The organism is Microbacterium sp. 2216-1 (genome assembly GCF_046507855.1).
GTDB lineage: Bacteria > Actinomycetota > Actinomycetes > Actinomycetales > Microbacteriaceae > Microbacterium > Microbacterium esteraromaticum_C.
Map to the genome: position 1 here is coordinate 277,056 of NZ_JBKFTM010000002.1, position 114,317 is coordinate 391,372.

A 114,317-nucleotide genomic window follows, 5' to 3' on the forward strand; every position below is an offset into this window, starting at 1 on the left:
TGCGCCCGCGAAGACGCCCGCGGCGACGGCGTCGACGCCCACGGAGCGTCCGCGCGCCGAGGTGGTCATTCCGACCCCGACGCCCGAGCCCATCACGATGACATGCCCATCCGAGACGGCCCCGCCAACCGCATCCGACATCCCCGCCCACCGGGCGGTGAATTTCGGGATTGAGGACCTCGTCGACGAACGTCCCGGGCACCTCGACGCGCTCGCCGCACGACTCGAACAGGTCGGGGCCAACACCGTTTCGATCTCGGTCGGGCGACTCGACTGGATCGAGTTTCCGTGGGCCGGCAACGAACGCAACCAGTCGTCGGATGTCATCAAGACCGGTCGCGACTACGTCGGCGAAGCCGTGAACGTCTTCCGCTGCGCGCCGGACGGCACCAGCCGTACCGTCATCCTTGGCATCGACACGTTGTTCGGGCGCGACATCCAGCGCGGCACCGTACCGGCCGGGCAGACGGTGGGCGGATGGTCATCCGACCTGTTCGCGAGCCTGAGCGCCTGGAAGAGCGATGAACTGAGCGGCCGCCTGATCGCGCTCGCCGAAGAGCTGGCAGTGCGCTACCAGCCCGATGCCATCAACATCACCGAGCTCTTCTTCGACACCACCGTGTACGGGCCGGCCGATCTGGTCGACTTCCGCAGCGTCAGCGGGATGAACGACTGGCCGCGACGCGACGATGGCGGCGTCGACGCACATCACCCGGCGGTGACCGCATGGAAGACCGACGCCCTGACAGGGGTGCTCGCCCAGCTCGATCAGGTGCTCACCCCGCACGGTGTCGAACTGACCGCCGACGTGCGTGGCCCGCTCGACGTGCACACGCCCACGCGAGCCGACATCGGACAGGACTACCCCCGCATGCTCGAGCACGCCGATCGCCTGAACGTCTGGGACTTCCCCGGGGTCAACCAGTGGATCGGGGTGCTCGACGCCGATGACTACGCCTCCGTGCTGTTCGGTCCGGCTCCAGAGAGCTACTCGCTCGAGATCGGGTTGTGGCTCGGCGGTGGCGCGATCTCGCCGGACGTGCTTCGCACAGAACTGGCGGTGGCGAGCGACTTCGGCATCCGGTCGGTCTCTGTGACGCCTGCCTCGTTGATGACCGATGCGCATTGGAACGTGCTGCAGCAGGAGTGGCGCGATAAGGCCACCCCGTAGACTGAGAAGCGAAACCTCCCTCCGCGCCGGAAGGCCCCGACGACCCCGAGGAGCCGCTTATGCTGTTGCTCCTTGCCGTGTTCCTCGCGGGAGCTCTGCTGCTCCCGTTCCTGGTGCGCTGGTTGGGAGCGCAGGCGTTTGTGCTCGGGGCCCTGGTGCCCGGCGCCGCCTTCGTGCACGCGCTCACGCAGACACCCGCCGTGCTGTCGTCCGAAACGGTGCCCTTCGAGTCGTACAGCTGGATCCCGCAGCTCGGGCTGAACCTCTCGATGCGGATGGACGTGCTCGGGTGGGTGATGACGCTGATCGTCACCGGTGTCGGCGCGCTCGTGTTGCTCTACTGCCGGTGGTACTTTCACGATGACGCCGCCGACGTCGGGCAGTTCGCCGGCGTGCTCCTCGGATTCGCCGGCGCGATGTACGGGCTGGTGCTCACCGATGACCTGATCGTCATGGTCATGTTCTGGGAGCTCACCAGCATCCTCTCCTATCTGCTCATCGGCCACTACCGGCGGCGCGCTTCGAGCCGGCGTGCTGCGCTGCAGGCACTGCTGGTGACCACTCTCGGCGGACTCGTGCTGTTCGTCGGTGCGATCCTCCTGGTCGTCGACACCGGTACCTCCAGCATTCGTGAGCTGCTCGAGATCGAGCCCACCGGACCCCTCATCGACGCCGCCGTGGTGATGCTGCTGATCGGCGCGGTGAGCAAGTCCGCCCTCTTCCCGTTCCACTTCTGGCTGCCCGGTGCGATGGCCGCACCGACCCCGGTCAGCGCATATCTGCATGCCGCCGCGATGGTGAAGGCCGGTATCTACCTCATCGCACGGTTCGCGCCCGTCTTCGCCCTCGCCGACCCCTGGCGGCCGATCGTCATCGGCTTGGGCGTGTTCACCATGCTGCTCGGCGGTATCCAGGCGCTGCGCGAGACCGACCTGAAGCGCATCCTCGCGTTCGGCACCGTCAGCCAGCTGGGCTTCCTGTCGGTCGTGATCGGCTACGGCACGCCGGCCGCCGCGCTGGCGGGACTGGCACTGGTGCTCGGACACGCCCTGTTCAAGTCAGCACTGTTCCTCATCGTCGGCATCATCGACCGGCAGCTCTCCACACGCGACATCGACGAGCTGTCGGGCGTGGGCCGGCAAGCCCCGGTGCTGGCGACCGCGGCATTCATCTCGGCCGCATCCATGATGGGCCTCGCCCCCACGCTGGGCTTCGTCGCGAAGGAATCCGCGCTCACCGCACTGCTGGAAGACGCCGAGCACGGCTCGATCTGGGGCTGGGTCGCGCTCATCGGTGTCGTCATCGGGTCCATGCTGACCGCCGCATACAGCGCACGGTTCCTCTGGGGGGCGTTCTGGCGCAAGAAGGACGCCACGGGCACTTCTATGCCTGATACGGAATGGCCAGATCCGCCGGTGGGCTTCCTGTCTGCCCCGATCATCCTGGCCGGCGTCACGGTCGCGGCAGGACTGGGCGCGCCGACGGTCGACACCGCCCTGCAGGGGTACGCCGTCACGGCGCTGCCAGCGGGTTCGGCGGCCTCGCCCGAACCCGGTCACCTGGCGCTCTGGCACGGGCTCGAACCGGCGCTCTTCCTGTCTCTCGGAGCGATCGCTGTCGGTATCGGACTGTTCATCCTCAGCATCCGATCCGGTTGGGACCGGCGGCGCAAGCTGCTTCGGTTCACGGCGGCCGACGCGTACTACGCGGTCATGCGCGGCATCGACCGCATCTCGGTCTTCACGACCGGACTCACTCAGCGCGGCTCCCTGCCTCTCTACGTCGGCACCATCTTCATCGTGCTGCTCGCCGCCGAGGCGACCGCACTCGTGGCCGCCGCCCCCGAACGGCTCGAACTGTCGGCGTGGCACACGCCGGCGCAGATCGTCGTCGCCCCCGTCATGGCGATCGCCGGCGTGATCGCAGTGCGAGCGCGCAAGCGCTACACGGGCGTCGTGCTGGTCTCGGTCACCGGACTCGGCATGGTGGTGCTGTTCGCGACCAGCGGTGCGCCCGACCTCGCCCTCACGCAGATCCTCGTCGAGACGGTGACGATGGTCACCTTCGCGCTGGTGCTGCGGCGGCTGCCGGCACGGATGGGAGAGCACAACGCCTCGGTGGGCCGGCTACCCAGAGCGGTGCTGGCCATCGGCGTCGGTGTCACGATGGCGTTCGTCGCGATCGTCGCGACCCAGGCACGCATCTTCGAGCCGATCTCGACCGAGTTCAGCGACCTCGCGTACAACCTCGGGCACGGCAAGAACGTCGTCAACGTCGCACTGGTCGACCTGCGCGGGTGGGACACCATGGGCGAGCTCAGCGTGCTCGTGCTGGCGGCCACCGGGGTGGCATCCCTCGTCTTCGTCTCGCATCGCGCCGACCTGCTCTCGGCCACACGCGACCTCCCGGCGACCGGCCGCCGGCGCCGGGAACGACGCCCCCTGGTCGAGACCGATCAGGGACTGCGTTTCCAGACCTCCGAGAACCAGGGTGCGCCGCGCGCCTGGCTGGTCAGCGGGCAGCAGATCAAAGCCGAAGACCGTTCGATCCTGCTCGAAGTGATCGTGCGGGTGCTGTTCCACACCATCATCGTGGTGTCGATCTACCTGCTGTTCGCCGGGCACAACCTGCCGGGCGGCGGCTTCGCCGGTGGCCTCGTGGCCGGCATGGCCATGGTGATGCGCTACATCGCCGGAGGGCGCTGGGAACTCGGCGCGGCCGCGCCGACCGACGCCGGGCGCCTGCTCGGAGCCGGCCTCGCCCTCGCCGTCGGCGCAGCCCTGATGCCGCTCTTCTTCGGCATGGCACCCCTGCAGAGCGCGGTGTGGGAATGGGAGGTGCCCGTTCTCGGTCATCTCGAGCTCGTGTCGTCGACGATCTTCGACATCGGCGTCTACCTGGTGGTGATCGGTCTGGTGCTCGACGTGCTGCGCAGCCTCGGTGCCGAGGTCGACCGGCAGACCGCCCAGCTGCGGCATCCCGAGCGCGAGTTCGCGGCGGCACCACCGCGCACCGGGGGGAGAAGCAGCTGATGGATGTGTCGCTCACCCTCATCGTCATCATGGCCGTGCTGTTCGCCGCCGGTGTCTACGCGATGCTCGAACGCAGCCTCACCCGTGTGCTGATCGGCTTCCTGCTGCTCGGCAACGCGACCAATCTGCTGCTGCTGATCGTCATGGGGGTTCCGGGAAGTGCGCCGTTCTACGGTGCGGAAGGCCCGGTCAGCGACCCGCTGCCACAGGCGTTGACGCTGACCGCGATCGTCATCACCTTCGCCGTCTCGGCGTTCCTGCTCGCCCTGATCTACCGTTCGTGGCAACTCGGACAGGCCGACACGGTCGAGGACGACGAGGTCGACATCGCGCTTCGCGAGCGCACGGATGCCGAAGAGGAGCTGTTCGACGATGAATCGGAGACCGGCGACGACGACGCCACCACCGACTTCGTCGATGTCGTCACCTCGCCCATCACCGTGCTGAACATGCGCGATCACCCGTCGATTCGGGACGACGCCCCGATCGACACACCCTTGGCTCCGCGGGCATCCGACGCCCCACGCGGGGCATCCGACGAACGGGAGCCGAACGCATGAGCGCACTCGTCCCCCTCATCGTGATGCTGCCGCTGCTGGGCGCGGCTGTCGCGCTCATCTTCGGCCGCAACCCGCGCCTGCAGATCATCGTGACGACGGGCACACTCGCGGCGGTCTCGATCATCGCCGCTGTGCTGCTGGCCGCCGTGCATGCCGCCGACCAACCCTTCGCGGTGTCGGTCGGGGGATGGCCCGTGCCGTTCGGCATCATCCTGTACGTCGACCGCTTCGCCGCGCTACTTGTGATGGTCTCGAGCATCGTGCTGCTGGCGGTGCTGCTGTTCTCGATCGGTCAGGGATCTGCCGACGGCGACGGCGAGACACCGATCTCGATCTTCAATCCGACCTACCTGATCCTCGCCGCCGGCATCTTCGACGCATTCATCGCCGGCGACCTGTTCAACCTCTACGTCGGCTTCGAGATCCTGCTCGTGGCGTCGTACGTGCTGATCACCCTGGGCAGCACCGAGTCGCGCATCCGCACCGGAGCGGTGTACATCGTCGTGTCGCTCGTGTCATCGATCCTGTTCCTGGCCGCGATCGCGATGATCTACGGAGCCGTCGGTACGGTCAACATGGCGCAGATCGCCGAACGGGTCGCCCAACTGCCGCAGGAGACGCAGCTGGTGCTGCATCTGCTGCTGCTGGTGGCTTTCGGTATCAAGGCGGCCGTGTTCCCCGTGTCGTTCTGGCTCCCCGACTCGTATCCCACCGCGCCCGCACCGGTCACCGCGGTGTTCGCCGGGTTGCTGACCAAGGTCGGTGTCTATGCGCTGATCCGCACAGAGACGCAGCTGTTCGCATCGAACAGCGTCGACGATCTGCTGATGATCGTGGCATTGGCCACGATGATCGTCGGGGTGCTCGGCGCGGTCGCGCAGGCAGAGCTGAAACGCATCCTGTCGTTCACGCTCGTCAGCCACGTGGGCTACATGATCTTCGGCCTCGCGATCGCCACCGAGGCAGCCATCGGGGCGACCGTCTACTACATCGTTCACCACATCGTCGTGCAGACGACACTGTTCCTCGCGGTCGGCCTGATCGAACGTCAGGCGGGCAGCACCTCGATCCTGAGAGTCAGCGGCCTGATGAAGGCCGCACCATTGCTGGCCGTGCTGTACTTCGTACCCGCCATCAACCTCGGAGGCCTGCCCCCGTTCTCGGGATTCATCGGCAAGATCGGACTCTTCGAGGCCGCGGCCTCGGTGGGTACGCCGCTGATGATCGTGCTGATCTTCGGGGGCATCCTCACCTCGCTCCTCACCCTCTACGCGCTGATGCGGGCGTGGAACCTGGCGTTCTGGCGCGAGGACGAAGAGGGCGCCGAGATCGCCACCTCTACCGGGCGTCTGGCGCACCTCGGGAACGCGCCGGCGGCGGACGTCCAACAGGAGACGCGTGCCATCCCCGCGATCATGAAGATCGCGACCGGCGGGATGGTCGCGGTGACGCTCGCGCTGACCGTGTTCGCCGGACCGCTCTACGCACTCTGCGACAGCATCGGTACCGGTCTGCTGCAGCCCGTCACGCTCACGCAGATCGATGAGGAGGCCGGTCGATGAGCCCCGTATCGAAGCGCGGCGCCGTGCGCGACCTGCTGCTGCAGTTGCCGTTCCTGCTCTGGCTGGTCGTGCTGTGGATGCTGCTGTGGCACCAGTTCACGCCGCTCGCCCTGGTCAGCGGGCTGATCGTCGCGATCTTCGTCACCCGGGTCTTCCGCCTGCCCACCGTCGAGCTGGTCGGACGGGTGAACCTCTGGTACGTCCTGGTGTTCATCGTGCTGTTCCTGGGCGCCGTCGTCGCCGGTGCGATCAGCGTGGCGATTCAGGTGTTCGACTTCCGCCGTCAGCCCGGGGCTGCCATCATCGAGATCCCGCTCCGATACGCCGACGACATCGTCATGACCCACGTGGCCGTCACCGCCTCGCTCATCCCCGGATCACTCGTCGCAGAGAGCGACCGTGACCGTCGCATCCTGTACCTGCACGTCATCGGGGTCCGTAACCGCGCCGACGTCGACGCTTTTCGCGACGGCGTGCTTCGGTGGGAGAAGCGCATCGTTCGCGCCGTCGGATCGCCGGAGCAGTATCGTGCTCTCAAGGCCGATGAGTCCCGTGCCCGTGCCGGAGGTGCACGATGAGCCTTCTGATGGTGACAATCCTGGTGGTCTTCGCCGTGGCCGCGCTGCTGTGCGTGGTGCGGATCGTCAGCGGACCATCGATCCTCGACCGCGCGGTGGCGTCAGATGTGCTGCTGACGCTCGTGATGTGCGTGTTGGGCGCTGAGATGGCGATCAACGGTCATACCCGCAACGTGCCTGTGCTGCTCATCATCGCCGCCGTTGGAGTCTTCGGGTCGATTGCCGTCGCGCGTTATGTGGCGCGAAGGGACAACACGACATCATGAACGTGCTGGAACTCGAACTGCCAGAGGCCGTCGCCGACACGATCGTGCTCGTGCTCGTGCTGATCGGTGCGATCCTGTGCCTCTCGGCCGCGGTCGGTCTGCTGCACTTCCGCGACGTGCCGTCCCGGCTCCACGCAGCGACCAAGCCGCAGGTGCTGGGACTGCTTCTGATCTGCCTGGCGATCGCTGTTTCGCAGCGGACGGTCGGCGGCATCCTGCTCGGCCTGGTGATCAGCACACCGGTGATCCTGCTGCAGTTCGTGACCGCACCGCTGTCTGCGCACATGGTCGGGCGCCAGGCCTATCGCAACGGCACGATTCAATCGCGTGACCTGGTCGTCGACGAGTACGCCGAGTCGAAGCGCACCCCGCCGGCCGCGGGCTGAGTCACCGGCAGCGGGCTGACTCACCGGCAGCGGGCTGACTCACCGGCAGCGGGCTGACTCACAGGAGGCCCGGCCCGGGCATCCGACGCTCTCTCGTTCGCAACTCCGGAAGAACCTGCGGCAGACCGACCTATAGCGGTGTTCGGGGCCCATCCGCGGGTGTTTCTCCGGAGTTGTGTGCACTCCACTCGTCGTGCACAGACAACGTGAGCGGCGATTCCGTCCACAGATCGGGCAACTCAGGTCCGCGCCGCCGCCCAGCCGACCAGGATCGCGTGCATGCCTGTCTCGAAGCCGACCGTCGCTCAGCGTCTTGCAGACCTGCAGCGGATCCGTATCTACAGCCGAGCGGACCTCTTCGACCAGGGGCTCGGCGCGCGCGGCATCACCGCAGCGGTGCGCGCCGGCAGACTGTTCCGACTGAGACGCGGTCACTACGTCACCCATCAGGTCCCCGACGACATCGCCGACGCGGTGCACATCGGCGGTCGCATCGGGTGCGTGACACTGCTGCACCTGATCGGCGTCTTCGTTCTGGAGAAGCCCGCGGCGCATGTGCACGTGTCGCCGCAGCTCTCGCGCAGCCGTCACCGTCGATCTCGCTCTGCCACGATGCACTGGAGTCCGTGTCACGAGCCGGGGACTGCCCACGCGGTATCGGTATGGGATGCCGTGCGTGAGTCCATCCGGTGTCAGGCGCCCCGTGCGGCGATCGCGACCGTGGACAGCGTGCTGCACCACCGACTGCTGACACGGGAGCAGATCGTCGGGATCTTCCGCAGCCTGCCCGCGAGGTTCCAGGCGCTTCTGCCTCTGGTCGACGCCTCGGCCGAGTCCGGACCCGAGACATTCGTCAGGCTCATGCTGCGCGCGCTGGGCGTGCCCTTCGAGACTCAGGTCACGCTGGTCGGCGTCGGCCGCGTGGATTTCGTGGTCGATGGATGGCTGATCATCGAGTGCGACAGCCGCGAGTTCCACGAGGGATGGGAGCAGCAGGTGGAGGATCGGGCGCGTGATCTGATGGCCGCGCAACTCGGATACGTCACGATCCGGCCGATCGCGGCCGATATCTTCAATCGGCCTGACCGAGTGCGGGCAGCTATCACGGACGTGATCGCAGTGATCGGACCGCTGTTCGAGAGGCGGCGGCGTTCACAACTCCGGAGAAACGGGCGATCTGGCGGGGCTTGACCGCGGATAGCCCGGAAAACCCGAGAGTCTCCGGAGTTGCGAACAGGGGCGGGGTGGCAGGGACGGGATGGGGGGCGGATGTGCGGATGCCAGGGGCAGGGGCTAACCGGCCGGGGTCAGCGTCAGTGTGTCGACGGCCGCGGCCTTCACCGCCTTCGGGGTGAAGGCCCAGGGGGTCTGGATGCCCTTCGCCCAGTCCGCTGTCTGATCGGTGTAGTGCGGGTGGAAGGCATGCCCGCTGGCCCCGGTGAGGTGGTTCCATGTCGACGCGTCGAAGTCTGCCAGGTCGATCACCATGCGCATCGACGGGACGGTCGCGGTGGCGTACGACTCGCCGAGCACCCATCCGGTGGCGTTGACGACCGATGAGCCGCCGCCGACGGGGTACGGCCCGCGGTTGAACAGCATCTCGATCGGCGCGATACCTGACGTGCCCAGCGTGTCGTGGGTGAGTGGCAGCGCGTGCAGCGACCCCCAACTCCAGCGGGTGACGTCTTCGCCCTGCAGTTCGGCGAGTTCGGCATAGGCCTGCTCGGCCGAGAGCGCCAGCATTGAGTACATGTCGGTGGTGCCGAGGCGCTCGTTGGTCCACATCGGGTCGACCGCGTCGTCGAGCATCGTGCCGACGACGGTGAAGAGGCGGCCCTGGTCGCCGACCGGAAGCGGAACCTCGCGTTCGACGAAGACGTTCTGCGCCAGGTTCGACCACAGCACATTGGCGAAGGCCGCGGCTGCCGAGTCTGGATCGTTCTGGGCATCCCAGGTGCGCAACAGCTCGATGGCCGCCTGCGGCCCCTCGCCTTCGACAGCGACGCGGTCCATGACCACGGCGAGCTGCTTACCGATCCACATCTCTTCATCCATCTGGATGTCGCGCATGTCGGCGGCGGTGATCGGTCCGGCTGCCGCTTTGCGTTCGATCAGGTGCTCGATGCGCGCAGCGCGGTAGCCGTAGTCCCAGTCGCGGGATAGGAAGTGCTCGAAGTCGTCATCGACGATCGCGTTGTTCGCCGTGACGATGTACCCCTGCGGCGGGTTGTACGACACCGGGAGTTCTTCGAAGGGGATGAACCCCTCCCAGTCGTAGGCGCTGTCCCAGCCGGCCTGCGGCAGCCAGCCGTCGCCGGCGCCGCGGATCGGCAGCCGCCCGGGCGCCTGATAGCCGATGTTGCCCTCGACGTCGGCGTAGACGAGGTTCTGCGCCGGGACGTCGAAGAGGGATGCTGCCCGCCGGAACTCCTGGAAGTTCTGGGCGGTGTTGAGCGCGAACAGGGCGCTGGCGGTGGTGCCGGGCTCGAGAGCGGTCCAGCGCAGGCTTACCGCGCTCTCACCGTCGGGGACCTCGGGCGCACCCTCCAGCGGGAGCACCGCATCGCCCGCGCTGACGACGGGGGACTCCGCGATCGACGTGAAGTCGTCGGTGAGGCCCGAGATGATCGGACCGTGCACGGTGCGGCGGATGGTCAGCGGCACGTCGTCGCCGCCGGCGACCTTGATGACATCCTGCTCGATCTCGAGCGGCGTCAGCGCACCGTCGCGCCAGTACTGGTCGCCGTCGAGCTTCTCGATGTACAGATCGGTGACGTCGGTGGTGAGGTTGGTGAAGCCCCAGGCGACGGTCTGGTTGTGTCCGATGACGACGCCCGGCATTCCCGAGAACGAGAACCCGGCCACGTCGAAGGGGCACTGCTCGCCAACGGCTTCGCACTTGAGCTGGATCTGGTACCAGACCGAGGGCAACGAGGCGCCCAGGTGCGGGTCGTTGGACAGCAGTGGCATCCCGCTCTCGGTGAGGTCACCTGAGACGACCCAGGAGTTCGACCCGATGCCCTCGCCGACCCCGCCGATCATCATGCTCGCCGCGGCGAGCACACTCTCGGCCTCCTGCCACTCGACCGTGGCGAGGGCGTCGGTGACCCCGGCATCGCCCGCGCCACCGAAGGCCGCCGGCTCAGCATCGGCCTGCACGGGTTCGACCGCCGAGATCGTCGGCACGATCACCGGGTTCTGCGCGAACGGGTAGGGCGGGTAGGCCGTTTCGATGACGGCCGTGTTCTCAGCATCCGACGCTCCGGATGCCTGCAGCCGGGCCGCGAGCAGCGCACGGTCGGTCTCGTCCTCGACGTTGGTGCGCAGATCCCAGGCCATCGCCTTCAGCCAGGCGACCGAGTCCGCCGGCTCCCAGGGCTCGGGCTCGTAGTCCGGGTTCTGTATGCCCAGAACGGCATACTCCAGTGAGAGCTGGGCGCCGGAGCGGGACTCCAGATAGGCGTTCACCCCGTCGGCGTAGGCCTCGTAGTAGCCGAGCGTCGTCTCGTCGAGGTTCGCGACCTCCTCTTCGGCGATGGCGCGCCACCCGAGCGTCCGCAGGAACTTGTCGGTCGCGACCTGGGACTCACCGAACATCTCGGCGACGCGCCCCGAGGTCACGTGCCGCCGGAAGTCCATCTCGAAGAACCGGTCCTGCGCGTGCGTGAACCCCTGCGCGTAGAACAGATCGTGCGTGGTCGAGGCGGTGATCGTGGGGATGCCGCGGTCGTCTCGCTGCACCGTCACCGTGGCGTCCAGTTCGCTGAGCTGAATCTCGCCTGAGGTCTGGGGGAACGAGCGCTGGATGGTCCAGGTGAGGAAGAACGCGGCGGCGGTGGCGATCGTGATCAGTACGGCGACCACGACGAAGGCGATACGGCCGAGGCGTCCCGCGAGGGAGCGTCGGTTCGGGTCGCTGGTTGTGCTCATCATCGGTGAAGGCCCTTGGGTAGTACGTGGGACTCCGTGTCACGGAGGCCGCGCACGCGTCTCGGGTCGCGCGCGTCCTCGCATACTACCGATTCCCGCTCGCGCTGCCGAGGATCACCCGATCAGGCTGGGCTGCAGGTCGCGCAGGGTGCGCCGGTGGGTCATCCGGGTCACTCCGACGGCCGCCAGTGCGAGGGCGCCGATGAGCCATGCGGCGAGGATCGCCAGGTCGTAGAGGGCTCGGGTGAGGTCACCGCCGTACATCAACTGGCGCAGCGCGTCGACGACGTATCCCATCGGCAGCACGTGATGCAGTCCGGCGAGCGGCTCGGGTAGCGTCTGCCAGGGGAACGTGCCACCCGCGGTCACCAGTTGCAGCACCATCAGGACGAGGCCCATGAACTGACCGACGGAACCCAACCAGACGTTGAGCGCCAGAATGATCGCCGCATACGTCGCCGAGGCCATCACCATGACGCCCAGTGATCCCCACGGGTGTGAGAAGTCGAAGCCGAGCATGTAGCCGAGCACACCGATCAGGCCCACCATCTGCAGGGCGCCGAGCATCGCCGGTGTCAGCCATCCCGCCAGCGTGATCCGCAGCGGTGAGTGCAGCGCGGTCACCGCGCGCCGTGAGATCGGTTTGACGATCAGGAACAGGGCGTAGATGCCGATCCACCCGGCCAGCGCGGCGAAGAACGGCGCGAGGCCCTGACCGTAGTCGCGCGCGGCCGCGACCTTGTCGCTGGAGACGTGCACGGGGTCGGCGATGGTGTCGGCCTGCGCGGCGCGCAGCTCGGCGGTGGATGCCGGAATCGCCGCCACTCCGGAGGCCAGGCCGTCGCGCAGGGATCCGATTCCGTCGCCGAGAGCACCGAGGCCGTCGTCGAGACGTGCGGCGCCGTCGCGGGCGGATGCTGCACCATCGGCGGCGTCCCGAGTGCCGGTGGACAGTCGTGCGGCGCCCTCGGAGAGCCGCTGCGCGCCCGCGGCGAGTTCATCGACCTGGTCGACGGCGCGTTGTGCGGCGGTGTTGCCGTCCTGAAGGCGGGCGGCCAGCGGATCGAGGTCGGTGAGCACGGCGTCGATCTGCTCGGCGGTCAGTCCGTGTTCGGCCATGCCCGCGGCGAGATCCGCGCGCACGCCGGGCAGCGCATCGGCCGCCTGTTGGGCGTGGACGGCGGCGTCATCGGCTGCTTCGGCCAGCTTGCGGTTTCCGGCGCTGACCTGTGCGGCGCCGTCGGCGAGCGAGCGGGCCCCGAGGGCGAGCGCATCGGTCCCGTCGGCGAGGGTTCCCAGCCCGGTGGCGAGGGATGACGATCCGTCTTTCGCCGAGTGGGCGCCATCGAGCAGCTGTCCGGTGCCGTCGACGGCGTCGGCGAGGTTCGCGCGCACATCGCTGAGGCCGGTCAGGAGCTGACCGGCCGCTTCCGAGCCGACCATCTCGGCGACGGAACGCCGGATGCGTTCGACCGCCTGCGTGCCGATGGATGAGGCCAGATAGTTGTTCGCATCGTTCGTCTCGAGCTCGATGCGCGCCTGGCGGGGGTGGTCGCCGGAGGCCGAGGCGAGTGCATCTGAGAAGTCGCGGGGGATGGTCACGGTGAAATCGACCGTGCCGTCCGAGAGCGCTGCGCCGGCCTCGGATGCCGTCATCACCCGCCAGTCGAAGGAGCCGTCGCTCAGCAGCTGCTCGGCGACGTCCGATCCGTAGTTCTGCGGGTTCTCGGCGTCACCGGTGCCGGTGTCGTCGACCACCAGCGCGACGGGGACCTCGGTGAACTTGCCATAGGGGTCTTGGTTCGCCCACAGGTACAGCCCGCCGTAGAGCACGGGAACGGCCAGCAGCGCGATCAGCGCCACTACGGCCATGGGGCTGGCCACCAGTCGCCGCAGTTCGGCGGCGATCATCGAGGGGACCTTCATCGGGCGTCCTTCTCTGCGGCGGGGGTGATCTGTGCGGCAGCGCCGGCATCTGACAGATGCTCGGCGTGCACGGTCTCGGGCATGGTCGAGATGACGGCGGCGGCTGCGCCACCCACGATCACGAGCATCGCGTACCCACGGTCGGCGAACTCCGATGCGATGCGCCACCAGCCATCGGGCCGTCCACCGTGGCGGTCGGGGGCCACCAGCACCAGCGCCTCGACCTCGGCGCGGAGCACGGCCAATTCGCACAGGATGCGCACGCGCGCCGCCGGGTCGATGACGCCGATCGGTGTTCTGATCAGATCGTCGAACCCCAGCATCCGCAACCAGCGACGTGCGTGACGGGGTGTGGCGGGGCGTCCGGCGAACATGAGCTCTTCGCCCACCACTGCGCCGACGGCAACGTCGGGAGGCGGGTCGCTGACGGCCGGGGCATCGACCAGCGCCACCCGACGCCGCAGCGCACCCGCGTCGGCGTCGCCGTCGATCGTCACCGTGCCGGAGTCGGGGCGCATCCGCCCCGAGGCGATGAGGCCGAGCACGGTCGGGCGCTGCTCGGTCTCGGCACGGATGAAGCGGGCGTGCCCGGATTCGAACACGATGTCCATGGTCGGCAGCACTTGCCCGCGACGCCCCTTCGTGATGCTCTGCAGTGCGACCCTCATGCGGCGGATGCCCTTACTCGGCGCTCTGCGCGGGGACGAGGACGTCGGGGTGATCGCGAAGCAGGGCGTCCGCTTCGCGCCACGACAGCCCGGCGATGCTGAGCACGATCCGCACGACCGCATCGGCTGCTGCGGCGGGTTCTGCGCCTGTCTCGTCCGCGAGGTTGCGGGAGGCAACTGTGCGTGCCACCTCCTCGATCAGGCGGGCGAGCATGCCTGCGTCGATGTCGGTGCGCATGCGCTCGCCGCGTCGGCCCCGCCGCACGATGTCGGCGAGCACGCGACGTAGGGGGGCCAGTGCCGCGACGGTCCCGGCGAGGTGCGCATCGTCGAGCGCCAGCGCCGCCGTGATGCGCACGTGCGCCGCCTCGTGCCACATCAGTGCGGCGAGGCGCGCGAGCGCGACCTGAGGATCATCGTCGTCCACCGAGGTCGCCAGCGCGTTGAAGCGCCGGGCGCCGGACGCGATGAGCTCGCGGATCAGCGCGTCGCGGTCGGCGAAGTGCCCGTAGATGGTGCGGCGAGAGACGCCGGCGGTACGCGCGATCGCGTCGACCGAGGCGTGCGGGTCGGACGCGAGGGCGGTGCGGGCCGCGGCGATGATTCCGGCACGGTTCGCGAGAGCATCCGAGCGCGGAGTGCGGGTGGAGGACATGCATCGAGTGTAAGTATCTTGCACATCACTGTGCAAGATAACGCAGGGGATTCACAGCCCATGCGTCACTACCGCTCAGAACGCAGACGCCCCGTGTGGGTCACCCGAACGGGCGACCCACACGGGGCGTCGAGAATCGTACTGCGGTCAGTCGGTACCGAAGTCGAAGGCTGCGCCCTCGGATGCTGCATCGACAGCATCCGTCAGCTCGCCGTCGACCTGCGAGACCGAGCCCTCCACGAGTCCGGTGATGTCGCCGGCTTCGCCCGCGGTGACGCGACCGACGAGCTCGCCGGTCGCGCCGCCCACCAGGCCCAGCCCGGCGTACTGCTCCAGGCGCGAGCGCGAGTCGGCGATGTCGAGGTTGCGCATGGTCAGCTGACCGATGCGGTCGACGGGGCCGAAGGCGGCGTCGCCGACGCGCTCCATCGACAGCTTCTCGGGGCCGTACGACAGGTTCGGCGAGACGGTGTCGAGGATCGTCCAGTCGTCACCGCGGCGCAGGCGGATGGTGACGGTACCCGAGATCGTGAGGCCGACCCAGCGCTGGATCGACTCGCGCAGCATGAGCGACTGCGGCTCGAGCCAGCGGCCCTCGTACATCAGGCGGCCGAGGCGGCGACCCTGCTCGTGGTACGTGGCGAGGGTGTCTTCGTTGAGGATGCCGTTGACCAGGCGCTCGTACGCGATGAACAGCAGTGCCATGCCGGGGGCCTCGTAGATGCCGCGCGACTTCGCCTCGATGATGCGGTTCTCGATCTGGTCGCTCATACCCAGACCGTGACGGCCGCCGATGGTGTTGGCCTGCATGACCAGCGCGACCGGGTCGGTGTACTCGACACCGTTGATGGCGACCGGCCGGCCACCCTCGAAGGTCACCGTGACGTCCTCGGTCTCGATCGCGACCGACGGGTCCCAGAACTTCACGCCCATGATCGGGTCGACCGTCTCAAGCGACACGTCGAGGTGCTCGAGCGTCTTGGCCTCGTGGGTGGCACCCCAGATGTTGGCATCCGTCGAGTACGCCTTCTCGGCAGAGTCGCGGTAGGGGAACCCGCGCTCGACGAGCCACTCGCTCATCTCTTGGCGACCGCCGAGCTCGGTGACGAAGTCGGCGTCGAGCCACGGCTTGTAGATGCGCAGACGCGGGTTGGCGAGCAGCCCGTAGCGGTAGAAGCGCTCGATGTCGTTGCCCTTGTAGGTCGAGCCGTCACCCCAGATGTCGACGCCGTCCTCGCGCATCGCGCGCACCAGCATCGTGCCGGTGACGGCGCGGCCCAGCGGAGTCGTGTTGAAGTACGTCTTGCCGCCCGAGCGGATGTGGAAGGCACCGCACTGCAGCGCGACGAAGCCCTCTTCGACGAGCGCCGTCTTGGCATCCACCAGGCGCGACGCCTCAGCACCGTACTCCAGGGCGCGACCGGGGATCGACGCGATGTCGTCCTCGTCGTACTGGCCGAGGTCGCCGGTGTAGGTGAAGGGGATCGACCCCTTCTCTCGCATCCACGCGACGGCGACAGACGTGTCGAGACCACCGGAGAACGCGATGCCGACCTTTTCGCCGACGGGGAGGGACTGAAGCACCTTGGACATGCGCCCAAGTCTATCGGCGCGCGGCGTGTCGGCCTGCCCGGAGACGATCCGAGAGATTTGCACAGAAGGTTGCCAAAACGATACGGTCGCACGTGATGCCCGATCTCGGGCCGACTGGGAACCCGTCCCGGTCATCGAAGCGTGTCCGTCTGAGGGACTTTCGCGTGCGTGGGGGCGCACGGGGGCGGATGCGTAACTGCTAGGGGAGAGCACATGCTGTATTTTCGCGCGCCCAAACGGCGCGATCATTTGGCGCGCCCGAGCGCGCTCCGCCGCGTCATCTCTGCGTTCACCGTGGGGTTGCTGGCGATCATCGGCCTCGTTGCAGCGCCCGCTGCGGCGGTCGCCGCGACCAACGCCGCTATCGCCATCGGCGGCGTCACCATCGAACCGGCCGACGCGAAGCTGACCATCGGCGACTCCGTCACGGTGTCGGGCACCTGGGACGCCTCCACGGCTGATCCTCGGCCCGGTGACACCTTCACGATCGGGCTGCCCGACGTCTTCGAGTTCCCCGCAGCCGTGCCGTTCGCACTGAACGGTCCCGAGGGCGTGGTGTGGGGGAACTGCCTCACCGATCCGTCCACCGGAATCGCCGAGTGCACACTCACCGACGCCGTCACCGAGCGGCCAGAGCTCGTGGCGGGAACCTGGCAGTTCCAGGTCGAGGCCGTCGAGGTGACCACCGAGACCGAGGTCGTGTTCGACCTGAACGGCACGCCGGTGTCGGTGCCGCTGCCCGGAGGCGGCGGGATCGATGACGGCATCGAACTGCCCGGCGAGGTCTCGAAGGCCGGTCAGATGAACAGCAACAACTGGTCGATGACGTGGACCATCGACATCCCCGGGGCGAACCTCGTCGCCGCGGGCGGAGACGTCGCACACATCACCGACACCTTCGGTGCCGGCCACGTGCTGTGCGACCCGACCGGGTTCCGTGTGCAGACCGTCCGCGGTGACACCGTGGTCGACGTGACCGAACTCGTCGAGTCGGCACCCGTTGCCGGCGAGGCAGGATTCCGTATCGCGCTGAACGCTCCCCGCGGCGGTTTCAACGCCGATGTGACGTACCGCCTCACCTACGAGACGTGCACGCCGGACGGACAGATCGACCCTTCTGGCACCACCTACGAGAACTCGATGCAGATCGAGGGTTGGGGTGAGGCCGGTCAGGGCATCGGCACAGTCACCAACCGCCCCTGGCACCTGGGACTGACCAAGTCCGGCACCGTGCTCGGAAAGGGCGACCGCAACGGTCGGATCGCCTGGATGGTCGTCGTCCCCGGCGACCAGCTGTTCGGTAAGAACAGCTTCACCTTGACCGAGACGCTCGGCGAGGGGCACCAGCTCTGCACCGACACCGTTTCAGGATTGCGCGTCTTCGAGCGCTACGGCCCCAGCGGGCAGCGCGATCGTGACATCACGAATCTGCTCGCCGTGTCGAACCAGACCTCATCGGCCCAGGCCTTCAGCGGTGTCTACACGATCGACGATTCCGACTTCGCGTTCAAGCGCTCCGACTACCGCTATCTCGTGAGCTATGACACGTGCGTGACCTCGGCCGATCTGCCCGAGGCGGGCACGGTCTACGCGAACACCGTCTCGATCGACGGCGACGCCACGGGCGGCGAGGCGAAGGTTCCCGGACGCTCGCAGGGCAAGAAGGGCAAGATCAACGGAGCGACGGTCACGATCGACGGCGTCGAGCACATGCCGCAGACGACCCTCGACTGGAACGTCACGATTCCGGGTGAGAAGGTCGACGGCATCACCGGGCCGCTGACGCTGACCGACACGCTGTCCTCGACGCAGACGGTCTGCGCCGCGGGTGACTCGAGCGATGGCCTCGCCGCGCGTATGAACCTCGCGGTCACGGCCCACGATCAGATCAAGAATGGCGGCCTGAAGAGTGTTGACCTCACCGACGCCACGACGGTGACGGTCGACGGTCAGCAGGTCACCTTCGAGATCGCCGAACCGTCGCTGCCCATGCCGCAGGGGGGCACGAGCGACGCATTCACCCGTGAGTACCAGTACACGCTGAGCTACACCACGTGCACCACCAGCGGCGGTATGGATGCGCCGGGCACCGAGTACGGCAATGCGATCGCCGGTTCGGGCATCGAGTTCTCGTCGTCCGTCACCCAGAAGTACAGCGGTTCGGGCACCGGAACCGGCGTCACTCGCGGATCGGTGGCGCTCGACAAGAAGCTCGCCGACACCCCGGGCGCCGCGCTCGTTCCGGCGGACACCACCTTCACCGTGCACGTGAAGGAGATCGACCCGAAGGGTGCGACCCAGAACGCGTACGACCTCGAGGTTCCGCTCAACGGCGACCCGGTCGGCGGGCTCAACGCCCGCGGTACCGGCTGGACCGTCGAGCTGTCTGAGCCGAGGTTCCCGACCATCTCCGGTATCACCTGGGGCGCTCCGAAGTTCTTGGCCACCGAGGGGCTCATCCCGAGCGATGACGGCACCACCGCCGTCGCCACGCTCGCCCCGGGCACGAACATCTCGGTGACGCTGCAGAACACCGCACTGCTCGGTAGCGCCACGGTCACCAAGGCCCTCGCCGGACCGGACGCCGCCCGCGAGCTCGTCGACCCGAAGCAGAGCTACCGGGTCACCGCGACGATCGACACGAGCGCACTCGGTGACAACGTGCCCGCACAGCCGGACCGTGTTCTCGACATCACCGCCGGTGAGACCGTCACGATGGAGAACCTGCCGGTCGGCGCTGTGGTCACGTTCTCTGAGGCGAAGCCCGGCGACGACGATGTATTGACGTGGTCGACGCCGGTGATCTCGCCGAACCCGATCACCATCGAGGCCGACCACGTCGTCGAACCGGCGGCCGTGACCGTGACGAACACGGTCGACCGCACGGTCGGTACGTTCTCGATCGCCAAGACCGTCACGGGAGAACAGGCCGACAACCCGGCCGTTCCCGACGAGGTGACGGTCACCGCATCGTGGACCCAGGACGGCGTTGACGCAGAGAAGACGCTGACCCTCCCGACCGACGGCACCCCCGTCGAGCTGGGTGAGAACCTGCTGATCGGCACCGAGGTGACGCTCACCGAGACGCCGCTCGTCGACGGATCCAGCATCGCCTGGGGCGCGCCGGTGTGGAGCGGTACCGGAGTGACTGTTGACGGCGAATCGGCCGTCGTCTCGATCACCCGCGACGCTGAGGCACAGGTGCAGCTGCAGAATCACGCGGCCACCTCGGTCGCCGGCATCAGCCTGATCAAGGGCCTCGCCGGTGACGCGATCGGTGAGGTCGCCCCCGACACCGAGTTCCCCGTCACGGCGACGTGGACCGACGCCGAGGGCGCCGAGCAGTCGACGCAGCTCACCATCAACACCGTCGAGCCGACCCCGCTGGGGGTCGACCTGCCCGCCGGAACCGTTGTGACGATCACCGAGGGTGAGCGCCCCGCGTTCGACACCGTCGTCTGGGAATCGGTCACGATCAGCGGTGCCGATGTGACAGACAACGGCGACGGGTCGGCCGTGATCGTCGTCTCGGATCAGCAGGGCGACAGCACCCTGGTGACGGTGGTCAACGAGGCCACCTGGGCGCCGGGAACCTTCACCCTGTCGAAGCAGGTCGACGGCATTCTGCTCGATAATCCGGACGTTCCCGAGGTCGTCACCGTGACCGCCTCGTGGCTCGACGGCGACGAGCCGCGCCAGGCCGAGGTGGCACTGCCCACCGATGGCACCGTCGTTCCCTTCGGGCAGGACCTGCCCCACGGCACCCTCGTCACGCTCGCGGAGTTGCCCAACGACGAAGGCCTCGCCTTCGCCTGGAGCACCCCGCAGTGGGCCGGCGATGACATCGTCGGAAACGAGGACGGCACCGCCGCGCTCACGATCGGAGCGGCGAAGGACGCCCAGGTCGTCGTCACCAATGCCGTGACGCCGAAGCTCGGCAGCCTGATCGTCACGAAGGCGCTCACCGGCAGCGGCGCGAGCCTCGTCGAAGGCACCGCCTTCCCGGTGACGGCGACCTGGACCGACCTGCTCGGCGAGCCGCAGCAGCTCGACCTCGAGGTGCGTTCCGGCGAGACGACGGTGATCGCGGATCTGCCGCTGGGCACCGAGGTGACGCTCACCGAGCACTCCACCGAGCTGCCGGTCAACGCGCGCTGGCACGGCGCGACGTGGTCGAGTGACGACGTGAACGTCGCATTCGACGACGCCGAAGGTGACGAGGTCACGATCATCGTGGTCGGCGACGGCACGGCACCCGCGACGATCACGGTTTCGAACGACATCGAGAAGCTGCCCGACCTCGCCGTGACCGGCGGGCCGGCGATCACGGCGTCCGTCGTGGTGCTGGCCGTGCTGCTGATGGGCGTCGGAATCCTGATGCTCGTGCTGCACCGTCGTCGCAGCGCATAGGCGACGCGCTCACGCGCTGACCTCGGGGGTCGGCACGCCGAACGGCGTGTCGACCCCCGCAGCGTTTCGGAACGAGGTCGAGCGGGCTCCGTACCAGGCAGGTAGAGCGCGCACCAGGCGCGCAGAGCACGCACCCGGCCACGCTGTGATCAGCCGCGGGTGACGTCCGCGAAGCGCTCGCGCAGCGGGTGATCCTGCCCCAACCCGGCGAGGGCCACGCATCCGTCCAGCCCAGATCCCCGAGGCGGCACGAACCGGGCATCCGGTCGCTCGGCGCGCACCGCATCGATGAAGGCGTCGCGGATAGCATCCGATCCGAACACCCCGCCGACCGCGCCCACGGCGGCGTCGGCGGGAGCGTCGACGACACGCAGCGCGGCGGTGGCGGCCAGCGCCAGCTCAGCGGCCGCGTCGCGGCAGATGCGCTGCGCGACGGCATCGCCGGCCGCGGCGGCCTCGGCCACCTGCGCCGCGAACGATGCCACGGTGCGTACGCGATCGTGCGCCGCCTGCAGGTGCACGTAAGCGGTCTCGAGGTCGGGCCAGCGCTCCTGCATCGGTGCGGCCAGAGAGGTCGCGGGGCCGCGTCCGTCGTGGGCGCGCATGACGGCATCCAGCGCCTCGCGTCCGATCCAGAAGCCGCTGCCCGCGTCGCCCATGATGTGGCCCCAGCCGTCGACGCGCGCGGAGTGCTGCGGGCCGACGCCGAGCGTGACCACGCCGGTGCCGGCTGCGACGACGGTTCCGTACTGGTCGCCGAGCACGCCCAAGTACGAGGTGACCGAGTCGTGCGTGGCGACCACGCGGCGCACGTCGGTGAGATCCGGATGCTGCAGCAGCGCTTCTGCTTCGGCATCGGCATCCGTCAGCCCTGACACCCCCAGCGACACGGTGTGCGGTGCCGAACCGGTCACCCGGATCACCTCGGCGACCACCGCCGCGAGCTGCGGAAGCAGCGGCTGGTTGGTGAACACTCCGGGGAACAGCCACTCCTGCACGGCGCCATCGGCGCTCAGCAACCGGGTCTTGATACCGGTCTGGCCCGCGTCGACGGCGAGCAGCGGGTACTGCGGGTGGTGCTCAGACACGTCGTGCCCTCTCGCTTGGTGTGGCGGCGACGGGTTCGCGGCCAGATGCAAGCGTAAGACACGTCTCGCGCCCGCCCGCCGATCAGAAGTCCGGGTACTCGCGCAGGCGCTCTTCGAACTCGGCGCGGTCCTGTTCGGGCAGCAGGTTTCGGGCGATGATCATCAGCTGCACCCCCTCGACAGGTTCTCCGGTCTGCTGGGCGATCGCCTCTCGCTGCGTGCGGAACTCGCCCGTGGCGTCCTTCGAGAGGTCGTAGGTCGTCACATAGAACCGCAACGGGTCGGGATAGGTATCGGCGTAGTACTCCCACGTGTGCTGGCGCTCGACATCCGCCGACCCGTAGAGCTTCGCGACCATGTCGTCTGAGAGGCCGCTGGCGGGCACGTTCAGCGGGTAGAGCCCCCACATGTCGTGCTCCATCAGCACCTGATCGATGATGATCATGATCTCGCGCTTGCGCTGGTTGTCGTGCACGGGCTCTGCGGTCGTCCAGGTCGGCGAGACGTATCTCTTGAGCATCGACTCACCGCCGTAGCCGTTGCGTTCCGGACTGACGTCGACCGCACCGGCCTGCACCCAGGTGTAGCCGAGGCGTTCCGTGAGCCGTTCGCGCACCGCAGCCATCAGCTCGTCGCCCTGGCGCTGCACCTGTTCGAGCGAGGGGCCGTTGAGCACGTCGTAGTTCGAGTGCTCGCGGACGCCCGGATACGCCTCTTCGTGCCGCTGCTGCTCGGACTTCGTGCCGTCATAGGCCTGCGTCGCCGCCGAGCGCAGCGCACTCATCGCGCCCACCGTTGCCACGTTGAACACGAGCGCTCCGACGAGGGCGATGGCTCCCAGCATCCGCCCGCGCCGCGTGAGCAGCGCCGCGACGATCACTCCGATGACGAGCAGCTGCACGACCAGCAGAGATATGCCGTAGATGGCATCTGTTCCGCCGGTCATCAGAAGCACCAGCAGGGTGACCGCGAACAGCGCCGCCGCGACGACGGCGGCGACACCGAGTGCGCTGGTGCGTTTAGGTGCGTCGGGCGCGGTGTAGACGAGGTCGGCGGATGCCGGAGGCAGGTCGGCTGCGGCATCGAGCCCGGCCGAGGCGCGCCCCGGGCGCTGATAGCCGCCGGGCGGGGGAAGAGGCGGCGCACCCTCGGCGCCGCCGACGTATCTGCTGCGACGCTGGTCTACCACGGCCGCTCCGTTCCGCCGCTGCCGCCGTCTTCGCCCAGCTGGTCCTCGCGTTCCTGCGCACCCTGATCGAGCCGACTCTCGATGTCATCGAGATCACTCTGCGACGGCTGGTCCTGTTCGCCCTGCTCGGACGGCTGCCCGCCCTGCTCGGGGTTCTGCTGTTGCTTCTGTTGCTGACGCTGCTGGTTCTCGTCGAGGGTGTCGCTCATGTCGCGGCTCGGATCGGGCGACTGGTTCTGCGCCTCGTCGCTGCGGCACTCCTCGGGCGTCTCGACGGTCATCTGCAGCGCCTGCCCGTAGAACTCGGCGGCCGACACGGCATCGCCGTCGGCCTGGGCCGCGTCACCCTGCCGTTCGATCACCAGCGACAGGTTGATGCGCACGTAGCAGACGTCCAGACCGGTCGCCAGGGGAAGCGCCGTCTCGAGGTGGTCGCGTGCCGCGGCGAGCTGTTCGGCGCCGGCCTGAGCCGTGCCGATGTTGTACGGTGCCTTGAACTGCTCGAAGCCGTTAAGCCAGATCTGCCCGCGCGCTGCCGACTCGGATTCGGCGTACGACCCGGTGACGAACGAGCTGATCGACTGATGTGCGAACGCGTACATGCTCAACACCTTGCCCACCAGCAGCAGGCCGGCGAGCGTGAGGGGCAGGGTCGCGACGGCGACCCACCATCGGATGCGCCGACGGCGACGGTTGGCGGCGAGCAACAGCGCCGCCGCGTCGGCCTGCGTGGCGGGAGGCGTCGGATGCTGCGACGGCGTCGTCATCGTGCGCTCCTGTCCTCAGGCGCTGGGGCGGCACGGTCGGTCGGGTGGTCGGCCGGGGCGGGCCGGGCACGGGCATCCGCCTGATCGCGCGGCGTGCGCGGGGCGAGAGCGCCGCGCACGCGCGTGACCTGCAACGTCGCGCGCGCCAGCTCGACACCCAGCAGCAGCACGAGCACCAGGGCGAAGATCCAGTACAGCTCGATCACGTTGCCCACCTCGCCCGACGACGCGTAGTCGACGGTGCTCGTGGGGGCTGGGGGCAGCACCAGGGGCGCATCCGCCGCGCGGGGCTGGTACTCGATGCCGAGTTGCTCGGCGACCTGCTGCAGATTGTCGTCGTCGCGCTTCGACAACGCCGGCTCGCCCCGGTACTGGATGTACTCGCCCTGGGCGGCGGTGCCGGTGGTGATGCGCATCGGGCCACCCTCGGCGGTGCCGTAGCCGAGCACCGCCCCGCCGTCGACGTACTTCGCGGCCGAGGCGAACGACTCGGGCGGGCCCGACGCGGTCTGCTCGCCGTCGCCCAGGTAGAACACCATGCGGCTGCGATCGGGCGCAGCCTCGGCTGCCGATGAGAGGGTGTCTGCCAGCATCCGACTCGCGATGCCGATCGATGACCCCCGCGACTGGTCGGTGACCTCGGGACTCATCACTTCCAGCGATGACATCAGCGCCGTGGCATCCGTCGTCAGCGGCAGGCGCAGCTGCGCCGCCGCGTCGAAGCTGATCAGCGCGAACCGCGCGCCCGGGTACTCGTCGACGATCGTCTGCACGTCGTCGCGGACGCCCTCGAGGCGGGGTGCGCCGTCGGCCCAGTCCTCGGCGACGATGCTCGCCGTCGTATCGACGACGAGCACGATGTCGGTGTCGGTCGCGAGGGTCTGCGACGAACCACCCGGGATGCCGGGACGCAACAGCATCACGAACACGACGACGATCATGCCGAGCCTCAGCAGCCATATGCTGCGACCGGCATGATCGCCCTTCCGTCCCTTGGCGAGGGCGAACACGGCGAGGGCCGCCAACGGCGTGCACAGCAGAATCAGCAGCAACGGATGCAGCACGGGCGTGAAGATCACAGCCTCACCACCCACAGCAGAACGACGAAGCCGAGGATCGCGACCAGCATCAGCGCCATCCACAGGTTCGGTGTGTCGACCCAGACCACCTGCGCCTGCCCCTGCAAGGCGCGGGCCTCCTGCTTCTGGATCTGAGCGACGATGTCGGCGACCGTGGTGGTGTCTCTCAGCGCGTAGGACTGCCCGCCGGTGATGGCGGCGGCCTGCGACAGCTGCGCGCTCACCTCGGCGTCCTTGCCCTGCACGGGATTGAGCGCGAACACCCGCACCTGTTGCGCCCTGGCGTACTGCGCGGCCTCCTCGACGGTCAGGATCGACGCGCCGGCGAGCTCATTGTCGGTCGCGAGGATCACCGAACGGCTGCGCTCGTCGTCCAGGTGGTCGAACCGCATCGTGCAGGCCGCGAGGCCATCGCCGATCAGCGAAGCGCCGGGGCCGTTGAGGGTGCCGACCCAGTGCTCGGGCGTCTCGTCGAGGTAGTCGAAGCTCTCGCGCATGCGCTGCAACTGCTCGCGGACGAACGCGTAGTCGTCGGTGAGGGGGAAGATCTGCACCGGCGAGCTGTTGAAGATCGTCAGACCGATGCGCTCGCCCTCGAAGCTGTCGAGCAGCTCATCGAACACGGTGAGCACCTCGACGTCGACCTCGGTCATCGATCCCGAGACATCCAGGCACAGCATGATGTCGCGGCTGGTGTTGACCGGCTGCACGGTCTGCGCCGACATCGGCCGCGCGGCGACGACCCCGGCGAGCAGCGTCGCGATCACGCCGAGGGCGAGGATGCCCGATAGCGCCGTCATGCGGCGACCCACCGATGCGCGGAAGGCCGGAAGAGCGCGCAGTCGCTCGGCGCGTGAGACCAACGCCGCGGGCGCCGCATTGCGCGCGGCGCGAGAACGCAGACCGAGGGCGACGCCGACCACGATCGCGACCAGCACTACTGCCGCGGCGATCAGGACGACCCAGCTCGTGTTCAGTGCCATGTCGTCACCACCGTGCGGGCGGCCTCGGCGCCGGCGACCGGATCGATCGCGGGTCCGCGCTGAAAGATGCTGGGGTAGTAGTGGCGGCGCAGCGCGTCGAGCAGTGCCGGCTGCACGCCGCGCGCGACCAGGTCGTCCAGGGCGAGCACCGGCGCTTCGAGCCCCGAGTACTCGTTGACGAACGAGCGGACGCAGCGGCTGAGCTCGAGGTTCGCCCTGCGGGCATCCGTGTCTCCCGATCGGTACACGGTCTCGATGCGGTCCACCTCGGCGAGGTAGTCAGTGCGCAGGCGGGCGAGTACTGCAGAGGTCGGCGGCCGGTAAGGAGCAGTGCCCGGAACCGTGATGCTGCGTCGCGGCCGGGTCAGGAACAGCAGCAGCCAGGCGCCCAGCGCGAGCACGGCGAGGACGCCGAGGGCCAGCAGCAGCCAGCCCCAGCCGTACTGCACCGGAGGATAGAGCTCGTCAGAGGCGGGCATGCGACCTCCGATCCAGCATCGCCAACAGGGCGGGCACGGCCGTGTCGCGCGCCCCGAACTCGGCGTGCGTGATCTCCAGCCGACGCAGCATCTCGTGGCGGCGGGCGGTATCGGCGGCCTCCTGCGCGGCGAGCTCGCTCAGCACCGCGGCATCCCCGTGCACGAAGTCGGGCACCGCCCAACCGGTGTCGACGTCGCGGCGGTGCGCGCGGACCGCCGCCACCGGATCGGCATCACGCACGGTCAGCCACAGCACGTCGTGCTGCACCGAGAGCCGACGCAGCTGCCGCTCGGTCTCATCGGTCACGGGCGCCTCATCCGTCACGATCACGACGATCATCCGCTTGGATATGTTGCGGGCGGCATATGACAGCAGGGCGCGACGGTCGTTCGGTGCCGTGCTCTCGGTGGCGGCGCGATCGATCGTGCGCAGTGCCCGTTCGAGTGCGGCCTCACTGCCGCCCGGGGCGAGTCGGCGCACCCGATCGGCATCGCCGTACACGACCGAGAAGTCGTCGCCGTGACGCACGGTCAAGAACCCGAGCGCACCGGTCAGCAGCACCAGCAGCTCGCGCTTCGAACCCTCATCCTCGGCCAGCGCATTCATGCCCCGACCGGAATCCACCAGAAAGAGCACCGTGTGCTTGCGAGTGGCCTTGGTGCGCTTGATCAAGGGTTCCCCATGCCGGGCCGTGGCCCGCCAATCGATATCGCGCACGTGGTCGCCGTACTCGTAGGGTCGCAGATCCTCGAAGTCCAGGCTGCGCCCCCGCAGCAGCGACGCGTAGGCACCGTCGAGCGCGTGCATCGACTTCTGCGACGAGTGGATGAAGAGTCGGCTCTTCACCTGGGTGACGAGGCTGGGCATCGGGCGGGTCAGGGGGTGGGTACGGCCGCGAAGATCTGATCGATGATCTCTTCGCTGCGGATGCCCTCGGCGTGGGCTTCGAAGGTGAGCAGCACCCGGTGGCGCAGCGCGAGGTGACGCAGGGCACGCACGTCCTCGGGCAGCACGTGCGTGCGGCCGTTCAGCAGTGCCAGGGCGCGCGAGGCCTGCAGGAACGCGATGCTCGCGCGGGGGCTGGCGCCGTACTTGATGAAGCGTGCCCGCTCGTCGCCGATGTAGGGCGCGGGATTGCGGGTGACATAGGCCAGCTGCACGATGTAATTGCGGATCGCCGGGTCCACGTACACACGCGAGGCGATCTGCTGCAGCTCGTGCACATCGTCGAGGCTGACGGCGCCGGGAACATGCCGATCCGGGTCGAGCACGCCCGAGTCGATGCGGCCGAGGATCTCGAACTCCTCGGCGGGACTCGGGTACTCCACGATCTCCTTGAGCAAGAACCGGTCCATCTGCGCCTCGGGCAGTTCGTACGTCCCCTCCTGCTCGATGGGGTTCTGCGTGGCGATCACGAGAAATGGCTTGGGCAGGTGATGCACCTCGCCACCGATGGTGGTCTGGCGCTCCTGCATCGCCTCCAGCATCGCCGACTGGGTCTTGGCGCTCGAACGGTTGATCTCGTCGAGCAACACGAAGTTCGCGTGCACCGGTCCGAGCACCGTACGGAACGTTCCGGTGGCCGCGTCGTAGATCTGGCTGCCGGTGATGTCGCTGGGCAGCAGGTCGGGAGTGCACTGGATGCGCTTGAAGCGCGCCTTCACGGTGTCGGCGAGAGTGCTCGCCGCGGTGGTCTTGGCGAGCCCCGGCACCGACTCGAGCAGGATGTGCCCGCCCGCCACCAGCGCCACCAGCAGGCTGGTGCGCAGCCGCTCCTGCCCCACCATCTTCGTCGCGTACGAATCGCTGATGATCCGCAGCGTGCGCTGCGCCCGGCCGAGGTCATCGGCCGTCAGTGCCGCGGTGGTGCCGTCGGCCGGCGCGGATGCCGGGGGAGCGGCCCCCATCGCCGGAGGCGGCGGGGGCGGCGGCGTGAGCGGAGAGGACCCTGGCATGTCTGTCACCCGTACAGGGTAATCCGCCCGCAGCTGAGCGGGCCGAGTGATGGCATGACCCGCGAAGCGGGCTAGGCTCCGGCTATGAGCCGAACAGTGCCGTTCCTCGATCTCGCCGACCCCTCCTTCGACGTGACCTCCGAGGTCGTCCACGACGCCCGAGACACCGGGTGGTACACCGAGACCCCGTACGGCTGGGCGGTGCTGCGGTACGACGAGGGCACAGCGCTGCTCAAGGACAAGCGGTTCCAGCAGGGCAACGCCCGATGGCCCGCGCAGAACGGTATCCATGAGGGGCCGTGGCAGCAGTGGTGGGCCGAGACCCTGCTCAGCATCGAGGGTGCCGACCATCTGCGCATGCGCCGCCTGCTGGGACCGGCGTTCCGCAACAAGACGATCGAGGCGATGCGCCCACGATTCCAGGCGCTCGCGGGCGAACTCATCGACGCGTTCGCCTCGCGCGGGCGCGTGGAGTTCGTCTCGGAGTTCGCCGAACCGTACGCGTCCCGCATCCTCTGCTACCTACTCGGCCTGCCTGACGACCAGTGGCCGCAGGTGGCCCGCTGGGCCGACGACCTCGGAAAGTCCTTCGGCATCAACGTCCGCCACGACCTGCCGCGCATCGAGGCGGCACTCGAAGGCCTCACCGGATACATCGAGGAGGTGATCGAAGACCGCATGCGCACGCCCCGCGAAGATCTGGTGACCACACTGGTGCAGGCGCACGAGGACGGCGACGCACTCGATCGCCGCGAGCTCAGTGTCGCGCTGGTGTTCCTGGCGTTCGCAGGGATGGAGACCACCCGCAATCAGCTCGGCCTCGCCCTGCAGACCCTCCTGGCCCACCCCGAGCAGTGGAAGCTGCTCGCGGAGCGCCCCGAGCTGGGCGCCGCGGCCGTCGAAGAGGTCATGCGCGTCAACCCCACGGTCACCTGGGTCACCCGCGAAGCGATCGAGGACGTCGATCTGAATGGACTGCACGTGCCCAAGGGCGGCATCGTGCAGGTGCTCTCCCATGCGATCGGCACCGATCCCGCACGGATGGGCGACGCACCCGGCTTCGACATCAGCGTCACGGATCGCCCGCTGCATTCGGGCTTCGGCGGCGGCATCCACCACTGTCTCGGGCACTTCGTCGCCCGCACCGACATGTCGGTCGCCCTGCCGTTGCTCGCCCAACGCATGCCCGACGCCGTGCCCGACGGCCCCGGCGATTGGCTTCCGGTATCGGGCAACACCGGTCCCGTGCGGTTCCCGATCCGGTTCACCGCCTCGTGATGAGCGAACGAGAACTCACCACCGACGTCTCGCTCACGCTGCCGAACGGAAGACTGAATCCGGATGCCGTCGGCTGGGCGCGCTCGCCGCTGGTCGACACGACGGGGATCGGGCGTGGGCGCGGCCGCAACAAGCGCTGGGAGTATTGGGGCATCACCACCCCCACCCATGTTGTCGGCATGACCGTGTCGTCGATCGACTACGCCGCCGTGCTCGAATTGTGGGTGCTGGATCGCGCGACCGAACGCACCTGGCACGGCACACCGACACTCATCCCCGCCCGCGGGGTCGTGCTGCCCGCGCGGGCCGAGGCCGGTCCCAGCCGCGCCAGGGCGAAGGGCTTCGAGATCGACATCGACGAACTGCCCGAAGGCACCCGCCTGCGCGCGCGGATGCCCGGCGTCACCGTCGATGTCATCGCGGAGCTACCGGCCGGCCATGAGCGCCTGGCTGTCGTCGTGCCGTGGAGCAGTACGCGGTTCCAGTACACGGTCAAAGACGTCGCGCGGCCGGCATCCGGCATCCTCACGCTCGACGGCGTCGCCCACGCGCTCCCCGCGGGGGAGTCGTGGGCGGTTCTCGATCACGGTCGCGGACGCTGGCCGTACGACATCCGCTGGAACTGGGGTGCCGGGTCGGGCCGATCCGGCGGCCACACGATCGGCGTGCAGGTCGGCGGCAGATGGACGGCGGGCACCGGATCGACCGAGAACGCGTTCGTCGTCGATGGGCATCTGCACAAGATCAGCGCCGAACTGGACTGGCAGTACGACCTGGCGCAGTGGCGCACACCCTGGCGGGTCACCGGCGGGGGATTGGATGCCACCTTCACCCCGGTCTATGACAAGGTGACGCGCACGAACCTCGGCGTCGTCGCCGGGTCGACCGACCAGTGCTTCGGTGATTGGTCGGGCGTATTCACGACCGCGAATGGCGAGCAGATCGCCTTCGACGGCATCTTCGGCTGGGCCGAAGAGGTGCACAACCGCTGGTGAGAGGGAAGAAACGGATGCCCCGGGTGAGCCCACGCAGAGGGCTCGTCACCGACCCTGCTAACGTCGAAAGGGCAGCCGCATCCCTGGATGGTTGAGCCACACCGCTCCCGTCGGGAAGCCCTGTCCCTGTGACGGATGCGGGTGCGACCCATACATAACCGAATCAGAGGATGCATACGTGACCAGCAGAGAACGAGTAGCGATCATCGGCGCCGGGCCTTCGGGCATGGCGCAGTTGCGGGCCTTCGAGTCCGCAGCACGTGCGGGGGCTGAGGTCCCCGAAGTGGTGTGCTTCGAGAAGCAGGCCGACTGGGGTGGGCAGTGGAACTTCACCTGGCGCACCGGACTGGACGAGTTCGGCGAGCCCGTGCACTCCAGCATGTACCGAAACCTGTGGTCGAACGGCCCCAAGGAAGCACTGGAGTTCGCCGACTACTCCTTCGACGAGCACTTCGGTCGTCCCATCTCGTCGTACCCGCCGCGTCCCGTGCTGTGGGACTACATCGCCGGACGCCTCGAGAAGACCGACGTGCGCGATCAGATCCGCTTCCAGACCGTGGTGCGCTGGGTCGACTACGACGTCGAGCGCGAGATCTTCACGCTCACCAGTGAGGACCTGCCCAGCGGCACGTCCACGACCGAGGAGTTCGACCGGGTGATCGTGGCCAGCGGCCACTTCTCCTTCCCGAACGTGCCCGAGTTCCCGGGTATCGAGACGTTCCCCGGGTACATCAGCCACGCGCACGACTTCCGCGGCGCGGAGGGCTTCGCCGACCAGGACGTGCTGGTCATCGGCGGCAGCTACTCGGCTGAAGACATCGGAAGCCAGGCGTTCAAGATGGGCGCCCGGTCGGTGACCGCGAGCTTCCGCTCGGCACCGATGGGCTACGACTGGCCGGATGGCTTCGAGGAGCGCCCGGTCGTCGAGCGCTTCGAGGGCAACATCGTGCACTTCGCTGATGGATCGTCCAAGCGCATCGACGCGGTGATCCTGTGCACCGGATACCTGCACAAGTACCCGTTCCTGCCCGACGACCTCGCACTGGCGTCGCCGAACAACGTCTACCCCGACGGTCTGTACCGCGGCGTGATCTGGCAGGGCAACCCACGGCTCGCGTACCTCGGAGCGCAGGACCAGTGGTTCACGTTCAACATGTTCGACGCGCAGGCCTGGTACGTGCGCGACGTCATCCTGGGGCGCCAGGAGCTGCCCGCGGCCGACGAGCGCGCCGCATCGATCGCCGAATGGCGTGCCCGGTTCGAGGCGATCGGCTCGGCGGCCGATGAGATCCGCTTCCAGGCCGACTACATCCGCGATCTGCTGCAGCAGACCGACTATCCCGAGTTCGACATCGACCGGGTCGTCGAGATCTTCCTGGAGTGGAAGCGCGACAAGAAGAACGACATCATGGGCTACCGCGATCGGGTGTACCAGTCGGTGATGACCGGCACGATCGCCGTCGTGCACCACACGCCGTGGCTGCAGGAGCTCGACGACTCGCTCGAGCGCTACCTCGACGAGACGCCGGCGGAGTCGCTGGTCGCGTGAACCTCGGATCGGGCGGTGCCGCGGCGCCGCCCGATCCACACCACGACCGTCGCGATGAGGATGATCGCGACGGCGATGCCGATGACGTAGACCAGCACGCCGCCGTATCCGCCCTGCAGGTGCGGGTCGAGGAACGGGTACGGGTACCACCAGGGTGCGCCCGTCGCGGGAGCGATGACCAGGTTCGCGCGGATCAGCGTGTAGGCGACCCACACGACAGGGAACACGGCGACCACCAGGACGGTCGACCACGGCAGCGCCCGCCGGCGCGGCGCGACGAGCACGTCGAGCAGCAGGAACAACGGGAACACGACGTGCAGCACCTCGTTCGACCACGGCACCGTCACACCCTGCGGCAGTTCGATGCCGCGCAGCAGCAGGTTGTAGACCACGCCGGTCACGATCATGTAGGTGCTGACGCACACCAGCAGTACCGACAGCCAGCGCGGCTCCGGACGCGCCGGATCCCTCTGCCCCAGTGCCCACGCCGCCGCGATGATCAGGGCGATCGCAGCCGAGACATTCGAGAGAATCGTGAAGAAGCTGAAGAAGTTCACCGCGACCGTGGGCAGGTGACCGCCCCACGGTGTCGTGGCCTCCAGCGCGATCTGCAACGTCAGCGAGAGCTGCGCCACGATCGCCGCGATACCGAGCAGTGCTGCCGCTAGTCGGGCGAAGGGCCACCAGGTCGTCATGGGTGAACTCTAGCGATCCCGTGGGCTTCGCTAGGATGGTCTCGCCCGTTCGGGCCAGCTCATCTGCCGGTGCAAACCCGGCGAACAGCGTGCAGTACCAGGGGGTACACCCATGCCAGGAATCGTGATCGTCGGCGTCCAGTGGGGCGATGAGGGCAAGGGCAAGGCGACAGACCTGCTCGGAGAGCGCACCGACTGGGTCGTCAAGTTCAACGGCGGTAACAACGCCGGACACACCGTCGTCATCGGCGACGAGAAGTACGCCCTGCACCTTCTGCCCTCCGGCATCCTCAGCCCCGGGGTCAACCCGGTCATCGGCAACGGCGTCGTCGTCGACCTTGAGGTGCTCTTCGAAGAGCTCGACGCGCTCAACGCGCGCGGAGTCGACACCTCGCGACTGCGGGTCAGCGCCAACGCGCACATCATCACGGCGTACCACCGCACGCTCGACAAGGTCACCGAGCGCTTCCTCGGCCAGCGCCGCATCGGCACCACGGGCCGCGGTATCGGGCCAGCCTATGCCGACAAGATCAACCGCGTCGGCATCCGCGTGCAGGACCTGTTCGACGAGAACATCCTGCGTCAGAAGGTCGAGGGCGCCCTCGACCAGAAGAACCACCTGCTGGTGAAGGTCTTCAACCGTCGTTCGATCACGGTCGACGAGATCGTCGACGACCTGCTGTCGTACACCGAGCGGCTGCGCCCGATGGTCGCCGACACCGGCCACCTGCTCGACGAGGCGCTGGAGCGCGGCGAGGTCGTCGTGTTCGAGGCCGGCCAGGCCACCATGCTCGACGTCGACCACGGCACCTACCCGTTCGTCACGTCGTCGTCGGCCACGGCCGGTGGCGCGGCGACGGGCTCGGGCGTCGGCCCCGGCCGTCTCGACCGCATCGTCGGCATCGTCAAGGCGTACACGACGCGCGTCGGCTCGGGCCCGTTCCCGACCGAGCTCGACGATGAGATGGGCGAGTGGCTGCGCCAGACCGGCGGCGAGTTCGGCACGACCACTGGTCGTGAGCGCCGTACCGGCTGGTACGACGCGCCGATCACCCGCTACGCCACGCGCGTGAACGGCATCACCGACATCGTGCTCACCAAGCTCGACGTGCTCACCGGGCTGGATGAGATCCCGGTGTGCGTGGCCTACGACGTCGACGGCGTGCGCTTCGATGACGTGCCGGTGAACCAGACCGACTTCCACCACGCGAAGCCGGTCTACCAGAACTTCCCCGGGTGGAAGGAAGACATCTCGACGGCCCGCACGTTCGAGGACCTGCCGCAGAACGCGCAGGACTACGTGCTCGCGCTGGAGGCGATGAGCAACACGCGCATCTCGGTCATCGGCGTCGGCCCGGCCCGCGACCAGGTCATCGTCCGCCACGACCTCGTCGACTGACCGCATCCTCCCTCTCTTTGGCACAAGCCCGCGCTATCGCACCCGGATTCCGCGGGTTTGTGACAGATAGACGGGTGCAGGGCACAGGGGTAGGGCCGGGGAGACAGGGGAGAGCATGACGCGGTTCTGGACGGGGGGCTACGGGCCCGACATGGACGGCGACGGCGACGGGATCGGGATCCTGTCGGTCGACGAAGGACGCGGGCCATCGACGCTGCGGCACCGCGGCACGGCGGCCCCGGCCGCCTCACCCTCGTGGCTCGTCGCGCACCCGACTCTCGACGTCGTCTACGCCGCGCTGGAGGGCGCCGGTCAGGTACAGGCGTTCGCCCGCGACGGCGAGACGACCCTGCGTCCGCTCGCCCCGCCCGTCGCGGCAGGGGAGGGCGTGTGCCACCTCGCGGTGTCACCCGGAGGGCGGATGCTGATCGCCAGCTGCTACGGCGACGGGCGCGTCATCAGCTTCGGCCTCGCCGACGATGGACGACTCGTCGAACCGGTGACCGATAAGGCCGCTGCGCTGCGCGCCGCCCTCTTCGGCGGCGACGAGCCCACGGCGGAGCGCCGACATGCGGCATCCGACCCCCATCCCCTTCCGGCGGGGGAGGACCCCCGCAGATCGCACGCGCACGCGGCGGTCTTCTTGCCCGACGGGCGCATCGCCACCACCGACCTCGGGTTCGACCTGGTGCGGATCTGGCGGGCCACCTCGGGCGCGCTCGACCTCGACCACGAGGTCGTGCTGTCTCGCGGCACCGGCCCCCGGCACATGGTGATGCATCCCAGTGGGCACCTGCACGTGGTGACCGAGTACTCGTGTGAGGTGTTCACGCTGGCATCCGATCGGGCCGGGACGTGGGGGCTGGTCTCAGCCACCACGGCGTCGCCGATCGCGCGGCCGGGTTTCGACTTTCCCGCCGAACTCGCCGCCTCGCGCGACGGGCACACGCTCTACACGGCCCTGCGCGGCAGCAACACGCTCGCCGCGCTGCGCGTGCGCGGCGGCGGCGAGTCACTCGAACCGCTCGCGCTCGCCGAATCGGGGGTGGACTGGCCGCGCCACCACCTCGTGTACGACGGCACGCTGCTCGTATCGGGGCAGCGGTCGAACACGATCAGCGTCGTCGATCTCGACGAGCGCACCGGCGCACCGCGCGACGTGCGTCACGTCACGGCCGCACCCACTCCGTCGCACGTGCTGCCCGCGCGCTGAGCGCGAGGTCGATGCTCAGACGGTGAGCCAGTTCCGTGCCGCGGCGGTGAGTGCGCGCACGCCCACCGCGAGCGTCGGCATGATCACGGGCGCGTAGAGCGGCGAGTGGTTCGAGGGCAGTTCGATGACCCGTGCGGCCAGTTCGGCGACCGTGGTTCGGCCGGCGAACTCGGCCGGGTCGGCCCCGCCGAGCAACCAGTACACGCAGGGGGCCCCGGCTTCGGCGGCCAGGATGCCGACGTCCTCGCTGCCGGTGACCACGCCGGGGTCGACGACCATGACGCCGGCGAGATCCGAGGCCAGCGCGCCGCGCACCCGTTCGACGGCGGTGGGGTCGTTCACCACGGCGGGGAACGAGTGCATCGCCTCGATCAGTGGCTCACGGTCGGCGCCGGCAGTGATCGCCTCGCCGCGCACGATGCGCTCCACCGCGTCGAGCACGCGGCGACGCACGGCGGTGTCGAAAGTGCGGATGCTGACCTGCAGCTCTGCGGAGTCGGGGATGATGTTGGCGGCGTCGCCCGCGTGGATCGAGCCGATCGTCAGCACGGCGGTCTCGGTGCCGGGGATCTCGCGCGAGACGATGGTCTGCAGGCGCAGCACGACCGATGCGGCGAGGACGACCGGATCGATCGTGGCCTCGGGCCGGGAACCGTGGCCGCCCCGCCCGTAGAGGGTGATGCGCAGGGCGTCGGATGCCGCGAACGAGGCTCCGGGGCGCAGCCCGATCGCCCCGGCAGGCAGAGGTGCGACGTGCTGACCGAGCACCACGTCGGGGGTGCCGAACCGGTCGTACAGGCCGTCGTCGACCATCGCCCTGGCGCCGGCGCCCTGTTCTTCGGCGGGCTGGAAGACGGCGATGATCCGGCCCGACCAGTCGTCCTGCGTGGCCAGGGTTGTCAGGGCGCCCAGCAGCGCGGTGACGTGCATGTCGTGCCCGCAGGCGTGCATGACCGGCACGTCCTTGCCGTCGCGCAGGGCGGTGACGGTACTGGCGTAGGGCAGGCCGGTCTGCTCGGCCACGGGCAGGGCATCCATGTCGGCGCGCAGCAGCACCGTCGCTCCGGTGCCGCGCTGCAGCACTCCGACGACGCCCGTGCGCCCGACCTGCTCGGTCACCGCGAAGCCCAGCGCGCGCAGGCGCTCGGCGACGATGCCGGCCGTGCGGGTCTCGGCGAAGCTCAGCTCGGGATGCGCGTGCAGGTCGCGGTACACGGCGGCGAGGTCTTCGAGCAGGGCGTTCTCCACAGTGTCCTCCCGGGGGCGGCTAGGGTGATCCTCAAACCTATCGGAGCGTGCCCCACACCATGGATCGGACGACGACCACGACAGGCGCGCGTTTCTCGCTCGTGCCGCCGTTGCGCGTGTTGCCGCAGGCTGCGGTGCTGGTCGCGCTCGCCGCCGCGGCGCTGTGGGCGATCTCGGCGGTGTTCGATGCCCGGGTGGCCTCGGCGGCGTATCTGACGATGATGCTGCTGCTCTCGCCCGCACGGTCGGGCAGCCGTGGTGTGCGCGTTCTCGCTGCCGCGTGGGCGGTGCTGATCGCGGTTGTCGGGCATCTGATCGGATCGCTGGGGCTGTGGGCGACCCTTGTCGCGCTGGTCGTCGTGTGCCTCGCACAGGCGCTGTACCGCATCGGGGATGTCGCCGTGGTGACGCGCTCGCCGGTGAACCTGGTCGTCTTCGCGGGACTGGCGGGCACCGGGACGACCCTGGGCGAGGTGGCCATCGGCGCGTCGATCGGTGCCGCGCTCATGCTGCTGGCCGCGCTGCTGGTGCCGACGCGTCCTGCTTCGGCGCAACCCGTGCCAGCCGCGGAGCGCCTGGTCGACGGTGTCGTGCTCGCCGTGGGCGCGGTCACGACCGTGCTGGTCTCGACCTGGTTGGACTTCGCGTACGTCAACTGGGCGCTGCTGTCGTTCTGCATGATCGTCGCGGTCGGCGGCCCGCACCGCGGTGGTCGGGCACGGGACCGCGTGATCGGCACGCTGATCGGTACGGTCGCGGGCACGCTCGCGTCGCTGCTGCCGTCACCGCTGCCGCTGATCATCGCGGTCGTTGCGGTGCTGCTGTGCGTGACATACCAGCTCGTCGGCGATTACACGATGTTCGTCGTCTTTCTCACCCCAGCCGTGCTGCTGCTGAGCAGCTCGGACCAGTCGGCCCTCGCGCTCGGTCTGGGCCGGATCGAGGCTGTTCTCGGCTCGGCGATCGTGGCAGTGTGGTGCACCTGGCTGGCGCACCGGCTCTCGAAGGTGGTGGGCGGGGCGTCGGCACGCGACACCGAGAACCCCTAGAGCGGAGGCCACCATGACCGACGAATACGACCTGATCGTGCTGGGTGGGGGACCCGTCGGGGAGAACATCGCCGATCGCGCCGCGCAGGGCGGGCTCACCGCAGTCATCGTCGAGAACGAGTTGGTGGGCGGTGAATGCTCGTACTGGGCGTGTATGCCCTCGAAGGCGCTGCTCCGCCCGATCCACGCGGCGCACGCCGCCGAGCGGGTGAGCGGTGTCTCCGGCGTCTCGCTCGACCCCCGCGAGGTGCTGGCCCGCCGCGACGCGTTCGCGGCGCACTGGTCGGATGCCGGACAGGTCGACTGGTTGCGCGACGCCGGCATCGACCTCGTCCGCGGTCGTGGTCGGCTCAGTGCCGAGCGCGAGGTGACCGTCGTCACCGACGACGGAGTGCGGATGCTGCGCGCGCGCCACGCGGTGGCGATCGCCACCGGCTCGGAGGCTGTGATCCCCGGCATCCCGGGTCTCGCCGAGGCGGAGCCCTGGACGAGCCGTGAGGCCACGAGCGCGCAGGAGGTGCCCGAGTCGCTGGCGATCATCGGCGGTGGGGTGGTGGCCGTCGAGATGGCGACGGCATTCGCCGGACTCGGATCGCGGGTGACGCTGCTGGTACGCGGCGGGCTGCTCGGCGGCATGGAGCCGTTCGCCGGTGAACGGGTGGCCACGGGGCTGCGCGAGATGGGCGTCGATGTGCGTCTGAACACCGAGACCACCGAGGTGCGTCGCAAGGGAGCACAGGTGCGCGTCACGGCCGGCGGCGAGCAGATCACCGCCGCCGAAGTGCTCGTCGCCACCGGGCGACGGCCCCGCAGCACCGACATCGGCGTCGAGATCGTGGGGCTCGAAGCCGGTGCGGCGGTGCCCGTCGACGACACGATGCTGGTGACCGGAACCGACTGGCTGTACGCCGTCGGCGACATCAACGCCCGCGCGATGCTCACCCACCAGGGCAAGTACCAGGCCCGCGCCGCGGGCGACGTGATCGTCGCCCGCTCGCGCGGCGAGGTCGTGGCCGATCAGCCGTGGGGCCGGCACGTGGCATCCGCCGATCACTCCGCCGTGCCGCACGTGGTCTTCTCGCGCCCTGAGGTCGCATCGGTCGGGATGACCGCGGATGCCGCCCGCGCGGCCGGCTATCGCATCGACGTCGTCGATCAGGACCTCGGCGCCGTGGCCGGCGCCGCACTGCACGCCGACGGCTATGCGGGTCTGGCCCGCATGATCGTCGACACCGAGCGGGACGTCGTGCTGGGCGTCACGTTCGTGGGCGACGACGTGGCTGAGATGCTGCCGGCGGCGACGATCGCCGTGACCGGTGACGTGCCGATCAGCAGGCTGTGGCACGCCGTACCCGCGTACCCGACGATGGGCGAGATCTGGCTGCGCCTGCTGGAGGCCTACGGGCGATCATCGGCCTGAACACGGCGCAGGAATACGGCGAATCGCCTGAGATCCGCCCCTGACGTCGGCGGTGTCCCCTACGCTCGAGAGGCGATCGAGGAGGCACGACCCCATGAAGGCACGACCCGAAGGATCCCGCCGGTAGGCGGCACCGCACGATGATCGAGTTCCGCTCCGTCACCAAGACCTTTCCCGACGGCACCCGTGCCGTCGATGACTTCAGCCTGGTGCTGCCCTCGCGAAAGACGACCGTGTTCGTCGGTTCGTCGGGGTGCGGCAAGACCACCCTGCTGCGCATGATCAACCGCATGGTCGAGCCCACGACGGGCGATGTGCAGATCGACGGCGAAAGCGTGCTCGGCGCCGATCCGGTCGCGCTGCGCCGCAGCATCGGCTACGTCATGCAGAACTCCGGCCTGATGCCGCACTTCACCGTGCTCGACAACGTCGCCACGGTGCTGCGCCTGACCGGTGCCGGGCGTCGGCAGGCGCACGAGCGCGCCCGCGTCATGCTCGACACCGTCGGTCTCGATCAGGCTCTCGCCGATCGCTACCCCAGCCAGCTCTCGGGCGGGCAGCAGCAACGCGTCGGCGTTGCCCGCGGCCTCGCCGCCGACCCGAACATCCTGCTCATGGACGAACCCTTCGGGGCCGTCGACCCGATTGTGCGCGCAGATCTGCAGCAAGAGCTCATCCGTCTGCAGAGCGAGCTCGACAAGACCGTCGTGTTCGTCACGCACGACATCGACGAGGCGTTCCTGCTCGGTGACCAGGTCGTCATTCTCGACAAGGGCGCGCGCGTGGTGCAGGTCGGCAGCCCCAGCGAGATCATCGAGAACCCCGCCGACGACTTCGTCGCGGCGTTCATCGGGGCAGAGCGCGGCCGCCGCGCGCTGCGGGTGAAGCAGACCGCGCACGGTGCTGTCGTCGTCGACTCCGAGGGGCGCACCCAGGGGCGCCTGCTCGCGGATGCTGCGGATGCGAGCTCTGCGACGCCATGAGCTGGGTCGTCGACAACCTCGGGCTGATCTTCGAGCTGACGCTGGTGCATCTGCGCCAGAGCATGATCGCGATCGTGCTCGGCCTGGTGCTCTCGATTCCCCTCGGCTGGGTCGCCTGGCGATACCGGCTGGTGCGCGGCCCTGTCATCGTGCTCACCGGGCTGCTCTACACGATCCCTTCGCTGGCCCTGCTGATCCTGATGCCCGCCGCGCTCGGCTACTCGGTCATCAGTGAAGCCAACCTCGTCGCGGCGCTGACGATCTACGCCGTCGCGATCCTTGTGCGCGCCGTGGCCGACGGGCTTGACTCGGTCGACCCGGGCGTGCGTCAGTCGGCGACCGCGATGGGATACGCGGCGCCGCGCCGATTCTGGGGTGTGGAACTGCCGTTGGCGGGTCCCGTCATCCTCGCCGGGCTGCGGGTGACGGCCGTGTCGACTATCTCGTTGGCGACCGTGGGGATTCTGATCGGGGTGACCAACCTGGGCTACCTGTTCACCAACGGGCAGCAGCGCCGCCTGGTGGCCGAGGTGCTCGCGGGCGTGGTCGCCGTGGTGATCATCGCGCTGCTCGTCGACCTGCTGCTGCGTCTGCTCGGACGCGTGCTCATGCCGTGGTCCAGAACCGTTCAGGCCGTCGGAGGTGCGTCATGAACCTCTTCGCCGATGCATTCGCCTGGCTGTTCTCACCCGAGCGGCTGCAGGGCCCGTACGCGCTGCAGACCCTTCTCGGACAGCACCTGTTCTACACGGTCGTCTCGGTCGCTGTCGCCGCCGCGATCGCCCTGCCGATCGGATGGCTGATCGGCCACACCGGCAAGGGACGCGAGGTCGCCGTGGCCATCTCGGGCGCCGCCCGTGCCGTGCCCTCATTCGGTCTTCTGGTGTTGCTGGTGCTCGTGCTGGGCGTCGTGCGCACTCCGCTCGCCGCTGTCATCACCTTCGTGCTGCTGGCCATCCCGTCACTGCTGGCCGGCGCCTACACCGGCCTCGAGGCCATCGACCGACGTGAGATCGACGCGGCCCGCGCCATGGGCATGACCGAGTGGCAGATCTTCACGAAGGTCGAGCTGCCGCTCGGTCTGCCGCTCCTGGTCGGCGGTCTGCGCGCGGCCGTGCTGCAGGTCATCGCCACCGTCACCATCGCCGCGTACGTCAACCTCGGCGGTCTCGGCTGGCCCATCATCCAGGGCATCCCGCTGCGCCGTTTCGACCAGGTGCTGGGCGGCGCGATCCTCGTCGCCGCGCTCGCGCTGATCGCCGACCTGCTGCTCGCCGTCGCACAGCGCGCCGCCGTGCCCCACGGCGTCCGCGTGCAGCAGTCCGGAGCGCCTGCTTCCCGGCGCGCCGGACGCGTAGCATCCGCCCCGGCCTGACAACGCCGACCCCGCCGACCATTCCTCCGCCTGACCCCAACCGAAAGGCATCCGAAATGTTCACCTCTCGCAAGACCCGCACCGCACTCGCCGCGGGGGTCGTCCTGATCGCCGGAATCGCGCTGACCGGATGTGGAACGGGCGGCAACCCGCTCGACGAGCCCACCGACGACACCAGCGCCGACGGCGACACGATCGTCGTCGGATCGCAGGCCTACTACTCGAACGAGATCGTCGCCGAGATCTACGCGCAGGCGCTCGAGAATGCCGGCTTCACCGTCGACCGCCAGTTCAACATCGGTCAGCGCGACGCCTACATGCCCGAGATCGAGTCGGGCCGGATCATGCTGTTCCCCGAGTACACCGGCAACCTGCTGGAGTACCTCGACGACAGCGCGACGGCCACCAGCGCCGAAGACGTGTACGCCGCGCTGCAGCAGGCGCTGCCCGAGGGGCTGACGGCACTCGACTACGCCGAGGCCAGCGACCAGGACACGTACACGGTGCTGACCTCGTTCGCCGAGGAGAACGACCTCACCACGATCGCCGACCTGGCGAACCTCAGCGAGCCGGCCACGATCGGTGCGGCCCCCGAGTTCGAGCAGCGACCCTACGGCCCCACCGGGGCGAAGGACGTCTACGGTGTCGACGTGACGTTCTCGGCGACCGGCCCCGGCACGCTCGATGCGCTGCTGGCGGGCGAGATCCAGGTTGCCGATATCTACACCGCCGACCCTGCGTTCCAGACCGAGGACATCGTGGCGCTCGAGGACCCCGAGAGCATGATCCTGGCCTCCAACGTCGTGCCGATCGCCTCGGCCGACGTCGCCGACGCCATCAGAGAGGTCATCAACGCCGTCAGCGCCGAGCTCGGGGCCGATGACCTCGTCGCGCTGAACGTGCAGAGCACCGTCGACCAGATGTCGTCGCCCGAGATCGCGACGCAGTGGCTGCAAGAGGCCGGGCTGATCTGAGCCCGAAACGCAGAACGCCGGCTGAGGAATCGTTCCTCAGCCGGCGTTCTGCGTCTGCGAGAGATCAGACGCGCGAGTCCTGACGCGGGATCCAGACCTGCTTGATGATGATCAGGATCGACGCGGTCACGGGCACCGCGACCAGTGCACCCAGCAGGCCCAGCAGCGTGCCACCTGCTAGGGCGCCGATGACCACCAGCGATCCCGGCACCGACACGGCCTTGTTCATGATGCGAGGGGTGAGCACGTACGCCTCGATCTGCATGTAGATCAGGTACGCGATGGCGAAGATGAGCGCCTGCCACGGGTCTGAGAACAGGGCGATCGACGATCCGATCACCCAGAACAGCACCGAACCCACCAGCGGGATCAGGGTGATCAGGAAGGCGATGGTGGCCATCAACGGCGGGAACGGCAGCCCGAGCACCAGGTACATGATCAGCACGAAAGTGGCGTTCATGAAGGCCAGCACGACCATGCCCTGCACGTAACCGCCGACCGAGTCGGTGATCTGGTCGGTGAGGTCGCTGGCGCGAGCACGGTCGCGGGCCGGGGCCAGGCGCAGCAGCGACGTCTTGATCGAGGGCAGACCCGCGACGAAGTAGAGGGTCAGCACGAGTACGACGATGATGCCCGAGATGCCGGTGGCGATCGAGGTGCCGATCTGCAGCGCGCCGCCGCCGATCGCCTGCCACGTCTGGCCGCTGGTGAGGAACTTCTGGAGGTCTTGCACGAGCGTCGCGAACTGGTCGCCGAACTGCCCCTGCAGCCAGGCGTACACGTCACTGTGCATGAAGTCCGAGATCAGGCCCGGCACCGACCGCACGAACTGCGCGATCTGCTCGACCACGACCGGGATGATCATCAGCAGCACGAGGGCGAGCACGCCGAGCAGACCCAGCAGCACGATGAGCACGCTGATACCGCGCGAGAGCCCACGGCGTTCCAGGAACCGCACCGCCGGATCGAGGCCCAGTGCCGCGAACAGCGCGAAGGCGACGTAGATCAGCACCGTTGACAGGTTGGCCAGGGTGAGTGAGAGCAGGAACGCGGTCAGCCCGCCCAGCGTGACGAGAAAGCCGAAGACGAACGGCTTGTCGATGCGGGTCCAGAACGAACGGCTCGGTGCCGGAGCGTCGACCCCTGGGCGCGCAGCATCCGTCTTCCGGTCCGTCTGCGCGGTCGCGACATCGCTCGGCGGCGTCGCCGCCGGCTCGGACTCCGTGTTCTCTGCTGAGCTCATGACGAACACTCTAGGGCGCGACCCGGTATGCGCACCGTCGATAACCGCCCGCTGCGCGCAGAATTCTCGACATCGTGCGCGAATCGCGCTCGGCGGCTGGCTATCGTGGGAGAGCGAACACCGGGAGGATCATGTCTGACGCCGCTGACCAGGTCGCCGAACAGGCTGCTGCCGAGCTGCTGCGCCTGCGCGCCAGCATCGACAACATCGACGCCGCACTGGTGTTCATGCTCGCTGAGCGCTTTCGCTGCACGCAGCAGGTCGGCACGCTCAAGGCGACGCACAGCATGCCGCCGTCCGACCCCGCGCGCGAGGAGCAGCAGACCGCCCGTCTGCGTGCGCTGGCAGAAGAGGCGCACCTCGACCCCGAGTTCGCCGAGAAGTGGTTCAACTTCGTCGTCGCCGAGGTCATCCGCCATCACACCGAGGCGGCCGAGGGGCGCTGACCGTCTGCGGGCCCTGACCGTTCGGCGTGGTCAGGCCAGTTCGTAGGCCAGCACTTGCGCGGCGACGCCGTGCAGCACCGCATCGCGCACCGCGCTGGCGCGCACCTCGACGTGCGCGCCCGGCAGGCGCGCCGACATCAGCGCGGTCTCGGCCGCGTGACACAGTCGTTCGCCCAGCAATGCGGTGTCTCCGCTCAGCACCACCTGGGGCAGATCCAGGGCCGAGACGATCGCGGCCAGCGGGGCTCCGAGCCGGGCGCCGGCCTCGTCTCGCACCGCATCTCGGGCTGTCTCGTCAGGAGCGTTCTCACAACGCTCGGCGAGCACGGCGAGCCACACGTGCACGCACGTGCGGCTGCCGCAGACGCACTCCCGACCCGCGTCGCCCCCGACATCCAGGTGGGCGAGCTCGCGGGCGGTGGAGGCGTCGGCGGTGTACGCGGTGATGATCGCGGTGCTGGTGACCGCACCGAGACGCACGAGCAGGAACTCGTCGGTGCCGTGCCCCGCTTCGGCGCGAGCGACGACGTCGGCTTCGAGGCCGGTGTGCACGGTCAACGACGCGGTGGCCGGCTGAGCGGCCAGGGCTGCGTTGCATGCCGTGATCTCATGCCGCTGGTCGAGTCCGATGCCCAGTCCGATGCCGAGCACCGCGGCGTCGGACTGCTTGACGAGTCGCGCCGCGATCGCGGCGACGGACGCGGCGACGTCGGCATCGGGATCGCGGGCGACCTCGCTGCGCAGCAGGACGCTGCCGTCGGGCGCGCAGACCGCTCCGACGATCCAGTTCCGTCCGGTGAGGTCGATGGCGATCGACTGCACGGCCCGCCGGTCGATCTCGAGCATCACCGATGGTTTGCCGACGCGCACCTCTTGGCTCTGCCCGGTCTCGATCACGATCCCCGTGGCGAGCAGTTCGCGGATCACCTCGGTGATGGTCGGGCGCGCCAGGCCGGTCATGCGCGCCAGGTCGGCGCGGCTCGCGGTCTCTTCGCGGAGCAGGGTCTGCAGCACGACGGCGCGGTTGTGCCGCCGGGTGCCGTGCACCGGAAGCTGCTGCGCGGTGGCCCGCGCCGAGAGCGATACGGTCTCGGCCATCGTGCTCCTTCGGGTCGGGTGTCGCCGGGATTACTTAGTTCAATGACTAAACTTACTGTTCGAGCGTATGCTCGGCGCCGACGGATGTCAAAGATCGACTCGACGCCCTATCGCAGAAAGGACCGCGGATGCTCGACGTGGACCTCGACGGTCAGGCCCTTGTGCGGCGCCTCAATGTGCGCCGCGCGCTGCAGCTGGTCTTCGATGGCTCGGGTCGCGAGACCCGCGCGGGGATCGCCAGGGCGACCGGGCTCACGGCCGCGACGGCGTCTTCGCTGGTCGCCGAGCTGATCACGCGCCGGCTCGTCGTCGAAGTCGGCCCCGCGGCGAGCACCGGTGGAAAGCGGGCGACGACGCTGGCCGTCGACGGAGCGCATCACCTGCTTCTGGTGACGGTCGTCCGGTTCAGTGATGTGCAGGTCACTCTGGTCGCGCTCGACGGCGCAGTGGTGCACGACGAGCGTGAGTCGTTCACTCCGGTGGATCGCGATGAGCGGATTCGCGGGTTGATCTCACGCGTCGGGCGACGCTACTCCTCGCGTCTGCTCGCCGCCGCGGTGCAGCTGCCCGGCGCCACCGACGGTCAGCGCGTGCTGCAGAGTGTGCAGCTCGGGTGGGTGGATGTGCCCCTGGCAGCCCAGATCGCGGATGAGCTCGGCGTGCCGACCCTGCTGGTCAACGACGTCGACGCCGAGGCCGTCGCCGAGATGACGGTCGCCGCCGACACATCCGGACGCCGTCTGTTCGTGCATCTCGGTATCGGCATCGGGGCCGCGATCACGCTGGACGGTGAACTGGCGCCGGGGCCGTCCGCCCGGGTCGGTGAGATCGGGCATGTGCCGGTGGTGTTCGGTGACGACGCCCACGATTGCGAGTGCGGGCGCCGCGGATGCCTGGAATCGGCCGCCTCGATGACGGCGATGTTGGGTGACGGATTCGTCGAGGGGATGGATGCCGCCGCCTTCGACGCGCTGGTCGCGGGCGCTGATCCTGAGCGGCTCACCGCGGGCGCGGTCGCACTGGGACGGGTGATTACGATGCTCGCGGCGATGCTGGATCCGGCCGAGGTTGTGATCGGCGGCGCCATCGCGGGGCTCGGAGAGGGCTTCTTCGCGCAGGTCCGGGCGCAGGCCGGCGTCGCACCGACGGGTGCTGTCACGGTGCCGGTACGCGTGGCGACCTCGGGCGTCGGCGGGCACGTGGGGGCGGCGCAGTTGGCGCTCGGCTCGGCGTTGGGGGTGCGGTGGTGCGCGGGGCAATTGAGGGCATCCGAACCTCGGTGAACCCTCCCGCTCGTCGGTTCATTGAGGTATTGTGAGCGTTAAGCCGCTCAAACAATCAAAAACTTACACCCACGAGCGTCGGGTGGCCCGAGCCGAGGAGTCAGACATGACAGACACGACCGCCGGCGCGCACATGCGCGCAGAACTCGCATCGCAGCCCGAGACCTGGGCGCGTGCAGCAGGCATGCGCACCGAGCAGGCGCTGCTGCCGGCATCCGGTGCTCGCATCGCCGTCGTCGGCTGCGGCACCTCGTGGTTCATGGCGCAGTCGTACGCCGCCCTGCGCGAGAACGCCGGGCTCGGCGAATCCGACGCCTTCACGGCATCCGAGGTCCCCGCCGATCGCGGCTACGACGCGATCGTCGCGCTGACCCGCTCGGGCACCACCACCGAGGTGCTCGAACTGACCGAGCGCGTCAAGGGCAAGACCCCCGTCATCGCCGTCGTCGGTGACGACACCTCGCCCCTGGTCGACCTCGCCGACACCGTCATCGCGATGCCGTTCGCCGACGAGCAGTCGGTCGTGCAGACCCGCTTCGCGACCACCGCGCTGGCACTGTTCCGCGCATCGCTCGGTGAAGACCTCGACCCGGTGATCGCCGACGCGCAGGCCGTGCTCGACAGCGCCGACGACGCCGAGCTCGGCGCCGCAGAGCAGTACAGCTTCCTCGGCCTGGGGTGGACGATCGGCCTCGCCCACGAAGCCGCACTGAAGATGCGCGAGTCGTCGCAGTCGTGGACCGAGTCGTACTCGGCCATGGAGTACCGCCACGGCCCCATCGCCATCGCCGCCCCCGGCCGCATCACCTGGCAGTTCGGCACGGCCCCCGACGGCCTGCAGGCCCAGGTCGAAGCCACCGGCGCCCGCTTCGTGCAGCACGCCGTCGACCCGATGGCCGACCTGGTGCGCCTGCACCGCGTCGCACTCGACCGCGCCGTGGGCAAGGGCCTCGACCCCGACCAGCCCCGCAACCTGACCCGCTCGGTCATCCTCGACGACTGAGCCCCGACCACCCGACGAGAGAGCACGTGAGCACCTCAGCCACTGACCCCACCGGCATCCCAGACGTTCCCCTCGACGCCTCGGGAGAGAAGCTCGCGCGCGCCGCGTCCATCGGACACGGCGCCCCCGTCCTCGCATTCGACGTCGGCGGCACCGACATCAAGTCGGCACTGTTCGACGGCGACGGGACCGCTCTCGGCCTGCGCCGCACGCCCACCCCGGCGGGCGGCGCAGGCGCCCCTCAGCGCCTCATCGACCGGCTCGCCGAGCTGGCCGATGAACTGCGCGCACAGCACCCCGACGTCGTGCCCCAGGCCGTAGGCCTCGTCGTCCCCGGAATCGTCGACGAGCAGGCCGGCGTCGGGGTGTTCAGCAGCAACCTCGGATGGCGCGACGCGCCGATCCGCGACCTCGCCGCCGAGCGCTTCGGGCTACCCGTCGCGTTCGACCACGATGTGCGCGCGGCCAGCTGGGCCGAGCACGTGCTCGGTGGCGCCCGCTCGTACCGCAACTCGGTCGTGCTGATCATCGGCACCGGCATCGCCGGCGCCATCCTCATCGACGGCCGCCCGCACACCGCAGGCGGCTACGCCGGTGAGATCGGGCATTCGCCAATCGGCGAGTGGCCTTGCCCGTGCGGAGCGCGCGGATGTCTCGAAGCCATCGCCTCGGCCGGAGCCATCTCGCGCCGTTACGCCGAGGCCTCGGGCACCGACCTCGGCGGCGCCAAGGAAGTCATCGCGCTGGCCGCAGCCGGCGATGCGACCGCCGACCGGATCTGGAACGAGGCGCTCGACGCCCTGGCGTTCTCGATCGCGCAGCTCACCGCCGTGATCGCCCCCGAGGCCGTCGTCATCGGCGGCGGACTCTCGCGCGCCGGCGGCGCCCTGTTCGATCAGCTGAACCTGCGCCTGCGCGACCGGCTCAGCTTCCACCGCATCCCGAAGCTCGTGCCCGCCGAACTGTCGGGCAATGCCGGCATCCTCGGGTCGGCCCTGCACGCCCGCGAGCTCGTCGGGAGCACCGCATGATCATCACGGTTACCGCGAACCCCGCCCTCGACCTCACCTGGCACGTCGAGAAGATCGTCGCCGGCGGCACCCACCGTGCGGATGCCGGTGCCGCGCGCGCCGGCGGCAAGGGCCTCAACGTCGCCCGCGTCGCCCACGCGCAGGGCGCCGCGGCGCTCGCGATCACCACCACCGGAGGCGCAACAGGGGCCGAGTTCACGTCGGAGCTTGAGGCGGCCGGCGTGCCGCACGTGCTCGTACCGGTGACAGCCGCCACCCGGCGCAGCATCGCCCTCGTCGATGAGGCGCTCGGCGACACGACCATCGTGAACGAGCGCGGCATCGCGCCGACCGCCGCCGAATGGGACGCCCTGCGCGACAAGGTCGCGATGGCGCTCGCCGCCGGTCCCGCCGTACTCGTCATCTCGGGCAGCTTCCCGCCCGCGACGCCTGACGACGTGCTGCCCACGCTGATCGGCCTCGGCCGAGCAGCCGGCGCGACCGTGATCGTCGACACGTCCGGTCCGTCGCTGCTCGCCGCGGCGGATGCCGGTGCATCGGTGCTCAAGCCGAACGAGCACGAGCTGGCTGAGGCGACCGGCCTCGACGACCCGGTCGACGGCGCCCGCGAGCTGCTGCGCCGCGGCGCCGAGCTGGTGCTTCTGTCGCGCGGCGCCGACGGGATGCTCGCGGTCACCGCGGACGCATACGAACGGGGGGCCGACACACCACATGTCGGACGATCCCCGGCATCCGGTCCGACACCTGGCGTGTCGGCCCCCGTAACGTATCGTGCGCACCCGCCGGTCGACATTCTGCACGCCCGCCTCGGCACGGCTCTCGCCGGCAATCCGACGGGTGCCGGCGACGCGGCCGTCGCCGCGTGCGCCGTGCTGATGGATGCCGGCATCCACGACCCCGCGCAGATCCTGCGTCGCGCGACCGCGTGGTCGGCGGCCGCCGTGCTCATGCCCCTCGCCGGAGAGATCCACCCCACGTGGACCGAGCTGGAGAGCGCCCTGATCCTCACCCCGAAGGAGACCCGATGACCCTCGTCTCAGCCCGCGACCTCATGCGCGCATCCGCCGCCGTCGGCACCGGACTCGGCGCCTTCAACGTCATCCACCTCGAGACTGCCGAAGCCCTGGTGGCGGCCTCCGAGCGCGCGTCGCTGCCGGTGATCCTGCAGATCTCGCAGAACTGTGCCGACTACCACGGCGGTCTTGAGCCGATCGGGTGGGCCACGCTCGCCATCGCCCGCCGCGCCGAGACGCCCGTCGCCGTGCACCTCGACCACGCCGAGCGCCCCGAGCTCGTCGACGAAGCCATCGAACTCGGCTTCGGATCGGTCATGTTCGACGGCGGCAAGCTCGACTACGACGAGAACGTCGCCGTCACCGCCGACGTCGCCGCCCGTGCCCGTGCCGCCGGCGTCTACATCGAGGCCGAACTCGGTGAGGTCGGCGGCAAGGACGGCGCCCACGCCCCCGGTGTGCGCACCGACCCCGACGAGGCACGTGCCTTCGTCGAGGCGACCGGTGTCGACTCGCTGGCCGTCGCGGTCGGCTCGTCGCACGCCATGCTCGACCGCTCAGCCGCGCTCGACATCGACCTGATCGGGCGCCTGCGCGCCGCTCTGCGCGGCGCGGGCCGCGACGGTGCGGACGTGCCGCTGGTGCTGCACGGCTCATCGGGCGTCTCGGACGACGTGATCGTGCAGGCCGTGCACGCCGGTATGACCAAGATCAACGTGTCGACCCACCTCAACGGGTTCTTCACGCGCGCGGTGCGCGAGACGCTCGCCGCTGACGAGAACCTCGTAGACTCGCGCAAGTACCTGCGGCCCGCACGCGAGGCCGTTGCCGAAGAAGCGGCGCGGATGCTGCGGCTGTTCGCCCTGGTCTCCGACTGAGCCGCGCACACCACCCCAGGACCACCATGAACCGCGCCGCACGCCTGAACGCCATCCTCGACCTGCTCGCGGCGCAGGGTGAGGTGAGCGTCGATCAGCTGGTGGACCGGTTCGGGGCATCCGCGGCGACAACCCGACGCGACCTTGACAGTCTTGCCGACCGGCGGCTGCTCACGCGCACTCACGGCGGGGCCGTGGCGCAGTCCGTGGCGTACGAGCTGCCGATCCGGTATCGCGGGCACCAGGGTGGCGCGAAGGAGCAGATCGCGGCGACCGCAGCGGCGCTGGTGGTGCCCGGGCAGGTCGTCGGGCTCTCGGGTGGCACCACCACCAACGCCATCGCGACGGCGCTCGCCGCGCGCGACGATCTGGCAGAGCTGGGACTCACGGTCGTTACGAACGCGGTCAACATCGCCGCTCAGCTCGCGATGCGCCCCGAGTTCAAGGTCGTCGTCACCGGAGGAGCAATCCACCCGCGCAGCTTCGAGCTGGTCGGCCCGTTCGTCGAACAGCTGCTCTCGGGCATCCGCCTCGATGTCGCCTTCATCGGCGTCAACGGGCTCTCGGCGGCGTCGGGCGCCAGCACGCACGATGAGGCCGAGGCCGCCGTGAACCGCCTGATGGCGCAGCGGGCCGGTGCGGCCTATGCCGTGGCCGACGCGTCGAAGCTCGGAACCGAGGCCTTCGCGCACGTGGGCGGGCCGGAGCTGTTCCCGGTTGTGCTGACGGATGCCGCTGTCACCACCGAGCAGCGCGCAGCGCTGACGGATGCCGGGTATGAGGTGCGCGCCGGCTGACTTCGCGCGTACCGTTTCGGGTGGCTCAGGCCCCGATCAGAGCCCGCGAGAGCCCGCTGCCTGCGCGAAGATCAGGCTGGTGCTGGTCGAGGCGACCTCGGGGCGCAGGCTGAGGGTGTCCGACACCAGCTCGCGCAACGCGGCAGCATCCGACACGGCCACGTGTACGAGGAAGTCCCGGTCTCCGGCCAGGAAGTACACCCGCTGGGTCGCGGGCAGATCCTCGAGATAGCTCTGGAATCGGCGCAGGTCGCCGCGGGCATGAGCGTGCAGTCGGATGGTGATCAGCGCCTCGAGGTGCAGCCCAATCGCGGCCGGGGCGATCTCGGCGTGGAAGCCGACGATCACGCCACCTGCTTGCAGGGCGCGCACCCTCTTCAGGCACGTCGACTCGGCGATTCCGGCGATGCGGGCCAGCTCGGTGTTCGAGATGCGGCCGTTGCGGCTCAGTTCGGACAGCAGGGTGCGGTCGACGGCATCCAGACCGGGTTGAGCTGTGGTCGAAGATTCGGATGCCATGAGACTCACTTCTTCCCCGCTGGGGCAATAATCCGACTGTTCCTGCACCACTGTACGCAGAATCTTCGAACTTCCCCCCAGCGCATCGTCGAGATCTGCATAATCGCAGGTAGCGGGCATCTCGTCGCGCCCGCGCGAAGCACACCGCAGCAGTCTCAGGAGGACGCAATGACGCGCACGATCGTCGTCGGAGCCGGAATGGTCGGTCTCGCCACGGCATGGCACCTGCAGGAACGCGGCGTCGAGGTCACGGTCATCGACCGCGTCGGCGTCGCTGCCGGGTCGTCCTGGGGCAACGCCGGCTGGCTGACGCCCGGCAAGACCATTCCGCTCGCCGACACCGGCCTGTGGACGTACGGGCCCAAGGCCCTGCTCGACCCCGACGCGGCCCTGCACGTGCCGTTCCGGGTCGACCCGGGCCTGTGGGCGTTCCTCGCGCAGTTCGCAGCGCACGGCACCCACCGCGCCTGGGACCGCACCATGGCCGACCTCACACCGATCGACCGGATCGCTCTGGAGTGCTTCGACGAGCTGATCGACGGCGGCGTGCAGTCGTGGACCCGCGAGGGACCGTTCGTGATCGGCTTCAAGGAAGAGGCCCACTCCAAGGGCTTCCTGCATGAGATTGACGGCGTCATCCGCCACGGGCAGGACGTGCCGTTCGAGAAGCTCGAGAACCCGCGTGTGCTCGCGCCGGTGCTGTCGGATGCCGTCCGTCACGCGTACCGGCTCGACGGCCAGCGGTTCTTCGAGCCCGGACCCTTCATGGAGGCACTCGGCCAGGCGTTCATCGACCGCGGTGGCGAACTGCTCACCGGCTACGACGTCGTCGACGTCTCGTCGACGCGTCGCCCCGTGGTGACGATGTCGAACGGCGAGCGTCGCGAGGCCGATTCCGTCGTCATCGCGACGGGGGCGTGGATGCCCTCGCTGGCCCGCAAGCTCGGTGTGCGCACCCGCGTGCAGGCCGGTCGCGGATACTCGTTCAGCGTCGCGACCGAGGTTCCGCAGGAGCACCCGGTGTACCTGCCGTTCCAGCGCATCGCGTGCACGCCCTACGAGGGACGGTTCCGCATCGCCGGCACCATGGAGTTCCGCCGACCTGACGAGCCCTTCCAGCCGAGCCGAGTGCAGGCGATCATCGCGCAGGCTCGTGAGATGTTCACCGGCATCGACCTCGACGATCGCCAGGACGAGTGGGTCGGCTCGCGACCGGTCACCCCGGACGGCCTGCCGCTGGTCGGTGAGACCCAGGCGCCCAACGTGTACGTCGCGGGCGGTCACGGCATGTGGGGCATCGTGCTGGGCCCGGCGACCGGCAAGCTGCTCGCCGAGCAGATCGTCACGGGCCGCGTCGACCCCATCATCAAGCCCTTCGACCCGCTGCGCTGAGCGTCACGTTCTGGGCGCGCATCAGGCGCGCCCAGAACGTGACGAGAGCGTCAGGAGCGGGAGACCGGCTGCTGCAGTTCGGTGACCCAGTCCGTCTGGTCGTCAGACACGGCCCGGACGTAGAGTTCCCGGCATGGGCCCGCGGGTACGAGACCGCGGGCGAGGATCTCTTCGTGGATGGCCATCCAGCTGTCGGCGATCCGGTCCATGCCACCGAGGTGCACGCCGCAGATCGCGGTCGGCGCGGCGGGCAGCTCGACGATCTCCACCCCGTCGAGCGCAGGCCCCGAGTACTCGTACCCGACGGTGATGTGCATTCCGTCGTCGCCTGTGTCGTACTGCGCAATCGGGGTGGCGCGCGATGCGCCGACGGTGTCGAGTACCTCGGCGATCGCGTCAAACGCGGGGCCGACGACCGCGGCGACCTCGGCCTGCTCGGCGACCGACGCCGTGCGTGCCGCCAGACGGGCGGCGGGCAGGGGCTTGTCGATGATCTCGATACGGGACATGTGGTTCTCCTTGGCGATGTGCTGGAGGCGCCGCTCCACATCGACGAGTCTCGCGGCCGCCACTCGATGCTCGCGCTCGACCTCTTCGCGTCGCTGGTTCAGCAACAAGGTCAGGCGCTCACCGTCGATCCCGTCGTCGAGCATCGAGGCGATGTCGTCGAGCCCGAAGCCGAGCTGACGCAGCGCGACGATGCGATGCAGCCGGTGCAGCTGCGACGGATCGTACGAGCGGTAGCCGCTGAACGCATCGACGTGCGCGGGAACGAGCAGTCCGGAGGTGTCCCAGTGCCGCAGCATCCGATGGGTCACCTGGCCGATCTGCGCGAACGCTCCGATGGACAGCATCTATCCGTTCTCCTGCCTGCCACAGTGTCAGGGTCAAGTCCGATCCGTGGCCAGCGGCACTCAAACGACTATCCCAGCACGATGCGTCCCGCGTGGCCATGGCCGTCGAGCGCGAACTCGACGGTGAGCGGCGACGTCGATACGACCCGCACTCCGGCATCCGCCTCGACGACGGTCGTCCCGGTGCCCGTCGGCAGGGTAACGCGCGCCACGTCCTGGGTGCGGCTGGGGTCCGCCAGGGCGATCGTCGTGCGCCCATCGTGCTCGCGCACGGCGAGCGAGCAGGGTCCGGTGGTCTCGTATCCGCCCGCCGATCCCTCGGCGAAGAAGTTCGCGAGGGTGAGTCCATCGCGCGCCGCACGCACCATCTGCGCCACGGCGTTGTTCGCGACGACGGCGACGCTCGGCCGGCCCGACTCGGCGAAGGTCGCGCTGTGCGCGACGTTCGGCATCATCAGGTAGGCGTATCCGCCGCCCGACGGGTCGGTGCCGTGGTGGTGGGTGATGGTGACGTAGTCGCGGGTCTTGACCTCGTCGGAGCCGCCCGTGTCGGAGCCCGAGTTGATCGTGCGCCAGTCGCCCGTGCGCCGCACGACCTGCACGTCGATGTCGCCGCTGACGTTCTCGCCATCGAGCAGCACGTATCCGCCGTGCCCGGCGATGTGCACGTTGCGCGAGACGGTCACGGCCGCGTCACCGGCGGTCATCGCGCGGTTGCGGTTGTCGGTGCGGATGCGCGGCACGTCGCCTGCGGGGAATGATCGGTTCTCGATCGTGGTGAACACGTCGAAGCCGGATGCCGACGTGACCCCCGCACCCAGGCAGACCACCTTGTCATCGAGGAAGAACCACGACTTGCGGGCGCTGAGGCTCTTGTTGTGGTTCAGGTGGTCCATGCCCTGAATGCCCCAACGGTCATCGAGAGCAAGACCGCCCGCGAACGGCTGGTACGCCCGGGGGATGCCCGTGCCGTCGGTCGCGCCGTTCTGGCGCGGTTCGGCGGTGACCGTCGTGCCGGGCAGGCGGTACGGGTCGATGGTCGGCCAGAAGTCGTCGGCGAACTGCCCGGGGTCGGTGGGGGAGTAGATGAACGTCAGGCCGTCGCCCTGGTACCAGCCGACGTTGTTCTCGCGGTTGCCCCACTCGTAGCGGCCGATGCGGTTCGACGACACGTTGACGACGGCACTGAAGTCGGGCCGATGGTGCACGAGCCGGTCCTGATCGCCGAACGCCTTGGTGTACACCGGCGCCGGCGCCGGAACCACTGACTCGTCGCCGAGGACCGAGGTGACCAGCAGCGACTTCGCTACGGTCTGCGAGGGCAGGCCGTACTGCTGCTCGGTGCTGCGCTGCAGCCATCCCTTCACCAGCGACAGGTAGCGGCTGCGGTACGGCTCGCCGGCGCCGGGGGCGAGCAGCAGAATGGCGGTCATGGCGCCGGCGCCGTCCACGTAGTCGGGCGCCTTCTGGCGCGAGACGGCGCGCCCGCGCACGGTGTCCATCATGCGACCGTTCCAGATGAACGGTGCGTAGGCGGCTTCGACAGCATCCAGGATCACCGACTTGTTCGGATCGACGACGTCCCACGTGCTGCCGCCCAACAGCCCGAGGATCTCGGCGAGGCCGCTGAGCGTGACCACACCGTACGTGCCGATGTAGGGCAGGTAGCCGTGCTGCACGAACGAGCCGTCGGCGTAGAAGCCATCACCCTGCGTGACGTAGCCGAAGACGCTGTTGCGGCCGTCGCCCACGGTGTCGCTGAGGGCGTCGCGGGCCATCGTGATCTCATCGGGACGGTTGTCGAGGATGCCGCGAAGCGCGCATGAGAGTGCCTTGTCGGTGCGGTTGGCGCCGGTCTCGGCGTAGGTGGTGCCCCGGCCTCGCCAGTTGGGGTTGGGTGCGAAGTGGCGCACGGCGCCGAGTAGTGCGGTGCGCACGTCGGCGGGGACGACGTCGTACATCAGCACGAGCGTGTCGGCGGCCTTGCGGGGTACGCCGATCTCCCAGAACCACCAGTTGCCGACGCGCGGGTGGCCGGCGACATAGACGTCGGTGCTGAGGTACGTGAGGGCGTCCGCGATGTCGGATGCCAGTGTCGGGTCCTGGTACTGGGCGCAGCCTGCGGTCGAGTAGGCCAGGGCCAGACTGAACAGACGGTTGAAGGTGACGCCCATGTTGCCTGAGAGCGTCGAGCCGCTGACGCCGGCGAGGGGCAGGTCTGCCCACACGCCGGGCGCGCCGATCGGGCGCACCATCGCGCTCCACGAGTCGGCGGTGGCGTCGCTCATCTGTCGCAGCACGTCTGCCAGTTCGGGCACCGAGGCGGCGCTGCCGTCGCCGACGAGCATCACTCGCCGTCGTTCGATGAGTGCGGTGAGGGGATCGGCGGATGCTGAGGTTGCGGTGCGTGCGAATGCGGCATTCGCGGGCTGGGCGGTCATAGTGACCAGTGCGCCCGCGCCGAGCAGGGCGAGGAACGCGCGGCGGTTCACGGTGGGGATGGACATCTTCGGCCTCCTGGGGAATCGGCGGAGACACCTACGGTAAACGCTTTCTGTGCTGCTGTACAGGGGTTGTGAACGCTTGATCCGTTCGGGCGAACGTTCGCTCGCGTGCTTACTCGAACTGCCGGGCGTGCGCGGTCCAGCCGGATTCGGTCGGAAGCGACCGCAACGGCCGGTTGACCAGCGCCAGCAGCACGGCGATCGCGCAGAGCGCCGCGCAGAAGACGATCGTCGGGGTGCGGCCCGCCCACGCGAGCCCGAAGCCCGCGATCAGTGGGGCCAGCGGCATCGCGCCCATGCCCAGCACGCCGGCGGCGCTGTTCGCGCGCCCGAGCAGACGAGAGGGCGTGGCGACCATGAAGTAGCCCATCAGGGCCGCGTTCAGTGCCGGCAGCAGGAACACGGCACCGGCGAACACGATCGAGATGCCCACCGGGGTGTCGACGACGCTCGCGACGCTCGCGCCCGCCGTCGTGGTGATCAAGCCCAGCAGTACCAGGGTGCCGGTCTTCACGCGCGGCACGAGCAGTGGCGCGACGAGTGCGCCGGCGAGCATGACCGCCCCGATCACGGCCGACAGCATGCCGATCGTGACCTCGGAGTGGCCGTCCTGCTGCAGCGAGTAGATCACGGTGGTGACCGTCGAGGTCAGGCCCAGGTTGATGATCGTGATCAGGACGAGCACACTGCTCAGGTCGGGCCGCGAGAACAGCCAGCGGAAGCCCTCGCGGATCTCGCGCAGCATCCCCCGGGTGGGGCGCTCGCCTGCGGCATCCGCGTCTGTGCCGGCGTCCGTTGCGTTCTCGTCAGGGGTCGGATGCCCGGGGTCGCGCCGCTCGGCGCGACCCAGCACCCACGCGGTCGCGGCGGCGAAGGCGTACGCGGCCGTCATGACCGCGCCGACCACCCAGGCGCCGGCGGCGAGCAGCGCACCACCGAGCGGGCCGCCCGCGAGCTGCAGTGCGGCATCGCGCCCCTGGTTGGCGGCCTGTGCGCGGCCCATCGCCTCGTCGGGCACGACCTGCTTCAGGGCGCTTTCGCTCGCAGGCTCGAACAGGCCGGCGCGCACGCACAGGGCGACCTCGAGCAGGAGCAGGGTGAGAAAGGTCAGCGATTCGAAGAACGCCAGCGCCGTGAAGGCCGCGCCGACGAACGTCGCGATCAGTGCGCCGACGAGCATCATCGCGATGCGGTTGTGGCGGTCGGCGAGTGCGCCGCCGATGAGTGTCGTGACCAGTCGCGTCGCCATGCCGACGCCGCCGATGATGCCGGCCTGAGCCGGGTCATTGGTGACGAAGAGGGCGACGAGCGGGATCGCGAAGCTGAACAGTGTGGTGCCCAGGCCCTTGCCGGTGTCACTGGTGAGCCAGAGCAGGTAGCGGCGGTTGCTCCAGAGCCGAACAGGGGGCGCTTCGATCGTCATGTCGCCAGAGTAACCGCGCAAGAAAACTTGCGCAACTAGAATTGCGCAATGAGTGCTGACTAGACTGCGGGGATGGGAAGCGGCTCGGCGGAAGGCAGAAGCGGCGCGGCCGTGATGACCTCGGCGATGCTCAAGGCGCTCGCCAATCCGTTGCGCCGCCGCATCATCAACGAGCTCGTCCGGCGCGAGTACGCTCGTGCGGCCGACCTGTCGGCCGCGCTGGAGGTGCCCGCGAACTCGCTCAGCTTTCACCTGCGGGTGCTCGCCGAGGCGGGCCTCGTCGAAGAGGACCCTGACCGAGCCCGCGACCGGCGCGACCGCGTCTGGAAGCCCGTCGATCTGCACGCGCTCGAGCTGGGTACTCCCGAACAGCCCGTCGCCGATGCCGCCGCGGCCGCAGCCTTCGTGGCGCTCATCGCCGACGAACACCACGAACTGGTGCGCCGTGTGGTCACCTGGGCGCCCGAATACACCCAGGGGCGCGACCCGGTCATGCGCGGCACGTTCGAGCAGCGCAACGTCCGGCTCACACGCGCCGAGCTCATGCAGGTGTTCGAGAAGGTCAGCCAGGTCTTCCGCGAGGCCGAGCAGGCGCACGACCGCGACGACCCCGACTCCCTGTTCTGGAACATCGACATCGTCGCGGCCGACGAGACCATCTGAACAGACGTCGGGGCGGATGCTCGTGCATCCGCCCCGTTCTGTCTGCGTCGCGCCTAGGGCGTCGCTCGGCGCAGCGTCAGATACGAGATGATCATGAGCACGCCGACTCCGACCAGGCCCCAGAGGGCGACACCCAACGCGCCGAGCTGTCCGAGTGTGCTGCCGACCTGGCCCCACAGCTCGAGACGGGTGATGAGGAACAGTGCGGCCACGAGCAGCAGGCCGATACCCACGCCCACCAGTGTGATCATGAGTGCACCCCAACGCTTGTAGATCGTTGCGCCGGTGAAGCCGACGACGAAGAAGAACAGTGCGAGCGTGAAGTAGATCACGAAGGCTCCGCCGGCTCCCGCCGCCCACAGGTCGGGCAGGTAGAACACGTATCCGTTCACGCCCCAGCCGTTCGTCAACAGCTCAATGCCGCCACCGATCAGGAACAGCACTCCCATGAAGGCGCTGCCCAGAATCGCGGCGAGCATCGTGCCGATGAAGAACTCGCGCCGGGTGATGCTGATCGCCTGCGAGAACGGGAAGGTCATCGTCATGGCCGTCATGCCGACCGCGAAGAACACCCACAGCGGGGCCTGTCCGCCGCCGCCGTACTTCGGTGTGTCGACGGGAATCATCGCGTAGATCAGCACCGAGACCACGACGGCACCGGCGAGCACGATCAGCGGCACCCAGATGAAGGTGTTCTTGTTGATGAGTTGCAGGCGGACGACGTTGAGTGTGCGAGACATCAGAGCACCCCTTCGGTGACGGCGGCATCGCGCTGGGCCGCGTTCTGCGTGAGTCGGACGATGAGCTGCTGCAGCGAGACCGGCGCGAGATCGAGGTCGGCTGCGGCGATGGCGGCGCGGTCGCCGTCGGTGAGGTGGCCGAGGACGGTGACGGATGCCACCCGACCGAGCGATTCGCGGTGGATGACCTCACGGTCGGCGACCCATGCCTCGACCTTGGCGGCGTCGCCGACGACGGTCGAGGCGCGTCCGCGCACAGCATCCGTGTCTTCGTTCAGCAGGATGCGCCCTGCGTCGATCACGATCACCTTCTCGATGAGGCTCGAGACCTCGTCGATGAGGTGCGACGAAAGGATGATCGTGCGGGGGTGCTCGGCGTAGTCCTCAAGCAGGCGGTCGTAGAACATCTGCCGGGCGACGGCGTCGAGGCCGAGGTACGGTTCGTCGAAGAACGTGATCTCGGCACGGGACGCGAGTCCGATGATCACCCCGACCGCCGAGAGCTGGCCGCGCGACAACTTCTTGATGGCCGTCTTCATCGGCAGTTGGAAGTCGGCGATCAGGCGCTCGGCGAACTGCTGATCCCAGTGGCGGAAGAACAACCGGGCGGCTGTGAAGGCGTGCGTGGCTGTGGCGTCGTCGGGGTACTTCTGGCTTTCGCGCACGAAGCAGATGCGACTGAGAACATCGACGTTCTCGTAAGGGCGCTCGCCGAACACGCGCACGTCGCCCGAGGTGGCGAAGTTCTGCGCGGTGAGGATCGACATCAACGTGGTCTTGCCGGCGCCGTTGCGGCCGAGCAGACCATAGATGGTGTTCTTCTCAATCGAGAGCGAGATGGCGTCGAGCGCGAGCTTGTCCTTGTAGCGCTTGGTGAGGTTGTGTACCTCGACGACGGAGGTCATGCGGGGTTCCCTTCGGTGGATGTTGTGCGTGCGATGCGCTCGCGCAACAGGACGGTCAGGTCGTCGGCGTCGAGGCCCAGGGTGCGGGCCTCGGCGATGAGGGGGTCGATGAAGTGCTCGGCGAAGGCCGTGCGCCGCTCGGCGAGCAGGATGCTGCGGGCGCCGACGGCGACGAACATGCCGATGCCGCGGCGTTTGATCAGGATGCCCTTGTCGGTCAGCATGGCCACCCCCTTCGCGGCCGTGGCGGGGTTGATCCGGTAGAAGGCGGCGAGTTCGTTCGTGGATGGCGCCTTGCCGTCTTCGGCCAGGGTGCCGTCGAGGATCGACTCCTCGATCGCCTCGGCGATCTGGAGGAACAGGGGTCTGCCTTCGTCGATCACGACACCTCCGGTTGTGTGGTTAGTTACTCAACTAAGTAACCACACAACCGGGCGCGCGTCAAGACCCGTCGCTGACTCACGCACGGATGGCGGGAGATCGTACGGATGCCAGTGAATCCGCTGGTGTGTCTCCCGCCGAACGTACAGACTCCCGCCATTCGTGCGGGCGCAGGTCGGCCCCCCGCCTCAGTTCATCGAGAAGTCGTACCACTCCGGCACGGGTCGGTCGGGGAACGCCTCCCGCCACAGCGCCGACATGCTCAGCTCACCCTCACGGATGTCGGGCACCTCGAACCGCTCCTCGAGCAGAGCGCCCGCGGCCTCGCGGTCGCCCGTGGCGAGTGCGGCGCGCACATCCAGCATCCGCACCCGGCCCAGAGCTCGCACCTCAGCGGGGAGGGATGCCACCAACCCGCGCACCTCGTCGGCGCGACCCGCGCGAAGCAACTCCGCGCCGAGTTCCAGAGCCAGGGGCACGACATCCGCAGCGAGCGAGAGCGCGTCGGTCAGCAGGGTGATTCCGGCATCCGTGTCGCCCTGCGCGATCCGCGCATGTGCGAGTCCACGCAACGCCCAGGGCGAGCGGCGCTGCCGCAACGACGCCTCGTACAGCGACGCCGCACGCGGCAGCTCGCCGGCCGCATGCGCGATGACCGCTCGGTGGTAGTGGGTCAGCCAGGTCGCCGCGGCGCCGGCCAACAGCTGATCCCAGCGCTCGCCGTCGACGTACGACGCTGGGGCGTCCAGCGGTGCGGCGTCCGCATCGCCCTCGCCGTCGAGCAGCGCCGCCCAGTAGGCGCCCTCCTCACCGGCATCCCGGTCGAACCGCACACCCGGAAGGCTCGCGAACGACTCGCCGACGCGCGCGGCCAGCTCTGCTTCGAGCGCGCCCCACGGGGCGCCGATGTTCAGCATCCGCTCCGGGGCGACGTCGGCGACCGCCTCGAGACGCGACGCGTCCGTCGCCTCGGATGCCCGCAGCACCGCCGCCTCGACCGCCGGGACGGCGCTCTCCCAATCGCCATGCCGCGCCTCATCGTCGACCTGCAGTGGCACGAAGGTCTCGTGCCACTCCCACGTCGCGCCACCGGGCATCGGCAGGTGCTCGTACTGCGTGGTGGCCAGGCCCGCCTGGATCTCGAAGTACGCCCCCGTCTCGCCGCCGAGCCAGTCGCACCAGTGCCGACCCCCGGTGGTGTCTCCCCACGCGAACAGTTTGCGGGCACGCAGTCGCGGCGACGACACGTGCGCGAGCCCCGAACCGTCGGGCTCGAGAGCGGCGATCCACGGCGTGCGGTCGCGGTTCAGGTCGTAGAACCAGTCGGCGGCGGCCGGAGCGCTCGCCGGCCGACTCACGTCGGGGTCTGCGATGTCGACGTACCCGAGCGAACCGTCGTACTGTGTCTGGTACGCGTGCGTCGCCGGGGCGAACACCCGCGATCCCGGCGTCTGGGCGACCGCGATGTTCGTCCACCAGTACATGCCCGTCTCGCGGGGATGCGGATTGCGCACCCGCACACGCACGTGCAGCGCCGGGGCGTTGTCGTCGAGGGTGGCATCGAGCTGAACGATCAGTCCGCGCTTGCGTTCGTACTCCCACATGCGCAGCACAGGCGCGCCATCCGGTGCTGTGATCTCGGCCGCGTAGAGCGGTGAGGCGGTCAGCGGCCAGTGCCCCCGCATGCCGATGTTCCACTCGGCGCCGCCCGAGAACCAGGCGTTGCGCAGCCCCAGGTTCGCAGGCTGGAACATCGCGTTGCGGTAGACCAGATCGCGTCCGGTGGCCTTATCGAGCAGCCGCACGAGGCGGCCTCCGAGATCGAGCGCGAACTCCGCGCGCAGGTGCGCATTTTCCAGCACCGCCAGCCGCATCGGTGCGGGGGATCGCTCACGCGAATACGCGTCCTGAAGCAGATACGGATGGATGCTGGTGGCCCGACCGTACGCGATGTTTGACGCGATCTCGTCGGGCAGGTTCGCGGTCGAGGCCTCATAGGGTGCCTCGGGCATGGCGCCCACGGGTGGCAGCGGGTTGGTCGGTCCGACAGGTGCGGAGGGCAGGGCGACCGTGGTGAGATGCAGCGTTGCAGTCATGGTGATGCTCACGCTATCGCGAACGGTGGGTATCGTGAGCAGGTGTACGACTACAGCAGGCTGCGGCGGTTTCCCGATGTCGAGGCGCCGAACCTGCAGGCGTGGGATGCCAGCGACGAACTGCTCGTCGACTGGGCGGGTGCGGCCGGGATTGCGGGCGACTGCATCGCCGTGATCGGCGACGAGTACGGTGCGATCACGCTCGCTCTGACGGATGCCGGATTGCATGGCATCCGCGTGCATCAGGATCTCGTGACGGGCCGCCGGGCGCTGGCGAACAACGCCCGCGCGCTGGGGTCGGATCCGGATGCATTCACGACGCACGAGCTCGACGAGAAACTGCTGCGCGGTGCGCAGCTGGTACTGGTGCAGTTGCCGAAGTCGCTCGCGGCGCTGGATGAGATCGCGGATGCTGTCGCGCGCTGGGCTACCCCCGAGGTCGTGCTGGTCGCCGGTGGCCGCGTCAAGCACATGACGCTCACGCAGAACGATGTGCTTGCCCGTCACTTCACGTCCGTGCACCCCCAACGCGCCACCCGCAAGTCCCGCCTGCTGGTGGCATCCTCCCCTTCCTCCCCTCCGTCCCCTCCGTCCCCTCCATCCCCTCCCGCTGAGAAACCACTTCCCGTTCTAGAAACCACCATGCACGTGGTTTCTCATACGGCAGATGGTTTCTCACCGGTGGAGTTCACGCTCTGCGCGTATGGCGGGGCCTTCGCGGGGAGCAAGCTCGACATCGGGACGCGGGCGCTGCTCGACGCGATGCCGGCACTCAGCGCTGGCTATCGCGCGCAGGGCAGCGCGGTCGGCCGTTCGCAACTCCGGAAAAACGGGGCCGCAGCGGGGCAGAACGCCTCAAACGGGGGGCCTGGCGACCAGATCTCCGGAGTTACGAACGAGGGGATGCGGGTGATCGACCTCGGCTGTGGCACCGGGGCTCTGGCCGTGGCGTTCGCGCTGCAGCACCCGACCGCGGCAATCGTCGCGACGGACCGCTCCGCTGCTGCCGTGCGCTCGGCGCGGGCGACGGTCTCGGCGAACAGCCTGGATGACCGCATCACCGTCACACTCGACGATGCCGGGTCGGATCTGCCCGATGGTGGCGCCGACCTGGTCCTGCTCAATCCGCCGTTCCACCTCGGTGCGAGCGTGCACGAAGGAGCGGGTCGGCGGCTCATCGAGGCCGCTGCGCGGCTCGTCCGACCGGGCGGTGAAGTGTGGACGGTGTTCAACTCGCATCTTGACCACCGCCGCGCTCTGACGCGCGTGGTTGGCCCCACCGAACAGGTCTCTCGCACGCCGAAATTCACCGTGACGCGCTCGACGCGACACGCGTGAATCCCCCGGTGAGATCACGAAACGGTAAACGGGATTTGCCACCCGATCAGCCATTCGTTACCGTGGAAGGTGGCCACGATGGCCAAGACCAGTCCGCGGTCGCGTCTTCACGCTGTGCAAGAACCATGAGGGCGCGGGCGTATGGTCGGTGATCTCTGCGCGGAGTCCGAAGCTCCGCGTCCGCGCCGCGCACGGCAATGAACGAGCGGCCCTGTGATCATGACCCGGACGTAACCAGACGGACTCACCGCCGACCCTGGAGCCGGTGAGTCACGGGGGAAACGTGTCCGAAACCGCTCTTGAAGCGCGCAATCTGTACAAGGTGTTCGGCCGAAATCCACAGCAGGCAGTCAAGCGGCTGAAGGCGGGCGAGTCCCGTACCGACGTACTCGACGTCGGCACAGCCGCAGTGATCGACGCGAGTTTCACCGTCAACCGCGGTGAGATCTTCGTGATCATGGGGCTGTCGGGTTCCGGTAAGTCCACACTGATCCGCATGCTGAACGGCCTGCACGATGTGACCGACGGCACCATCACCATCGAAGGCAGCGAGATCACCGGCATTTCGGGATCCCGCCTGCGCGAGGTGCGCCGCGACCACGTGTCGATGGTGTTTCAGCACTTCGCGCTGCTTCCGCACCGCACGGTCGCCGCGAACGTCGCCTACCCGTTGGAGCTGAAGGGCGTCGACAAGGCCACCCGGCTGAAGAAGGCCGGCGAGATCCTGGCCATGGTGGGCCTGGACGGCTGGGGCGACAAGCTGCCCAGCGAGCTCTCCGGTGGTATGCAGCAGCGCGTGGGCATCGCCCGTGCGCTCGCCGCAGATGGCGACATCCTGCTCATGGATGAGGCGTTCAGCGCGCTCGACCCGCTGATCCGTCGCGAGATGCAGGAGCAGCTGGTCGAACTGCAGCAGAAGCTGCAGAAGACGATCATCTTCATCACCCACGATCTGAACGAGGCGATGTTCCTCGGTGACCGCATCGCCGTGATGCGCGATGGTCGCATCGTGCAGATCGGTACGCCCGAGGACATCCTCACCGACCCGGCCAACGACTACGTCGAGCAGTTCGTGCAGGACGTGGACCGCGCCCGCGTGCTCACTGCCGCCAATGTCATGGAGACGCCGCGTCCGGTGGTCACCGAGACGTCCGGCCCGCGCACGGCGCTGAAGCAGATGCGCGACGCCTACATGTCGGCGGCTTACGTCGTCGGCCGCGACCGCCACCTGGTCGGCATCGTCACCGACCGGGATGCCGTCAAGCTGGTGCGCAAGGGTGAGACCTCGTTGGCATCGGTGCTCAAGCCGGTGCCGCAGAGCGTCGACGAGAACGAGATTCTGATGAACCTGTTCATCCCGTCGGTCGAGTCGCCGCTGCCGCTCGCCGTGACGGATGCCGAGGGACGCCTGACCGGTGTGATCCCCCGCGTGACGCTGCTGGCGGCGCTGGGCCCGGGTACCGGTGCGACCGGTGAGCTGACCATTCCGCTGCAACCGATGCCGGCAACCATGATCGATGAGGTGCTCGAGGAGGCGACCGCGGCCGCCGCTGGCACTTCGGGCAGTACACACAGCAAGAACGAGCAGGCAGAGGAGGTGCGCTGATGGACGGTTTCACCATTCCGATCGGTGAGTGGGGAAAGAGCGTCGTGGACTGGGTCCGCGATGATCTGGACTGGTTGACCGACGCCATCGCCGCCTTTGTCGGCTTCCTCGCCGAGGGCCTCGCCGCCATGCTGATGGCACCGGCCGCCCCGGTGATGATCGTGCTGTTCGCGCTGATCGCCTGGCTGGTGCGCTCGTGGAAGCTCGCGATCGGCACCGTGGTGATGTTCGTCGTCATCCTCGGCGTCGACCAGTGGGACAACGCGATGCAGACGCTGGCGCTGGTGCTGATCGCCACGCTCGTCACCGTCGCGATCGCCGTGCCGCTGGGCATCTGGGCGGCCCGCAACGACACCGTCAGCGCCGTCATCAAGCCGGTGCTCGACCTGATGCAGACCATGCCATCGCTGGTGTACCTGATCCCCGTGATCATCTTCTTCAGCCTCGGTTTCGTGCCCGGCGTCATCGCCACGGTGATCTTCTCGCTGCCGCCCGGTGTGCGTCTGACCGAGCTGGGCATCCGCGGTGTCGACTCCGAGACGGTCGAAGCCGGTCACGCCTTCGGCGCGACGCCCGGGCAGATCCTGCGCGGCATTCAGCTGCCGCTCGCGATGCCGACCATCATGGCCGGCGTCAACCAGGTGATCATGCTCGCCCTGTCGATGGCCGTCATCGCCGGTATGGCCGGCGCACCCGGCCTGGGCAAGGAAGTGGTCGCCGCGCTCGCGACGATCAACGTCGCCCAGGGCATCGAGGCCGGCCTCGGCGTGGTGTTCATCGCCGTCTACCTCGACCGCGTCACGGCGGCCCTCGGCAACCCGGGAGGCAACCGCTCGTCGCTGATGGGCATGATGCAGCGGCGCCGCGACGAGATGCGCCGCGCGTCGGCAGCATCCGCGGCGCAGGAGGCCAACTCGGCAGCATCCGAGCTCATCGAGGGCGGCGCACGTCCCTCGCCGGGCGGCGCCTGACCCACAGAACGTCCCTTCCACACAGCACTACATACGGAACGCGTGAGATATACGTGAAGAAAGAAGGAAGCACCATGAACAAGAGGCACCTGACCAGCATCGTCGCGCTCGGCGCGGCGGCATCCCTCGTCCTCACCGGTTGCGCCGGTGGCGACTCCGGCGACTCGGGCGACGCAGGCGCACCCGCCAGCGACGAGATGGGCACCATCTCGATGGGGTTCCTGCCCGCATGGACCGACGGTCTGAGCACGGCGTACCTGCTCGCCGACCAGCTCGAGAAGCTCGGCTACGAGATCGAGATGGAAGACGTCGTCGACGCCGGCCCGCTGTACACCGCCCTGTCGCAGGGTGACATCGACATGTACCCGTCGGCCTGGTCCGAGGTGACGCACGCCTCGTACATGGAGGAGTACGGCGACAAGATCGAAGACCTCGGCACCTACTACGAGGGCGCGGCGCTCACGATGGCCGTTCCGGACTACCTGGACGACATCAATTCGATCGCCGACCTCAAGGGCAACGCCGACATGTTCGACGGCAAGATCATCGGCATCGAGCCCGGCGCCGGCCTCACCAAGGCCGTGCAGGAGAGCGCGATGCCCGAGTACGGTCTGGACGGCGAGTACGAGCTGCTGACCTCGTCGACCGGCGGCATGCTCGCCACGCTCGACACGGCTGTGGCCGCCGAAGACCCGATCGTCGTCACGCTGTGGCGTCCGTTCTGGGCCAACAGCGCCTACCCGATGAAGGACCTCGAAGACCCCAACGGCGCCATGGGTGCCACCGAGGGTCTGCACTTCCTGGGCAAGCTCGGCTTCGCCGAGGAGTTCCCCGAGGCTGCTGACTTCATCGGCGACGTCACCCTGACCGACGAGCAGTACGGTGCGCTCGAGAGCCTCGTCACCTCGGACGAGTACAAGGACAAGTCGGCTGAGGCCGTCGACGCGTGGATCGCCGAGTTCGGCGACCAGGTCGACTGGCTCATCACCGAGTAAGACCAACGCATTCCATCGAGGCCCTCTCCTGTCACACAGGAGGGGGCCGCGGTGCGTTGCGGGCGGCGTAGCCTGTGCACATGGACGGGTTCGCCGCCGTCGACTTCGGCTTCGCGCGTGAGGTGCTGCAGCGCGGCATCGCTGCGCTCTACCTGGTGGCGTTCGTCTCGTCGCTGAATCAGTTCCGGCCGCTGCTCGGAGAGCGCGGCCTGCTGCCGGCGCCGGACCTGCTCGCGTGGGTGGCCGAGTCGCCGAGAAGGCGGCGGATGCTACGGCCGACGCTCTTCTCGCGCCTGCGCTACACGGATCGGCGGCTTGCCGCGCTGTGCTGGGCCGGCATCGGCCTGGCGGCCCTGCTGGTGGTGGGCGTTCCGCAGTGGGGCCCGCCCTGGGTGCCGATGGTCTGCTTCTTGCTGCTGTGGGGCGGGTACATGTCGATCGTCAGCATCGGCCAGACGTTCTACGCGTTCGGGTGGGAGATGCTGCTGCTCGAGGCGGGGTTTCTCGCGGCTTTTCTCGGGTCGGCCGAACACCCGCCGCCGACGGTGACGATCGTGTTGCTGTGGTGGCTGCTGTTCCGCCTCGAGTTCGGCGCCGGCATGATCAAGATCCGCGGCGGTCGGGAGTGGCGTGATCTGACGGCGCTGATGTACCACCATGAGACCCAGCCGATGCCGGGCCCGCTCAGCCGTCAGGCGCATCTGCTGCCCCGCTGGTTCCACCGCGGTGAGGTGCTCGGCAACCACTTCGCCCAACTCGTCGTGCCGTTTCTGCTGTTCGCGCCGTTGCTGGGGCTGTGGATCGCCGGACCGGTGCCGACGCTCATCGGTGCTGCCGCCGCGACCGTCATCATCCTGACCCAGCTGTGGCTCGTGGTGACCGGCAACTTCGCGTGGCTCAACTGGGCGACGATCGTGCTCGCCTTCTCGGGGCTCGGTGTTGCTGCGGGCATGCTCGCGGGCATCCGCAACCCGGCGCCGCAGGCGACGATCCCGCTCTACTGGATCGTCGTGACCTCCGCCGTCGGTGCGCTCTACGTCGCGCTCAGCTGGCCGGCGCTGCGCAACCTGTTCGCCCATCGCCAGCTGATGAACGCGAGCTTCAACCGTTGGCAGCTTGCCAACGCCTACGGCGCGTTCGGCACGGTGACGAAGGAGCGCATCGAGTGGATTGTCGAGGGCACCGCGGATGCCGACCCCGAGACGGCCCGCTGGTCGGAGTACGAGTTCCGCGGAAAGCCGGGTGACGTGAACCGGGTGCCGCGTCTGTTCGCCCCGTACCATCTGCGTCTGGACTGGCTGATGTGGTTTTTGCCGCTCGGGCACGCCATCGACGACTGGTTCACGGCGCTGCTGGTGCGGCTGCTGCAGGCGGACGCCTCAACGCTGCGGCTGCTGCGTCATGACCCGTTCGGCGGCACGCCGCCGCGCTGGGTGCGGGTGGTCTCGTACCGCTACCGGTTCACGACCCGTGCCGAGCATCGCGAAACCAGGACCGTGTGGGTGCGCGATCGGCGGCGCGTGCTCGTGCAGCCACTGGGCCTCGGGAGGTGACGTCGGCAGCGGGTCAGTGCGGCAGCCGCACCGTGCGTCCGGTGCGCAGCGACTCGTAGGCGGCATCCACCAGGCGTACCGCGGCGATGCCGTCGGCGGGAGTGACGCGCGCCTCCCGCCCGGTGCGGATCGCGTCGACGAAATCGGCGAGCTGCTCCCGATAGGGATCGGATGCCGGTGCCGCGGCCTCTGCGGCGTCGATCTCTCCTGCGGAGAAGGCAGTGGCATCCGCGGTGTCGACGCGCAGGGTGCCGTCGGTGCCGATGACCTCGGCTACCGACCGGAAGGTGGACTCGGGGCCGAGCCAGTCGCCGCGCACGTGGCTGATCGCGCCGTTGGCGTGCGTGAGAGTGACGTGCGCCGACACCGGAGGCTGGATGCGTCCGTCGACGGCCGGGGGATCCTGCGTGGCCGTCACCTCGATGACGGGGCCGGCGAGCCACAGGGCCTGGTCGAGATCGTGGATCATCAGGTCGCGGATGAGCCCGCCGCCGGCGTCCTCCGAGAAGAACCAGGCGGCGTCCGGCGCCACCCCGGTGCGCCGCAGGGTCAGCTCGACCAGGGTGCCGATCGCCTCGATCCGCTGCTTCAGCGCGTGGTAGCCCGAGAAGTAGCGCACGACATGGGCCGGGAAGAGGCGCATGCCGGCATCCGATGCCGCCGCTGCCAACGCGACGGCATCCGCCTCGGTGACCGCCAACGGCTTCTCGCAGACAACGTGCCGCCCGGCGGCGAACGCGCGGCGCGCGATGTCGAGATGGGTACTGGTGGGGCTGATGATGTCGACGATCCCCACCGCGGCGATCAGGTCGTCGAGGTCGTCGATCACGCGGATGCCGTACCGCTCGCCGAGCTGGCGTGCGCCCGTGCGATGCAGGATGCTGACGTCGGCGCCCAACGCCTGCCACGCCTCGATGTGCGACGGGGCGATCGCCCCGGCGCCGACGATCCCGACCCGCACGGTGTCTCTGTCAGCCATTTTCCGAGCCTACGCGCCGGGGCGCGCGTTGCGCCCGGTGTTTCGCAGGACGATCGCAACTTCGCAGGATGCCGGGGGCTGGATCATCCTGAAAAAGTGGAATCGTCCTGAGTTCTTGGCGGCAGGGGAGCCTGCTTCGGAGCCGCCAGCTCGCCGGCGACCTTCTTCTTGAGCGCGTCGACGGCCTCGTCAGAGAGCAGGATCAGCCCGTCGAGCTCTTCGCGCACGCGCTTGTAGGCGACATTGCGCTCGGCCTGGGTCGCCGCGTCGTCGAGGGCGACGGCGAGCATGTGCTGGGCACGGTCCAGGCGCTTGCGCTCGTCTTCGCTGAAGCCCGAGTCGCGCACCCGGCGCGCGTCGCGTTCCGCGACGTCGAACGCCACGGCGTAGTTGCCGACGGCATCCAGGTACTCGGCGATCTCGGACTCGCTCACGGTGGCATCCGATGATTTCGGGCGCAGGGCGTCGGCGGCCTTCTTGGCGCGCAGGAAGGCGGCCGTCAGCGGCTGGCGGCCGTCGCTCATCGCGGGGAACGCGATGAGCTTGGCGACGTCGAGCTCGTAGTCGAGCCAGCGCGCAGTGATCTCGTCGTGCTCGGCGAACAGCTTCTCGAGCATCTGGCGGCTCGCGGCGCGTTCGTCGTCGTCGGCGCGACGCTTCTGCTCGCGGGTCGGGACGGTGCCGCGCGCGGCGAGCTGAGCGGCCTTGATCTCACCCTTCACCCGCAGCGTCTCGAGGCGGCGTTCGTGGCGCCGTTTGGCGGCGCGCTCCCACGCCTTGCCCGCTCCGCCGGCCATGCCCATGATCGGGAAGATCAGCCACCAGTAGTCGCGGGCGAAGTCCCAGAAGTCCTGGAAGAACACATCCATGATGCGCTCAGCCTACTGCGCGTCGCCGCCGCACTCAGCGGGGTCCGACCCGCCACGGTTCCTTGACCGTGCGGATGAACGAGTACGTCACCAGGTCGCGGTGGTGCACCTCGCGGGCGTGGTAGATGTGCTTTCCGCTCACGGTGACGCCGACCGTGGTCCACATCTTGGCCACTTCGCCCTCGGGCTGCTCCAGCTGCGTGGCCTCTTCGGCGGTGAGGGCCGTCACGCCGGCCGATACGACCTCCCACACGATGCGCTCCGACCACAGGTCCGCGGCGATGTCGAACACCGAACGGGTGGGGTCGATGAAGGGGCGCTCGGTGCCGGCGGGCAGAGGCAGGATGTACGTGCCGACCATGGCCGGCTGGTCATCGGCGAACCAGCGCAGCACGATGCGGGCCGAGACAGGTTCGACGTCGGGGTGCAGCAGCGGCGCGATGTCGGCGGGGGTGGGTTCGAACGAGGCCGACAGTACCTCGACCGAGGGGGTGTACCCCATGCGCGCCAGCACATCGCCGTACTCGACGCAGGCCTCGAACCGTGCGCTCAGTCGCAGGGCAAGCGGGTCGATCGTGGTCGCCGCGCCCTGACGCCGGGTGACGATCCCGAGGTTGCCGAGCTCGGCAAGGGCGTGGCGCACCTGCTGGCGAGTGCAGTCGAGAAGTTCGGCGAGCCGATGCTCGCCGGGGAGGCTTGTTCCGGCGGCGGCGGATTCGCGAACGTGGCGCAGGACTCCGCTGAGGATGCGCTCATCTTCGGTGAGCGGCGTGCGCGGCCTTCGCTCGCTCCACGCGCTCATCGTGCCATCGGTCATCTGCGTCCCCCCGCCTTGGACAGCATAGGCGTCGTCACAATCATCACAACAAGTCAACAAGTTGGGCGATGATGGAAATAACCTATCAACAAGTGCGGGTGAGTCTGTTAGCGTCAGTCGATCCCTACAAAGGAGTGAGCAGTGACGACGACGGAGAGCATCCGGGGAATCCACCTCTGGGACGGCAGTGCCTATCGCGGCACGAGCCGCATCGACTGGACCGGCGACCGCATCGATGCGGTGCAGTCCGACGAGGGGACGCTCGACGAGCTCTGCGTCATCCCCGGCCTCGTCGATACGCACGTGCACCTGGGCGCCTACTCGGGAACCGGGCATGCCGACTGGTCGTCATGGCCGCTGATCACCCCGTGGGAAGAGCAGGTCTTCCACATCGCCAACAACGCCCAGAAGGCCGCGCGCGCGGGTGTCACCACCCTGCGCGATCTGTCGGGCGACGAACGGCAGTTGGCCGTCAAGCGTGCGTTCGACGAGGGCATCCAGCCGGGGCCGCGCGTGCTCGTCCACGGCGCCGTCGGCATGACGGCCGGTCACGGCGACCTCTTCATCCCGCCGCACTACCCCCACCGTGGCCGCACGGCCGACAGCCCCGACGAGTGCCGCAAGCTCGTGCGCGAGTATGCCCGCATGGGCGCCGACGGCATCAAGATCTTCGTCAGCGGCGGCGTGCTGTCGATGGGCGACAAGGTCGGCTGGCGCAACCAGACACTCGATGAGATCCGCGCCACGATCGACGAGGCCCACGCCCTCAGCATGCCCGTCGCCGCTCACAGCCACTCCGCCGAGGGCAACGAGATCGCCCTCTCGGTCGGCGCCGACTCGCTCGAGCACGGCACGGGCCTCGAAGCCGACCAGTGGGAGCGCCTCGTCGCCGGCAACATCCCCGTCGCGCCGACCCTGCTTATCAACGACGCCATCGCCGATGGTCGCGTCGCCGTCACCGACGATGCCCGCGACAAGGCGAAGGACGTCGTGGCCTACCGCGACTCGCTCTTCGGTGACGCCGGTCGCGCGGGCATCCGCTTCGTGCTCGGCACCGACGCCAACGGCATCTTCGTGCAGTTCGGCGACCAGATGGAAGAAGTGCGCCTGATGGCCGACATGTTCGGCTGGGACGCGGAGCGCGCGCTGCGCGCCGCGACGTCGGATGCTGCTGACGTCGTCGGCCTGACCAAGCGCGTCGGCACCCTCGCGGAGGGCTACGGCGCCGACTTCGTCGTGCTGCGCGGCCGCCCCTGGGAGAACATCGCCGACCTGCGCGTCGAGAACATCGTCGCCGTCGTCTCACGAGGCCGCCTCGTGCACGGCGCCCTGCCCACCGCGGCCTGACCGCCTACCCGACCCGCTGGACCCTGAGAAAGGACGATCGTGAACACCCCCGTACGACACGCATCCACACGCTGGATCGCCGCCTTCGGCGCGGCTGCACTCGGAGCCGGTCTGCTCGCCGGCTGCACCCCCGCCACCACCGACGGTGGCGAGACGAGTGACGAGCTCTACATCGCCGTCCAGGACGACCCGGTGTGCCTCGACCCGCAGCAGGTCACGCTGACCACGGCGCTGAACATCAGCCGCCAGCTGGTGGACTCGCTCGTCGACCAGGATCCCGAGACCGGCGAGATCGTCCCGTGGCTCGCAGACGCATTCGTCGCGAGCGACACATTGAAGGAGTTCACGTTCACCCTGCGTGATGGTGTCACCTTCAGCGACGGCTCGGCGCTGACGCCCGAGACGGTCAAGGCCAACTTCGATGCGCTGGCCGCGCTCGGCAGCACCGCACCGCTGGCCTCGCAGTATCTCGCCGGCTACCAGGCGACCGAGGTCGTCGACGAGTCGACGGTGAAGGTCACCTTCGCCGAGCCCAACGCGCAGTTCCTGCAGGGCGCGAGCACCATCACCCTGGGCATGCTCTCCGATGAGACCGCCGCGCTGACCGCCGAGGAGCGCTGCCTGGCGCCCGTCGGCTCGGGCGCGTTCGTGCTCGACGAGTACACCGCGAACGACGCGGTCGTCCTCTCGGCCCGTGAGGGCTACGGGTGGGGCTCGTCGCTGCGTGCGAGCAGCGGCGACGCGGCGATCAAGAGCATCACGTTCGCGATCACGCCGGAGCCCGGCGTGCGCACGGGTGGTCTGCAGACCGGCGAGTTCGACATGATCTTCGATCTGCCCGCGATCGACGAGCAGCGGTTCAGCACGGGTGACTACGAGATCTACGCGCGGGCGAACCCGGGCATCCCGACCTCGCTCGTGCCCAACACCGAGCGACCGATCGTCTCGGACCCGGTCGTGCGCCAGGCGATGATCCTTGCCACCGACCGCACCGAGATCGCCGAGCTGACCGGCTCGAGCATGGTGCAGCCGGTCGCCGGCGTGCTCAGCTCGGCCACGCCGTCGTTCCTCGACCAGGCCGACGCGCTCGCCTTCGACCTCGACGCCGCCGAGCAGCTGCTCGACGACGCCGGATGGAAGGTCGGTGCAGAGGGCACCCGCGAGAAGGACGGCACGCCCCTGACGGTGTCGGTGACGGCGTTCTACGGGCAGGACGTGCTTGAGGCGACGCAGGTGCAGCTGGCCAAGGCGGGGATCGACCTGAAGATCAACATGGTCACCGCGGGCGACTTCTTCGGTGCTGTCGCGTCGAAGGACTTCGACTTCCTGTCGGCTGGCCTGACCCGCACCGACCCCGACGCACTGCGCGTCATGCTCTCGCCGGCATCCGAGGCGCACTGGGCTGTGATCGACGACGCCGAGCTCGAAGCGCAGCTGACCGCGCAGGCCGCGACGGCCGACCCGGTGGAGCGCACCGCGATCCTCGCAGAGGCGCAGCAGCGCATCGTCGAGCAGGCCTACCTGGTGCCGCTGCTCGAGGTCGCGCAGGTGCACGCCTCGCAGAAGGGCGTCTCGGGCGTCGCGTTCGACTCGTCGTCGCGGGTCAACCTGTACGACGTCACCGTCCAGCGCTGAGCCGGATTCGGTAGGAAGGTGATCAGGAGATGACGGGCACGACCTCATGAACGCGACACTGAATGCGCTGCGCTACATCGCACCGAAACTGGCGCAGTTCCTGTTCGTGGTGCTGGCGACGTACACCGTCGTATTCCTCCTGGTCACCTTCCTGCCCGGCGACCCGCTGCTCGCCGCGATCGCGAGCAAGAGCGGCGGCGACACCGTCGTCGATCCCGAGACGCTCGAGCGGATGCGCGAGCAGTACGGTCTGGCGGGCACCCCGTGGGAGCAGTACTGGCACCGCCTCGGGATGCTGGCTCAGGGTGACCTCGGGATCTCGATCGCCACCGGCCAGCCAGTCGCGACCATGATCGCCCGCGCGCTGCCGAACTCCGTCGAGATCGCCGCGATCGCCTTGGTGATCGCGATCATCATCGCGGTGGTCTTCTCGTTCCTCGCCTTCCTGGCGCCGACGCGCTGGCTGCGAAACCTGCTGCTGCAGATCCCTCCCTTCGGCGTGGCGATCCCGGCGTTCCTCACGGGTCTGCTGCTGATCAGCTTCTTCTCGTTCACACTGGGCTGGCTGCCGTCATCGGGCAGCCGTCAGCCGGGCAGCGCGATTCTGCCCGCGATCACCCTTGCCCTGCCGGTCGGGGCGATCCTGTTCCAGGTGTTCTCTGCGGCCGTGCTGGAGGCCCAGGCCAGCCAGCACGTGTTCACCGCGGTCGCCAAGGGCGTACCGCCCCGCCGAATCTTCACCGCGCACCTGCTGCGCAACGCGCTGCTGCCGACGATCACCGTGCTGGGATTGACGATCGGCTACCTCGCGGCGGGCACGGCCGTGGTCGAGACGGTCTTCTCCCGTGACGGCATCGGCCGGATGACCGTGAACGCCGTGCTGGCCAGGGACGTCAATGTCATTCAGGGCATCGTGCTCATGGTCGCCGCCGTCTATGCCACCGTCAACCTCATCGTCGACCTGGCGTACGGCGTGATCGACCCGCGCACGCGCCGCTCGGGCCGTTCGGCGGCACGCGGCACTCAACCGGAGACGTCGCAGAAGGAGGCGTCGGCATGAGACTGTTGCGTCAACCCGGATTCACGCTCAGCGTGCTGGTGCTGATCACCGTCGCCGTGGCGATCGTCGCCCCGTCGCTGCTTGCCACGCACGATCCCTACCTCTCGGTGCCGAAGGATCGGTTGCTGCCGCCCAGCCCCGACCACCTGTTCGGCACCGATAACCTCGGCCGCGACCTGTACTCCCGAGTCGTGCACGGCACAGCGCTGTCGATCGTGTCGGCGGCACTCGCCGTCGTCGTCGGTGTCGTGGTCGGCGGGCTGATCGGTCTCGCCTCGAGCTTTCTCGGGGGTCCGGTCGACTTCGCGATCATGCGCGTGGTCGACGTGCTCGTCGCGATTCCGGGCATCCTTCTGGCTCTCATCGTCGTGGCCACGCTGGGATTCGGGCCGATCTCGATCGGTCTGGGCGTCGGTCTGGGAGCCGCCGGTAGCTTCGCGCGCGTGATGCGCGCGCAGGTGCTGAGGGTGCGCAACGAGGAGTACGTCGAAGCAGCGCGCACGCTCGGCGCGCGCACGCCGGCGATCCTCTTCCGCCACGTGCTGCCCAACGCCGCCCGCCCGGTGATCGCGGTCGCCGCCCTCGAACTGGGCACCGCGATTCTTGGCGTCTCCGCACTCACGTTCCTCGGATTCGGCGCGCCACCGCCCGCGCCGGAGTGGGGCGCTCTGTCTTCGGCCGGCCGCGACTTCATCGCGACGCAGCCCTGGCTGAGCATCATCCCCGGCCTGGTGATCCTGGTGGTCGTGCTGTCCGTGAACCGGGTGGCGCGCGCAATCGGAGGTGAGCGATGACTGCGCCGCTGCTCAAGGTCGAAGATCTGCGGGTCGAGTACGCCACACGTGGCCGGAGCGCCAAGGTCGTGCACGGTGTGTCCTTCGAGGTGCACGCCGGCAAGGTCGTCGCGCTGGTCGGTGAATCGGGCTCGGGCAAGTCGACGGTCTCCCAGGCGCTGATCCGGCGTCTTCCCGAGAACGGCCGCGTCAGCGGGGGCGCGATCCACTTCGCCGGTGAGGACCTCGCGCGTCTTCCCGAGCGGATGCTGCGCAAGGTACGCGGTGCGCAGATCGGCTTCGTCCCGCAGGACCCCGGTTCGTCGCTCAACCCGCTGATGCGGGTTGGTGAGCAGATCGCCGAGACGCTGCGGATCCACCGGCGGATGCCGCGCGCCGCGGCCGCCGCGCGTGCGGTGCAGATCCTCGATGAGGTCGGCATTCCCGAGCCGGCGCTGCGGGCGACGCAGTATCCGCACGAGCTGTCTGGCGGTCTGCGTCAGCGGGCCCTGATCGGCATCGCCTGGGCGTGCGGGCCGCAGCTGGTCATCGCAGACGAGCCCACGAGCGCCCTCGATGTCACGGTTCAGCGGCACGTGCTCGACCAGCTCGACCAGCTCGTGGCCGACCATGGCACTGCGGTGCTGCTGATCACGCACGACCTCGCGGTCGCCGCTGACCGGGCCGACGAGATCATCGTGATGTACCGCGGTGAGATCGTCGAGCGCGGTGCCACGGCCGACGTGCTCAGCGCGCCGAGTCACGAGTACACCCGTCGCCTGGTGGCTGCCGCGCCGGGGCTGCGTCAGGGGCGCCTGACGCCCCAGGCGCCGGATGCTGTCGAGAGCGGCGTCTTCGCGGCATTCCGTGAGCGAGAGATGCGCCCGCAGAGCGGCAGCGACAGCATTCTCGAGGTGCGGTCACTGTGCAAGACGTACGGCGTGCGCGGCGGGTCGTTCCTCGCGGCTGACGACGTCTCGTTCGCGGTGCCCCGGGGGCAGACGCTGTCGATCGTCGGCGAGTCGGGGTCGGGCAAGACGACCAGTGCGCGGATCGCGGCCCGGCTCGTGTCGGCCGATTCCGGCACCGTGCTGCTCGACGGCACCGACATCACCCACGCCCGGGGTGAGGAGCTGCGTCAGCTGCGCCGGCGGATGCAGGTGGTGTATCAGAACCCGTTCGGATCGCTCGATCCGCGCATGACGGTGGAGCGCATCGTGTCGGAGCCGCTGCGGTCGTTCCGCATCGGTGATCGCGCGTCGCAGGCGAGCCTGGTGCGAGATCTGCTGGAGCGCGTACGGCTGGCGCCCGAACTGGCCGACCGTCGTCCGGTCGAGCTCTCGGGCGGACAACGCCAGCGCGTGGCCATCGCCCGGGCGCTGGCGATCGGGCCCGAGCTGATGATCCTCGACGAGCCGGTGTCGGCGCTCGACGTGTCGGTGCAGGAGCAGATCCTGCAGCTGCTCGTCGACCTGCAGGCCGAGTTCGGTCTGAGCTATCTGTTCATCTCGCACGATCTGGGCGTGGTGAGTCAGATCTCCGACCGCATCGTCGTGATGCAGAAGGGGCGCGTCGTCGAGAGCGGCGATGCCGAGCGCGTCTTCGCCGAGCCGGCGCACGATTACACGAGGGAGCTCATCGCCGCCATCCCCGGCACCCAGCGCGCATGATACCCTAGGGGGTATCTTTGAGCGCAAGGGGAGTCAGTAGATGCGCGTGATCATCATCGGGGGCGTCGCCGGCGGTATGTCCGCCGCCACACGTCTGCGGCGCCTCGACGAGTCGGCCGAGATCATCGTGATCGAGCAGGGCGACTACGTCAGCTTCGCCAACTGCGGCCTGCCGTACTTCGTCGGTGGGGTCATCCCCGAGCGGCAGGCACTGCTGCTGCAGACCCCCGAATCGCTGCGCGCGCGCTTCGAGCTCGACGTGCGCACCCGCCACGAGGCGGTCGCGATCAACCGTGAGGCCCAGACCGTCAGCATCCGCGATGCGCGCACCGGCGCCGTGATCGACGAGGCGTACGACCACCTGATCCTCGCCGTCGGCGCCACTCCACGCGACGCGTTCGAACAGATCGACGGCGGCCCGACGGTCTCGACCCTGCGCACCGTCGACGACGTCGACCGCATCACCCTCGCTCTCGAAGAACTGGCCCTCGATGAGGCACCGCGCGCGGGACGCGCGGTCGTCGCCGGCGGCGGCTTCATCGGTCTCGAAGCCGTCGAGAACCTCGTGCACCGCGGACTCGACGTCACGCTCGTGCAGAACGGCGCCCATCCGCTGAGCCCCCTCGACTCCGAGATGGCCGCTCTCGTGGTCGATGAGCTCGCCGCTCGCGGCGTCGACCTGCGCATGCGCACCTCGGTCGCCTCGGTGGATGCCGACGGCGTGCACCTCGATGACGGCACCACCGTCGCCGCCGACCTGCTGATCGACGCCCGTGGCGTGCGCCCGGCGGCATCCATCGTCACGACCGCGGGTCTCGCGACCGCACCCAGCGGCGGCATCGAAGTCGACGCCCTGCAGCGCACCAGCGACCCGCGCATCTTCGCCGTCGGCGACGCCGCGCTGAAGGTCGATGCGATCTCGGCCGAGCCGACCCTGGTCACGATGGCGGGCCTGGCGAATCGGCACGGCCGCACCGCGGCCGACGTCATCGCCTGGGAGCACGGACTGCTCGACGAGCGCCCCGCCGACGCCCTTCCGGCGGTCGGTACGGCGATCGTCGGGGTGTTCGGCCTCGCCGTCGCGATGGTCGGGTGGAGCGAGCGACGCCTGGCGGATGCCGGACGCGCGCACCGCGTCATCCACGCGCACCCCGCCGACCACGCCGGCTACTACCCCGGTGCCGAGCGGCTCACCATGAAGCTGCTGGTCGACCCCGGTACCGATCTGATCCTGGGCGCCCAGGTGATCGGCCGCAGCGGTGCCGACAAACGCATCGACATCATCGCCACCGCGATGCAGGCGGGGCTCACCGCCACGCAGCTCAGCCGCCTCGAACTCGCCTACGCACCGCAGTACGGTTCGGCGAAAGACCCGGTCAACATGCTCGGCTACATCGCCGACAACGCCGCGAGCGATCTGACCGGCAGCATCCAGTGGCACGAGCTCGACGCCGCCGTGGCGGCCGGCGCGACCCTGATCGATGTGCGCAGCGAGACCGAGCATGCGGGCGGCGCCATCCCGGGCAGCATCAACGTTCCGCTCGATGAGCTGCGCGCCCGACTCGGCGAGCTGCCCGACGGTGAGCTGATCGTGCACTGCCAGGTCGGCCAGCGCGGGCACACCGCCACGCGCCTGCTGCGCCAGCACGACCGTCGCGTGCGCAACCTCGACGGCGGCTACCTCACCTGGGTGGCCGGAACGCGGATGCACGCCGACACCCGCACGACTGTGAAGGAGTACGCATGAGCCCTCAGGCATCCGATGAAGAGATCCGCAAGGTCGTCAACCGTCTCAAGCGGGCCCGCGGCCAGCTGACCGCCGTCATCGACGCGATGGAAGACGAAGCCGACTGCCGCGACGTCGTCATCCAGCTCGCCGCCGTCGGCAAGGCCATCGACCGCGCCGGCTTCTCGGTGATCAGCACCGCGCTGCGCAGCTGCGTGACCGACGCCGAGCAGGGCACCGTCCGCGAAGACGACGCCCCCACCGTCGCTGAGCTCGAGAAGCTGTTCCTGACGCTCGCCTGACATCGGCGGATGCCCGAGACCGGCCGGTCTCGGGCATCCGACTCTGCGCGCGTGTCAGCGGCCGTCAGTCCATCTGCGTGGCGAGCTTCAGCCGCTCGTGTCCAGTGACGGGTCGCATGTTCGGGAAGTCGAACGTCACCTCGTGGATTCGGCCGGTGAACGGGAACAGTCCGCGGTCGTCGTAGTCGGCGCAGACCGGCGAGACGCAGTCCATGCCGACGTCCATCGTCTCGGTGCCGCACCGCATCGGGATCTGCTCGGGCAGGTGCAGATCACCCGCCGGTGCACCGTCGATCGTCATCGTGACGTCGGCGGGTCCGCCGGGGCGCGGTGTCTGCGGAGTGATCGTGACGGTGAGCGTGTGTCGTCCCGGTGAGAGGGCGGCATCCGACATCAGGTCGTAGCGGCGGATGCCGAAGAAGTTGTAGTGGAACCGGGCGCGGTCCTCCCAGCCGAACAACGACCACCCGGCGGCATCCCCACCGACGGCGAAGACGACTCCTTCCGCACCGGACTCCGGTACGTCGATCTCGGCGGTGAGCGTCAGAGGAACACTGACCATCCGGGGCCCGCTGCCCTCGGGCAGACGCACCATTCCCTCGTGGAAGGTGACCCGGTCGCGTCCGGCGAAGTAGCTCGGGCGCAGGGTGACATCGAGCCGTTCGGCGAAACTGTCGTCGAGGGGCAGCACGTTGTACCGCGCCGCCTCGGCCATGAACATGTCCTGCAGTTCGCGCAGGCGCTCGGGATGCTGGTCGGCGACGTCGTCGGCCTGGCTGAAGTCGTCGGTGATGTTGTACAGCTCCCACGTGTCGTCGTCCCAGCTGTACGTGCCCGAGGTCTCCCAGGGCAGCCGGCCGTGCCGGCACGAGGCGATCCACCCGTCGGAGTACATGGCGCGGTTGCCGAGCATCTCGAAGTACTGCTTGGTGTGCCGGCTGGGGGCATCGGCGTTGTCGTCGGCGAACGTGTAGGCGAAGCTCGTGCCCTCAATCGGCTTCTGGATGAAGCCGTTGACCTCGGTCGGATGCGCGACACCGACGATCTCGAGCAGCGTGGGCGTCACATCGATGACGTGATGGAACTGCGAACGCACCTTTCCGGTGTCGGTGATGCGCTCGGGCCACGACACGATCATGCTGTTGCGGGTGCCGCCGAAGTGCGATGCGACCTGCTTGGTCCACTGGAACGGGGTGTCGCCGGCGTGCGCCCAGCCGACCGCGTAGTGCGGTGAGGTGCCCGGCAGGCCCCACTGGTCGATGAACCCGATCGCCTCATCCATCGACGGCTGGCGTCCGTTCAGACTCATCAGCTCATTGGGCGTGCCCACCAGCGACCCTTCGGCGCTCGAACCGTTATCGCCGATGATGTAGATGACGATCGTGTTGTCGAGCTGGCCCATCTCTTCGATGGCGTCGACGACGCGGCCCACCTCGTAGTCGGTGTGCTCCAAGAAGTCGGCGAAGTTCTCGGCCTGGCGGGCGAAGAGCCTGCGGTGCTCTTCGGGCTGGCTGTCCCACGAGGGGATCTGCTCGGGCCGCTCGGTGAGCTTGGTGCCCGGCGGGATGATGCCCGCATCGAGCTGGTTCTGGTGTACCTGGCGGCGGTACTCATCCCACCCCATGTCGAACCGGCCCTCGTTGCGGCCGCGCCAGTCGAGCGGAGGCTGGTGCGGGGCGTGCGCAGCGCCGGGCGAGAAGTAGGCGAGAAAGGGACGGTCGGGTGCGATCGCCTGCTGCGTGCCGATCCACGAGATGGCCTTGTCGGCGAGGTCGCGGGTCAGATGATAGCCGTCCTCGGGGCGAGCGGGCGGCTCGACCGCGCGGGTGTTCTCGTACAGCGACGGATAGAACTGATCGGTCTCACCGGCGATGAACCCGTAGAAGTAGTCGAAGCCCTGATGGGTCGGCCAGTTGTCGAACGGGCCGGCGGGGCTGGTCTGGTTGTCGGGCACGTTGTGGTTCTTGCCGAACCAGGCCGACGTGTAGCCGGCGTGCTTGAGCATCTCGGCGAAGGTGGCCGTGCCCTTGGGGATGATGCCGCTGTAGCCCGGATACCCGGTCGCCATCTCTTGGATCACCCCGGTTGCGACGGTGTGGTGATTGCGCCCGGTGAGCATGGCCGCGCGGGTCGGCGAGCACAGCGCGGTGGTGTGGAACTGGTTGTAGAACAGGCCGCGCCCCGCCAGGCGCTCAGCGGTGGGCATCCGCACGAGCCCGCCGTTCACACTCGGCCAGCCGAAGCCGACGTCGTCGAGCAGCACGAGCAGGATGTTCGGCGACCCCGCCGGCGCTTCGCGCATCGGCGGGAAGTCGGGCTCGGAGTCGACCGCGTGGGTGCGGATGCGGGCCGACGGATACGTCCATTCCGGTTCGGGGAGGTGGTTCCGATCGAGGTGCACCGGAAAGTCGTCGTTGGGCGTGGTCGACATCGTTACCGCCTTCTGCTCGCGTCGGGGGAACTCACGGTGTTTCGTAGCGAGTGTGCCCCGGCAGGCGACGGTCGGCATCGGGGGCATCGCCCGGGCGGGGTGAGAGGGCGGCGTGCGTCCGGCGACGCGCTGCGTCAGCCGGCGTCGGCGACGCGCTGCGCGAGGTGCGGCAACACGCGATCGGATGCCGGTGGCGCCTGCAGCCCGAGTACGCGGGCGATCTCCAGGGCGAGCACGGCGTGGCCGGTTGCACCGGGATGGAACGGGTCGTTCAGCAGGTGGTGGGCCACGGCGCCCGCCCCGAGTTCGGTGAACCGGGCGAACTGGTCGATGAGGATGACGTCCTGCCTCGCGGCGACATCGCGGGTCGCCTGGGCGAACTCGGCGATGCGTGCGCGCTCGGGGGCGTGGGCGATGTCGATCGTCGGCGGCGTCTGCAGCACCGGGATCGCGCCGATCTTGCGCACGCGCTGCACGAACTCCGTCACCGATGCCGCGAACTCGTGCGGCGCGACGACGCCCGCCTTGGCGGTCGTCGAGCAGTCGTTGGTTCCGATCATGAGGGTGACGATGTTCGGATGCCAGTGCGCGACGCGCCGGTCGAAGTCCTTGAGCAGCTGCGTGACGCGCCAACCGCTGATGGCGGTGTTGATCAGGGCATCCTGCACGCGACCCATATCGCCGCGGATCAGCTCATGCAGGTGGTCGACGTAGTTGCGCTCGCCGCGGGTGTGCAGCAGGCCGTGCGTGATCGAGTCGCCGGTCAGTACCCAGGTGAGGGGCGTCTTGGATGCCAGGGCATCGCGCAACCGGTCGCGTTCGCCGCCCACGGATCAGCCGAGCAGCAGGGTCAGCACGGTAGCGCCGCCGCCGACGAGGATCAGCGAGACGATCGTGATCCACGCGACGATGCGGATGCGGCGCTGGCGTCCCTCGCTGTAGACGGAGAGGTCTTCGGCTTCTTCGTGGTGGGAGTTCATCAGGCTCTTCTCTGGTGCGATGCGGTTCGGGCGGGGGACGGCTCGGCGCCCGTCGAAACCCTGCACGAAGCGTATCGCGTGTGTTCCTTCCGGCGCCCGTCGCGCGGGCGCCGGAAGGAACGACCGTCACTTCTCGTCGGGTGACTCCGGGGTCGACGGCTCGTCGCCCGGGGCCTGCTCATCCGCGTGCTCCTGCTCGCGGCGCTGGCGGCGCAGCTCGCGACGGTTCTCACCGACGGTGAGCGACGCGTCGCCGGATGCCGTGTGCGTCGGATCGTCGGGACCCTTGTGCTGGATGCGTCCGGGAGTGAGCGTGCGGTTGATGTCTTCGGCGGTGACCATCGGGATCTGACCGGTAGCCGTCTCGTACCATTCGGTGAGCGCCGGGTCGTCCGAGTCGATGGATGCTCCCGCGCCCTCTTCGGCCGCGACCTCGGTCGCACCGAACACGAAGTCGTCGCCGTGCTCGGCGATACCGCGTCGCACGCCCTGCGCGATCGCGGCCTTCGCGTAGCGCTGACGCAGCATGTACGGGTCGGTGGCCAGTTCCTTCGCCCACGAGATCATGATGCCGATCACGATGAACGCGAAGGGCAGCGCCGTCACGACCATCATCGACTGCAGACCCGACAGGGCCGTCTCGCCACCGGCGAGCAGCAGCGCGAGAGCTGCGGCGCCGAGCAGGATGCCCCAGGCGAGTGTCACCCACGTGGCCGGCTCGGGCCGGCCGCGCTGGCTCATCGAGCCCATGACGATGGCGGCCGAGTCGGCCGAGGTGATGAAGAACAGCACGATCGAGACCATCGCGATCACCGACAGCACGACACCGAACGGCAGCTGGTCGAACAGCGCGAACAGCACGCCCTCCGACGAACCGACCTCGCTCAGCTCACCGTTCTGGCTGTCGAAGTACATCGCGGCGCCGCCGAGTACGCCGAACCAGACGATGCAGACCGACGAGGGCACCATGATCACCACGGTGACGAATTCACGCAGGGTACGGCCGCGCGAGATCTTGGCGATGAACATGCCCACGAAGGGCGTCCACGAGATCCACCAGGCCCAGTAGTAGTTGGTCCACGATGACATGAACGCGGCCTCGGCCTCGCCCTGACCGGCGTTGCGCGAGAGCATCACCCACAGCTCGCCGAGGAACGTCGAGACGCTGGCGGGGATCATGTTCAGCAGGAACAGGGTCGGGCCCGCGATGAACACGACGATGCCGATGGTGCCCGCGAGCACCATGTTGATGTTCGACAGGGCGCGGATGCCGCGCTTGATGCCCGACACGGCCGAGACGACGAACGCCGCGGTCAGCACGGTGACGACGATGATCAGCGCGCCGTTGCCGAGCGGTCCGATGCCCGCGACGAACTCGACGCCGCTGGTGATCTGCAGCGTGCCGATACCGAGGGTGACAGCCGTACCGAACAGGGTGACGATGATGGCGAACACATCGATGATGGCGCCGAGCCAGCCCTCGGTGCGCTGCCCGAAGATCGGGTAGAAGATGGCCGAGATCAGCGGAGCGCGGCCGCGGCGATAGGCGGCATAGGCGATCGCCCCACCGACGAGCGCGTAGAACGCCCACGCCATCGGACCCCAGTGCAGGATCGACTGGGCAAGAGCGTCGAGCATCGCGTGTGGGGTGCCCGCCTCGGAGTCGAACCCTGGCGGCACGGCGTTGAAGTAGCCGAGCGGTTCGGCCGGTCCGAAGAACAGCAGCCCGATGCCCATACCCGCCGAGAACAGCATCGCGATCCACGAAACCGTCGAGAACTCGGGCTCTTCGTCATCCGCTCCCAGGCGCACCGCGCCGGTGCGCCCGTAGCCGACGACGAGCATGAACGCGAAGACCAGGATGGCCAGGAGCGAGAACAACCAGCCGAAGTTCGCGGTGACCCACGTCAGCGAGGTCGACCCGGTGGCGCTGAGGTTATCGGGTGCGGCGAAACCCCAGACCACCACCGCGAGCACCAGAATGCCGGCGACGCCGAAGACGAACCAGTTGGTGTTGAAGATGCGAGGCGTGTCCTCGACACCGATTCCAGGAATCAGCGCGGGGTGCGTCACCTCTTTGAGGATCTTCTTGTCTTTGAGCAGCTTCTTCGGCGCGGGTTTCTGTTGTGTGTTCTCTGGAGGAGACATTCCCCCACGGTAGCGAACCCCCGTGCGGCGCACGGGGGAGGTTCCGCGGCGGGCCGCGGAACCCGCCTCAGGCGTCGGTGGCGACCGTCGGCCCGAACACGGCCGGCAGCGTGCCGCGCGAGGTCTCGCGCAGCTCGTCGACCGAGACGGTGAAGACGTCCTGCACCTCGAGTGCCGGCTCGGTGTCGGTGACACCGATGCGCAGCACCGGGTAACCGCGTCCCTCGCACAGGCCGCGGAACTTCACGTCGTCCTCGCGGGGAACGGTGACGATGACACGACCGGTCGACTCCGAGAAGAGCGCGGATGCCGCATCCACGCCGTCGCGCTCGATCAGCTCGGTCAGCCACACCCGGGCGCCGACGCCGAAGCGCATCACGCCCTCGGCGAGAGCCTGACCCAGGCCACCCTCCGACAGGTCGTGCGCCGACGAGATCAGCCACTCCTCGCGCGCAGCTCCGAGGAGCCCTGCCAGACGACGCTCGCCGGCCAGATCGACCTTGGGCGGCAGGCCACCCAGGTGGTCGTGCACGGTGTCGGCCCATGCCGAACCCGACAGCTCGGTCGAGGTGACACCGAGCAGGTAGATGTTCTCACCGGCGTCCTGCCAGCCCGACGGGATGCGACGCGAGACGTCGTCGATGATGCCCATCACACCGACCAGGGGAGTCGGATGGATCGGCACATCACCGGTCTGGTTGTAGAACGAGACGTTGCCGCCGGTCACCGGGGTGCCCAGTTCGTAGCATCCGTCCGCCAACCCGTCGACGGTCTGGCCGAACTGCCACATGACCTCGGGGTTCTCGGGGCTGCCGAAGTTGAGGCAGTCGGTGATGGCCGTCGGCGTCGCGCCGGTGACGGCGACGTTGCGGTACGCCTCGGCCAGGGCCAGCTGCGCACCCGCGTACGGGTCGAGCTGGCAGTAGCGGCCGTTGGCGTCGGTCGAGATCGCGAAGCCCAGGCCCGACTCCTCGTCGACGCGGATCATGCCGGCGTCGTCGGGGAAGGCGAGGGCCGTGTTGCCGCCCACGTAGTAGTCGTACTGGTTGGTGATCCAGCTGGTGTCGGCCAGGTTCGGCGAGCCGAGCATCGCCAGGAACTGCGCCCGCAGCACCTCGGGCTCGTTCGAACGGGGCAGGTCTTCGGCAGCATCCGCCTGCAACGCGTCGATCCACGTCGGGTACGCGACCGGACGGTCGTAGACCGGGCCGTCGACGGCGACCGTCGACGGGTCGACGTCGACGATGCGCTCACCCTGCCAGTCGATGACGAGGCGACCGTCTCCGGTGACCTCACCGAGAACGCTGGTCTCGACGTCCCACTTGTTGACGACGGCGAGGAACGCGTCGAGCTTCTCGGGGGCGACGATGGCCATCATGCGCTCCTGCGACTCCGACATGAGGATCTCCTCAGCGGTCAGGGTGGGGTCGCGCAGCAGCACGTTGTCGAGCGAGACGTGCATGCCCGAGTTGCCGTTGGCGGCGAGCTCGCTCGTCGCGCACGAGATGCCTGCGGCGCCGAGGTCTTGGATGGCCTCGACGAGCTCGTCGCGGTACAGCTCCAGGCAGCACTCGATGAGCACCTTCTCGGCGAACGGGTCGCCGACCTGCACAGCGGGACGCTTGGTGGGGCCGCCGTCGTCGAACGAGTCGGATGCCAGGATGCTGGCGCCGCCGATGCCGTCGCCACCCGTGCGAGCACCGAACAGCACGACCTTGTTGCCGACGCCGGTGGCGTTGGCGAGCTTGAGGTCCTCGTGGCGCAGCACACCCACGGCGAGGGCGTTGACGAGCGGGTTGGCCTGGTAGACACCGTCGAAGACGGTCTCGCCGCCGATGTTGGGCAGGCCCAGGCAGTTGCCGTAGAAGCTGATGCCGCTGGTGACGCCGTGCACCACGCGCGGGGTGTCGGGGTGGTCGATGGCGCCGAAGCGCAGGGCATCCATAACCGCGACGGGGCGAGCGCCCATCGAGATGATGTCGCGGACGATGCCGCCGACGCCGGTCGCCGCGCCCTGGAACGGCTCGATGAAGCTCGGGTGGTTGTGCGACTCGGCCTTGAACGTCACGGCCCAGCCCTCGCCCACGTCGACGACACCGGCGTTCTGGCCCATGCCGACCATCAGGCGCTCGCGCATCTCGTCGGACACCTTCTCGCCGAAGCGGCGCAGGTACTTCTTGGACGACTTGTACGAGCAGTGCTCCGACCACATCACCGAGTACATCGCCAGCTCGCCCGAGGTGGGGCGGCGGCCCAGGATCTCCCTGATGCGCGCGTACTCGTCGTCCTTGAGGCCGAGCGCGCCGTAGGGCTGCTCCTTCTCAGGCGTCGCGGCAGCGTTCTCGACCGAGTCGGGAACGTGAGTGGTGGTGGTGTTCGGGGTGGTCACGCGGGCTCCAAGCGAAGAGGGAGGCGGGGCAGGATCAGTCTACTGGGGGCGCGCCCCACCCGCCTTGCGGCCCTTGTTGTGTGCCCTTCCGCTGAGAAACCACTTCCAGTACGAAAAACCACCTGCCACGTGGTTTCTCACACGGGAAGTGGTTTCTCAACGGGTGAGACGGCGGGGCGGGCCGGACGGCGGGCGAGTAGGCGGGCGAGGGGAGGGCGGGGGCGGTAGCGTCGGAGCATGACGTCCAGCAACCCGTTGATTCCGGCCGGCTATGACATCGTGTGGACGGCGCTGGCGATAGCGGTCGTCGTGCTGGCGGTCGTGGCATTGGTCTCGCTCGCCCGTTCGGCGAAGAGGCTCAGCGCACCGCAGGCTTTGATCTGGGTGCTGATCGTGCTGCTCGTGCCGGTGCTCGGCCCGATCGCCTGGCTTGCCGTAGGTCGTCGTAGCACGCGGCCCGTGCGCCGCTGAGAAACCACTTCCCGCACGAAAAACCACCTCCCACGTGGTTTCTCACACGGGAGGTGGTTTCTCAGCGGATGGGTACGCGGCGGGCGAGCGCAGCGCGCCGCGTCAGGGCAGCAGGTGGGTGCGGAGCGTGGTGCGGATGCCCGAGATCGACGTGATGTCGGTCCACTCGGCGGCCAGTGCACGGGCGGCCACGAGCACCGAGCGGGCCGCGGGTGCGCGCAGCGCAGGCTCCAGCGTCTCGATGTCGGCGACCTTCGCGGCCCCGACGATGCGCCGTGCCATCTTGGCCGCGGCGAACAATGCCGATTCCCGCAGGATCTCGGCCACCCGGCGCCGCGCGAACGCGTCATCGAAGAGCTTCGTCTCGTGCCAGGTCGCCGCAGCGGCGAGATAGGCCTCTTCGAAGCCCTTCCAGGTCTGCTCGATCAGCGACAGCGCCCATGCGGCGCGTTCGTCATCGCCCTGGGCGCGGGCGCGGGCAGCGGCGAAGGCGTAGTTCGCGAACAGTGCACCGATGTCGAAGGCGACGGGGCCGTAGAACGCGAACTCCGAGTCGAACACCTTCACCGATTCGGTGGCCCCACCGCGCCGGCCGCTGCCGCGCACCATGACCGAGCCGGTGTGCAGGTCGCCGTGGATCAGGGCCTCGGCGCGGGTCATGAATCGCCACTTCGCTTCGCTCATCGCCGTCGCGAATGTGGCATCCGCCGCGAGAGCGGCAGCATCCGCCTCATTCTCGGGGAGCACCGCGTTGCGACCGATGTCGAAAACCGGTTCGGTGAAGACGAGGTCCTCGGTGATGACGCACAGTTCGGCGTTCTGCGAACGTGCCGCGGTGTCGGCGACCTCTCCGCGGCTCTGTCCGAGCACCGAGGTGCCGACCGCGACGCCGGCGACGTAGCGTCCGAGCTCGATGGCGACGCCGTCGTGGCATTCGCCGTCGTTCAGCGCGCCGCGCCACACGCGGTGGTCCGACAGGTCTTCGAGCGCGAGGATGTACCGGTCGTGGTCGTACTTGACGACCTCGACCACCAGGTCGGGGCTGATGGCGTGGTGCGCCACCAGAGACTCGGCCTCGCGCCGGGCCCGATCGGGCGTCATGGGCCAGCCCTCGCCCGTCATCCGCACGTACGGCAGTGCCTGCTTCAGGATCAGCGAGCGACCCGCCGCGTCACGCACATGAAAGACGAGGTTGAGGTTGCCGTCGCCGATCTCGCGGATCTCAGCCAGGGCGGAGCCGTCGATGCGCTGCTGAAGCTCGGGGTGAGCGGTGATGTACTCGCCGATGTTCGCCTCGGTGAGGAATTCGTACTCGTGGGACATTCGTCCGTTCCTTCGTTGGGGGACTGATGGTGGGGTCGGCCGCGGGCTATGTTGCCGGCGAGTACCGCGACTTGCGGCGCGACAGGGTGAACGAGAACAGCAGCGCCACGATCAGCACGAGACCCTTCGCCGTGTCCTGGAAGTAGTACTGGAATCCGGCCATCGTCATACCGGTCAGCACGATCGCGATGAGCACGGCGCCGAGCAGCGTTCCCCAGGCGTTCGGCTTGCCCATGCCGAGCACGGAGGTGCCGACCAGGGCGACCGCGACGGCTTCGAGCAGGCTCGACGAACCGGCGTTCACATCGCCCTGTCCGATGCGCGAGACCAGGATGATGCCGGCGACCGACGCGAACAGTGCCGAGATGACGTACGCGCTGCCGCGGTACATGCCCACGCGGATGCCCGAGAGGCGAGCAGCCTCGGGGTTCGCGCCGACCGCGTAGAGCACACGGCCCCAGGTGGTGCGGGTGAGCACGAACCAGGATGCGACGACCAGCACGAGCATGATGACGACGGGGATCGGCACCGGACCGATGGTGCCGCGGTCGATCAGCAGGAAGGTCGGGTCGAACTTGCCGGGAGCGGTCGAGCCGTTGGGCAGGATCATTCCGGATGACACCGACTGGCCGGCGACGGGGATGAGCTTCACACCCTGGATCACGAACATCACGCCCAGCGTCGCGAGCAGGTCGGGGATCTTGCACACCACGATCAGGAAGGCGTTGAGCACGCCGACCAGCAGACCGGCGATCAGCGCGACGCTCACGGCGGTGACGCCGGTGAGGTTGTAGAACACCATCGTGACGGCGACGAGCTGCACGGCCAGTCCGGCGACCGAGCCGATCGACAGGTCGAGGCCGCCGACGATCATGCTGAACATGACGCCGAGCCCGAGGATCGCGGTGACCGAGGCGAACTTCAGCATCGAGAACAGCGATTCCGACGTCGCGAATGCGGGCTGGGTGAAGGCGAAGAAGACGAACGCGATGACCGTCACGGCGATGAAGCCGTACTTCACCACGCTGTCGCGGACGACGTCGCCCAGATGGGTCTCGCGCTGCTGTGCGCGAAGGGTCGTGGTGTCGGCCATGTCAGGCCACCTCCGTCATGCTCTGGACGATCTCATCGTCGGAAACTGTGTCGATACGGGCGTCGAGGGTGATGCGTCCCTCGACGAGGACGAGGACGCGGTCGGCGATCTCACGCAGCTCGTCGACATCGCTGCACAGCATCACCACGCAGCTGCCGTCGGCCGCCTGCTCGCGTGCGCGCTTGGCGATCTCGCGCCTGGCGCCGATGTCGACGCCGCGGAACGGCTCATCGAGCAGCAGCACCTCGGGTGGGGTCTGCATCCAGCGCGCCACCATGACCTTCTGCTGGTTGCCGCCCGAGAGGGCGTCCACCGACTGCCCGGGGCCGGTCGAGACGACCCCGAAGTCGGTGATCGCCTGTGCCGCCCGGGTCGTCTCGGCACCCTGCTGCAGCAGCGGGCCGCGGGCGAAGCGTGAGAGGAACGGGAGCGAGAAGGTGCGCGCGATCGACCAGCCGGGCAGCATGCCCTGGGCGGCGCGATCCTCGGGGACGAGGAAGACACCGCGCGCGATCGCGTCTTTCGGATGCCGGGGTGCGTAGGCCTTGCCGTCGAGCTTCATCGTGCCGGTGCCCGCCGCCGTGGACTCGCCGAACACGTACTCGGCCAGCTCGGTCTTACCGGCGCCGATCAGTCCGATCACGCCGGTGACCTCTCCGCTGCGCAGTGCCACCGACATCTCGGGCGCTTCGGGGAACACGCGCAGGCCGTCGATCTCGAGGGCGACCTGCTCACCGGTCAGGTGCACCAGCTGCTCGATGTCGCGTTCAGCGCCTTCGCCCAGCATGGAGGTGACGGCGGCGGCGAAGTCGAACGGGCGCTCCTGCGTCGCCGTGATCCGGCCGTCGCGCAGCACCACGATGTCATCGGCGAGCTGGTCGATCTCGGCGAGCCGGTGCGAGACGTGCAGGATCGCGACGCCCCGGTCGCGCAGCGCGAGGATGGTTTCGAAGAGCCGCTCGGCCTCGGACTGCGACAGGGTCGAGGTCGGCTCGTCGAGGATGAGCACCTTGGGGTCGGTGACGAGAGCGCGCGCCAGCAGGAGCATCTGGCAGTCGGCGATGCCGAGTTCGAAGACGTCCTGGCGCAGGAACGCGTCGTCCCAGTCGAGTGAGAGCGCCGCGGCGACCTCGCGGGCACGCGGCAGCAGCGACTTCGGCGACGAGATCGAAGGCGTCTCGCCGAGGGCGATCTGCTCGAAGACGAGGTTCTCGGCGACGCTGAGGCCGGGGATGATCGCGTCGTCGATCCGCTGGTGAACGGTGCGCACACCCAGCCGGGATGCGGACATCGGGTTCTCCAGCTGCACCGGGGCACCGTCGAGAAGGATGTCGCCGCCGGTGGGCTGGTGCACGCCCGACAGGGCCTTGATGAGCGTGGACTTCCCGGCGCCGTTCGCGCCAAGGAGTGCGGTGATGCGGCCGGGGCGAAGGGTGAGATCCACGCCCTTCAGTACGGTGTTCGCACCGAAGGACTTGCGGATGTCGCGCAGCTCGAGAACGGGCGGGTGGGCGTCGCGCGGCGTGGTCATGATGTGGGTGCTCCTCGCTGAGCGGGTGTGTGCGATGGGGGCGGTGGGACGGCGTCGGGGCGCCGTCCCACCGTGGGATGCGTCAGAAGCTGACGACCGACATCCAGTCTGCGGTCGACACCTGCGACAGATTCAACTCAGAGACGGCGGCGCGCAGGTCTTCCATGTTCTTGATGTCGTCCTCGCGCAGCATCTCCTGCGTGACGAGCACCGGCGGGAACTCGACGAGCTCGGCATCGAGCTCACCGGCCATCGACAGGGCGAGCGTGCGCAGCACGGCGGCGCCGATCGCGTTGGGGTCGGTCGCGCCGGTGGCGACCCAGCGGCTGCCTTCCGCGCGCATGAGCTCGATGTCGGCGTTCGAGATGTCGGCGCCGTAGACGAGCACGTCGTCGCTGCCGCTGACCTGGTCGAGGCCGGTCAGCGTGCCCTTGGTGAACTCGTCGTAGGGGGCGTAGATCGCGGTGACCGACGGGTTGGCCTGCATTGCGGCGGCGACCATCGGGGCGCTGTCGCTGGCGGACGAGCTGGTGAACGAGCCGGTCTTGAACAGCTGGTCCCAGCCGTTGTCGGCGACGAACTGGCGCCAGACGGCGTCACGGCGGTCGAGCGGCGCGATGCCCTCGACGTTGACGTAGCCGACGGCCGCGCCTTCGCCGACGTCTTCGAGCATGCGGTCGAGCACGAGCTGGGCCATGATCTCGTCGGACTGCTGGGTCTGGATCACGCCGTCGGCGCACTCGGACACGTTGACGTCGTAGGCGATGACCGCGATGCCCTTGCTGATGGCGTCGTTGACGCCGGGGCACAGCGTGTCCGGGAAGCCGTGGCGCACGATGATCGCATCCACGCCCGACGAGATCGCCTGCTCGAGCTGAGTGGCCTGGGTGGCGTTGTCGCCCTGGGCGTCATAGGCCGACAGCTCGAAGCCGAGGGCTTCGGCCTGCTGACGCGTGCCGTTGAGGTACTGCTGGAAGTAGTCGCCCTGACCGGACTGCTGCACGATGGCGACCTTGGCGCCGACCAGCTCTGCGGGCATCTCGCTGCTCGCTTCGCTGACAGCACCGGAGTCGGCGGACTCCTGCGTGGCCGGCGCGCCCTGGCTGCAGGCGGTGAGTGCCAGTACGGCGGTCAGTCCGACCGTTCCGGTCGTGGCGAGCCTGCGCCGCAGGCTCCGGGATGACATGCGCTTCATTGCGATTCCTTTCTTGGATGCTTCGGCTGATCGCGTTCAGGCGAAAGCGGGTTGGGTGACCGTCGGTTCGACCACGCCGTGCTCGGTGACGATGCCGCTGATCAGGTCGTACGGGGTGACGTCGAAGGCCGGGTTGAATCCGCGCACGCCCGGGGCCGACATCGTGGTGCCGCCGAAGGCGAGCACCTCGTTCTCGTCACGCTCCTCGATCTCGATGAGGTCGCCCGAGGCCAGGGTGGCATCGACGGTCGACATCGGTGCCGCCACGAGGAAGGGGATGCCGGCGCGGTGCGCCGCCAACGCCACCGAGACCGAGCCGATCTTGTTGGCGGTGTCGCCGTTGGCGGCGATGCGGTCGGCGCCGATCACGGCGAAGTCGACCAGTCCGCGCAGGATGGTGCTGCTGGCGGCGCCGTCGACCTCGACGACGTGGGGGATGCCGTCCTTCGCGAGCTCCCAGCTCGTGAGCCGAGTGCCCTGCAGCAGCGGACGCGTCTCGTCGACGTAGACGAGCTCGAGCGCGCCGCGTTCGTGCAGTTCCTTGAGCACGCCGTATGCGGTGCCCCATGCCGTCGTCGCCAGGGCGCCGGTGTTGCAGTGGGTGAGCGCACGCAGCGGACGCTTGCCGATGCGCTCGAGCAGCCAGTCCGCGCCGAGCCGCGAGAGTTCGCGGTTCGCGGCCTCGTCCTCTTCGGCGATGCGGTGTGCCTCAGCGAGAGCCTGTCCCGAGCCGGTGCGGCGCACAGCGTCCACGCGGCGGGCGCCCCATTCGAGGTTCACGGCCGTCGGACGAGCCAGGGCCACCCGCTCGATCTCTGCGTCGAGTCGATCGGCGCTCCATCCTTCTGCGCCGCCCTGGCGCTCGGCGAGGGCGACACCGTAGCCGCCGGCCGCGCCGAGTGCGGGAGCTCCGCGAACAGCGAGACGCGCGATCGCGTCGACGAGCTGATCGACGGTGCGCAGGTCGAGGTAGGACTCAACGGTCGGGAGCACGGTCTGGTCGATGATCCGCACGGCCGGGCCGTCGGCATCCTCAATCCATTCGATCGCTTTAACCACCGTGTCTCTCCTTTCGCGTACTCCGTCGTCGGGGTACAGCCGGGACGCTAGCAGTTGTCAGACAACCATGTCAACAAGAGCAAACAACTGGGCGATCTGACATGATGTCTCTACGACCCGCGGCCGCACTGGAGCGGCCGGGTCGACAACGGCAGACCGAGCGATGGAGGGGTTCGCGATGGCACGGAGGGCATCCCGCGTCGATGCGGTGGTCGCGGGCATCCGCGCGGGCATCGGCGACGGCACCTACCCGGTGGGCGACCGCCTGCCGACCGAGTCGGAACTCGGCGAGTCGTTCGAGGTCTCGCGCCCGACGGTACGCGCCGCGCTGAGCGAGCTGAAGACCGCCGGGCTCGTGCACACGCGCCACGGCGTCGGCACCTTCGTCTCCGAGCCGCCGGCCGTCACCGCGGGACTGGAGCGCCTCGAATCCATCACCGAGTCGATCCGCCGCACCGGGCGCGAGCCGGGCATGCGCTACCGCAGCCGCACGATCAGGCCGCTGCTTCCGGAAGAGGCGGCGAAGCTGGAGCTGACGGCGAACGACCTCGCGCTCGAGACGCGCCGTGTGATCCTCGCGGACGACGAGGTCGTCGCGTACTCGTACGACCTGCTGCCGATCGGGGTCTTCCCCGAGGGGGAGTCCCCTGAGGTGCTCGACGGATCGGTGTTCGGGTATCTGCGCGAGGCTCGCGGCATCATCCCGGTGCGCGCGGTCGCCGAGATCCACCCCGTCGTCGCCGACCATGTGATCTGGGATGCCCCGCAGGGGCGCAACGGCCTGGCGCTGCTGCTCGATCAGGTGCACTACGACCAGACCGAGCGTGCGGTCGCCTACTCGCGCACCTACTTCATCGACGGGCGCTACACGTTCTCGATCATTCGACACGCGTGACTTCTCGTCGTCACTTTCGTCCAGTAGTGTTGTCAGACAACAGCTTCTGAGCGATTGGGACAGACTCGATGACGAACCACTCCACATCCGTTGCTGATGCCGTGCAGCAGCTCATCCGCGCCGGCTCTGAGATCGTGCAGTCCGGCTTGGCTCTGGCCAGCGCCGGCAATCTGTCGATCCGGCTTGACGCCGACCGTTTCGTGGTGACGGCGTCGGGTACCTGGCTGAATCGCCTGGATGAGACCTCGTTCACCGTCATGGACCTGGGTGGCAACGTCGTCGACGGCGCGACCAAGCCTTCGAGCGAGTGGAAGCTGCACCAGCGCGCCTATCGTGCGCGCCCCGACGTCGGGTCGGTCGTGCACGTGCATCCCGCTCACGCGATCCTGCTCGACGCGCTGCGCCGGCCCATCCGTCTGGTGACTCTCGACCACGCGTACTACGTGGGATCGGTCGGGCGCACGCCGTACTACCCGAACGGGTCGGATGAGCTCGCCGACACCGCCGCTGAGCAGCTCGCCGAACACAACTGCGTGATCATGGGCAACCACGGATCGACGACCGTCGGCGACGACTGCGACATGGCGCTGCGGCGCGCGCTGAACCTTGAGAACGCCGCCGAGCTGACCTATCGCGCGATCCTCGCCGGCAATGGCGACCTCGACTTCCCCTGGGAGTCGGAGCCCCACCTGCACCACGCCTGACCCGCCCGCTCGCGCCCGCGCTCGCGCGCCCGCGCTCGCGCCGCGCCCGCTCGCGCCCATCCGCTGAGAAACCATCTCCCGTTTGAGAAACCACCAGCCGCGTGGTTTCTCAAACGGGAAGTGGTTTCTCAGCGGGGGTGGCCGCCAGGCAGGCCAGGCAGGCCAGGCAGGCCAGGCGGGCGGGCAGCAGCGCGCGCGGCGGGCGCAGCGCGCCTACGCCAGCGGAGCGTCGCGGGCGGGTTCGGGGCCGAGTGCGGCCCCGGCGACCAGCAGGGCGGATGCCACAGCGAGCACGGCGCACACGGCGAGCACCGGCCCGAGGCCGGCCTGTAGGCCCGGCAGCCAGAACGGGTACAGGGCCGGCACGACGATCGAGAGCGAGTAGCCGACGCCGTACCCGCTGGAGCGCACCCCGGTCGAGAAGCGTTCGGCGAGGTAGGCGCCGACGGGGCCGTAGGCCGAGACGGTGACGACCTGCACGAGGGTCACGGCGGTGATCAGGCCGGCCCCGTGCGAGCCCAGCGCCCAGGCGAACGCCAGCGGAGCGGCGATGAGTGCGACTGCGCCGAAGATGACGAAGAACCGGCGGCGCCCGAGGCGTTGCGAGACCACTCCGGCGGTGCACATGCTCACGGCCGAGACGAGCGTGGCGATCAGCATGATGAAGGCGACCGCTGACGGCCCGACCTGCGGGGCGTCGCGCAGCATGCCGGTGAGCACCGGAATGGCCATCTGCGTGAACAGCCACAGTCCGGTCATCAGCACGAAGACCTGCCAGAGCTGACGGCGGTAGGGCCCGGCGAGGATGTCGCGCACCGGGTGCGCGCGACGGGGAGCGGATGCTGTCGCCGGCGCGTCGACGACATGCGCGGAGTAGTACCAGAGCAGTCCGAAGGCCATGATGCCGCCGACGATGAATGGCAGGCGCCATCCCCAGGCGGCGTAGGCCTGCACGCCGAGGGTCTGCACGAGCAGCAGGGTGAGGGCGGCGATGGTGGCGTTGGCCAGGGGCGACATGGCCATGATGCCGCCGCTGAGCATGCCGCGTCGGCGTGGCGTGGTCCATTCCATGGCGAGGGGGATCGCGGCGGTGTATTCGCCGCCGAGAAAGATGCCGCCGACGAACCGCAGGGCCACGAAGGCCCACAGTGTCCAGATGCCGCCGATGTCGTGGCCGGGGATGAACGCGATCATCAGCGTGGTGATGGCGATGCCGGCGATCGCGACCTTCGTGGTTCTGGTGCGGCCGTGGCGGTCGGCGATGCTGCCGAAGATCGCGGCGCCGAGGGGGCGTCCGAAGAGCGTGGCGACGAAGATGAGTCCGGTCTGGGCGGCCGCGCTCTCGGGCCCGAGCGCGAGGGCGGCGACGGGGGCGAGCGCGATGATCGGCAGAAAGATGTCGAACTGGTCGACGAAGTTGCCGAGTAGGCCGGCGCGCACGGCGGGACGGGACCGCGAGCGACGGGTGGTGGGCGTGCGGGTGGGCTCGGCGACGGTGCGCCACATATCGACTCCCTACGGCGGCATGATCCGCATCAGGTAAGACGGTCGGCGCGGTGGCAACGCCCTCTCAGCCCGTACCCGGGCTCCCGTGTGAACGACAACAGCCTAGCTACGGGATGAGCCGGTCGAGTGTCTGCGCCACGCCTTCTTCGGCGCACGTGGGCACGATGCGGTGTGCGATGGCCTGCACCGAGGGGTGTGCGTCGGCGACGGCGTAGGCCGTGCCGGCCCATTGCAGCATCGGGATGTCGTTGGGCATGTCGCCGAACGCGAGCACCTGTGCCGACGGCACGCCGAGGTCATCGCAGAGCCGTGCGAGTGCGCTGGCCTTGGTCACGCCGGGGGCGCTGATCTCGGCGAGGCCCTGTACCGACCAGGTGACTGTCGCGCGGTCACCGACGACGTCGGCCAGCCGCGAGGTGAACTCGTCGCCGGCGAGGTCGGGGTGGCGCACCAGCAGCTTGGCGGCGGGGGCGTCCCAGATGTCGGTCAACGCCGCCCGGCGCGGTGCGGCGCCGCCGCGCGCGCTCGCCGGGTAGGTGGGATCGAGGCGGATGCCGTCGACGCACTCGATGGCGAACTGGGCGCCCGTCATCTCGTCGGCGATGTGGCGGCACAGTTCGAGACCGTCGGTGGGGGTGATGCCCGCCAGGTGGGTGACTTCACGACCGGGCACGTTGAAGGTGATTGCGCCGTTGGAGGCGATCGCGACGCCGTGCGCGCCGACGTGCGGCCAGAGCCCTTCGAGCCAGCGCAGCGGGCGCCCGGTGACGAACACGACGGGCACGCCCTGCCGGTCGAGGCGTTCGAGCACGCCGGCGGTGAACGCCCGCACCGTGGTGCCGGCGTTGGGGATGAGGGTGCCGTCGAGGTCGGTCGCGATGAGCATGGTCTCAGTCGCTGTCTGGATGGGCCGCGGGTGCGTGGTGGATGCCGGGTGGCGGGGCAGCCGCGAGGAGTCGTCGGGAGACGACGAGGTCTGCGGCGGTTCTCTCGATGAGTCCGGCGACATCCTCGAATGATCGCATGTCGCGGATCAGGCTGACCAGCACGACGGTGGCGTGGGTGCCGTACAGGTCTCCGCTGAAATCGTGGATGTGGCATTCGACGCGGGTGTCGGTGACGTCGCCGAACGTCGGGTTGTCGCCGATGCTGACGGTCGCTTCGCGCCAGAGCGGCTCATCGGCGACGCGCGCCCAGGCGGCGTAGACGCCGTCGGGGCAGCCGACGTGAGGCACGTGCAGATTCGCGGTCGGGAACCCGAGTCCGTGCCCACGGCCGTCGCCGTGCACGACGGTGCCGGCCAGTGTCGTGGGCTGCACGTTCAGGCCACGATCGAGCGATAGCGGCTCTGGTGGAACACGAGCGGCTCGACCTCGTCGAAGTGTTGCAGGCCGTCGATGCCCAGCAGGGCGATGGTGTGATCGCCGGCTTCGACCAGGCGGTGGAAGTGGCAGGTGAGCCAGAGTGCCGCGCCTTCGAGGTGCACTGCTCCGCTCTCGTCGGCGACCCAGTCGACGTTCTCGAACCGGTCGCCCTCGCGGGCCGAGAGGCTGCGGCTTGCGTGCTCTTGCCCGTGACCCAGCACGCTGACGCCGACCGAGGTGGCTTCGGCGAGCCGGGGCCAGGTGCGTGAGGTGTTGGCGACGCTGATGGCCACCAGCGCCGGGTCGAGCGAGATCGACGTGAACGAGTTCATCGCCATCCCGACGGGGGAGTCTTCGCCGTCGGGCAGGGCGCAGACGGCGACGACACCGGTGGGGAACGACGAGAACGCGCGGCGCAGGCGCAGGGCGAGGGGCATCTCGGACGGGGTGGTTTCGATCAACACTGATCCTCCAATGAACTAGTCAAAGTTGTTCAGTCACGCTAGCACTCGATTCCTCGACGTGCGCAAGTCGCGACCTGTCGGGCGCTCGGCCCCGGGGTGGCCGCGGAATCCACTCTTGCATGAATCACTCAAACTTGACTAGAGTCACTCGAACCAGCCCTCAATGACGAAAGGCAGCGTTTGATGAACCTCACTACCCGAGAAAGACGAGCGGTCATCCTGAGCGGGGTCCTCCTCGCAGCGCTCACGCTCGCGGCGTGCAGCAGCTCACCGGCAGACAGCGGCGATACCCCGAATGACGCGCTGATCAGCCAGGAAGACTGCCAACGCAACGCCGATGCCGGCACCATCACCTACATCTCCGGCTATGGATACTCGGCCAGCGCCGGACAGCTCGATGTGTTCATGGCCGACGACCTCGGATACTTCGACGACCTGTGCCTCGACGTCGAGATCAATGCCGCCGGCGGCAACGGCCAGCAGCTCGTGTCGTCCGGCAAGGCGCAGTTCACCGCCCTCGGCTCGGCCGAGGACGTGCTGATGGCCGCCGCGAACAGCAAGAACCTCACCGCCGTCGCCACGTACGGCACGACCTCTCCGTTCTGCATCTTCGCGAACGAGAAGGTGAAGTCGCTCAAGGACCTCGAGGGCGGCACGCTCGGCTACTTCATCAACCTCACGCCGGTGGCGGGGGCGATGCTGGATGCCGCGGGTGTCGACGAGTCGAAGGTCGACTTCATCAAGATGACCAACTACGACCCCACCGTCGTGCTGCGCGGTCAGGTCGACGCGGTCGTCGGCTACGCCTCCAACCAGTGCGCCACTCTCGACGCGATGGATGCCGCCTACTCGAAGTTCCTGCCCGAGGATCTCGGCGTCGACGGCACCTACAACGTCATGGAGGTCAACTCCGAGTTCCTGGCGAAGCACCCCGAGGCCGTCTCGGACTTCATGCGCGCGAGCCTGAAGGCTCTGCAGCACTGCCTGGATGACGAGGCCGACTGCATGCAGCGCATCACGGCACTCGCCGAAGAGGGCGGGCAGGCCAAGGCGTTCCCGCTCGAGCAGCAGGAGCGCACCTGGGCCGTCGAGTCGCAGTGGGTGCGCGACAGCACCGCTGGCGCGCCGGGCGTGCAGGCGATCGAGGAGTGGCAGCACGCCGCCGAGATCGTGCAGCAGTACGGCACGGTCAAGGACATCCCGGCGGTCGACTCGGTCATCGACGTCGACCTCGTCGCCGACCTGTACGACGCCGATGGCGCCCTGATCTGGCCCGGTGATGCGCAGTGACGACCAACGCTGCCGGTGAGGGTGTGCAGATCTCACACCTGGTGAAGAAGTTCGGCCAGCCCGGACGCGAGATGCTCGCGCTCGACGATGTCAGTCTGACGGTGGCGCCCGGTGAGTTCGTGTCGGTGATCGGTCCGAGCGGATGCGGCAAGTCGACGCTGCTCAAGGTGGTCGCCGGGTTGCTGGATGCCGATGGCGGATCGGTCATGATCGGATCCGACAGCGTGCGCATGGCCACCAAGCGCAAGACGATCGGTCTGGTGCCGCAGGCCCCGGCGTTGCTGCCGTGGCGCACGGTACGCGAGAACGTCAAGCTGCCGGTGCGCATCAACCCGCGGGCGAACGCGGGCCGTTCGCTGCGCGACCCTGATGAGCTGTTGACGTCGTTCGGGCTCGGGCATGCGCTCGACAAGTACCCGAAGCAGCTCTCGGGCGGCATGCAGCAGCGCGTGGCGATCGCCCGGGCGTTCGCGTTCGATCCGAACATCCTGCTGATGGACGAGCCGTTCTCGGCGTTGGATGAGATCAATCGCGATCAGCAGCGGATGGGGTTGCTGGAGTTCTGGCAGTCCAACCGCAAGTCGGTGATGTTCGTGACGCACTCGGTGCCCGAGGCCATCGTGCTCTCAGACCGGATCGTGCTGATGGCCGCCCGGCCCGGGCGGATCGCCGAGATCATCGACGTGAACCTGCCCCGGCCCCGGCATGAGGATGCCTACGCCAGCGACGAGTTCCGCGACCTCGAGGCGTATGTGCGCGATCGGCTGGCCGCGGTGATGGAGGAGGGCGCTCATGTCTGACACGCTGAACATCTCCAACACGCAGGTGATCGCGGCGCAGGGCGCCCGCGCCGCGGAGGGCGGCGTGGCGCAGCTGCGTAGGTGGCTGCGCCCGGCGGTGTGGATGCCGACGGCTGTCGTGTTCGTCATCGTCGCGGCTCTCTGGGAGCTCGTCGCGCTGACGAACCCGTACATTCTGCCCTCGCTCGGGGCGGTTGCCGCGGCACTGCTCGACGACCCGGGCATGTACTGGCAGAACTTCTTCATCACTCTGCAGGAGGTGGCGGTCGGCGCCGGCGCGGCGATCATCCTGGGCTACGCGATCGCCGTGGTGATGAGCGAGTTCGAGATCGTCGAGCGCGCGCTGATGCCGCTGATCGTGCTGGTGATGGTCACCCCGGTGATCGCCATCGCCCCGGCACTGGTGGTCGCGTTCGGCTTCGGGATGCTGCCGAAGTACATCATCACCGGCATCGTGGTCTTCTTCCCGGTGCTGGTGAACTCGCTGGCCGGTCTGCGCAGTGTCGACCCTCGGGCGCGCGACGTGTTCCGCACCCTGCACGCGACGCGGTGGGAGATCTTCCGCGACCTGCGGTTCCCCGGTTCGATGCCGTACTTCTTCGCCGGGCTGCGCATCAGCCTGCCGTTGGCAGTGGTTGGCGCGGCGGTCGCCGAGTTCGTGGCGGCGGGCACCGCCGCCGGGCTCGGGTCGCTCGTGACCACCTCGGCGGCGCAGGCGAACCTCGAGGTCACCTGGGCCAGCATCTTCATGCTGTGCCTGATGGGGGTGCTGCTGATCAGCATCCTCGCCATCGTGCGCAAGCGCGTGCTGTGGTGGAGCGACGGCGAACCGACCGCGCAGTGACTGACACAACTCTTTGATCTGAAAGGAAGCACCGTGAGGAAACTCCACTTCGGTCTGTTCGAGAACGCACAGGCCAACGACACCGGCCGCGCCACCTGGCGCCACCCCGACAACGAGCGCGACCAGTACGACACGCTCGACTACTGGCTCAAGGTCGCCAAGGTGGCTGAGGAGGGCGGGCTCGACTTCCTGTTCCTCGCCGATGCCTGGGGCTGGGCCGAGGTCGACGGGGTGCGTCCCGATGTGGCGTCGGTCGAGGGGCTGGACCTGCCTCGACTGGATCCGTTCATCGTGGCATCCGCGATTCTCGCCCACACCGACAAGCTGGGCGTCGTGATGACGGGGTCGACTCTGCTCGAGCAGCCGTACGCGTTCGCGCGGCGGATGGCGACCCTCGACCAGCTCTCGAAGGGCCGGGTGGGCTGGAACATCGTCACCACGGGCACCGCCGACACCGCCGTGAAGGCGTTCGGCGTGCCGATGGTGGCGCACGACGAGCGCTACCGCATGGCCGATGACTTCGTCGAGGTCGTCTACAAGCTGTGGGAGGGCGCGTGGGAGCCGGATGCCCTCACCAAAGACAAGCAGGGCAACTTCGCCGACCCGGCCAAGGTGCACCAGATTCATCACGAGGGCCCGTACTTCCGCAGTGAGGGCTACGGCAACTCGGCGTACTCGCCGCAGGGCACGCCCGTGCTGTTCCAGGCGGGGGCCTCGCCGGCCGGTCGCGCATTCGGCGGCAAGCACGGTGAGTGCATGTTCGTCGGCGGCGGCAGTGTCGAGCAGCTGGCCGAGCACAGCCGTGCGATCCGTGCCGCGGCGGTCGAGTCGGGGCGTGACGCCGATTCGGTGCGTGTGATGGCCGAGTTCCGCTGCGTGATCGGTGAGACGCGTGAAGACGCGCAGCGCCGCTACCAGGAGGTGCTCGACTCGCAGACCCCCGAGGTCACGGTGGCGTCGTACGCGTGGTTCACGGGGCTCGACCTGTCGTCGTACGACCCGGCGACCCCGATGACCGATCTGCACACCGAGCTGTCGCAGTCGCAGGTATCGCGTTTTGCCGGCAAGACCGTGGGCGATGTGCTCAAGGACTGGCACGAGCACGGTGCCGGGTCGAAGGCGTTCGTCGGCACCGCCGAAGACGTCGCCGACCGCATCATCGAGCTCGCCGAGGGCGCCGACCTGGACGGCTTCCTGTTGGCGCCGGTGATCCAGCCCGGTTCGACGATCGACTTCGTCGAGCAGGTGCTTCCGATCCTGCGTGAGCGCGGGGCCCTGGGTGAGAGCGTAGGGGCCACCCTGCGCGAGCGGCTGGTCGGTGCCGATGAGGCGACGATCCCCGAGAACCACCCGGCTGCTGCGCACCGTGCGCGGGTCGCGAGCGCGGTCTGATGGATTCGGGCCCCGTCTGCGTCGTCGGAAGCATCAACGCAGACCGCTATGTCGGTCTCGCCCGGCTGCCTCAGCCGGGCGAGACCGTGCTCGGCGCCGGGCTCGGCTCGTATCCGGGCGGTAAAGGACTGAACCAGGCGGTATCGGCCGCGCGGTGCGGTGCTGCCGTGCGCATGTGCGGTGCGGTCGGGGCGGATGCCGATGGCGCGATGCTGCGGGACGCGATGGCGGCCAGCGGTGTGGACGGCGACTGCGTCGTCGATACCGATGCCGTCACCGGCGTTGCGTATGTGTTCTCGTTGCCGGGCGCTGAGAACAGCATCGTGGTGGCGCAGGGCGCGAACGGGCGGGTACGCGGTGAGGATGCGGCGGCCGCGGTGCGCGGCGCCCGCGTGCTGCTGACCCAGCTGGAGATCGAGACCGAGGTGGCCGCTGAGGCACTGCGCGCGGCGCGGGCGTATGGGGTCACGACGGTGCTCAACGCCGCGCCGGCGCACGTCGCGACGTGGCAGATGCTGCCGTTCGTCGACGTGCTGATCGTCAACGAGTCCGAGGCTGCCGCGCTCGGCGGACTGGATGCCCTGCGTGAGCGGACGACCGTCGTGCAGACCCGTGGGGCAGAGGGCGTATCGGTGTTCGGCCGGGGGGAGGAGCCCTTTCACGTGCCGGCGTTCCCGATCTCGCCGGTCGACACCACGGGGGCCGGGGATGCATTCTGCGGGGGCTTCGCCGCGGCGTTGGCGCGGGGTGACAGCATCCGCTCTGCCACGTTCGACGGTGCCGCCGCCGGGGCGATCGTGGCGCAGCATCGCGGAGCGCAGCCCGACGCGCTGAGCGCGGAGGCGGTGCGCGGTCTGGTGGCGGGCGTCTACTCGCCCGCGAACTGATACTCGCCCGCCTGCACGCGCTCGAGCAGGGTCTGCGCCCAGGTCTGCTCGGCGCGCAGGCGGGCCGAGGCGAGGTCGAAGATCTCACGCACGTAGGTGGGCGTCGTCTCAGACTTGAGGGTGTCCTCGACATGGAAGGTGTTGGTGGTGATCAGCGCGTCGATCTTGGTGATGCGGTGCTCGATGCCGGCGACCACTTCGGCACGGGTGAGCACGAACATGAACGACACCAGCGCCAGGGCGCTGCGGGTGTCGAAGGTCTGTACGTCCCACAGCACGTCGCGCACCATGCGCAGCAGCTCGACCTCACCGGTCGATGACATGCGGTAGGTCGTGCGGGCGGGGTAGTTGCCCTCGGAAGAGGTGCCGTCCTCTTCGATGTATCCGTCTTTGACGAGCGACTTCAGCGCGTTGTAGATCGAACCGGGCCGTGTGTTGGCCCATTCATCGGCGTGCCACGTCGACAGTTCGCGGCGCAGAAAGTAGCCGTGAACAGGCTGAAACTGGTGAACAGCGCCGAGCACCATCAGAGACGTATATGTGCGCATCGCCCCATGCTAGGGGGCGTGCGTTGTATTGACTAGTCAAACTGGCCGTGTGAATCGCGTGGGGGCCGCGGCACCGGTGCCGCGGCCCCCACGCCGCGGGCTGCTCACTGCGGTCGCATCATCCCCGCCGCACCAACGCGCGCACGCTGACAACAAGCGCGACGATGCACCAGATGGACAGCGTGGCCAGGTCTCGCGGTTCTGCTGTGTAGGTGTCTGAGAGAAGGCCGGCCCGGATGAGATCCGCGGCCGGGCGGAACGGCAGAACATCATGCACCATCTGAAACCACGCCGGCAGCTGGCTCTTCGGGAAGGTGATGGGCGAGAACAGCATGACGAAGAAGACGAGGACCTGCGTCACGAGTTGCGTCACCATCGGTGGTAGCGACACCGCGATTGCGTACCCCATCGCGGATGCGGTGATGGCGGTCAGGATGGAGGCGGCGATCAGCAGGGGCCAATCAAATGAGTAGTCGAACCCGTAGCGCCAGTGGGCCACGAGCACGGCGACAGCCACGCCCGGCAAAGCCACAAGAAGCCACACGGTGAGATCGGCAACGAGCAGCAGCGCGCGCGGAATGGGCAACGCGCGAAGGTAGGTGAAGGTGCCCGTGGTGCGGGATTGGGCGACGCCCGCCGAGACTATGGCGAGCCCGACGATCATCAGCAGCACTGTCGGTGCCCCGGTAGAGATGAACTGGGCTGAGGCGGTGTCGATGCCAGGGATCAGCAGGCCGAAGCCGACGATGATCCCTGCGGCCAGCGCTACCTGCACGACGACGACGAAGGGCAGCATCGGGCCGGACTGGGTGAGTGTCCAGCGCAGGAGAGTGCGAAACGTCACGCCCAGCCCCGGGTGAGGAAGAGGGGCGGCGGTTCGGGCCATTGGTGAGGTGGTCGTGGCCATCAGACGCCTTCTTTCGTGGCTTCAGCGAGTTCGTCGCCTGCGGAGGTGATGGAGAGATACGTGTCTTCGAGAGTCGTCGGGGTGATCGCGTAGCTCTCGACCTCTCCCCGGTCGCGGAGTGACGCAGCCCAGGCAACGGCGGTAGCTGCGTGACTGGCGGCGATGGTGAGAATTGTGCGTCTTCCTGCGGTCACCTGGCGTACGACCGGAAGCGGCGGCGAGATCGGTTCTGTCGCAAAGGCGTCGGTGCGGAAGAGCTCGACATGGAGGTCATTGTCACGGGTGCCGCGCAGCTCGCGGGGCGTGCCCGTGGCGACGACGCGCCCCCGGTCGAGGAGGACGAGCGAGTCGACGACTCGTTCGGCTTCGAGGACGTTGTGCGTGACCAGAAGCACGCCGGCGCCTTGGTCGCCGAGTCGGCGTACGGTCTGCCAGAGGAGCCTGCGACGTGAGGCATCGACGTCGTTCGTCGGTTCGTCCAGGACGACGAGGGGAACGGGGGCGACTGCTGCCATGGCGAATGCCGTGAGGCGACGCGCCCCGCCGGACAACCCACCCTCTGGTACTGCGCGCCGGGTGAACCACTCGCCGATGTCGAGGTCGTCGGCAAGCCGGAGCGCGGCAGCGCGGGCGTCGGAGGTCGATAGCCCGCGCAGGCGCGCGGCGATCTCGATCGCCTCTTTCGGGGTGAGTCCATCGAGTGGCGCTTGTGCCTGCGGTTGGAGCGCCACGGCGCGTCGCGCTGCCGCAGGATCCTTGATCGCGTCGATGCCTGCTACGCGGATGGCTCCATGGTCGGGGCGCAGGAGCCCGACAAGCTGCGAGACGAGTGTCGTCTTTCCTGCCCCGTTGTGTCCGAGCAATCCGACCACTTCGCCGGGTTGCACGCGCAGATGAATGTCCTTGTTCGCGACCACTTTCCCGAACGTGCGGGTGAGGTCGCTCACCTCCAGAACGGCGCTCACAGCAACCGCCCCCTTTCGCATACCGCTGGTATCTGAGATACCGACAGTATCTAGATTTGCGGAGGGGGTCAAGAAGTAGGATCGGGGGATGGCAGATTCCGGCTCCCGGCGCGCTCATGCGCAACGTCAGCAGGAGACCCGCAACGCACTGGTCTTTGCGGCGCTCGCAGCCTTTGCGCGGGACGGATATCACGCAGCAAGCCTCGAAGGCATCGCCAACGACGCTGGGTTCTCGAAGGGTGCGATCTACTCGAACTTTGACGGCAAAGCCGACCTGTTTCTCGCGGTCATGGATAACAACCTGGCAATGGTGCGAGGTGATGGGTGGGATCCGCTCAGTAACCACAGCCAGGGGAAGGATGCTGCTGACGAGCCGTCAGAGATGGATCTGCCCGCACTGGTTCGCGGCTTCGCTCTTGCCACGCTGGAGTTCATCGCGTCCGCCGCGCGTGACGAGAAGCTCGTCGCCGCACTGCGCGCGCGCAATCAGCTCATGATCGACGCCTATCAGCGCATCGCAGAAGAGCAACGCGCCGAAGGCGAGATGCTCTCGACAGGTGATGTCGCGCGCCTGATGGTCGCTCTCAACCAGGGCATCTCGGTGGTGGCGTTGAGCGGCATCAGCGATATGGACGACTCGCTCATGCGCGTCGGAATGCGCCGCCTGCTTGACCCGGCGGGGTCAGCAGGCGACGCTTCCCTGCGGACGCCGGGAGGGTTCCCGGGAGTCGAAGACGTTCAGAGAATGTTGCGAGACGCGGCTGAAAGCGAGAGATGATCGCTCGCCGCGGGCGCTGCCGTTGCGGGCTTACTGCACCGACCACCCGCCGTCCGAGGTCAGCACGGCGCCGTTGATGTTGACGGCGTCGTCGCTGAGCAGGAAGGTGATCGACGCGGCGAGCTGTTCGGCGGTCGCGACCGACGGGATCGCCTGCTGGAACGGCGCGAGGCGCGCGGACCCGTACTCGGACATGTGGGGCGGCATCGGGATGCCCGTGGCGACGCCGCCTGGTGCGACCGAGTTCACACGGATGCCCTTCGGTCCGTACATCACGGCGGCCGAGCGGGTGACGCCGATGATGCCGTGCTTGCTGGCGGTGTAGGCGTTGCCCGAGGCGTTGCCGCGCAGTCCCGCTTCGCTGGAGACGTTGAGGATCGCCCCGCGGCCGGCCTGTTCCATGAGCGGCAGAACGGCGCGCATGAGCTTGAACGGAGCGGTGAGGTTGATCGCGATGACGCGGTCCCAGGTGGCATCCGATGTCTCGCCTGCCGGAGAGAAGTCGTCGTTGATGCCGGCGACGTTCGCGAGGCCGTCGATGCGGTCGCCCGCCGCGGCGACGACGGCGTCGATCGCGGGCTGGGTGGTGAGGTCTCCGGCGATGACGGTGATGTCAGCATCCGACAGTTCGTCCTTGAGGGCGTCGAGCTTGTCGGCGGCGATGTCTGAGGCGATCACGCGTCCGCCTTCGCGCGCGATGCGCGCGGCGGTGGCCCGGCCGATTCCGGATGCTGCGCCGGTGACGATCACGGTCTTGCCGGCGAAGCGGGCGGGGGTGATGCGTTCGGTCCAGCCGGTGTCTTCGGTGTCGGTGGGCATCTCGCCGCCGTTGGCGGCGCGCACGAGGTCGTCGACGACCGACTGGGGCATGGCGCCCTGGCTCATGGCGACGAGTTGCTGCAGGGGCAGGCCGAGCACGGGGGTGAGCTGTTCGGGGTCGGCGCCCGATTGGGCGAGCAGGCCGCGGATGAGGTCGCCGCCGATGTCGTCGTTCAGCCACTCGCCGATGGTGGAGTGTGCGGTCAGTGCCATGGGTTCTCCTTCACTCGTGCGATAACGCAACGTTGCGTCTCGTAACTCGACTATACGCCCGATACGCTGAATGAATGCCCCGTCCTCGCAGTGAGAAAGCCCGCCGGGCCGTGCTGGAGGCGATGCGCACCGCGCTCGCCGAAGACAGCTACGCCGCCGTCACAATCGAGGGGCTTGCCGCCGAGGCGGGGGTGTCGAAGCAGACGATCTACCGCTGGTGGCCGTCGAAGGCCGCCGTGCTCGGTGAGGCGCTGCTCGAGGGGGAGCTTCCGGGAGCGGATGCTGTCGTGCCGATGACCGACGACCTCGACACGGATCTGCGGGCGTGGCTCACCGCGATGTCGGCGCGTCAGAGCGATGGTGCGACGCTCGAGATCGCGCGGGCGCTGATCGCTGTGACCGCCACCGATGCCGAGTTGGGCGCGCAGCTGAACGAGCGCCTGGCGGCGCCCGTGCGCGACTGGGTGACCGTGCGGTTGGCTGCTGCGGTCGCCGCCGGCGAGGTGCGTGCCGATGCGGATGCTGACGCCATCGCCGACCAGTTCATCGCCTTGGCCAGCTACGCCGCGCTGCTGGGGCAGCCGCTGGGAGAACAGCGGGTGGATGCCATCGTGCGGATGGTCATGCGGGGGATTGGGGTGTAAGCTCCGACGCTACGCGCGCGGGGCTGTGTCGTCCAGCCAGCGCAGCACATGCTGCATTCGTTCTTCGACGACGGCGAAGTAGTCGCGCATGCGCTGCAGGTTGCGGGCTGCCGTCGAGTCCGGTGGGAATTCCTCCAGGGCACCTCTGGCGAGTGCAGAATAGTCCTGAACGCCGCGCATGCCGTCCTCCTCGAGGCTGCGCCACGCGTCGGGATGTAGCTCCATTGCGGTATGCCTACTTCCGGGGACGCCTACGCGTCTTGCCAGGCGCTTGGCGATCAACTCGCGGCTGGCAGATGAGATCGCACCGACGCTGGCGAGTAGCTCTTCACGGATCTCCGCTTGTGTGACCGGATGCTCGGCGACGAGGAGGAGCCCGAGCATCCGGCCAGACATGCGTGGCATCCATCCGGCCGACTCGACCTGCAGGCCGACTTTCTCTATGAACGCTGCTCGTGTCGCCTTGTGGACGTCGTCGCTCGGGGTGCTCATCCAGTCATTCTCCTTGATTCTCGACGTGAGTAGCTATTTGTAACGGTAACGTCACGAAGTTTCAGTAACCACTGAAACAACTGATACAAAGGAGCTCATCTCGACAAAGAAGTGAGTGTGCATGTCAGCTGTGACCCTCTTGACGCCCCCTGAAATTGCTGTGCGCGAAGACGCAGTGCGCCGTTACCTTTGGCTCCAGAACGATGACGCGGCCGTGGCCGACTGGGTGGCAATGCAGAATGCCCGCACTGCCGAGCACTTGACTCCTCTTCCGCAGCTTGACGGATTCCGCGACGTGCTGACAGAAGTGCTGGGAGCCGAGGTCCGCCAGCTCCCGGTCGTTCGCGGCAACCGGCGCTTCCAACTGCGTCGCGGTGCGAACGACCAGCAGTTCTCGCTGTGGGTGAGTGACGAGACCGGCGACCGCATCCTCATCGATGCAGCGACGATTGGCAGCCCCCAGGACTCGATCACTGAGTTCTGCCCCTCCCCGGACGGCCTTACCGTTGCCTGGGCGATGTCGTCAGGTGGCGCGGACTGGATGGTCGGTCGGTTCCGCAACGTCCTCACCGGCCATGACAGCGACGATTCGCTGCACGGGATCAAATGGCCGGCGTTCGCGTGGCTCGACGATGAGCGTGTCGCCTACATGTCGTGGGGGCAGCCCGTCGAGGGACAGGAGCTTCTGGCCCGCAACGACGATGCCTCGGTTCGACTGCACGTGTTGGGGCAGCCGCAGCGCGAAGACGTCGAGATCTATCGCCCCGACTCCGCGGCCTGGTCTATCCCCGCCGTCTCCGAGGATCGTAAATGGATCACGGTTCAGGTGAACGACGGTACGACTCCCGCGCACGTCTATCGCCAGCCGACCACACTGCCAGGCGAGTGGGAGACCGTGGTTACGGGCGACGGTCCTGACGGAGTCATCACCGTCTACGGCGACGAGACTCTCGTGCTGTCCTTCTCCGCGAATCCGGCGGGGAGCATTCTCGCCTACGCGACAGGCGGACACCGACGCGTCGTGTACGAAGCGCCGCAGGACTCGTCGATCGCAGATGCGCAGGTGATCGGCGATCACCTGGTTGTGCTGAGCCACCCGCTTGAGGGGAGTCTCCTTCGTATCCAGCCACTCACAGCCGTCGGCTCGGCGTCGTCACCGGTCGAGATCCCCATCGCACTGGGGAGCACCGTGCGTGATTTCGGCGGCGGTCGCGATGGCGCGACCGTGCTGATCGACATCGAGCACACTGGCGGTGCGCGTCGTGTGGTCGAGTTGCCTATCGCCACCGACCGCGAGACCCTGGCCCAGGCGCTCGCTACGGATGCCGCGGAGTACGTCACGACGCTCGTAGAAGTGCCGAGCAAGGATGGGACTCTGGTCCCGATGCGGATCGTGCACGTGGCCGGCTTCGTGCCGGATGGCAGTGCGAAGGTTTTTCTCTCTGTTTACGGAGGGTATGGCGTGCCCTATCTCGCCGTCGGATATGACGACTGGCATCTTGCCTGGCTCAGAGCCGGTGGTGTGCTGGCGTACGCCGGTGTGCGGGGCGGCAGTGAGCGTGGCGAGGACTGGCACACCGCCGCGACCCGTCATCAGAAGCAGAACGGGGTCGATGACCTTGTGTCGTGCATCGTATGGTTCGAGAACAACGGGTGGTCCACCCCGCGATCGGTCGCGGTTAACGGGATGTCGAACGGCGGGATGATGGTATCCATCGCCCTCACCCAGTCACCTGAGCTGATCGGTGCGGCAATCCCAGAGGTTCCCGTCGCAGACATGTTGAACTTCCACCGCTACACGGTGGGACATGGTTGGATACGCGAGTTCGGTGATCCCGACATCGCGGAAGATCGTGCTGTGCTTGCTGCGTACTCACCTCTTCACAACGTGCGCCCGGACGTCAGCTATCCGCCGACGCTCGTCATCACTGCAGACAAGGATGATCGCGTTCCGCCCGGCCCGCATGCCTACAAGCTCGCAGCCGCGCTTATGGATGTTCCTGCCGCGCGGGACGAGGTCTTCCTCCGCGTCGAAGCCGACGCGGGCCACGCCATCGGGCGATCGCTGCAAGCAAAGGTCGACGAGCGCGGGGCGGTACTGGCATTCGCGGCCGCAGCGCTTGGGCTCTGAGCTTGCCTTCAGCTTCGGCACCCGCTGGAGCTTCCTAATGTACTTTCCCTTGAACTGGATGGAGCATCCGTGAACATCGGTTTCCCTTCGCGCCGCAGAATGTCTCTCGCTGCCGGAGCTCTCGTCGTTGCGACGAGTCTTCTCGTCTCTTGTTCCGCATCCCCCGACGGTGGAACAGGTTCCGCCGCGACGACCTTCACTGTCGCCGGATCCGATCCGGCAAACCTCACCCCGGGCAATACCTGGGCGTGGAACGAGCAGATGTTGATCTTCACGCCGCCGATGGCGGTCGGTGAGAACGGTGTGCCCGTCCCCGCCGCCGCGGAGTCGGTCACCTCGGAGGATCAGAAGGTATGGACCTTCAAACTCCGTGAGGGATGGACCTTCCACAACGGCGAGCCGGTGACGGCGCAGAGCTATGTCGATTCGTGGAACGCGACCGCGCTCGGGTCGAACGGATGGCTCCAGAACTTCAACTTCGTGAACATCGAAGGCTACGCAGATCTCAACCCCGCAGAGGGCGACCCGACAGCGACGGAGCTGTCCGGCCTCGAGATCGTGAGCGACACGGAGTTCACTGTCACCCTCACTGAGCCGTCAGGACTCTTTCCGTACTCGGTCACATCGTTCGCCTTCGCCCCGATGCCGAAGGCCGCGTTCGAAGACCCCGAAGGCTACGACAAGGCGCCGATCGGAAACGGGCCATACGCGATCGTGGGTAGCTACTCTCCGAACGAGCCGATCGTGCTGGAGCGGTTCGAGGAGTACCTGGGTGAGGCCGGGCAGAGCGATGAGATCGTCTTCTCGCCGTACCAGTCGATGGATACCGCGTTCAACGACCTCCTCGCCGGCAACGTCGATGTCGTCTACCCCGTGCCCACGGACCGGTTGGCCGATGTCGACCAGCGTGTCGATGGACGCACTGCCGTCGCGAAGATCCCGAGTCTGAGCTACTTCGGGTTCCCGACCTGGGACGAGCGCTTTACGGACCGGCGTGTGCGTGAGGCGTTCTCGATGGCCATCGACCGCGAGGCGCTCACCTCCACCATCCTCAAGGGGTCGGGTGTGCCGGCGAAGTCGCTGGCCGAGAGCTCTACCTTCGGCGGCGTCGAAAACACCTGCGCCGCGTGCCAGTTCGATCCGGACGGTGCCAAGGCGCTGCTCGAGAGCGCCGGCGGCTGGAGCGGACCGCTCACGCTGTGGGCATACCAGTACGGGAACAACGACCAGATCCTTCAGGCGGTTGCCAATCAGTTGCGCAACAACCTCGGTATCGAGGACATCACCTTCCAGATCGACCCGTTCGCAAAGTTCACAGAGACCATCGGCGCGCAGGCCGCCGATGGCCCCTTCTTCGCCGGATGGGGCGCCTACTACCCGCACATCGAGGCGATGCTCGATCCGTTCGGAAGTCCTACCGGTGCTGCCAACGAGAGCGGATTCTCGAATGATGAGTTCAACGCCCTCATGAATACTGGCCGCGCACTGCCGCTCGAAGAGGGACTGCCATACTTCCAAGAGGCGGAGTCGCTGTTCTGGGAAGAGTTGACGGTGATGCCGTTGTACTTCGGGAAGTACACCGTCGCATGGTCGGAGAAGATCGAGTCGGTTCCGGTCGGCTTCGCAGGGCTGGGTAGCCTTGCCGCCGTGGAAGTCGTCGAGTAGCCCAACCAGGATCCCGGGTGAGG

100 protein-coding genes and 1 riboswitch (1 of these 101 only partly in view) are annotated in these 114,317 nt (G+C 68.5%); of the genes, 53 read left to right on the top strand and 47 right to left on the bottom strand.

Annotated features, from left to right (window positions below; all coding sequences use genetic code 11):
• From ACLD0U_RS09200 to ACLD0U_RS09235, 8 genes are all read left to right on the top strand, one after another.
• Positions 1 to 1,171: the 3' portion of a hypothetical protein gene (locus tag ACLD0U_RS09200; protein WP_410340431.1), read on the top strand. The gene continues 110 nt to the left of window position 1, outside the view; 1,171 of the gene's 1,281 nt are visible here — the last part of the coding sequence; its start codon lies beyond the left edge, outside the window; it ends in the stop codon at positions 1,169 to 1,171.
• Positions 1,172 to 1,230: 59 nt separating this feature from the next.
• Complete coding sequence (locus ACLD0U_RS09205; RefSeq protein ID WP_410340432.1) at positions 1,231 to 4,203, top strand: Na+/H+ antiporter subunit A; 2,973 nt, start codon at positions 1,231 to 1,233, stop codon at positions 4,201 to 4,203.
• A complete protein-coding gene (locus ACLD0U_RS09210) occupies positions 4,203 to 4,763 on the top strand; it encodes a Na(+)/H(+) antiporter subunit C (RefSeq protein WP_410340433.1) in 561 nt (186 codons plus the stop codon). Before ACLD0U_RS09205 ends, ACLD0U_RS09210 begins: the two co-directional genes overlap by 1 nt.
• Positions 4,760 to 6,325 (top strand): Na+/H+ antiporter subunit D, encoded by a 1,566-nt coding sequence (locus ACLD0U_RS09215; protein WP_410340434.1) that lies wholly within the window; start codon positions 4,760 to 4,762, stop codon positions 6,323 to 6,325. Before ACLD0U_RS09210 ends, ACLD0U_RS09215 begins: the two co-directional genes overlap by 4 nt.
• Positions 6,322 to 6,903 carry a Na+/H+ antiporter subunit E gene (locus ACLD0U_RS09220; protein WP_224818473.1) on the top strand — a complete coding sequence of 194 codons (582 nt, stop codon included), beginning with the start codon at positions 6,322 to 6,324 and terminating at the stop codon, positions 6,901 to 6,903. The genes ACLD0U_RS09215 and ACLD0U_RS09220 overlap by 4 nt, the downstream gene beginning before the upstream one ends.
• A complete protein-coding gene (locus ACLD0U_RS09225; RefSeq protein ID WP_206550839.1) occupies positions 6,900 to 7,169 on the top strand; it encodes a monovalent cation/H+ antiporter complex subunit F in 270 nt (89 codons plus the stop codon). Before ACLD0U_RS09220 ends, ACLD0U_RS09225 begins: the two co-directional genes overlap by 4 nt.
• On the top strand, positions 7,166 to 7,555 hold the full coding sequence (gene mnhG, locus ACLD0U_RS09230; RefSeq protein ID WP_206822589.1) for a monovalent cation/H(+) antiporter subunit G: 390 nt from the start codon (positions 7,166 to 7,168) through the stop codon (positions 7,553 to 7,555). Before ACLD0U_RS09225 ends, mnhG begins: the two co-directional genes overlap by 4 nt.
• A 279-nt stretch (positions 7,556 to 7,834) precedes the next feature.
• Positions 7,835 to 8,746: a hypothetical protein gene (locus ACLD0U_RS09235; RefSeq protein WP_410340435.1), complete on the top strand. Its 912-nt coding sequence runs from the start codon at positions 7,835 to 7,837 to the stop codon at positions 8,744 to 8,746.
• A gap of 102 nt (positions 8,747 to 8,848) precedes the next feature.
• Here the strand turns inward: ACLD0U_RS09235 and ACLD0U_RS09240 are convergent, their stop codons facing one another.
• From ACLD0U_RS09240 to argG, 5 genes are all read right to left on the bottom strand, one after another.
• A complete protein-coding gene (locus ACLD0U_RS09240; RefSeq protein WP_410340436.1) occupies positions 8,849 to 11,488 on the bottom strand; it encodes a penicillin acylase family protein in 2,640 nt (879 codons plus the stop codon).
• Between the two features lie 111 nt (positions 11,489 to 11,599).
• Complete coding sequence (locus ACLD0U_RS09245) at positions 11,600 to 13,411, bottom strand: YhgE/Pip family protein (RefSeq protein WP_410340437.1); 1,812 nt, start codon at positions 13,409 to 13,411, stop codon at positions 11,600 to 11,602.
• Entirely contained in the window at positions 13,408 to 14,079 is a 672-nt protein-coding gene (locus ACLD0U_RS09250; RefSeq protein ID WP_410340438.1) for a hypothetical protein, read from the bottom strand. The genes ACLD0U_RS09245 and ACLD0U_RS09250 overlap by 4 nt, the downstream gene beginning before the upstream one ends.
• 13 nt (positions 14,080 to 14,092) lie before the next feature.
• The gene (locus ACLD0U_RS09255) at positions 14,093 to 14,734 is read right to left on the bottom strand and encodes a TetR/AcrR family transcriptional regulator (protein ID WP_410340439.1); all 642 of its coding nucleotides are present in this window, start codon (positions 14,732 to 14,734) and stop codon (positions 14,093 to 14,095) included.
• Between the two features lie 147 nt (positions 14,735 to 14,881).
• Complete coding sequence (gene argG, locus ACLD0U_RS09260; protein ID WP_206821363.1) at positions 14,882 to 16,327, bottom strand: argininosuccinate synthase; 1,446 nt, start codon at positions 16,325 to 16,327, stop codon at positions 14,882 to 14,884.
• Between the two features lie 213 nt (positions 16,328 to 16,540).
• Here argG and ACLD0U_RS09265 point away from each other — a divergent pair, with 213 nt between their 5' ends.
• Positions 16,541 to 20,737, top strand: a complete 4,197-nt coding sequence (locus ACLD0U_RS09265; RefSeq protein ID WP_410340440.1) for a DUF5979 domain-containing protein — start codon at positions 16,541 to 16,543, stop codon at positions 20,735 to 20,737.
• A gap of 149 nt (positions 20,738 to 20,886) precedes the next feature.
• Here the strand turns inward: ACLD0U_RS09265 and ACLD0U_RS09270 are convergent, their stop codons facing one another.
• From ACLD0U_RS09270 to ACLD0U_RS09305, 8 genes are all read right to left on the bottom strand, one after another.
• Complete coding sequence (locus ACLD0U_RS09270) at positions 20,887 to 21,825, bottom strand: N-acetylglucosamine kinase (protein WP_410340441.1); 939 nt, start codon at positions 21,823 to 21,825, stop codon at positions 20,887 to 20,889.
• 82 nt (positions 21,826 to 21,907) lie between these two features.
• Positions 21,908 to 23,014, bottom strand: coding sequence for a hypothetical protein (locus ACLD0U_RS09275; protein ID WP_410340442.1), 1,107 nt, complete (start codon positions 23,012 to 23,014; stop codon positions 21,908 to 21,910).
• Positions 23,008 to 23,781: a hypothetical protein gene (locus ACLD0U_RS09280; RefSeq protein WP_410340443.1), complete on the bottom strand. Its 774-nt coding sequence runs from the start codon at positions 23,779 to 23,781 to the stop codon at positions 23,008 to 23,010. Before ACLD0U_RS09280 ends, ACLD0U_RS09275 begins: the two co-directional genes overlap by 7 nt.
• On the bottom strand, positions 23,778 to 24,860 hold the full coding sequence (locus ACLD0U_RS09285) for a VWA domain-containing protein (RefSeq protein ID WP_410340444.1): 1,083 nt from the start codon (positions 24,858 to 24,860) through the stop codon (positions 23,778 to 23,780). The genes ACLD0U_RS09280 and ACLD0U_RS09285 overlap by 4 nt, the downstream gene beginning before the upstream one ends.
• Complete coding sequence (locus ACLD0U_RS09290) at positions 24,857 to 25,843, bottom strand: VWA domain-containing protein (RefSeq protein WP_410340445.1); 987 nt, start codon at positions 25,841 to 25,843, stop codon at positions 24,857 to 24,859. Before ACLD0U_RS09290 ends, ACLD0U_RS09285 begins: the two co-directional genes overlap by 4 nt.
• Entirely contained in the window at positions 25,834 to 26,322 is a 489-nt protein-coding gene (locus ACLD0U_RS09295; protein ID WP_410340446.1) for a hypothetical protein, read from the bottom strand. Before ACLD0U_RS09295 ends, ACLD0U_RS09290 begins: the two co-directional genes overlap by 10 nt.
• Entirely contained in the window at positions 26,309 to 27,169 is an 861-nt protein-coding gene (locus ACLD0U_RS09300) for a DUF58 domain-containing protein (protein ID WP_410340447.1), read from the bottom strand. The genes ACLD0U_RS09295 and ACLD0U_RS09300 overlap by 14 nt, the downstream gene beginning before the upstream one ends.
• Before the next feature lie 29 nt (positions 27,170 to 27,198).
• Entirely contained in the window at positions 27,199 to 28,230 is a 1,032-nt protein-coding gene (locus tag ACLD0U_RS09305; protein ID WP_410340545.1) for an AAA family ATPase, read from the bottom strand.
• A gap of 132 nt (positions 28,231 to 28,362) precedes the next feature.
• Here ACLD0U_RS09305 and ACLD0U_RS09310 point away from each other — a divergent pair, with 132 nt between their 5' ends.
• From ACLD0U_RS09310 to ACLD0U_RS09320, 3 genes are all read left to right on the top strand, one after another.
• Entirely contained in the window at positions 28,363 to 29,556 is a 1,194-nt protein-coding gene (locus tag ACLD0U_RS09310) for a cytochrome P450 (protein WP_206821354.1), read from the top strand.
• The gene (locus ACLD0U_RS09315; protein WP_410340448.1) at positions 29,556 to 30,551 is read left to right on the top strand and encodes a DUF2804 domain-containing protein; all 996 of its coding nucleotides are present in this window, start codon (positions 29,556 to 29,558) and stop codon (positions 30,549 to 30,551) included. Before ACLD0U_RS09310 ends, ACLD0U_RS09315 begins: the two co-directional genes overlap by 1 nt.
• A 178-nt stretch (positions 30,552 to 30,729) precedes the next feature.
• A complete protein-coding gene (locus ACLD0U_RS09320; protein WP_410340449.1) occupies positions 30,730 to 32,100 on the top strand; it encodes an NAD(P)-binding domain-containing protein in 1,371 nt (456 codons plus the stop codon).
• Here ACLD0U_RS09320 and ACLD0U_RS09325 read toward each other — a convergent pair.
• Positions 32,061 to 32,795 carry a Pr6Pr family membrane protein gene (locus ACLD0U_RS09325; RefSeq protein ID WP_410340450.1) on the bottom strand — a complete coding sequence of 245 codons (735 nt, stop codon included), beginning with the start codon at positions 32,793 to 32,795 and terminating at the stop codon, positions 32,061 to 32,063. The two genes, ACLD0U_RS09320 and ACLD0U_RS09325, sit on opposite strands and share 40 nt — an antisense overlap.
• A gap of 112 nt (positions 32,796 to 32,907) precedes the next feature.
• On the opposite strand from ACLD0U_RS09325, the gene ACLD0U_RS09330 reads away from it, so the two are divergent.
• The gene (locus ACLD0U_RS09330; protein ID WP_179409495.1) at positions 32,908 to 34,194 is read left to right on the top strand and encodes an adenylosuccinate synthase; all 1,287 of its coding nucleotides are present in this window, start codon (positions 32,908 to 32,910) and stop codon (positions 34,192 to 34,194) included.
• Between the two features lie 115 nt (positions 34,195 to 34,309).
• Positions 34,310 to 35,407: a lactonase family protein gene (locus ACLD0U_RS09335; protein ID WP_410340451.1), complete on the top strand. Its 1,098-nt coding sequence runs from the start codon at positions 34,310 to 34,312 to the stop codon at positions 35,405 to 35,407.
• 15 nt (positions 35,408 to 35,422) lie between these two features.
• On the opposite strand, the gene ACLD0U_RS09340 is transcribed toward ACLD0U_RS09335, so the two are convergent.
• A complete protein-coding gene (locus tag ACLD0U_RS09340; RefSeq protein WP_410340452.1) occupies positions 35,423 to 36,655 on the bottom strand; it encodes an amidohydrolase in 1,233 nt (410 codons plus the stop codon).
• A gap of 59 nt (positions 36,656 to 36,714) precedes the next feature.
• Here ACLD0U_RS09340 and ACLD0U_RS09345 point away from each other — a divergent pair, with 59 nt between their 5' ends.
• From ACLD0U_RS09345 to ACLD0U_RS09370, 6 genes are all read left to right on the top strand, one after another.
• Positions 36,715 to 37,704: an FUSC family protein gene (locus tag ACLD0U_RS09345; protein ID WP_410340453.1), complete on the top strand. Its 990-nt coding sequence runs from the start codon at positions 36,715 to 36,717 to the stop codon at positions 37,702 to 37,704.
• A gap of 13 nt (positions 37,705 to 37,717) precedes the next feature.
• A complete protein-coding gene (locus tag ACLD0U_RS09350) occupies positions 37,718 to 39,124 on the top strand; it encodes a dihydrolipoyl dehydrogenase family protein (RefSeq protein WP_410340454.1) in 1,407 nt (468 codons plus the stop codon).
• A gap of 140 nt (positions 39,125 to 39,264) precedes the next feature.
• Entirely contained in the window at positions 39,265 to 40,107 is an 843-nt protein-coding gene (locus tag ACLD0U_RS09355; protein ID WP_222446636.1) for an ABC transporter ATP-binding protein, read from the top strand.
• Positions 40,104 to 40,760, top strand: a complete 657-nt coding sequence (locus ACLD0U_RS09360; protein ID WP_222446637.1) for an ABC transporter permease — start codon at positions 40,104 to 40,106, stop codon at positions 40,758 to 40,760. The genes ACLD0U_RS09355 and ACLD0U_RS09360 overlap by 4 nt, the downstream gene beginning before the upstream one ends.
• Positions 40,757 to 41,482 carry an ABC transporter permease gene (locus ACLD0U_RS09365; RefSeq protein ID WP_179409488.1) on the top strand — a complete coding sequence of 242 codons (726 nt, stop codon included), beginning with the start codon at positions 40,757 to 40,759 and terminating at the stop codon, positions 41,480 to 41,482. Before ACLD0U_RS09360 ends, ACLD0U_RS09365 begins: the two co-directional genes overlap by 4 nt.
• A 56-nt stretch (positions 41,483 to 41,538) precedes the next feature.
• Positions 41,539 to 42,456, top strand: coding sequence for an ABC transporter substrate-binding protein (locus ACLD0U_RS09370; protein ID WP_410340455.1), 918 nt, complete (start codon positions 41,539 to 41,541; stop codon positions 42,454 to 42,456).
• A 64-nt stretch (positions 42,457 to 42,520) separates the two neighbouring features.
• On the opposite strand, the gene ACLD0U_RS09375 is transcribed toward ACLD0U_RS09370, so the two are convergent.
• Positions 42,521 to 43,699, bottom strand: a complete 1,179-nt coding sequence (locus ACLD0U_RS09375) for an AI-2E family transporter (protein WP_206821346.1) — start codon at positions 43,697 to 43,699, stop codon at positions 42,521 to 42,523.
• A gap of 131 nt (positions 43,700 to 43,830) precedes the next feature.
• Between ACLD0U_RS09375 and ACLD0U_RS09380 the strand changes: the two genes are divergently transcribed.
• Positions 43,831 to 44,145, top strand: coding sequence for a chorismate mutase (locus ACLD0U_RS09380; protein ID WP_179409485.1), 315 nt, complete (start codon positions 43,831 to 43,833; stop codon positions 44,143 to 44,145).
• 30 nt (positions 44,146 to 44,175) lie between these two features.
• On the opposite strand, the gene ACLD0U_RS09385 is transcribed toward ACLD0U_RS09380, so the two are convergent.
• Positions 44,176 to 45,243: a winged helix-turn-helix transcriptional regulator gene (locus ACLD0U_RS09385; RefSeq protein WP_410340456.1), complete on the bottom strand. Its 1,068-nt coding sequence runs from the start codon at positions 45,241 to 45,243 to the stop codon at positions 44,176 to 44,178.
• A 128-nt stretch (positions 45,244 to 45,371) separates the two neighbouring features.
• Between ACLD0U_RS09385 and ACLD0U_RS09390 the strand changes: the two genes are divergently transcribed.
• The 6 genes from ACLD0U_RS09390 to ACLD0U_RS09415 all read left to right on the top strand — a co-directional run bounded on the left by ACLD0U_RS09390 (position 45,372) and on the right by ACLD0U_RS09415 (position 51,248).
• Positions 45,372 to 46,526 (top strand): ROK family protein, encoded by a 1,155-nt coding sequence (locus ACLD0U_RS09390; RefSeq protein WP_410340457.1) that lies wholly within the window; start codon positions 45,372 to 45,374, stop codon positions 46,524 to 46,526.
• A 106-nt stretch (positions 46,527 to 46,632) separates the two neighbouring features.
• The gene (locus ACLD0U_RS09395) at positions 46,633 to 47,529 is read left to right on the top strand and encodes an SIS domain-containing protein (RefSeq protein WP_410340458.1); all 897 of its coding nucleotides are present in this window, start codon (positions 46,633 to 46,635) and stop codon (positions 47,527 to 47,529) included.
• Positions 47,530 to 47,555: 26 nt separating this feature from the next.
• Positions 47,556 to 48,560, top strand: a complete 1,005-nt coding sequence (locus tag ACLD0U_RS09400; protein WP_410340459.1) for an ROK family protein — start codon at positions 47,556 to 47,558, stop codon at positions 48,558 to 48,560.
• A complete protein-coding gene (locus tag ACLD0U_RS09405; protein WP_410340460.1) occupies positions 48,557 to 49,588 on the top strand; it encodes a 1-phosphofructokinase family hexose kinase in 1,032 nt (343 codons plus the stop codon). The genes ACLD0U_RS09400 and ACLD0U_RS09405 overlap by 4 nt, the downstream gene beginning before the upstream one ends.
• Positions 49,585 to 50,451, top strand: coding sequence for a class II fructose-bisphosphate aldolase (locus tag ACLD0U_RS09410; protein ID WP_179409480.1), 867 nt, complete (start codon positions 49,585 to 49,587; stop codon positions 50,449 to 50,451). Before ACLD0U_RS09405 ends, ACLD0U_RS09410 begins: the two co-directional genes overlap by 4 nt.
• A gap of 26 nt (positions 50,452 to 50,477) precedes the next feature.
• Positions 50,478 to 51,248: a DeoR/GlpR family DNA-binding transcription regulator gene (locus tag ACLD0U_RS09415; protein WP_179409479.1), complete on the top strand. Its 771-nt coding sequence runs from the start codon at positions 50,478 to 50,480 to the stop codon at positions 51,246 to 51,248.
• Positions 51,249 to 51,284: 36 nt separating this feature from the next.
• Here ACLD0U_RS09415 and ACLD0U_RS09420 read toward each other — a convergent pair whose 3' ends face one another.
• Positions 51,285 to 51,767, bottom strand: coding sequence for an Lrp/AsnC family transcriptional regulator (locus ACLD0U_RS09420; protein ID WP_179409478.1), 483 nt, complete (start codon positions 51,765 to 51,767; stop codon positions 51,285 to 51,287).
• Positions 51,768 to 51,935: 168 nt separating this feature from the next.
• Between ACLD0U_RS09420 and ACLD0U_RS09425 the strand changes: the two genes are divergently transcribed.
• Positions 51,936 to 53,159, top strand: a complete 1,224-nt coding sequence (locus tag ACLD0U_RS09425) for an NAD(P)/FAD-dependent oxidoreductase (protein WP_222446645.1) — start codon at positions 51,936 to 51,938, stop codon at positions 53,157 to 53,159.
• Between the two features lie 50 nt (positions 53,160 to 53,209).
• Here ACLD0U_RS09425 and ACLD0U_RS09430 read toward each other — a convergent pair whose 3' ends face one another.
• From ACLD0U_RS09430 to ACLD0U_RS09440, 3 genes are all read right to left on the bottom strand, one after another.
• A complete protein-coding gene (locus tag ACLD0U_RS09430; RefSeq protein ID WP_410340461.1) occupies positions 53,210 to 54,013 on the bottom strand; it encodes a MerR family transcriptional regulator in 804 nt (267 codons plus the stop codon).
• Positions 54,014 to 54,081: 68 nt separating this feature from the next.
• Positions 54,082 to 56,520, bottom strand: a complete 2,439-nt coding sequence (locus ACLD0U_RS09435) for a polysaccharide lyase 8 family protein (protein ID WP_410340462.1) — start codon at positions 56,518 to 56,520, stop codon at positions 54,082 to 54,084.
• Positions 56,521 to 56,629: 109 nt separating this feature from the next.
• Complete coding sequence (locus ACLD0U_RS09440) at positions 56,630 to 57,940, bottom strand: MFS transporter (RefSeq protein WP_410340463.1); 1,311 nt, start codon at positions 57,938 to 57,940, stop codon at positions 56,630 to 56,632.
• 72 nt (positions 57,941 to 58,012) lie between these two features.
• Here ACLD0U_RS09440 and ACLD0U_RS09445 point away from each other — a divergent pair, with 72 nt between their 5' ends.
• Complete coding sequence (locus ACLD0U_RS09445; RefSeq protein ID WP_224818503.1) at positions 58,013 to 58,603, top strand: ArsR/SmtB family transcription factor; 591 nt, start codon at positions 58,013 to 58,015, stop codon at positions 58,601 to 58,603.
• A gap of 53 nt (positions 58,604 to 58,656) precedes the next feature.
• On the opposite strand, the gene ACLD0U_RS09450 is transcribed toward ACLD0U_RS09445, so the two are convergent.
• The 4 genes from ACLD0U_RS09450 to ACLD0U_RS09465 form a co-directional block, all read right to left on the bottom strand.
• Positions 58,657 to 59,343: a hypothetical protein gene (locus ACLD0U_RS09450; protein ID WP_410340464.1), complete on the bottom strand. Its 687-nt coding sequence runs from the start codon at positions 59,341 to 59,343 to the stop codon at positions 58,657 to 58,659.
• Positions 59,343 to 60,248: an ABC transporter ATP-binding protein gene (locus tag ACLD0U_RS09455; RefSeq protein WP_410340465.1), complete on the bottom strand. Its 906-nt coding sequence runs from the start codon at positions 60,246 to 60,248 to the stop codon at positions 59,343 to 59,345. The genes ACLD0U_RS09450 and ACLD0U_RS09455 overlap by 1 nt, the downstream gene beginning before the upstream one ends.
• Positions 60,245 to 60,631, bottom strand: a complete 387-nt coding sequence (locus ACLD0U_RS09460) for a GntR family transcriptional regulator (protein ID WP_179409472.1) — start codon at positions 60,629 to 60,631, stop codon at positions 60,245 to 60,247. Before ACLD0U_RS09460 ends, ACLD0U_RS09455 begins: the two co-directional genes overlap by 4 nt.
• 186 nt (positions 60,632 to 60,817) lie before the next feature.
• Positions 60,818 to 62,725 carry a DUF5107 domain-containing protein gene (locus ACLD0U_RS09465; RefSeq protein ID WP_410340466.1) on the bottom strand — a complete coding sequence of 636 codons (1,908 nt, stop codon included), beginning with the start codon at positions 62,723 to 62,725 and terminating at the stop codon, positions 60,818 to 60,820.
• 42 nt (positions 62,726 to 62,767) lie between these two features.
• Between ACLD0U_RS09465 and ACLD0U_RS09470 the strand changes: the two genes are divergently transcribed.
• The 5 genes from ACLD0U_RS09470 to ACLD0U_RS09490 all read left to right on the top strand — a co-directional run bounded on the left by ACLD0U_RS09470 (position 62,768) and on the right by ACLD0U_RS09490 (position 69,188).
• A complete protein-coding gene (locus tag ACLD0U_RS09470; RefSeq protein WP_410340467.1) occupies positions 62,768 to 64,063 on the top strand; it encodes a class I SAM-dependent methyltransferase in 1,296 nt (431 codons plus the stop codon).
• Between the two features lie 283 nt (positions 64,064 to 64,346).
• A complete protein-coding gene (locus ACLD0U_RS09475; protein ID WP_222446652.1) occupies positions 64,347 to 65,669 on the top strand; it encodes a glycine betaine/L-proline ABC transporter ATP-binding protein in 1,323 nt (440 codons plus the stop codon).
• Positions 65,669 to 66,640, top strand: a complete 972-nt coding sequence (locus tag ACLD0U_RS09480; RefSeq protein WP_410340468.1) for an ABC transporter permease — start codon at positions 65,669 to 65,671, stop codon at positions 66,638 to 66,640. The genes ACLD0U_RS09475 and ACLD0U_RS09480 overlap by 1 nt, the downstream gene beginning before the upstream one ends.
• A gap of 74 nt (positions 66,641 to 66,714) precedes the next feature.
• Complete coding sequence (locus tag ACLD0U_RS09485; protein ID WP_410340469.1) at positions 66,715 to 67,635, top strand: glycine betaine ABC transporter substrate-binding protein; 921 nt, start codon at positions 66,715 to 66,717, stop codon at positions 67,633 to 67,635.
• Between the two features lie 80 nt (positions 67,636 to 67,715).
• Complete coding sequence (locus tag ACLD0U_RS09490) at positions 67,716 to 69,188, top strand: lipase maturation factor family protein (RefSeq protein WP_410340470.1); 1,473 nt, start codon at positions 67,716 to 67,718, stop codon at positions 69,186 to 69,188.
• Positions 69,189 to 69,201: 13 nt separating this feature from the next.
• Here ACLD0U_RS09490 and ACLD0U_RS09495 read toward each other — a convergent pair whose 3' ends face one another.
• The 3 genes from ACLD0U_RS09495 to ACLD0U_RS09505 form a co-directional block, all read right to left on the bottom strand.
• Positions 69,202 to 70,167, bottom strand: a complete 966-nt coding sequence (locus ACLD0U_RS09495) for a Gfo/Idh/MocA family protein (RefSeq protein ID WP_410340471.1) — start codon at positions 70,165 to 70,167, stop codon at positions 69,202 to 69,204.
• A gap of 83 nt (positions 70,168 to 70,250) precedes the next feature.
• Positions 70,251 to 71,036: a hypothetical protein gene (locus tag ACLD0U_RS09500; RefSeq protein WP_410340472.1), complete on the bottom strand. Its 786-nt coding sequence runs from the start codon at positions 71,034 to 71,036 to the stop codon at positions 70,251 to 70,253.
• A 34-nt stretch (positions 71,037 to 71,070) separates the two neighbouring features.
• Positions 71,071 to 71,853 carry a GntR family transcriptional regulator gene (locus ACLD0U_RS09505; protein ID WP_179409440.1) on the bottom strand — a complete coding sequence of 261 codons (783 nt, stop codon included), beginning with the start codon at positions 71,851 to 71,853 and terminating at the stop codon, positions 71,071 to 71,073.
• Positions 71,854 to 71,994: 141 nt separating this feature from the next.
• Between ACLD0U_RS09505 and ACLD0U_RS09510 the strand changes: the two genes are divergently transcribed.
• The 7 genes from ACLD0U_RS09510 to ACLD0U_RS09540 are packed head-to-tail and all read left to right on the top strand — an operon-like array spanning position 71,995 to position 80,366.
• Entirely contained in the window at positions 71,995 to 73,200 is a 1,206-nt protein-coding gene (locus tag ACLD0U_RS09510) for an amidohydrolase family protein (protein ID WP_206550781.1), read from the top strand.
• Positions 73,201 to 73,239: 39 nt separating this feature from the next.
• Entirely contained in the window at positions 73,240 to 74,835 is a 1,596-nt protein-coding gene (locus ACLD0U_RS09515; RefSeq protein WP_410340473.1) for an ABC transporter substrate-binding protein, read from the top strand.
• 46 nt (positions 74,836 to 74,881) lie between these two features.
• Complete coding sequence (locus tag ACLD0U_RS09520; RefSeq protein ID WP_179409437.1) at positions 74,882 to 75,895, top strand: ABC transporter permease; 1,014 nt, start codon at positions 74,882 to 74,884, stop codon at positions 75,893 to 75,895.
• Positions 75,892 to 76,689, top strand: a complete 798-nt coding sequence (locus tag ACLD0U_RS09525; protein WP_410340474.1) for an ABC transporter permease — start codon at positions 75,892 to 75,894, stop codon at positions 76,687 to 76,689. The genes ACLD0U_RS09520 and ACLD0U_RS09525 overlap by 4 nt, the downstream gene beginning before the upstream one ends.
• Positions 76,686 to 78,338, top strand: coding sequence for a dipeptide ABC transporter ATP-binding protein (locus ACLD0U_RS09530; protein ID WP_410340475.1), 1,653 nt, complete (start codon positions 76,686 to 76,688; stop codon positions 78,336 to 78,338). The genes ACLD0U_RS09525 and ACLD0U_RS09530 overlap by 4 nt, the downstream gene beginning before the upstream one ends.
• A gap of 40 nt (positions 78,339 to 78,378) precedes the next feature.
• Complete coding sequence (locus ACLD0U_RS09535; RefSeq protein WP_410340476.1) at positions 78,379 to 80,085, top strand: FAD-dependent oxidoreductase; 1,707 nt, start codon at positions 78,379 to 78,381, stop codon at positions 80,083 to 80,085.
• The gene (locus ACLD0U_RS09540; RefSeq protein ID WP_274368048.1) at positions 80,082 to 80,366 is read left to right on the top strand and encodes a metal-sensitive transcriptional regulator; all 285 of its coding nucleotides are present in this window, start codon (positions 80,082 to 80,084) and stop codon (positions 80,364 to 80,366) included. The genes ACLD0U_RS09535 and ACLD0U_RS09540 overlap by 4 nt, the downstream gene beginning before the upstream one ends.
• A 64-nt stretch (positions 80,367 to 80,430) precedes the next feature.
• Here ACLD0U_RS09540 and ACLD0U_RS09545 read toward each other — a convergent pair whose 3' ends face one another.
• The 5 genes from ACLD0U_RS09545 to purL form a co-directional block, all read right to left on the bottom strand.
• Positions 80,431 to 82,797: an arylsulfatase gene (locus ACLD0U_RS09545; protein ID WP_410340477.1), complete on the bottom strand. Its 2,367-nt coding sequence runs from the start codon at positions 82,795 to 82,797 to the stop codon at positions 80,431 to 80,433.
• Positions 82,798 to 82,931: 134 nt separating this feature from the next.
• Positions 82,932 to 83,627: an SGNH/GDSL hydrolase family protein gene (locus ACLD0U_RS09550; RefSeq protein ID WP_410340478.1), complete on the bottom strand. Its 696-nt coding sequence runs from the start codon at positions 83,625 to 83,627 to the stop codon at positions 82,932 to 82,934.
• A gap of 3 nt (positions 83,628 to 83,630) precedes the next feature.
• A complete protein-coding gene (locus tag ACLD0U_RS09555; RefSeq protein WP_179409430.1) occupies positions 83,631 to 83,777 on the bottom strand; it encodes a hypothetical protein in 147 nt (48 codons plus the stop codon).
• A 126-nt stretch (positions 83,778 to 83,903) separates the two neighbouring features.
• The gene (locus ACLD0U_RS09560; RefSeq protein WP_206550775.1) at positions 83,904 to 85,925 is read right to left on the bottom strand and encodes a BCCT family transporter; all 2,022 of its coding nucleotides are present in this window, start codon (positions 85,923 to 85,925) and stop codon (positions 83,904 to 83,906) included.
• A 67-nt stretch (positions 85,926 to 85,992) separates the two neighbouring features.
• A complete protein-coding gene (gene purL / locus ACLD0U_RS09565; RefSeq protein ID WP_206821317.1) occupies positions 85,993 to 88,314 on the bottom strand; it encodes a phosphoribosylformylglycinamidine synthase subunit PurL in 2,322 nt (773 codons plus the stop codon).
• Between the two features lie 237 nt (positions 88,315 to 88,551).
• Between purL and ACLD0U_RS09570 the strand changes: the two genes are divergently transcribed.
• A complete protein-coding gene (locus tag ACLD0U_RS09570) occupies positions 88,552 to 88,785 on the top strand; it encodes a PLDc N-terminal domain-containing protein (RefSeq protein WP_206822632.1) in 234 nt (77 codons plus the stop codon).
• Between the two features lie 102 nt (positions 88,786 to 88,887).
• Here ACLD0U_RS09570 and mtnK read toward each other — a convergent pair whose 3' ends face one another.
• From mtnK to mtnA, 5 genes are all read right to left on the bottom strand, one after another.
• On the bottom strand, positions 88,888 to 90,108 hold the full coding sequence (gene mtnK / locus ACLD0U_RS09575) for an S-methyl-5-thioribose kinase (protein ID WP_410340479.1): 1,221 nt from the start codon (positions 90,106 to 90,108) through the stop codon (positions 88,888 to 88,890).
• A 46-nt stretch (positions 90,109 to 90,154) separates the two neighbouring features.
• Positions 90,155 to 91,201: an ABC transporter permease gene (locus ACLD0U_RS09580; protein ID WP_179409425.1), complete on the bottom strand. Its 1,047-nt coding sequence runs from the start codon at positions 91,199 to 91,201 to the stop codon at positions 90,155 to 90,157.
• A 1-nt stretch (position 91,202) separates the two neighbouring features.
• Positions 91,203 to 92,732, bottom strand: coding sequence for a sugar ABC transporter ATP-binding protein (locus ACLD0U_RS09585; RefSeq protein WP_410340480.1), 1,530 nt, complete (start codon positions 92,730 to 92,732; stop codon positions 91,203 to 91,205).
• A gap of 82 nt (positions 92,733 to 92,814) precedes the next feature.
• A complete protein-coding gene (locus ACLD0U_RS09590) occupies positions 92,815 to 93,918 on the bottom strand; it encodes a substrate-binding domain-containing protein (RefSeq protein ID WP_410340481.1) in 1,104 nt (367 codons plus the stop codon).
• A 45-nt stretch (positions 93,919 to 93,963) separates the two neighbouring features.
• Positions 93,964 to 94,986 (bottom strand): S-methyl-5-thioribose-1-phosphate isomerase, encoded by a 1,023-nt coding sequence (gene mtnA / locus ACLD0U_RS09595; RefSeq protein WP_206821314.1) that lies wholly within the window; start codon positions 94,984 to 94,986, stop codon positions 93,964 to 93,966.
• Positions 94,987 to 95,164: 178 nt separating this feature from the next.
• Between mtnA and ACLD0U_RS09600 the strand changes: the two genes are divergently transcribed.
• Together ACLD0U_RS09600 and ACLD0U_RS09605 are read left to right on the top strand one after the other, a co-directional pair.
• A complete protein-coding gene (locus tag ACLD0U_RS09600) occupies positions 95,165 to 95,881 on the top strand; it encodes a GntR family transcriptional regulator (protein ID WP_179409422.1) in 717 nt (238 codons plus the stop codon).
• Between the two features lie 68 nt (positions 95,882 to 95,949).
• On the top strand, positions 95,950 to 96,585 hold the full coding sequence (locus ACLD0U_RS09605; RefSeq protein WP_206822635.1) for a class II aldolase/adducin family protein: 636 nt from the start codon (positions 95,950 to 95,952) through the stop codon (positions 96,583 to 96,585).
• Between the two features lie 213 nt (positions 96,586 to 96,798).
• Here the strand turns inward: ACLD0U_RS09605 and ACLD0U_RS09610 are convergent, their stop codons facing one another.
• The 4 genes from ACLD0U_RS09610 to ACLD0U_RS09625 all read right to left on the bottom strand — a co-directional run bounded on the left by ACLD0U_RS09610 (position 96,799) and on the right by ACLD0U_RS09625 (position 99,919).
• Positions 96,799 to 98,091 carry an MFS transporter gene (locus ACLD0U_RS09610; RefSeq protein ID WP_410340482.1) on the bottom strand — a complete coding sequence of 431 codons (1,293 nt, stop codon included), beginning with the start codon at positions 98,089 to 98,091 and terminating at the stop codon, positions 96,799 to 96,801.
• Positions 98,081 to 98,188, bottom strand: a riboswitch (TPP riboswitch). It overlaps the preceding gene by 11 nt.
• 9 nt (positions 98,189 to 98,197) lie before the next feature.
• Positions 98,198 to 98,977, bottom strand: a complete 780-nt coding sequence (locus tag ACLD0U_RS09615; RefSeq protein ID WP_410340483.1) for an HAD family hydrolase — start codon at positions 98,975 to 98,977, stop codon at positions 98,198 to 98,200.
• Positions 98,978 to 98,981: 4 nt separating this feature from the next.
• Complete coding sequence (locus ACLD0U_RS09620; protein ID WP_347401244.1) at positions 98,982 to 99,410, bottom strand: riboflavin kinase; 429 nt, start codon at positions 99,408 to 99,410, stop codon at positions 98,982 to 98,984.
• A gap of 2 nt (positions 99,411 to 99,412) precedes the next feature.
• Positions 99,413 to 99,919 (bottom strand): flavin reductase family protein, encoded by a 507-nt coding sequence (locus ACLD0U_RS09625; RefSeq protein ID WP_410340484.1) that lies wholly within the window; start codon positions 99,917 to 99,919, stop codon positions 99,413 to 99,415.
• A gap of 183 nt (positions 99,920 to 100,102) precedes the next feature.
• Between ACLD0U_RS09625 and ACLD0U_RS09630 the strand changes: the two genes are divergently transcribed.
• Genes ACLD0U_RS09630 through ACLD0U_RS09650 form a run of 5 tightly spaced genes read left to right on the top strand, consistent with a single transcriptional unit; the run spans position 100,103 to position 105,132 of the window.
• On the top strand, positions 100,103 to 101,209 hold the full coding sequence (locus tag ACLD0U_RS09630) for an ABC transporter substrate-binding protein (protein ID WP_410340485.1): 1,107 nt from the start codon (positions 100,103 to 100,105) through the stop codon (positions 101,207 to 101,209).
• Positions 101,206 to 102,009, top strand: coding sequence for an ABC transporter ATP-binding protein (locus tag ACLD0U_RS09635; RefSeq protein ID WP_274368060.1), 804 nt, complete (start codon positions 101,206 to 101,208; stop codon positions 102,007 to 102,009). The genes ACLD0U_RS09630 and ACLD0U_RS09635 overlap by 4 nt, the downstream gene beginning before the upstream one ends.
• A complete protein-coding gene (locus ACLD0U_RS09640) occupies positions 102,002 to 102,853 on the top strand; it encodes an ABC transporter permease (protein WP_410340486.1) in 852 nt (283 codons plus the stop codon). The genes ACLD0U_RS09635 and ACLD0U_RS09640 overlap by 8 nt, the downstream gene beginning before the upstream one ends.
• Positions 102,854 to 102,886: 33 nt before the next feature.
• The gene (locus tag ACLD0U_RS09645) at positions 102,887 to 104,245 is read left to right on the top strand and encodes an NtaA/DmoA family FMN-dependent monooxygenase (protein ID WP_179409416.1); all 1,359 of its coding nucleotides are present in this window, start codon (positions 102,887 to 102,889) and stop codon (positions 104,243 to 104,245) included.
• Complete coding sequence (locus tag ACLD0U_RS09650) at positions 104,245 to 105,132, top strand: ribokinase (RefSeq protein WP_224818546.1); 888 nt, start codon at positions 104,245 to 104,247, stop codon at positions 105,130 to 105,132. Before ACLD0U_RS09645 ends, ACLD0U_RS09650 begins: the two co-directional genes overlap by 1 nt.
• On the opposite strand, the gene ACLD0U_RS09655 is transcribed toward ACLD0U_RS09650, so the two are convergent.
• From ACLD0U_RS09655 to ACLD0U_RS09665, 3 genes are all read right to left on the bottom strand, one after another.
• Entirely contained in the window at positions 105,114 to 105,680 is a 567-nt protein-coding gene (locus tag ACLD0U_RS09655; RefSeq protein WP_179409414.1) for a PadR family transcriptional regulator, read from the bottom strand. The genes ACLD0U_RS09650 and ACLD0U_RS09655 overlap by 19 nt on opposite strands.
• A 118-nt stretch (positions 105,681 to 105,798) precedes the next feature.
• On the bottom strand, positions 105,799 to 106,587 hold the full coding sequence (locus ACLD0U_RS09660) for an ABC transporter permease (RefSeq protein WP_410340487.1): 789 nt from the start codon (positions 106,585 to 106,587) through the stop codon (positions 105,799 to 105,801).
• Positions 106,587 to 107,552 carry an ABC transporter ATP-binding protein gene (locus tag ACLD0U_RS09665; RefSeq protein WP_410340488.1) on the bottom strand — a complete coding sequence of 322 codons (966 nt, stop codon included), beginning with the start codon at positions 107,550 to 107,552 and terminating at the stop codon, positions 106,587 to 106,589. The genes ACLD0U_RS09660 and ACLD0U_RS09665 overlap by 1 nt, the downstream gene beginning before the upstream one ends.
• An 88-nt stretch (positions 107,553 to 107,640) precedes the next feature.
• Here ACLD0U_RS09665 and ACLD0U_RS09670 point away from each other — a divergent pair, with 88 nt between their 5' ends.
• Positions 107,641 to 108,330 (top strand): TetR/AcrR family transcriptional regulator, encoded by a 690-nt coding sequence (locus tag ACLD0U_RS09670; RefSeq protein WP_410340489.1) that lies wholly within the window; start codon positions 107,641 to 107,643, stop codon positions 108,328 to 108,330.
• Between the two features lie 30 nt (positions 108,331 to 108,360).
• Here the strand turns inward: ACLD0U_RS09670 and ACLD0U_RS09675 are convergent, their stop codons facing one another.
• Complete coding sequence (locus ACLD0U_RS09675) at positions 108,361 to 109,362, bottom strand: SDR family NAD(P)-dependent oxidoreductase (protein ID WP_206821306.1); 1,002 nt, start codon at positions 109,360 to 109,362, stop codon at positions 108,361 to 108,363.
• A gap of 74 nt (positions 109,363 to 109,436) precedes the next feature.
• Between ACLD0U_RS09675 and ACLD0U_RS09680 the strand changes: the two genes are divergently transcribed.
• Complete coding sequence (locus ACLD0U_RS09680; protein WP_410340490.1) at positions 109,437 to 110,006, top strand: TetR/AcrR family transcriptional regulator; 570 nt, start codon at positions 109,437 to 109,439, stop codon at positions 110,004 to 110,006.
• A gap of 9 nt (positions 110,007 to 110,015) precedes the next feature.
• Here ACLD0U_RS09680 and ACLD0U_RS09685 read toward each other — a convergent pair whose 3' ends face one another.
• On the bottom strand, positions 110,016 to 110,498 hold the full coding sequence (locus ACLD0U_RS09685; RefSeq protein WP_410340491.1) for a GbsR/MarR family transcriptional regulator: 483 nt from the start codon (positions 110,496 to 110,498) through the stop codon (positions 110,016 to 110,018).
• A 175-nt stretch (positions 110,499 to 110,673) separates the two neighbouring features.
• On the opposite strand from ACLD0U_RS09685, the gene ACLD0U_RS09690 reads away from it, so the two are divergent.
• Both ACLD0U_RS09690 and ACLD0U_RS09695 read left to right on the top strand, forming a co-directional pair.
• Positions 110,674 to 112,629, top strand: coding sequence for a prolyl oligopeptidase family serine peptidase (locus ACLD0U_RS09690; RefSeq protein WP_410340492.1), 1,956 nt, complete (start codon positions 110,674 to 110,676; stop codon positions 112,627 to 112,629).
• A 99-nt stretch (positions 112,630 to 112,728) separates the two neighbouring features.
• Positions 112,729 to 114,294 carry an ABC transporter substrate-binding protein gene (locus ACLD0U_RS09695; protein WP_410340493.1) on the top strand — a complete coding sequence of 522 codons (1,566 nt, stop codon included), beginning with the start codon at positions 112,729 to 112,731 and terminating at the stop codon, positions 114,292 to 114,294.
• The last annotated feature ends 23 nt before the right edge of the window (positions 114,295 to 114,317 follow it).

Excerpts from the sequence above, each read along its gene's own strand:
- ACLD0U_RS09655 (WP_179409414.1), bottom strand. The coding sequence starts at position 105,680 with ATGCGCACATATACGTCTCTGATGGTGCTCGGCGCTGTTCACCAGTTT.
- ACLD0U_RS09605 (WP_206822635.1), top strand. The coding sequence starts at position 95,950 with ATGACGAACCACTCCACATCCGTTGCTGATGCCGTGCAGCAGCTCATC.
- ACLD0U_RS09520 (WP_179409437.1), top strand. The coding sequence starts at position 74,882 with ATGAACGCGACACTGAATGCGCTGCGCTACATCGCACCGAAACTGGCG.
- ACLD0U_RS09425 (WP_222446645.1), top strand. The coding sequence starts at position 51,936 with ATGACGCGCACGATCGTCGTCGGAGCCGGAATGGTCGGTCTCGCCACG.
- ACLD0U_RS09455 (WP_410340465.1), bottom strand. The coding sequence starts at position 60,248 with ATGACCTCCGTCGTCGAGGTACACAACCTCACCAAGCGCTACAAGGAC.
- ACLD0U_RS09375 (WP_206821346.1), bottom strand. The coding sequence starts at position 43,699 with ATGAGCTCAGCAGAGAACACGGAGTCCGAGCCGGCGGCGACGCCGCCG.
- ACLD0U_RS09505 (WP_179409440.1), bottom strand. The coding sequence starts at position 71,853 with ATGACCGATGGCACGATGAGCGCGTGGAGCGAGCGAAGGCCGCGCACG.
- ACLD0U_RS09545 (WP_410340477.1), bottom strand. The coding sequence starts at position 82,797 with ATGTCGACCACGCCCAACGACGACTTTCCGGTGCACCTCGATCGGAAC.
- ACLD0U_RS09570 (WP_206822632.1), top strand. The coding sequence starts at position 88,552 with ATGACGTCCAGCAACCCGTTGATTCCGGCCGGCTATGACATCGTGTGG.
- mnhG (WP_206822589.1), top strand. The coding sequence starts at position 7,166 with ATGAACGTGCTGGAACTCGAACTGCCAGAGGCCGTCGCCGACACGATC.
- ACLD0U_RS09280 (WP_410340443.1), bottom strand. The coding sequence starts at position 23,781 with ATGACGACGCCGTCGCAGCATCCGACGCCTCCCGCCACGCAGGCCGAC.
- ACLD0U_RS09325 (WP_410340450.1), bottom strand. The coding sequence starts at position 32,795 with ATGACGACCTGGTGGCCCTTCGCCCGACTAGCGGCAGCACTGCTCGGT.
- ACLD0U_RS09590 (WP_410340481.1), bottom strand. The coding sequence starts at position 93,918 with ATGTCATCCCGGAGCCTGCGGCGCAGGCTCGCCACGACCGGAACGGTC.
- ACLD0U_RS09365 (WP_179409488.1), top strand. The coding sequence starts at position 40,757 with ATGAACCTCTTCGCCGATGCATTCGCCTGGCTGTTCTCACCCGAGCGG.
- ACLD0U_RS09310 (WP_206821354.1), top strand. The coding sequence starts at position 28,363 with ATGAGCCGAACAGTGCCGTTCCTCGATCTCGCCGACCCCTCCTTCGAC.
- mtnK (WP_410340479.1), bottom strand. The coding sequence starts at position 90,108 with ATGTCCCACGAGTACGAATTCCTCACCGAGGCGAACATCGGCGAGTAC.
- ACLD0U_RS09445 (WP_224818503.1), top strand. The coding sequence starts at position 58,013 with ATGGGAAGCGGCTCGGCGGAAGGCAGAAGCGGCGCGGCCGTGATGACC.
- ACLD0U_RS09530 (WP_410340475.1), top strand. The coding sequence starts at position 76,686 with ATGACTGCGCCGCTGCTCAAGGTCGAAGATCTGCGGGTCGAGTACGCC.
- ACLD0U_RS09685 (WP_410340491.1), bottom strand. The coding sequence starts at position 110,498 with ATGAGCACCCCGAGCGACGACGTCCACAAGGCGACACGAGCAGCGTTC.
- ACLD0U_RS09680 (WP_410340490.1), top strand. The coding sequence starts at position 109,437 with ATGCCCCGTCCTCGCAGTGAGAAAGCCCGCCGGGCCGTGCTGGAGGCG.
- ACLD0U_RS09220 (WP_224818473.1), top strand. The coding sequence starts at position 6,322 with ATGAGCCCCGTATCGAAGCGCGGCGCCGTGCGCGACCTGCTGCTGCAG.
- ACLD0U_RS09210 (WP_410340433.1), top strand. The coding sequence starts at position 4,203 with ATGGATGTGTCGCTCACCCTCATCGTCATCATGGCCGTGCTGTTCGCC.
- ACLD0U_RS09420 (WP_179409478.1), bottom strand. The coding sequence starts at position 51,767 with ATGGCATCCGAATCTTCGACCACAGCTCAACCCGGTCTGGATGCCGTC.
- ACLD0U_RS09440 (WP_410340463.1), bottom strand. The coding sequence starts at position 57,940 with ATGACGATCGAAGCGCCCCCTGTTCGGCTCTGGAGCAACCGCCGCTAC.
- ACLD0U_RS09205 (WP_410340432.1), top strand. The coding sequence starts at position 1,231 with ATGCTGTTGCTCCTTGCCGTGTTCCTCGCGGGAGCTCTGCTGCTCCCG.
- ACLD0U_RS09305 (WP_410340545.1), bottom strand. The coding sequence starts at position 28,230 with ATGGGGGCCGCTCCCCCGGCATCCGCGCCGGCCGACGGCACCACCGCG.
- ACLD0U_RS09355 (WP_222446636.1), top strand. The coding sequence starts at position 39,265 with ATGATCGAGTTCCGCTCCGTCACCAAGACCTTTCCCGACGGCACCCGT.
- ACLD0U_RS09225 (WP_206550839.1), top strand. The coding sequence starts at position 6,900 with ATGAGCCTTCTGATGGTGACAATCCTGGTGGTCTTCGCCGTGGCCGCG.
- ACLD0U_RS09390 (WP_410340457.1), top strand. The coding sequence starts at position 45,372 with ATGCTCGACGTGGACCTCGACGGTCAGGCCCTTGTGCGGCGCCTCAAT.
- ACLD0U_RS09385 (WP_410340456.1), bottom strand. The coding sequence starts at position 45,243 with ATGGCCGAGACCGTATCGCTCTCGGCGCGGGCCACCGCGCAGCAGCTT.
- ACLD0U_RS09265 (WP_410340440.1), top strand. The coding sequence starts at position 16,541 with ATGCTGTATTTTCGCGCGCCCAAACGGCGCGATCATTTGGCGCGCCCG.
- ACLD0U_RS09630 (WP_410340485.1), top strand. The coding sequence starts at position 100,103 with ATGAACCTCACTACCCGAGAAAGACGAGCGGTCATCCTGAGCGGGGTC.
- ACLD0U_RS09360 (WP_222446637.1), top strand. The coding sequence starts at position 40,104 with ATGAGCTGGGTCGTCGACAACCTCGGGCTGATCTTCGAGCTGACGCTG.
- ACLD0U_RS09660 (WP_410340487.1), bottom strand. The coding sequence starts at position 106,587 with ATGGCCACGACCACCTCACCAATGGCCCGAACCGCCGCCCCTCTTCCT.
- ACLD0U_RS09670 (WP_410340489.1), top strand. The coding sequence starts at position 107,641 with ATGGCAGATTCCGGCTCCCGGCGCGCTCATGCGCAACGTCAGCAGGAG.
- ACLD0U_RS09335 (WP_410340451.1), top strand. The coding sequence starts at position 34,310 with ATGACGCGGTTCTGGACGGGGGGCTACGGGCCCGACATGGACGGCGAC.
- ACLD0U_RS09405 (WP_410340460.1), top strand. The coding sequence starts at position 48,557 with ATGATCATCACGGTTACCGCGAACCCCGCCCTCGACCTCACCTGGCAC.
- ACLD0U_RS09525 (WP_410340474.1), top strand. The coding sequence starts at position 75,892 with ATGAGACTGTTGCGTCAACCCGGATTCACGCTCAGCGTGCTGGTGCTG.
- ACLD0U_RS09430 (WP_410340461.1), bottom strand. The coding sequence starts at position 54,013 with ATGCTGTCCATCGGAGCGTTCGCGCAGATCGGCCAGGTGACCCATCGG.
- ACLD0U_RS09465 (WP_410340466.1), bottom strand. The coding sequence starts at position 62,725 with ATGACTGCAACGCTGCATCTCACCACGGTCGCCCTGCCCTCCGCACCT.
- ACLD0U_RS09535 (WP_410340476.1), top strand. The coding sequence starts at position 78,379 with ATGCGCGTGATCATCATCGGGGGCGTCGCCGGCGGTATGTCCGCCGCC.
- ACLD0U_RS09480 (WP_410340468.1), top strand. The coding sequence starts at position 65,669 with ATGGACGGTTTCACCATTCCGATCGGTGAGTGGGGAAAGAGCGTCGTG.
- argG (WP_206821363.1), bottom strand. The coding sequence starts at position 16,327 with ATGTCCAAGGTGCTTCAGTCCCTCCCCGTCGGCGAAAAGGTCGGCATC.
- ACLD0U_RS09650 (WP_224818546.1), top strand. The coding sequence starts at position 104,245 with ATGGATTCGGGCCCCGTCTGCGTCGTCGGAAGCATCAACGCAGACCGC.
- ACLD0U_RS09695 (WP_410340493.1), top strand. The coding sequence starts at position 112,729 with ATGTCTCTCGCTGCCGGAGCTCTCGTCGTTGCGACGAGTCTTCTCGTC.
- ACLD0U_RS09580 (WP_179409425.1), bottom strand. The coding sequence starts at position 91,201 with ATGGCCGACACCACGACCCTTCGCGCACAGCAGCGCGAGACCCATCTG.
- ACLD0U_RS09555 (WP_179409430.1), bottom strand. The coding sequence starts at position 83,777 with ATGAACTCCCACCACGAAGAAGCCGAAGACCTCTCCGTCTACAGCGAG.
- ACLD0U_RS09255 (WP_410340439.1), bottom strand. The coding sequence starts at position 14,734 with ATGTCCTCCACCCGCACTCCGCGCTCGGATGCTCTCGCGAACCGTGCC.
- ACLD0U_RS09540 (WP_274368048.1), top strand. The coding sequence starts at position 80,082 with ATGAGCCCTCAGGCATCCGATGAAGAGATCCGCAAGGTCGTCAACCGT.
- ACLD0U_RS09640 (WP_410340486.1), top strand. The coding sequence starts at position 102,002 with ATGTCTGACACGCTGAACATCTCCAACACGCAGGTGATCGCGGCGCAG.
- ACLD0U_RS09485 (WP_410340469.1), top strand. The coding sequence starts at position 66,715 with ATGAACAAGAGGCACCTGACCAGCATCGTCGCGCTCGGCGCGGCGGCA.
- ACLD0U_RS09610 (WP_410340482.1), bottom strand. The coding sequence starts at position 98,091 with ATGTGGCGCACCGTCGCCGAGCCCACCCGCACGCCCACCACCCGTCGC.
- ACLD0U_RS09215 (WP_410340434.1), top strand. The coding sequence starts at position 4,760 with ATGAGCGCACTCGTCCCCCTCATCGTGATGCTGCCGCTGCTGGGCGCG.
- ACLD0U_RS09370 (WP_410340455.1), top strand. The coding sequence starts at position 41,539 with ATGTTCACCTCTCGCAAGACCCGCACCGCACTCGCCGCGGGGGTCGTC.
- ACLD0U_RS09395 (WP_410340458.1), top strand. The coding sequence starts at position 46,633 with ATGACAGACACGACCGCCGGCGCGCACATGCGCGCAGAACTCGCATCG.
- ACLD0U_RS09615 (WP_410340483.1), bottom strand. The coding sequence starts at position 98,977 with ATGCTCATCGCGACCGACCTCGACGGCACCCTCATCCCCAACGCCGGC.
- ACLD0U_RS09415 (WP_179409479.1), top strand. The coding sequence starts at position 50,478 with ATGAACCGCGCCGCACGCCTGAACGCCATCCTCGACCTGCTCGCGGCG.
- ACLD0U_RS09290 (WP_410340445.1), bottom strand. The coding sequence starts at position 25,843 with ATGGCACTGAACACGAGCTGGGTCGTCCTGATCGCCGCGGCAGTAGTG.
- ACLD0U_RS09585 (WP_410340480.1), bottom strand. The coding sequence starts at position 92,732 with ATGACCACGCCGCGCGACGCCCACCCGCCCGTTCTCGAGCTGCGCGAC.
- ACLD0U_RS09500 (WP_410340472.1), bottom strand. The coding sequence starts at position 71,036 with ATGGATGTGTTCTTCCAGGACTTCTGGGACTTCGCCCGCGACTACTGG.
- ACLD0U_RS09675 (WP_206821306.1), bottom strand. The coding sequence starts at position 109,362 with ATGGCACTGACCGCACACTCCACCATCGGCGAGTGGCTGAACGACGAC.
- ACLD0U_RS09235 (WP_410340435.1), top strand. The coding sequence starts at position 7,835 with ATGCCTGTCTCGAAGCCGACCGTCGCTCAGCGTCTTGCAGACCTGCAG.
- ACLD0U_RS09240 (WP_410340436.1), bottom strand. The coding sequence starts at position 11,488 with ATGATGAGCACAACCAGCGACCCGAACCGACGCTCCCTCGCGGGACGC.
- ACLD0U_RS09345 (WP_410340453.1), top strand. The coding sequence starts at position 36,715 with ATGGATCGGACGACGACCACGACAGGCGCGCGTTTCTCGCTCGTGCCG.
- ACLD0U_RS09560 (WP_206550775.1), bottom strand. The coding sequence starts at position 85,925 with ATGTCTCCTCCAGAGAACACACAACAGAAACCCGCGCCGAAGAAGCTG.
- ACLD0U_RS09490 (WP_410340470.1), top strand. The coding sequence starts at position 67,716 with ATGGACGGGTTCGCCGCCGTCGACTTCGGCTTCGCGCGTGAGGTGCTG.
- ACLD0U_RS09295 (WP_410340446.1), bottom strand. The coding sequence starts at position 26,322 with ATGCCCGCCTCTGACGAGCTCTATCCTCCGGTGCAGTACGGCTGGGGC.
- ACLD0U_RS09330 (WP_179409495.1), top strand. The coding sequence starts at position 32,908 with ATGCCAGGAATCGTGATCGTCGGCGTCCAGTGGGGCGATGAGGGCAAG.
- ACLD0U_RS09245 (WP_410340437.1), bottom strand. The coding sequence starts at position 13,411 with ATGAAGGTCCCCTCGATGATCGCCGCCGAACTGCGGCGACTGGTGGCC.
- ACLD0U_RS09250 (WP_410340438.1), bottom strand. The coding sequence starts at position 14,079 with ATGAGGGTCGCACTGCAGAGCATCACGAAGGGGCGTCGCGGGCAAGTG.
- ACLD0U_RS09450 (WP_410340464.1), bottom strand. The coding sequence starts at position 59,343 with ATGTCTCGCACACTCAACGTCGTCCGCCTGCAACTCATCAACAAGAAC.
- ACLD0U_RS09315 (WP_410340448.1), top strand. The coding sequence starts at position 29,556 with ATGAGCGAACGAGAACTCACCACCGACGTCTCGCTCACGCTGCCGAAC.
- ACLD0U_RS09410 (WP_179409480.1), top strand. The coding sequence starts at position 49,585 with ATGACCCTCGTCTCAGCCCGCGACCTCATGCGCGCATCCGCCGCCGTC.
- ACLD0U_RS09435 (WP_410340462.1), bottom strand. The coding sequence starts at position 56,520 with ATGTCCATCCCCACCGTGAACCGCCGCGCGTTCCTCGCCCTGCTCGGC.
- ACLD0U_RS09495 (WP_410340471.1), bottom strand. The coding sequence starts at position 70,167 with ATGGCTGACAGAGACACCGTGCGGGTCGGGATCGTCGGCGCCGGGGCG.
- ACLD0U_RS09600 (WP_179409422.1), top strand. The coding sequence starts at position 95,165 with ATGGCACGGAGGGCATCCCGCGTCGATGCGGTGGTCGCGGGCATCCGC.
- ACLD0U_RS09350 (WP_410340454.1), top strand. The coding sequence starts at position 37,718 with ATGACCGACGAATACGACCTGATCGTGCTGGGTGGGGGACCCGTCGGG.
- ACLD0U_RS09380 (WP_179409485.1), top strand. The coding sequence starts at position 43,831 with ATGTCTGACGCCGCTGACCAGGTCGCCGAACAGGCTGCTGCCGAGCTG.